We start from the raw sequence: 110,729 nt of genomic DNA on the forward strand, positions 1-110,729 counted from the left end.
TCATCTTTGCCGGCTACCCAGGTATATCCATCATCAATTGATTTTGTTACCCCCTTTCTTTTATTTTTTCAACCTGGTTGATCCACTTCCGTTTACAAATCAACAACAGGAACGCTTCCAGGGGGCAGGTTAACGCAAAGCTTTTATTTTGAGCCAGTTTGTATACGTCAATAATCGCTTCCTGGAAAATATCACCGGCTTCTTCTGCATCAGCGCCTTTCGACAATAAAAATTTCTTAATACCAGGCGCAAACAGCCTGTATATCTCTTCAATCTGTTGAGAGTTATGCTGCCTGAGGGCTTCAATATATTGTTGATCGGCGTGCACAAGGCTGGTTTGTAGCAAGCTAATGTAGGAAAATTCCGTTCTGTAATAATAATTAAATAAATTTAGGCAGCCATTAAAACCGGGGTAACAAAATATACTCCTCATTGATATACTGGAAAAACTGCCGGCGTGAAATATTTTTATACGTTATTCTTACTGATACTTTCTTTTACGGTTACCGCTCAACAGGCGGATAGTACCATTATTGCAACAGCAGACAGCAGTAATAAAATGTCATTTTCTATAAAATTACCTGCGCTAACCCAAATACCAGGTGCACCTGCTCCTTTTTATACCTATCTCTGGGATTTTGGCGATGGCCATTTCAGCACAGCCGAAAATCCACAACACTTATATGCAAAAGCAGATACTTATGAAGTAATGTTGTACGCTGTAAATAACTATGACGACGGTAAAAAGCCCCAGCGAAAAACACAGAAGATACAGGTCAACAAGTCGTCGCCCATAAAAGATAATGTGGCTTCGGTTGCGGAAAAAGATTTTTTAAGGCCAACGGCATGTTCGAGCTCAAGTATAACTGCATGGCCAAACCCAATGATACCCTGGTGTTGATTGTGGGATGGAAGAACAGGGAGGCGGAGCAACAAAAGGGCCGTCTTTACCTGATGCTCAATGAAAAACAGTTTGATCAAACCTGTTTTGACACATCAGACTTCAGAACCTATAACAGCGCGGCTGCTTTAACAGCGTTTACAAAGACGACCGAAATGCCACTGTTACAATCTGATCTGCTGATTACCGAAAGTGGAAGTCCGGCCTCTAATTTCCCCATAAATGTGAAGGCCGCAGAAGCAGCGGCTTTGTTCTCCAATACTACTGCTTTATACAAAAATGTATTCAGTGCAGATATAGAAAACACTCCTGCCGGGGATGCCCGTTTTTCTTTTTACAACTGCATGTTACACCCGAAATGATCAAAGACACGAATGCCACACTTACCATAACCGGTGTATATGTTCCGGAAAGGGGAAAGCCTGTTATGCACAAGCTAAGTGTGCCGGTGGTCAACTCGCACGACCCCAATAAGATGAATATCAAAGGCGGTCGTATCAGCTATCGGTTTCTTAAAAAGTACAAGCCGCTAAATTACAAAGTGCGCTTTCAGAATAACGGGGAAGGTCCCGCCCGTAAAATTGCACTGGATATGACCATGGCGCGGCTTTAAATCCCGAAACAATACGGGTTACAGATATGTCGCCGTTTTGTCCACCTTGTGATAGCCTGGCAAAGGAAAAGCGGGGTTGCTGGGAGCTGGTGAAAAATGAAAAAGGAGCCGTATTTATTTTTCATGGAATTTACCTGGCAGGGACCAATCAGAAAGGTGTAGAAGATAAAGACAGCACCAAGGGCTTTATGGAATTCAATATCGTTACCCGCAAAAAACTAGAGAACAAGCCCTTCAGATCACAAACAGCCATCTATTTTGATAAGAATGAACCGGTGATAACTAATTATGCTACCGGCCGGTTTAAAAAAGTCCTTCTCCTATATTGATGGCGGGCTATGAAAACGCCTTTGGCTCCGGTGCAACAACCAGCAATGGTATTGTTACCGGTGTAGGAGTAGCCCCGTTGGCACCTTATCTTCCTTACCTGCAGATGGAGTTGTATTATAAACAGGGTTTGAAAACTTCTGGCGCCAACATCGTTGGCATAGATCGACCGGGAATAATCAGGATAGGCGACAGACAGGAATATGCTTATAAAACCTTCGACTCCTCACAAACCCATTCCATAAGCCAGGTAAGACTGGTGCCGCTTCAATTGCGGTATAATATCGGCAATTATTTTTCTGTTGGTGGCGGGGCAGCTGTAACAGCCGATATGGGTGGGAACATAGAAACCGAAAACGCGTACCACATAATGGGCGCCAACGGGGTAATGGTTGAGCCGTATAAGATAATGCAGACAGAAAAAATCAAAGCATTCAGCAACTGGCGTTTCCAGCCTTTTGTAGATCTGCAGGTAGGGAAGGTAAAATTAGGCCCCCACCTGGGTTTTCGGTATTACTATAACGGTAAAAACAGTAGTTTCGGATACATGTATGCAGGATGGCGTTTTTAATTCACTCCACACATTATTTCAGGAAGGCGCTCAAAGGCCTTTTGGCTGGGCTTGCGATGCTTTTATTAGCCAATACTGCTCTGCAGCATAACCGGTCGACAGATGTTTATACAAATCTGAAAGAAAAAGACTCATTACTGGCGTATATCAATTATGCTTTTGATGCAGTCGATGAAAATCCGGCGTTGGTTAATAAAGCCGATTCTATATTCAGTAAGATCTGGCGCAAACCTGCATCCTATGATGAAAAGCTAAATTATTATCACCTGTTGATTAACATTGGTTATCATTTGCTGCAAAGCAGGCAGGTAAGAGCATCAACCAGCTGGTACGAAAAGGCGCTGTTATTTTACGAAGAAAATAAAACTGATAGTCGGCTCGCTGGCGAAATGGAACTCCAGGAATATATCGGCAAGCCCCTCGGTAATAACTATACGAGAATAGGGGATTTTAGCAAAGCCATCGCTATACAACGGCAGGTGATCGAGTCTGCTATACAAGAACATAAAATGGAAATGCTTCCCGGATTATACGCAAATCTGGCTACCACTTATTTTTACATGCGGGATTACTACAAGGTCCATAACATCATTAACCTTGCCATTGGTAGCCTGAAAACGCCTTCGCAGGATATTGCTGCCTTATTGTTTAATTTGAAAACAGAAGCCTACCTGGAAACAAACCAGTTAGATAGTGCTGATTATTGGAATCGGAAAGCCTTGTTAATCCGGCCAGGTAATAACACAACCTGGCGCCAGGCCGCCTTAACGAATAGTGCACGTATTTTAAGCAGTCAAAATAAGCTTTCAGAAGCGCTATCCTATTTGCAATTGGCCTGGGATATTGCCGGAGGATCGTCTATAGAAGACAAGGCCCGGCTATCTAACGAAATAGCAGTTAATCTTTTTAAGAAAAATCAGTTGCTTCCCAGTAAGGCGTGGTTTGAGCGAACGCTGACATTTTTTAAAACTGATTCTTTGAATTTGTATCCCGACTATAACGTAACAACGGCCATGTTTGGCCTGGCCCTGTGTTATGAAGTGCAGCAACAAATAGATAGCAGCTCTTACTGGGGAACACAGGCAGTTCTGAACGATTACTATACCCAGCAACTAATCGATCCGTGGCTATATAGCAAGAGTAATATCTATTCTAACGAAGCTCAAACCAATTATTATTGCCATTCATCACTGCTGGTTTGAAGCCACTCGCAATGAAGATTTTTATGGAAAGCGCTATGGATGACCGAGCTTTCCAAGGGACGCAAGCTGATGTATGAACAAAAAAGATCGGGGAACTGGAAGAATGATGCAACCCTGAATAATGCGGACTTAAGTGAATTACGTAACGACTACCTGTTGTTGGCACAGGCTACCGCTACCGGCGAAAAAGAATTAATAAGAGAAAGAATTGCCCGTCAGGAGTATCAACTTAGCCTGAAGGGAAGCCGATTTTCACAGTCGTTGTCCGCACCCTCATTTACTGATTTCAAAAACCGGGTCAACGAAAGTCGTGGTATCAATAACTTGATCAGCTATCATCACACCGACAAGGCCTTGTACACAATAAGAGCAAACAGAGAGGGCCTTTTCAGCTTTGTTGACTCCGCTGTTGGAGAGTTGCAGGATATACAAGACTTCACCAACAAATATTTTTATGCAGGTCCCCAGGCGTTTAGTAATAGCCCCGGAGACTATTTTAAAAAAGCTCACGAAATCCTTAAAAAGTATTTACCGGGTAAAATGGACAAAGAGGGAGATTATATCATTTCTCCTTCTGGCGGCTTACACGAGCTACCCTTTGAGGCGCTGTCCCTTGATGATAAGGGTAGCGGGTATTTGGGCGTACAACATGCGATTACTTACCAATTCTCCCTGCTGCAGCTTACTGCGCCAGGTAAAGCTCCCGCAGCGGCCGTTCATGTTTTTAGTTTTGAAAAAGAGCACCTGGGATTTCCTGCCCTGCCGTCTGCAAAAGAAGAGGCCAATTTTCTGCGAAAACAATTTGCGGGTACTTACAGCAGCGCAACGGCTACAGCCGATAGCGCTTTTTATAATTCATTAACGGAGCATAACATTATCCATCTGGCTTCCCACGCTGTGGCGGGAGACAGTAGCCAGCAGCCGTTCATTGTACTTCAAAAAAATTGTATTTAGGGCAACTTCAATACAATATTGCTAACTGCCCGTTGATCGTATTATCTGCCTGCGAAACAGGCAAGGGTACCAGCCAGCAGAATGAAGGCATCATGAGCCTTGGGCGGGCTTTTATCGGTAGTGGGGTAGGAGGTGCTTTATCTACCCGTTGGGAGGTTGATGATGCGGCAACGGCCAACCTAACCCGGTTTTTTTATAAGGAGCTTGATGCGGTGGGTTTACCCGCAAAAGCATTGCAAAGGGCCCGGGCAGCCTATCTAAAAGAAAACACAGCCATTTCTGCGCAAAATCCATGGTTATGGGCCGCTTTATTATACCAGGGTAAGAATCATACTATACTGATTCAAAGCCCGAGGCCAGGAGGCATTAAATACATCATAGCCGGAGTAGTTGTGGCAGCTTGCGCATGTATTTATTTTCTTTTGAAAAGGAAGAAATAAAATATTTCCATTTATGGGGTAACAATTGTTTGGGGCACCTGATATGCCTGTAAACAAGTTCGAAAACATAAAAACCCCATAGTTATGAAAAAGATATTTTTACCCCTGGCCCTGGTTACTGCAACCTTTATCGGTTTTGGATCCTGTAAGAAAAATGATGCTCCGGTTATTCCAGGTATCGACGACCAGGCATCGGCCCGTATGATGCGGGCTTTTTTGAGAAGCATGCACCCAAAACGGAAACGTTCAGTTTCGATGCATCTGCAGGTGGTACGATCACTTTAAAAAGCGGCACAAAAATTACGTTCCCTTCTAATGCTTTTGTAAAGCCTGATGGTTCTCCTGTTACAGGACCGGTAACAGTTAGTGCAAAAGACATTTTAAAGGCCAGCGATATGATATTGGCAAACAAGCCTACAATAACCGCTTCCGGAGAGATGCTGGAGTCTTTTGGAGAAATAATAGTAAATGCCAGTAAGAATGATACTGCACTGCGAATAAATCCTGTAGCAGTACAACGCCCCCCAACAGTAATGGTTCCCGTAGGTACTGCTACCGGAGCTAAACGTGAGGCGCCCATGTGGGAAGGAGATACAACGGTTTCGTATACCAATAACGGTTATAATCATGAAAATCAGCCAACATCGGTTACTGTTCAATATTCCGTATCTAAAGGAATAGATTGGAGCCAGCTCCTGGCTGGGGCGCTGTGAGTGGCGGTACTACTACGTTCCCACTTGACGCTTTGGGACAATGGAGAAACTGCGATGCGCTTTATAATGATCCTAATCCTAAAACCACTGTTCTGGGATACTTTGGAGATAAATTTAACGGGCAAACGGGTTCGGCAGGGCAAACCCCAAGCATGTTGTTCTTTAAAAAAGCCGGAACCAATACCTTGATCAACTACTCAGTAATGATATTAAACCCTGCACCAGGTAAAGAAGGATTCTTAAGCTATCAAAACTCTATGCCGATAGGAACTTCGGGTACTTTTTAGCAATGAGCGCAAAAGACGGGAAGTTTTACGCTGAGATGAAAGACGTAACATTTGGAACACCGGCAGCAGGAAAAGACTTTATCTCATACAGTTTTTCCCTCTCCGAAGTTTCTGAAACACAACTTCTTAATTTAATTAACCAGGTCAATACCAAATAGAATCTAATCTTAAATTCAATGTGAAGGGTTGCTTAATGGCAGCCCTTTGCGTGTAATAAAGGGGCTGAAATTAAAAAGGTCCTTCCGTAGAAACGGACTGACCTCTAACGATTGCTTGCCATATGAAAAATCTTCGAATAATCTATTTTATATCACACTACACTTTTCTTTCTTCTCTGTAATAACCCCTTTGTGTTATTGTTACACAAAATTAATTGCTAAAGCGACAAATATAAAAGCAAGTTATTGTTGGTTGATGCACGCCCAATAGGTTATAGTGTTGTTAAAACCCTTTACAGTACTGCGTTTAAAGCCCAAAGAAAAAAGATACCCAACCATGAAAAATAATTTAGCAAATCAAAAAAAGTAGCTGTAAGGTTTTATCAAGCAGGAAGGAAAATGAAATGGTAGAAATGGCTGAAAATAAAAAGGGTCCTTCCGTAGAAACGGACTGACCTCTAACGATTGCTTGCCATATGAAAATCTTCGAATAATCTATTTTATATCACACTACACTTTTCCTTCTTCTCCGTAATAACCCCTTTGTGTTATTGTTAAGCAAAATTAATTGCTGAAACGACAAATATAAAAGCAACTAAAAGGTGTTTTACGCTTACTCAACGATCTGTTTTTTTGCTAAACCCGCTATACCAAAGGATTTCGGAGGTTTTTGTGCCATATGCCCAAGTTCTAAAAAACATTATCGATGCTAAGAAGAGCGTATACAAAAAGTCTTTAAAGATCAGATTGGAGATTGGCCAGGTGTTTCAAGTCAAAAATGTCCGAGACTAAAGCAGTGCCAGCCCGGGCTGAAATTAAAAAGGTCCTTCCGTAGAAACGGACTGACCTCTAACGATTGCTTGCCATATGAAAAAACTTAAAATCTAACTTCTTTGAAGCTTTTCGCTTCTGAATACAAAGATATATTACAAATGAGATGCCGAATAATAAGTTAATGTTAATATTTTCACCTCAAACACCGCTAAAAAACTACGAAATGCTGTCTGGCATTGCATTACAGGCTATTTGCTTTATTACATCCAAACACCTGCAAATCATCACTGTAATTGATCTGAAACAAGTATTTTTCTACTTTTTATTAACATCTTTTAAAAAAAGTTTAAAAAAAGTTAATCGGTATATAAAATAATTATACCTTAGCGAACCTTTATATCGAGAAAACGAACTGGATGTAAAGACAAACTCCTACTAAGCGTAGCAGGTGTTTTTAAAAAGACCTCTAATTGATTGCCTCTAACGATTGCCGGCCATGTGCTGATTTAAAATGTTGATCCGGGTTTTTTTCCCGGATTTTTTATTGCCTTTATCAACAAGAACCTTTAATTAAAAAGGTCCTTCCGTAGAAACGGACTGACCTCTAACGATTGCTTGCCATATGAAAAATCTTCGAATAATCTTTTTGAAGTCCTTCTGCACACAGTCTCTCCGCACTTTTCAATAACCCGTTTGTGTTATTGTTACACAAAGCTAAGCAATACAAGTACCGTTATAAAACCAAGTTGCAACATCTTTTTTCTTTTTCAAGCATCTATATTTTTCTGTAACCCGCTACCATAGTAAGTTTCACGCCTTGCAGCCTATCATACCCAAGCAGTAAAAACCTGTGAAAAAGGTAGTATTTTCCGCGTTTTTTCGATAATAATTAAAAGGTCATTTAAAATATTGGGTATAAACTGACGTTTTATTAAATGGCGACTTCCTGACGTAAAAGAGATAGGGTTACTTAACATTTTCTTGTAAATTGAAATTATTCTAATATCAGTAGATTTGTAACTATGGCGAAGACTACTCCACAATCTCAGGGTTCTTTTTCTTTTTTGATGAATCGGACAAGGCTGATCCGGCACCTCAGCCTAGAAAGCATGTGCTCCGGCCTCCGGCGCAGATAGAAGCCATTGAGGAAGAAGTAATGCAGCCTGAAAATGTTGACGCAGCACCGGTTTCGGTTGAACCTCAGGTAGATTTAGTAGAAGATGCGAGTGTGTTGGAAGAGGATAATGCTATCGAAATAGAGTCCGAGATCCATTTTGAGGAGGAAGAGGCTGCTGCGATTGATTTTTCGCGGGAGGCTTTGGAGGAGGAGATAATAGAAGAGCGCACTTCTAACGACCCAATCCATGAAGCAGCACAGGAGAGAAGAAGCTCCAGGGGACGGAAATCAGTAAAGGAGCATAGCATTGCGGCCGAAATGATAGAAATGCCGGGAGATGATGTGCTTTACGCCAAGCAGTATTATAGTATGGGAGAAGTTACTTCGATGTTTAAAGAAAACCACTCATTAATCCGTTACTGGGAAAGTGAGTTTGATATACTTAGACCCAAAAAAATGGTAAGGGTGACCGTTTTTTCAGACCCGTGGATGTAAAAAACCTTTACCTGATATATGATCTGCTGCGCAGGCGTAAATTTACTATAGAGGGCGCCCGTGACTACCTGAAAAATAATAAAAAAGCGGATGAAAAATTTGCAGCCGTACAGTCACTTGAAAAAATAAAAGCGTTTTTCCTGGAGCTGAAGGCTTCCCTCTAACAATTGATGGGCTTAGGCAATAGTGAGTTACTATTAATAGCGAACCAACTAAACCATTCTTTTTTAATACTGTTACATAATGTTGCGGAAGGTATTAGGCTGTTCCGGGATTTTTCTTAAAGTAATCTGATGAAGAAATTAATAATATTATTCTCTTTTCTTATGGTATTGAACCAGTCTGAAGCCCAAACCAATGAGACCTTAAAGGACCGCACCGGTAAAAAGTTGCTTAAAGGGTTTGTGACCGACAGTATTTTGAAAGCAGATCCGGCGGAGTTTAAGTGGTTTGAAGAAAATGAAAATGTATATAATCCGGCGGAGCCGGTGCTCAATAGTTTTAAAGCCCAAAAAGACAGCGTGAGTTTTATGGTTTTCTTCGGAACATGGTGTCCGGATTCTCATTACGTGGTTCCCCGGTTTTATAAAATTCTGGAAAAGGCGGGTATCGATAAAAGCCGGATAACGCTTTTTGCACTGGATAGGACCAAAAAGGATGCGGCGCACTTTGCTGCTAATTTTAATATTCAGCACGTGCCAACTATCATTGTTTTGAAAGGAGGCAAGGAAATCGGCCGGGTAGTAGAATACGGCATTAGCGGCAAGTTCGATGAGGAACTTGCAAAGGTGTTAAACTAAGCTATACAGCGGGTTTTGTAATAGTAATGCTGGTTGATTTACCGGCTGTGTCCACTCCAATATTTTCCATCAACTGTAGTACCGCCAGGTTTACCTCCTGCTTTACCTGGTTATATTTTGCAATATTTTTAGGTTCCATATAATAGTCTCCCGTAATGATGAGGGCGCTTGATGTTATTTCAGTTAAAAACAGGTTGAAGTTCTGAATTTCCGGGCGGGAGAGAAGTTTTTTAACGCCACTCAGCAATTCCTCTACTTTAGAGGGAGCAGTATCTACACCTATCTCTAGTCTTAAATCGGCGCGACGTTGCGTTCGGTTGCTCAGGTTATCCAGCACACTATCTACCATTTGCTTATTGGGAACGGTAATATAGGTTTTAGCGTCGGTGCGAATGCGCGTGCTCCGCAATCCTATTTTTTCAACAACACCACTAAAGCTGTTTACCTTAACGGCATCTCCCATTTGAAATGGCTTGTCGAAGAAAATAATAAATGAGGCGATCAAATTTTCCAGGCTTTCCTTGAGTGCCAAAGCAATAGCGGCGCCCACAATACTTAACCCTGTTACCAACCCTTTCACATCATAGTTGAAAGTATATTTTAAAACCAGCAACCCACCAATAAGACCAATTACTACTTTGATGAAATCTTTGAAGAAAAAAACCAGCTGGTGATTGCCTTGGTCGCCGTTTTGCATGTAACGGTTTTTGATCAGCAAAACCACAAAGTCCATCCAGACTTGATCAAAAAACGGAAGAACGTAATGATCATCAGCGTGGTGCCGATCATGCGGAGTAGCTCCTTAATCCCGATCTTATAAACCTTAAAATCCAGCACTGATGGAAAAGTTAGCCGATCGAGGGCGACCAATGTGATCAGCACCGCAATAAATAAGCCTAATGGCTTCGCGATAAGGTTTTTAAATATAGAGGGATCAATATTTTTATAACGGCTTTTAATAAGGTAGGCGAAGAAAGATGCGATATAATGCGCAATAAACCGCTTAAATAAAAACCCCAGAAATATGATAACGGCCACTACCAGGTAGCTTTGTAGCGTATTGTCTAAGTATACCTGTTGTAAAAAATCCTTCATTCAATCAATATAAAAAATTAATTCAAAAGTAAAAAGGTATTTGTCCGGCCAATTTTGAATATCTGTTTACTGGCATACCTTTGCGCTCAAATTAAAGCGAATAATGGCAGAATGGGAAGGAAAATCCAAAGGAAATAAAACCGGCTATGGGATTTTTATCGCGATTTTGAAAAAAATGGGCGTGCTTCCTGCATATATTTTGTTGCTGTTTGTAGCAGCGTATTATTATTTATTCAGCTGGAAGTCTTCTCGTTCTATTTGGTACTACCTGAGAAAGCGACTCGGTTTTTCCATTCCTCAATCCCTGGTGAGCCTTTATAAAAATTATTATTGGTTTGGCCAGGCGCTGATTGACCGGATTGTAATGATGGCAGGCATCTCCAACAGGTTTACTTTTAATTTTGACGGAGAGCAGCATCTCCATGAAATGGTTGCCGCAGGTAAAGGCGGCTTGCTTTTAAGTGCGCATATCGGCAATTGGGAAATTGCGGGTCATTTGCTGAAAAGGCTGAACACCCGGATCAATATTGTGATGTATGACGGGGAGCACGAGCAGCTAAAACAATACCTGGAAAATACAACCGGCCAGCGTAACGCCAATATTATCGTTATCAGGGATAATCTTTCCCATATCTATGAAATAATGGAGGCGCTTAATAATAATGAGCTGGTATGTATGCACTCTGACCGGTTTCTACCGGGGAACAAAACGCTTAAAACTGATTTTTTAGGTAAACAGGCTCACTTTCCACAAGGTCCTTTTGCGTTGGCAACCAAATTAAATGTGCCCGTTACTTTTGTTTTTGCATTGAAAGAGTCTTTTTTCACTATCACTTTTTCGCTACCCCGGGTGTTGTTTATCGAAATGAACCCGACACCTCTTCAGAAAAAGTGCTGGAAGCGTTTGTAAGAGCTATGACGGAGAAGGTTAAATCGTATCCTACACAATGGTACAACTATTACGATTTCTGGAAATAGGTATACCCGTGCATAGTCGGTAAGTTTCCTTACTTTTAACGCCGTTAAAAAACGCTGTGAGTATTTCAAAAAGTATATTACCCTATATCCCGCAGAGAACGCCCTTTGTAATGATCGACACCCTTGAGTCCTGCGATGAAAGCGGAGCATCTACAACATTTGAGGTAAAAGCAGATAACCTTTTTATTGAAAACGAGCAACTAAGGGAAGCGGCTTTGATTGAAAACATCGCACAGACTGCTGCTGCACGCATGGGCTATATATGCCATCAGGAACAAAAGCCTGTGCCTGTAGGGTTTATTGGCGCGGTACAAAATCTTAAAATAAGCAATCTACCTAAAATTGGGGATACACTTACTACTGCAATTACCATAAAGAACCAGATATTTAACGCCACGATTATCGAAGGCGCTATTTCCGTTAAAGGGGAGTACCTGGTTTCCTGCGAAATGAAAATATTTATATCTTAAATACCTAAAAAAACAAAAAAATGAAATCGCAGTTATTATTGTTATTGATGGTTTTAACGTTTGGCATTACATCGAAAGCTCAAACCTTATCGGAAGTACTGAATAACACCGAAACACCTATTTTTTATTATGGAATCGACTTCACCAAAGCGCGGTTAATGGGCGACCCCAACGCCAACCCGAGGGATATTGTAGAGCGCCAGTTTGCGGGTATTAATGCTCTGATTATTAATGAGTATAAAAAATATGATGTTGCGAAGGCATTCAGGAGAACTGAACTGGCAAATGATCTGAGCTTTACAGATAAAAGAAACGAGAAAGCTGACCCGGACCAATTGTTATCAACCAAATCTGAAGATTTTGACAGGCTCAGCGAGAAAGACATACAGACCCTGATCAGCGGCTTTAACGGTGGATCTAAAACAGGAACCGGCCTTGTATTTGTTGTAGAGGGAATGAGTAAAACAAAAAAGCATTGTCGCTTTGGGTAACCTTATTCGATATAAAGTCGAAAAAAGTATTAATGACCAAACGCATGGAAGGTGCTTTAGGATCCGGCTTTAGCTTTAGAAATTACTGGGCTACCGGCTTCAAGAAAGTTATTGATCAGATTGAAAAATCTGAATACAAGAAATGGAAGTCTAATTAATGAGAACACTGAGTCATACTATCGAAGTCTTAATCCGTTTTAACGAAGCCGACCCTTTGGGCATTGTGTGGCATGGGCATTATGTGCGCTATTTTGAAGACGGCAGGGAAGCTTTTGGCGAGCAATACGGGATTGGGTACATGCATTTTTTAAGGAAAACATTGTAGTACCCATTGTTCATGCGGAATGCAATTATAAAAAGTCGCTCAAATTTGGCGACAGCGTAATTGTGGAGTCAACCTATCATCCCTGCGAGGCCGCAAAAATAATTTTTAGCTACAGGTTGTATAAAAAGGCGGATAAAAGCCTGGTCGCTACCGGCACAACAACGCAGGTTTTTTTAGATAAAGACACACAAACCTTATTATTAAACAATCCTCCATTTTTCCTGGAGTGGAAAAAGCAACAACAATTGTTGTAGCGCAGAAATAAGGAGTTATGAAAAGGGTTTTCCTGATTGCAGATAATATTGTGTCTCCGTTTGGACTTTCTTCAGCAGCTAATTTTTCGGAGATAGCAAAAGGAAATTCGAATGTGCAGCTGCATAAGGCCGGTGCAAGAAGTCCAAAAAATTTTTACAGCGCACTTTTTACGGAAGAGTTCTGGCAACAAAATACACTCCCATCATTCACAAGATTTGAATCCCTGCTTTCTTTATCCATAAAGGGCGCTTTAAGCCAGCTGGATATTGACCCGGCAGATGGAAAGACCGGCCTGATCATTTCGTCTACAAAAGGAAATATTAGCTTACTAGAAGAAAACGAGATCACTGATTCGCTAAAAAAAGAGGTCAGCCTGAGTGCATCGGCACAAAAAATAGCCCGCTATTTTGGTTTTAGTGCAAAGCCGGTAATTGTTTCTCACGCCTGTATTTCGGGATTAGTGGCATTGATCACAGCGAAGCGGATGCTTGACGCAGGGCTTTATGAAAACATTGTGGTGGCTGGTGCCGATTTGATCACCCGGTTTGTATTATCAGGCTTCCAGTCTTTCCAGGCGGTAAGTGATGAGCCTTGCCGTCCGTTTGATGCCGCAAGAAAGGGAATCAACCTGGGAGAGGCGGCTGCAACGATGATTCTTTCTGTACATCAGGGCTCTTCTGAATCCATTGAATTAAAAGGTGGTGGCGTCAGTAATGATGCCAATCACATATCTGGACCGTCAAGAACCGGACAGGAGCTTTTTATGGCCATCCAACAGGCAATGAAGGAGGCTCAAACCGAACCAGCACAGGTAGACTTTGTATCATTGCATGGTACAGCAACACTGTACAATGATGATATGGAGAGTAAGGCGATTAACCTGGCCGGGCTTCAATCAGTTCCTGTAAATAGTTTAAAAGGTTATTACGGTCATACTTTAGGTGCCGCCGGCCTGGTCGAAAGCGTGATCAGCGTTCATGCATTAAGAGAAAATATAATTGTTCCTACTAACGGCTTTGAAACGCCCGGTACTGCCGAAAATATAAACGTTTGCAGTACTTTGCAGCACAGCGAGTTGAAGACCTGCCTTAAAACCGCATCTGGCTTTGGCGGGTGTAACGCAGCAGTGGTGTGGGAGAAGAACTATTAGTAATTCAGTCCCTTATCACGAAGAGGGTACTACAAAATAAAAGAAATAACAAACCAATAAATGACGAATTTTTACGCCAAAGACAAAAAATCTGCAATAGATGCCAAGCATCACGCACAGGTAATTGCACATGGTCCGATCGTATTTCAGGTGGCCCGCTTGTTGAGAGATAAAGGGATTCTCAAAGTCGTAGAAGATAACAAAGCGGGTATTACACTTGCCGGTATAGTAGAACGAACAAAAGTACCGGAATACGGCGCAAGGGTATTATTGGAAGCAGGCCTTGGAATGGAAATGGTAACAGTAGATGAAGAAGGAAATTACTTCCTTTCGAAGACCGGCTATTTTATTTTACACGATCCGCTTACTAACGTAAATATGAATTTTGTGCAGGACATTTGCTACAAAGGTCTGTTTCACCTGGAAGAGGCGATTGATACAGGCAAACCTGCAGGGTTAAAAGAACTTGGTGGCTGGAACACGGTTTACGAAGGGCTGTCTCAATTACAGCCGCAACAGCAAAAAAGCTGGTTCGAATACGATCACTTCTTTTCTGATATTGCATTTCCTTTGGTGCTTAAACATATTTACAAGCCAGAGAATCACATCAAAAAATTACTCGAAATTGGCGGAAATACGGGTAAATGGGCGTTAGCGTCCACGAAATTTGACCGGGATGTACGCATCACTATTGTTGATCTGCCCGGTCAGGCTGCAATGGCCAAAAAAATATTGAGGACCTGGGTTTGGCCGGTCGCGTTGACTTTTATCCGGCAAACGTTTTAGATGAATCGGTAACGTTTCCCCCGGCTATGATGCGGTTTGGATGAGCCAGTTCCTGGATTGTTTTTCTGAGGATGAGATTGTTTCTATCATGAAGCGCTGCGGACAGGCATTAAACGAGGAGGGCGCTATTTATATCCTCGAAGCCTTCTGGGATAACCAGCGTTTTGAAACAGCAGCTTTTTGTATCCAGCAGTTGTCTATCTACTTCACAGCGATAGCTAATGGTAACAGCCAAATGTATGATAGTCGTGTGTTTAAAAAAGCCATCGACCGGGCTGGTTTTGACATTGTGGAGGAAACAAGTGGTATTGGCTTAAGCCATACTTTATTAAAATGTAAAAAGCGTAAGTGATTAATTATTAGCTGAAATACCGGCGTTCAAAATTAATTTTAAACGCCGCTTAAAATTCAACTGCTCCGAACGTTAAAAATATCGAACTTTAAATCTTAATATCAAACGCATTTTATGCAACCCGAAAAAGTAGACGTCCTTGTCATTGGTGCCGGTCCGGCAGGTACCGTAGCCGCTTCCATTGTAAATCAGGCTGGTTATAAAGTTAAGATCGTGGAAAAACAGGAGTTTCCACGATTCGTGATAGGGGAAAGCCTGTTGCCGCGATGTATGGAAGCACTGGAAGAGGCAAAGTTCCTGGATGCTGTGAAAGCAAGAGGCTACCAGCAGAAAAACGGAGCCAAGTTTGAAAAGCAGGGCAAGATCTGTAACTACTTTTTCAATGACCAGTTTACCGATGGCTGGGGCTGGACCTGGCAGGTGCCTCGTGCAGACTTTGACCATACGCTGGCTAAAACAGTAGAGAGCCAGGGAGTGCCCGTGGAATACCAGACGGGTGTTACAGCCATCAATTTTCATCCCGATGGCACTTCTACCACAACTGTAGAAGACAAGGATGGCAACAAAAGAGAAATATTCGCAAGGTTTATTATCGACGGAAGCGGCTATGGTCGCGTAATACCCAAATTATTTGGAATGGAGCGCCCGTCTAACCTGCCTCCGCGTAAGGCCGTGTTTACACACCTGGTTGATACCAAACGTTCGATGGACGATGAGCCAGACCGTATTACTATTATCGTGCATGATAAAGCGGTATGGATATGGGTAATCCCTTTTTCTACAGGTATTACTTCTGTGGGATATGTGGCAGATCCGGGATTTTTTGAACAATTCACCGTACACAGGAAGAGATCATGCGGTCGCTGATTGCTTCGCAACCCTATATCGCCGAGCGGATGAAAGATGCTGAATTGGTGTTTGAGCCAAGGGTATTGCAATCATGGTCATCTACTACCGATAAGTTTTATGGAGATGGGTTTGTATTAACGGGTAATGTAACCGAGTTCCTTGACCCCGTATTTTCATCAGGTGTTACATTGGCTACCGTATCCAGCCAGATGGCCGGGAAGCTGGTGGTTAAAAAATTGAAAGGCGAAGCCGTGGACTGGAACAAAGAATACATGGATATTATGATGCAGGGCGTTAATACCTTCCGCAGCTACGTAATGGCCTGGTATGAGGGTACCCTGGATACGATTTTCTTTGCCGATGATCAGGATCCCGAAATAAAACGCAAGATATGTTCTGTATTAGCCGGTTATGTTTGGGACCTGGAAAATGATTATGTAAAGAACCATGATACCGCCTTAAAAAAGCTGGCAAAAACCATTCATTTAAGAGACAGCATTACTTACATTAATAACGGATTTAAAGATCCCGCGTAGCATTGAGTTTGAAGCAAAAGGATATATATATATCAGGCAGCGTTTGTATTCGCAACAGAACAGTTCGATCGGGAGATAAGATAGTCTTTAAATCTGACGAATCCGCAGATTTGTTCTCATCCCTTTACGAAAAACTGGATATCGATTACCCAAAGTTTTTCAAAATGGATGCGTTATGCAAGCTGGGTACTGCAGCAGCACATGTTTTATTAAAGGACTTTGATAAGAGTGCTTACCAACCACAAGAGCTGGGTATTGTTTTATCCAACAAAAGTGGCAGCATTGAGGCGGATATTAATTATTTCGAGTCATCCAAAACCTTTCCCAGCCCTTCGCTGTTTGTGTACACCTTGCCCAATATTGTTATCGGTGAAATAAGCATCCGGTACGGATTTAAAGGGGAGAATGCCTTTTTCATCAGCGAGCAGTTTGATCCCGAATGGATCGTCTTTTATGTAGGGAACCTGGTGCAACACCAGGGAATTAAAGCCTGTATCTGTGGCTGGGTAGATGTGGAGAACGATGAATACGATGCCCGCTTCTTTTTAATAGAGCAGGGAAAAGATAATGGGCTTAACTTTACGGCCGATAATATGAGAGCAGTTTTCTCTCAGGAATAAAACATATTAAAGAGGAATTTTTGATGGATAAGAAAGAGCTGATATACCAGTTAAAGCAACAGATTATAAAGCAACTCAACCTGAGCGGCAAAACACCTGAAGATATAGGAGATGATGATCCGCTTTTTGTAGAAGGATTGGGCCTGGATTCGATCGATGCTTTGGAGTTGATCGTATTGTTGCAGCAGGAGTATAATATCAAGCTAAAAAATGCTGAAGAAGGGCAAACGATCTTCCGTTCTATAACCACTATGGCCGATTACATACTGGAGCAACAAGCCGGCGCAGCGAATTAATGACCGCTCCTGTTTACATATCAGGCGTAGGTGTTATATCCGCTATCGGAAGCAATGTTGCGGAGAACCTGGAGGCGCTTACTTCCGGCAAAGCCGGGATGCGGGCAATGCAACGTTTACAGTCTATTCATAAAGACAGTTTACCGGTAGCAGAAGTAAAGCTGAGCAATGATGAACTGGCTGCTCTTACCGGGTTGCCAGCCCACACCAGCCGCACAGCTCTTTTAAGCACGGCCGCAGCCAGGGAGGCATTGGCTGGTTCGGGTATTGATATTGCTAACTGGCGTACCGGTTTTATTTCAGCCAATTCGGTGGGCGGTATGGATAAAACCGAAGATTTCTTTGACGATTTTCTAAGGGATAACAACAGTGGTCATTTACGCGAAGTGGTCAACCACGAATGTGGTGCTGTAACAGAAATTACCGCCGATGCCCTGGGTATCAAAGATTTTGTAACCACCATTAGCACGGCCTGTTCATCATCGGCCAACAGCATTTTCCTGGGCGCCAGGCTGATACGGCAAAACAAGCTGGATGTAGTGATCGCAGGAGGCACAGATGCCCTGACCCGGTTTACCTTAAACGGATTTAATACGCTGATGATACTCGACAGTGAATATTGTCAGCCATTTGATGATAACCGCAGGGGGCTCAACCTGGGAGAGGGCGCAGGATATGTAGTATTGGTTTCCGACACAGTAGCAAAAACTCTCGACCAACAACCCAGGGTAGCTATTACAGGATGGGCTAATGCAAATGACGCGCATCATCAAACCGCATCTTCACCTGACGGAAAGGGCAATTTGCTGGCCATGAGTGGCGCGCTTAAAAAAGCGGGTTTAAGTCCAGGCGATATTGATTACATCAACCTGCACGGCACCGGTACCAATAATAATGATATAGCCGAAGGAACAGCAATCAGGACCTTATTTGAGGGCGCATATCCCGATATGAGCTCTACGAAATCTTTACCGGTCATACGCTGGGCGCCAGCGGCGGGATAGAGGCAGTGTATGCAACCATCGCCATTGAAAAGGGTATCGTGTTTCCCAACCTGCGCTTTGAAACCCCTATGAAAGAACTTCCATTTACTCCTGCTGTTGAATTGCAAAGCAAAGAGATAAGGCATGTTATGTCTAACTCCTTTGGCTTTGGAGGCAACTGCTCTTCGCTGGTGTTCAGTAAGGTTTAAAATACAGAAACCCGGCTACCCCCTCTATATTAAATAATCTGCCCGGAGCTTTCGGGATTTGCGTAATATTTGGATTTTTTGGCAGAGAACATGAAATGTCGTTCATTTGCTTAAACGAATAAGCATTAAGTGTTGTTGAACGACTTTTGAAGCACCTGCGCCGTGTACTAAAGGCTCACAAGAGTACGGCCTGTTCTTTAATGGGGGTTTTTTCCGCTAATCGTTACAACATTCGTAAATTGTGAAGTTCTAATTAATGATTGATACTGGTTCCCGATGATAAAAAAAGAGTTTCAATAAAGGATATTGCAGAAAAGGTGGGCGTCTCAACCGCACTGGTTTCTTACGTGTTAATGGCAAGGAGCGGGAAGCCCGGGTAGGAGAAGAGATTGCTGGTAAAGTGAGAAAAGTGGCCGCTGAAATGAATTATCAACCCAACCTGATAGCAAGAGGATTAAAGTTTGGACGAACCAATACCATAGGATTGATCGTTGCTGATATTTCAATCCTTTTTTGCAACACTGGCACGAAGCATAGAACTGGAAGCGCAGAAGAATGGCTATACCGTTCTTTTTGGAAGCAGTGATGAACAATTAGACAAATCTCAAAACCTGATCAATACCTTTTTAAACCGCCAGGTAGACGGCCTGATCATTACACCGGTTGCGGCTCCCAGTTGCAGATCGAAGAGCTAAAAGCAAAGGGTGTAAAATTTGTTTTAATGGATCGTGGGTTTAAAGATGTAGAAACGAATGTGGTGGTTACCGATAATCATGAGGCGATGTATAGTGCTGTAAAATTGCTTACAGAAAAAGGGTACCGGAAAATTGGTATGATTGCTTACGACACACCGCTAACCCATATGCAGGATCGTATACAGGGTTATAAGGATGCGCTAAAAAAGCAGGAATAAAGTTTAGATCGGAATGGTTGAAAAAAGTGCCCTACCTCGATTATAAAGAACATGTTGCAGATGCTATTGCCCAAATGCTGAAAGACGGCGATGAGGTAGATGCGCTTGTGTTTGCTACCAATAGCATTTCGGTACAGGCATTAAAAGTCATTCATTCCAGGGGTATTAAAGTTCCCGATGACCTGAGAATTATCAGCTTCGATGAGAGTGATACCTTCGAGTTCTTTTACTCAACCATTACCTACATTAAGCAAAACCTCAATGAGATCAGCGAAAAGGCGGTTCAGTTGCTCATTAAAAACATCAATACTTCAGCACCTAAAACCGCCAAAGTAATAGTCCCTTCATCCATCGTTTTAGGACAAAGCAGCAAATAAAATGTAACAAAAATTGGTGAATCCATATTAATCATGTACGTTTGCTTAAACGTATAAGCAAGCCAAAAAATCCATTTCAAAAACAAGCCACATGAAGAAGATTTTATTTTTATTAGCGATTGTAATGACTGCAGGCACTATTAGTGCGCAACAAGGAAAATTTAATGGTCTGGATATGAGCCTGGGAAATTTGTCCCGCCTGTCCGACGCTCAAACCCGTTCTATTAGTCCTGAAAATTTTACAGGAGAAAAGGGTAAGGGTGCAATGGCCGACCCGGTTAAAGATAAAGGCAAACGTAATATAGCCAATGCCGCCAGCGAAGCAAGAGACCTGGGTAAGGGGTGGAAAGTAAATCCTTTTATTATTATTGAGCCGGGTGAAACTTTTACCATGGCTGATATTGCAGGTCCCGGTGCTGTTCAGCATATCTGGATGACGCCTACCGGTAATTTTAACCTCTCTATTTTCAGGGTGTATTATGATGGAGAATCCGAAGCCTCTATAGAAAGTCCGGTTGGTCCATTTTTTGGAATCGGCTGGAATGAGTTTTCGCCGCTTAATTCTCTGGCAATAACGGTAAACCCGGGCAGCGCTTTTAATAGCTATTGGAAAATGCCATTCCGTAAAAATATTAAGATTACTATGCAAAATACCGACAGCCAGCCCATGCGTCTTTACTACCAGGTAGATTATGCGCTTACAGAAGTGGGGAGTGATGAGGCTTATCTGCATGCACAATACAGAAGAAGTAAACCTAACTTAGGCTCCTTACATACCATTGTGGATGGAATAAAAGGTAAAGGTCATTATGTGGGCACTTACATGGGCTTAGGTGTAACCAATAACGGCTGGTGGGGTGAAGGCGAGATCAAATTCTTTATGGACGGAGATAAAGAAAATGCCACCATAGTGGGCACAGGCACGGAAGACTATTTCTGCGGATCGTATAATTTTGAGAACAAACGCACACATCAATACCAGGAGTTCTCTACCGCTTATGCCGGTTTACACCAGGTATTAAAGCCTGACGGATTATATGGTTCACAAATGCGCTTTGGCATGTATCGCTGGCATATTATGGACCCCATCCGCTTTGATAAAGATTTAAAAGTAACGATACAGGATCTGGGTTGGAAGTCTGGCGGCCGGTACCTGCCACAGCATTCTGACATTATTACGGTAGCTTACTGGTACCAGAGCGAACCTCACCAGAAGTTCCCTAAATTGCCGGATGCAGGTGTGCTGGAAGTTAACTAAGAAGCAATTGCCTGCTCAGGGTTTGCTATCTTATAGTCTATGAATTTAAAAAATAAAGAATGATACAACGTGTCTTCATCTTGCTGTTGGCCGGAACCAGTATACTGTCCTGCAACAGCGAATCAAAATCAAAAGATTCTTCAACAGACAGCATTACAGCGAATACTACTATGAAGGAACCAGCCAGGGGGAGCTTTGGGTATGATGTTAATTTTCTGCAGCAGAAAGATAGCAACCTGATTGTTCTTAAAAGCGAAGATGGGCAAAGCCAGGTGATTATTTCACCCAAATACCAGGCTAAGGTGTTTACTTCTTCTGCCGATGGTGCGAACGGGAAAAGCTTCGGATGGGTAAATTATAAAGCATTTGACGGGCCGGTTGATGCGCACATGAATGCGTACGGGGAGAAGACCGTTTATGGTTGGGCCCGGAAGGTGGCGTATTTTCTCTATACTTTAAACCGGGTGCCAAAATGGAATTCACGAATTGGAAAACTCCGGATGCTATTGATACAGAGAGCTGGGCGTTGGAGTCTGAAAATGGAACCACAGTTGCCATGAGTAAGCATATGACGCTTACCAATTATGCAGGCACAAAACTTGAAATACAGGCCAATCGTGCCATTTCACTGGTTGCACCAAGGGATATCAATGCCGACCTGGGAATTGAACTGCCACAAGGAACAAAATCGGTAGCTTTCCGCACCAGCAATAGCCTGACCAACAAAGGGCAAACTGCATGGGACGAGAAAACAGGAGCTCCATGCATGTGGAACCTGGATATGTTTACTCCTTCCGAAGCCTGTACTATCGTTATTCCTTATAATAATGCAGCCAGCGGTAAAGTGGCTACCACCGACTATTTCGGGGAGATTGCCAAAGACAGGATCAGCTATAGCAACGGTATTTTATATTTTAAAGCAGATGGTAAATCCAGGGGAAAACTGGGAATTCCACCTGTAAGAGTAAAAGATTTTGCAGGAAGTTATGACGCAATTGACAATATACTCACTATTGTAAAATACGATATCAATCCTACAGGGAAATACCTGAACCAGGAGTGGCGCACCGACAGGGCACCTTTCAGCGGTGATGCAATGAATGCCTACAACGACGGGCCATTGGAAGACGGAACACAAATGGGCCCTTTCTATGAAATCGAAAGTGTGTCTCCCGCAGCATTTTTAAAGCCGGGAGAAAAGCTTACGCATAATCACAACGTATATCATTTCACCGGGGACAAGTCTTCGCTAAGTGAAATAGCAAAAAAGGTATTAGGTGTATCGGTGGAAGAAATTGAAAAGCATTTAAAAAATAGTTATGGCAGTAAAAACGAAAAAGAGGAGTAACAACTATCCCAAAATAGGCATTCGCCCGATTATTGATGGTAGATTAGGCGGTATCAGGGAGTCGTTGGAAGAGACAACCATGAATATGGCGAAGGCCGTTGCCGCTTTATATTCCAGGGAATTGAAGTATCCCGACGGCTCGCCTGTACAATGTGTGATTGCTGATACAACGATCGGCGGTGTTAAAGAAGCGGCGGCTTGTGCTGAAAAATTTGCTGCCAGCAATGTCGGGGTTTCTTTATCAGTAACACCCTGCTGGTGTTATGGGTCGGAAACAATGGATATGAATCCGCTGGTTCCTAAAGCCATCTGGGGTTTCAACGGTACGGAACGTCCGGGTGCTGTATACCTGGCTGCTACATTAGCAGCGCATAATCAAAAAGGCCTGCCTTGCTTTGGTATTTATGGCAGGGATGTGCAGGATATGGGTGACGCTACAATTCCTGGTGACGTAAGAGATAAGCTGCTGAATTTTGCCCGTGCGGGTATGGCGGTGGCCATCATGAAAGGACAATCTTACCTGGCCATTGGCTCTGTATCGATGGGCATTGCCGGTTCAATTGTAGATCCTCAGTTCTTCCAGGAGTACCTGGGTATGCGTAACGAGTACGTCGATTCTTCTGAAATACTCAGAAGGATACAACTGAATATTTTCGACCCCGAAGAATATAAAAAAGCAATAGCCTGGGTAAAACAAAATTGCAAAGAAGGAAAGGATTATAACCGGAAAGAAAAGATCAAATCGAGGAAAGAGAAGGATAAAGATTGGGAGTTTGTTACCAAGATGACGATGATCATTCGCGACCTGATGGAAGGCAATCCGAAGCTGGCTGAAATGGGCTATGCAGAAGAGGGACAGGGGCATAATGCGATCGTAGCGGGTTTCCAGGGGCAACGCCAATGGACAGACTTTTTACCTGATGGCGATTTTTCAGAAGCGATACTTAACTCTTCGTTTGATTGGAATGGTATTCGCAATCCGTATATGGTGGCAACAGAAAACGATTGTTACAACGGGGTATCAATGCTCTTTAACTATCTGCTTACCAACACCGCACAGATCTTCGCTGATGTACGTACTTACTGGAGCCCCGAGGCAACCGAGCGTGTGTCTGGCTGGAAGCCAGATGGAAAAGCTGCAGATGGCTTTATCCACCTGATCAATTCCGGATCTGCCACATTAGATGGAACGGGTCAACAGTCTAAAGACGGGAAACCAGCTATGAAACCTTTCTGGGAGATTAAGCAGAAAGAAGCAGACGCCTGCCTGGCGGCAACTACCTGGAGCCCATCCAACAGGGATTATATGCGTGGAGGCGGCTATTCTTCAACCTTCTTAACCAAGGGAGAAATGCCGGTTACCATGTGCCGCCTTAACCTGGTTAAAGGTCAGGGTGCTGTGCTGCAGATTGCGGAGGGATATACGGTTGATCTGCCTGGCGAAGTACATGATACATTAAATGAGCGTACTGATCGTATATGGCCAACGACCTGGTTTGTGCCCAATCTTACGGGGCAAGGACCATTTAAAGATGTGTATTCGGTAATGGCGAATTGGGGAGCCAACCATGGTGCCATCAGCTACGGGCATATAGGAGATCAGTTAATTACACTGGCGTCTATGTTGCGTATACCGGTGGCCATGCACAATGTAAACCCAGATGCTATATTCCGTCCCTCGGCCTGGGGAGCTTTTGGTATGGATGCTGAAGGATCCGATTACAGGGCTTGTCAGGTTTACGGTCCCTTGTATAAGTAATACCAGGAAGAGGATTAGTGTTCCTGTTTCATTGTAAACCGGGGCAGGGGGTTAAAGTAAAAACGAGCAACTTGTTAAATGCAACATTTCAATAAGCAATATCAGGTTAAAGGCTGTGAGGTGGCAAAAGCCGCCTTTCAGCCTTTTTATACAAAGGTTTGCGCTGTTTATAGGTAAAAGATCAGACAATGGTCTTACAAACTGTTCTGTAAATGGCGTAACATATTGCCAATGCGCCTATCTTTGAAAGGCCTAAAAATTTAAAATAGATTCTTGTCATGAAAAAACGAAGCCATCTTTACGCAGCATATAGTTTTTGTTCTATTCAGCGCCTACAACAATAGCGTATATTTTTATCTTGTCAGCCAATAAAATGTTCATACAATTTTACTAATTCAATATGAGTAATAAAAAATCACTTTTTGTTAAAGATGGTGTTAACTATGCTGCTCCCTTTGCAGCCATCAGCGCATTATTTTTTCTTTGGGGTGTAGCCCATGGAATGCTGGACACATTAGACAAAAATTTTCAGGATATGCTGCATTTAAAAAAATGGCAGTCATCCTTTATACAGGTTTCTTTATACGGCGCCTACTTTTTAATGGCAATACCTGCCGGCCTGTTCATGAAAAAATACGGCTACAAAAAAGGTGTTATATTCGGACTGATTCTATTTGCTACCGGGGCCTTATTGGCGGCCGCAACAGCGCCTTTGCAATCCTTTGTACTTTTTCTGTTATGCTTGTTGGTAATAGGTGCCGGCCTTACAACGCTTGAAACAGCTGCCAATCCTTACACAACAAAACTGGGCCCCCTGAAACAGCTGAAAGACGCATCAACTTTTCGCAATCCTTCAACGGCTTAGCCTGGGTAGTGGGGCCACTGATTGCATTGTATGTGTACGGCAATCAGAGCCATGTAGAGGGTGAGAAGATGATCTCTATTGTATTACCATTTGCTATTATTGGTTTGACCGTATTAGCCGTGGCCTTTGTTTTTATGCGCTTATCGCTACCAGAGATTACAGAGGCAGATGAAAATGCAGCGCATGGCGGCCATGGTGTTTCTTCTAATCAGGTTGGTGATGTGGAAGTTACTGATCCTGCTGATCCAAGATACGTGTCCATAAAACCATTGGCAGAAAACCGGCATTTTGTACTGGGAGTTATTGCCCAGGCTTGTTATGTAGCAGCCCAGACCGGTATTTTCAGTTACCTGATCAACTTTGTTAGTGATCATGACATGCATCCGAGGTTTGATGTGAAATATGGTCCGTATTTTCTGTCTATTGGGTTTTTATTATTTATGTTGGGTCGAATTACCGGTAGCGCCATGATGAAATATTATAAACCAGCCAGGCTGTTGGCGGTGTATACGATAGCGGTTTGTGTTTTATTGCCGGTGGTAGCAGCTAAAGTAGGCTGGACTTCGTTGATCGCGTTATATGGGATTTTCTTTTTATGTCGATCATGTTTCCCACCATTTTTGCAATGGCCATCAAAGGCCTTGGCAGTAAAACGAAACAAGGTTCTTCGTTTTTGGTAATGGCTGTGGTAGGAGGTGCTATTTTTCCTCCGTTAATGGGGTGGGTTGCAGATACCTATGGAATGGCTAAAGGCTTCCTGGTACCTATTCCCCTGTTTATTTTTATTTTACACTATGCCGTAAAGGGGCATAAAATAATAGCTTAACTCCCGGAAGATCCGGGAGGCTTCTTGATGATATAATAAAAGCGGCGCTACAGGTTTATTATAAACAATTAGGCCGCTTTTTCTGGAAGTCTATGTATAGCATTAAAAGAAAACGAGAAAATCTTGCTTAATCGTTTAAGCTTTGTTATTTTTCTATATTTCAAGAAACTGGTAATCTAAAAATCGTACTGATGAAGAACCGGCTTTTTTCATGTCGATCGTATTGCTCTTTGTACAAAAAATGGAGGCTGGCGCTGTAAATCCTGTGCCGAAGGAGCTGCAGGCCTTTGTGAAGAATATCGAGGCCAATACCATTAATGGAACAAAGGCAAGTCTGTCATTCAAAACCGTATCCAAGAACCTGGTATATGTTTCAGCTGTATGGCACCTGGTTAAACCGGTAGCACAAGACAGTGTATCCATAAGGATCAGCCCTGCATTTATTCCCGGGTTCCATTGGGCGCCACATCTTACACCCAATAATAACAGCATTATAGCACAGCATGTTTTCAGAGCACCCGCTATGCTGGCATCTAATACTAACAGGCTGCTGGTGATTGTTCCGGATCTGGACCTGTTAAAAAAGCAAATCCGGTTCCCTGGTATATGGATATGAATGCCCCGCAAAATTACCTGGAACTAGGCCTGTCGAAAAGCAGGGTAGAAGAACATGTGCTGTATGTACGTGATAAAGGTGCTGTATTTCCTAAAGGCGAATTGCGCATGGGTTTTTATTTGATGGTTTCGGATAAAACAGAAGACATCGAAAATCCCTGGAGACGGCCGCTGCAGCTGATGTGGAGCAAATGGGGCTCGCCACTATACCAGGCTGGCGAACCATTACATCAAACGGACCTGGAGCCTTATGTAAAACAAACCTATAACTGGGCTTTCAATAGCTGGAAGCCTTCCGTTTGGCAGGAGTTTGAGCTAAACGGAAAACATGTTGGAGCACCTGTATTTATTGTAAACGTTACCCAAAGCCCCAATTATCAGGCCCCGGTTGACGAGCGGGAGTTTCGCTCTGTATGGAACCAGGCATGGTTCAACTCCTTAAGATCAGCACAGGGTTTATACCGTTATGCGAAGCGTAAGAATAATGACACATTAAAAAGTCTAGCATTAAAAACAAAAGAGCTGGCACTTTCATTTCCGCAGCATAAAGGACTTTTTAAAAGCGTGATTGCAACCGAAATGGAAGAAGTAACCATAAACGGGAAAAAGTATCGCCGGTCTAAAGGATGGGATACGAAGTATTTTGGAAACTCCAACCGTAACCCGTTTACCTGGGATGCCAGGCAATCGCCCTACCATATTGCAGACATGAGTTATACCGCTTACTGGATGATGGTTTGGTACGATGAGCTGGAAAAAGATGAGCGGCTGATACAATATGCCCGGGAGTACGCAGATGCGCTGTTAGGTTTACAGGATAAAGACGGTTTCTTCCCTGCATGGCTGAGTCTCGACGCCTGCCAGCCAATGGGCTACCTGGATCAATCGCCGAAACCAGCCTTTCTATAACCTTTCTGCTAAAGATGTTTAAACATACTAGCAAAAAGGAGTACCTGGTAAGTGCTACCAAAGCCCTGGATGCGGTGGTTAAAAAGATTATTCCTGTGGGGCAGTGGGAAGATTTTGAAACCTATTGGTCGTGCAGCAGAGTAGGTAGCCAGGATTGGGTGGGTGAGAAAATACCACGTAACAATATGTTTAAGCAAAATAATTTTTGCATTTACTGGACAGCTGAAGCTCTTTTGGAGATGTATAAAACAACCGGCAATAAACGGTATCTGCAAAAAGGGCAGCGTACGCTGGATGAACTGCTAATGTTCCAGGCTACCTGGCAACCTCCCTATATGGCCATCCGTACATTAGGTGGCTTTGGAGTAATGAATGCCGATGGCGAATGGAATGATTCGCGCCAGTGCTTATTTGCAGGATTGATTATTGATTATGGAAAGGTGTTGAAAAGCACGGAGTATATTCAAAGAGGACTGTCGGCTTTGCGGGCCTCCTTTACTATGATGTATACGCCACTCAATCCTCAAACCATGAAGCAGTGGCAAGCCAAATGGCCTTTCTTCGGTTCAATAGACTTTGGATTTATGATGGAAAATTATGGGCATGGGGGTGAAACCAACGATTCGGGGCTGGGCATTGGAGAGTTCACGATCTATGACTGGGGAAATGGTGCGGCGGCCGAGGCATATAACAGGCTGTTCGACAGATATGGGGCTTACATATTCAGTAATTGATCTGCCTCAAAAGACGCATTACATATTGATCTGAATAATCATCAACGCTAAAAATCAATAACGTGGCAAACAGGAGATCCTTTTTAAAGAAAATGGGTGCCGGTAGTATTGCGGCATTTGTAACCCCGGGATTGCAATCACAGCAAGATCATCAACCCACATCCACTGAAAAGCATCGGGATATTCCCATCGGGAAAACCGGAAGGATACACCGGGGAGATCAACTGAATAAAGTAGCATTCCCATTAGGAGGAACAGGTGCGGGCATGTTCTGTATAGAAGGAACAGGCGCTATATCGCATATGTCTGTGAGAAATAACCCCGAAATGTTTTTTGAGCCTGCCATGTTTGCTGCATTGAGTATAAAAATATAGCTAACGGTACCAGAGTTTTAGAAGGCCCCGTTCCGTTATGGAAAAAATTTGGACAAAGAGACGCTGGCTTAGGAGGTACGGGCGGCGCCACCTGGGGCTTACCAAGGTTTAAGAATGTGTCGTTTGAAGTGCAGTTTCCCTTTGCCTCCATTTCATTGAACGATGATAACCTACCGGTAAAGGCTGTTATAAAAGCCTGGAGCCCTTTTATTCCCGGTGACGAGGATCAATCGGGTATGCCAATAGCCGGACTTGAATACAGTTTTGAAAATATAAGTAAGAAAGCCGTCGAAGGTACGTTCTCCTATAATAGCAGAAACTTTATGAGCCAGGGAGAAGTGGTAAATTCTATAAAGCCTGTTAAGAACGGGTTTATTCTCTCATCAGCAGGTTCTGAAAAGTTCCCTGAAAGACAGGGTGAATTTGCCATATTTACTGATACCGAGGATACTACTGTAGATCATTGCTGGTTCAGGGGCGGCTGGTTTGACGGGCTTACCATGATATGGAATAAACTGGAAACCGGAGCCGTTGAGGGAAACCGGCGGTAGAGAAAGATGCACCCGGCGCGTCCCTGTTCGTACCGTTTAGTTTAAATCCCGGCCAAAAGAAAGTCATTAAGTTATACATGTGCTGGTATGTACCCCAAACCAAACTTCAATTTGGAGAGGTGGATGCAGAATTTAAAAAGAAGGTCGAACAGGACCCACTTTTACAGTATCATAAACCCTGGTATAGCAGCAGGTTTTCCAATATTAATGAGGTGGCCGATTTCTGGAGATCGAGTTATGCCGAACTATATAAAAAGACGCAATTATTTACAAAAGCTTTTTACAATAGCACCCTGCCGGCAGAAGTAACAGATGCCGTGGCTGCCAACCTGACGATTCTGAAATCGCCAACGGTACTCCGGCAATATGATGGCCGGTTCTGGACCTGGGAGGGATGCGGCGATAACTGGGGTAGCTGCCACGGGTCATGCACCCATGTATGGAACTATGCACAGGCGGTTCCGCACTTGTTCCCGGCCTTGGAACGGTCGTTGCGTGAAACCGAGTTTAATGAAAATCAGAACGCCGAAGGGCACCAGGTATTCCGCGCCAATTTACCCATCTCACCAACAACCCATAATTTCCATTCGGCAGTAGACGGACAGTTGGGTGGTATTATGAAAGTATACCGGGACTGGAGAATTTCGGGAGACGATCAATGGATACGCAATCTTTATCCTAAAGTAAAAAAGAGCTTAGACTATTGTATCAACACATGGGACCCCCAACGGAGAGGCGTTATTGAAGAACCACATCACAATACCTATGATATTGAGTTTTGGGGACCAACGGGGTTTGCCACCACTTTTTACCTGGGGGCATTAAATGCGATAATAACCATTGGCAAATACCTGAAAGAAGAGGTAGATTCTTATGAAAACTTATTAAAGGCAGGGAAAAGTTACCTCGAAACAAAACTGTTTAATGGGGAATACTTTATACAGGATATCCAATACGAGCACTTAAAAGCTGCTAATCCAGCCACAGCTCAATCTTTTGGGGAGAATATTCCCAGGAAGCCATAGCGCTACTAAAAAAGAAGGTCCTAAATACCAGTATGGAAAAGGGTGTTTATCGGACGGCGTACTGGGCTCCTGGTTGGCTGTGATGTGCGGACTGGAAGACGTGGTAGATGCATCAAAAATAACCAGTCATCTGCGCTCTGTTCATAAATATAACCTCAAAGAAAAGCTTACTGACCATAGTAATCCGCAGCGCCCTACGTTTGCCCTCGGCAGCGATGGGGGCTTATTGCTGTGTACATGGCCCAAAGGAGGAAGGCTTGCATTACCTTTTGTTTATAGTAACGAAGTGTGGACAGGAATTGAATACCAGGCTGCATCACATTTAATGAGGATGGGAGAAGTACAGAAAGGCGTAGACATTGTAAAAGCCTGCAGAGCACGCTACGACGGGTCTGTTCGTAATCCCTTTAACGAATATGAATGCGGCCATTGGTATGCCAGGGCGCTATCTAGCTATGGACTGTTGCAAGGATTGACCGGTGTGCAATATGATGCGGTTACGAAAACGCTTTTTATCGATTCCCGAATTGGAGATTTTGTTTCTTTTATTGCTACCGCAACTGGTTTTGGCAATGTTGTATATAAAAACAAACAAGCCGTTGTAAATGTGGCATACGGCCGAATTAAAGTTGATAAGATTACAGTGAAAGGGGGATGAACGCTGATGCTTTGGGAACCCTGTCAAACAATGTCGATGAACCATTAACCGAAAGGCCTTCTGATGCATTTCAGAAGGCCTTTTAATAAGTACTATTTACATAATCAGGCAATAACAGGCGTATCCAACTCTTTTAAAGAGTTTTGTATATCTGCATCTGTGAGTTCATGTCTTACAATTTTGCCCTCGAAATAATCCTGGTAGGCTTTCATATCGAAATTGCCATGACCACATAAGTTAAACAGGATCGTTTCGCTTTTGCCTTCACGTTTGCAACGCTCAGCTTCTTTTATAGCAGTGGCAATACCATGGGTAGCCTCCGGTGCCGGAATAATACCTTCGGCTTTAGCGAATTTAATACCGGCTTCAAAAACTTCCAGGTTGTCGTGGGCACTGGCTTCTATAAGTCCATCTTTCAATAATTGACTAACAATAGCACCTGCTCCGTGATAGCGAAGTCCTCCCGCATGTATAGGTGCCGGCACAAAATTGTGGCCCAGTGTATACATGGGCAGCAATGGTGTCATGCCTACGGTATCGCCAAAGTCGTAGCGAAATACGCCCCTGGTTAATTTTGGACAGGAGGTAGGTTCGCTGGCAATGCAGCGGATCTTTTTGCCCTCTTCAAGATTTAATCTCAGGAAAGGAAATGATATACCTGCAAAGTTAGAACCACCGCCAAAAGGCGCAATTACCACATCCGGAAGGTCACCTGCTTTTTCGAGTTGTTTATGCGCTTCCAGTCCGATAATAGTTTGATGTAATAATACGTGGTTTAATACACTGCCCAATGCATACTTGGTGTCTTCACGTTGAGCAGCCATTTCTACTGCTTCAGAAATGGCAATACCTAAGGAACCCGGACTATTGGGGTCCTGTGCCAATATCTTACGCCCCGCTTCAGTAAGATTACTGGGAGAAGGGATCACATTCGCACCCCAGGTATTCATCATAATTTTACGGTAAGGCTTATGCTCAAAAGAGAGCTTTACCATGTATACCTCGCATTCTATGTTAAAAAGGTTACAGGCAAAGCTTAAGGCACTTCCCCACTGACCTGCACCCGTTTCAGTAGTAATACGCTTCACACCCTCTTTCATATTATAATACGCCTGTGGAATTGCTGTATTAGGTTTGTGAGAACCGGCCGGACTTACCCCTTCATACTTATAGTATATCTTTGCAGGTGTGTCCAGCGCTTTCTCTAACTCGTATGCCCGGTACATTGGCGTAGGCCGCCACAGGCTGTAAATATTTCGAACCTCGTCAGGAATGGTGATCCATTTTTCAGTAGACACTTCCTGTTTAATAAGCTCTTGTGGAAAAAGGGGCGCTAAAGCCTCCGGCCCGATGGGTTCTTTGGTGCCGGGATGTAATGGAGGCAATGGCTTGTTGGGCATATCGGCAACAATATTGTACCATTGTTCAGGTATTTCCTGCTCCGACAGTGTGATTTTTCTTGTTTTCATTTGAGAAGTCGTTTTATTTGGTATGTCCCTCAAAGTACATGAAATTTTTCATTCATAACATAATACGAAGCATACAAAACTTATATAGGATCGTTAAATACAGGCAGTAGATTCTTCTTGTTTTTAAAAGCAGTAAAACCGGGTAAGATTATTGGCCTTGAGCAGCCCCGGGGATATACTGCTAATGACCAGATGGGTGAGTTGATACCATTTTTTGATATACATTCGCAGATATCAATATTTCATGGCCAATAGTACCACCATACAGCAAATAACGGACAGCCCTGTTTATATACATTCGGCTGACGCTGTGTCGCCCCAGGTCTCTTTTGATCAGATGCTTGACGCTCCTTTAAATTATTCGGGAGATCAGCTGCGTTGCGTTGAGCCGGATTATACAAAATATGTGGATGCGAAATTAATTCGCCGCATGAGCCGCATTATTAAGATGGGCGTTGCCGCAGCTTCTGAAGCCCTGTCTCACGCAAATCTGCAGTCGCCTGATGCCATAGTAACCGGCACCGCCTATGGTTGCCTGGCCGATACCGACCAGTTTTTAACAAGGCTGGTAGAATTTAAAGAAACCCTGCTTTCTCCAACCGCTTTTATACAGTCTACTCATAACACTGTTGCAGCGCAAATAGCGCTGATGCTGAAATGTCATAATTATAATAATACCTATGTGCACAGGGGCTCTTCTTTCGAGGCCGCCTTAACTGATGCTATTTCTTTATTGGAAGAAGGTGATGCGCAAAAGGTGTTGGTAGGTGCTGCAGATGAGATTACAGAAAAAAGCCACGCTATTTTAAAACGGTTTGGTTTGTATAAGACAAACGGAGATAGCTTACAGCTGGTTCAAAATGAAAGCAAAGGAACCATGGCAGGGGATGGGGCCGCTTTTTTTGTGGTAAGTAAAGAGTCACAGAATGCGCTTGCTCAACTGACAGGATTTACCAATCATTATAAATCTGAAGAGCCGTCCGTTACGATTATCGATACTTTTTTGAAAGAAAAGGGTATTGCCCTGACAGACATTGACCTGGTGATCACCGGGAATAACGGGGACCTTACAGAAGGTAAACATTACAAGCAGTTAGAGCAACTTTTTGACAAGGACAGGTTAACCACTTTTAAACAATATTGTGGCGAATATCCTACAGCTTCAGCCTTCGCGTTATGGATGGCAACCCATATGGTAAAGAAAGGCTCTTTTAACAATAAGCCGGTAAAGCAACTTTTAGTATATAACAATTACCTGCTCAGCTACCCTACGCTTTATTTGTTGAAGGCATGCTAACTTTCAGAAATACGAATGTCGTTTTTGGAGTATTACTTTCGGCACTTGTTGTGTCGGATCTGCTGCAATATAATGTTCCAGTTATAATGTACTCCCTACTCGCTATTTCCTACTCGCTACTGCTTTTTTATGGAAGCTACTTTGTGCAGTCGCAGTTTTATATGAAGACGATTTGTAAAGGGAATACAGATCAAAAAAAATTGCATTAACCTTCGATGATGGACCCTTAGGCAACCATACGCCACAGATCTTATCCATATTAGAAACCAGTAAGGTAAAGGCTACCTTCTTTTGCATCGGTAAAAATGCAGAAAACAATACAAACCTGTTAAGAGATATTCATCAGCAGGGTCATATTATCGGGTCGCACAGTTATAGCCATAGCTTTTGGTTTGATCTGCTTTCTCCCAAAAAAATGGAGGCCGACCTGAGTCAGGCACATAACCTTTTAAGGCAGCGTTGGAGCTTGACGTAAAATGGTTCCGGCCGCCTTATGGTGTTACCAATCCCAATCTTAAAAAAGCTGTGGAGCGCATGGGCTACACGGCAATAGGATGGAATGTGCGATCAATGGACACAGTGGCAAAGGACGAGGGGGTGTTACTAAATAAGCTAAAGAATGCTTTGAAGCCCGGGGCTATTTTTTTATTTCATGATACGATAGACATAACCGTTAAAGTATTACCTGACTTTATCAGTTGTGCCCGGGAGCAGGGCTATGAGATCGCACCACTGGATAAACTACTAAATTTGCAACCTTATGTTGATTGAAAATCTTTACAAGCTCGATACTTTTGATAGCGAAGCACAAAAAGCCGTGGCATCCATAACCCTCAATGCAAACCACAAAATTTTCGAGGGACATTTTCCTGGCCAGCCGATATTACCCGGTGTATGCCAGCTACAAATGGTAAAAGAATTGCTGGAAAAAGCAACAGAGCGAAAACTTTTTCTTTCGGAGGCGGCCAACTGTAAATTTCTTCAGATGATCGATCCCACCCAAACCAATGTGTTAGTTATTACTATTGATTATAAAACGGAAGATGAAGCAGTAACCTGCAATGCGGTTATCAAAAGCGGGGATGCTGTTTATTTAAAGATGAACGGCAAATTTATAAATGCCGGATAGAAGAATAAACTATTTCTTAATCCCACCAATCAAGTGGATCACCATATTATCTTCCATTTCCTGTGCCGTATGTGTTTTAGCGCTTCTTTGCCAGAATTCTAATCCACGAACGGAAGAAAGGATGTTTAACACCACTACAGGGCATTAAAGACTTTAGCTCTCCTTTTTGAATGCCCGCTTCCACAATGGCTTCCATTCTTTTTACATAATCGCGGCGGTGGGTGGCAAAATGTACCAGTTTATCACCATCGAGGTGCATCCACTGGCTTACCATAACAGAATACTCTTCAAAACGATTCATCATCATTTTAGTATGAAAGCGGATCAACGACTCGATCTTTTCAAGCGAAGTGCTGTTTGACTTTTCCAGATTGTCAAGATGTACTTTGCATTCTTCAGATACGCCATCAACAATCTCCTCCAGTATCTGTGCTTTGGATTGAATGTGATTGTACAAGCTGGCTGCCTCTATGCCGATCTTCTCCGCTAAATCACGCATGGAGCTGGCAGCAAACCCTCTTTCCCGGAACATTGCTGCCGCGGTAGTAAGAATCAACTCCTTCTTTGCAGATTTTTTCTCGCCATCATACCCATATTCCAAAGCTATGTTATTTTATTGTAATCTTCCCCAACTACTCCTGTGGTTAAGCCCCAGGTTGCAGGATAATCATGTCCAACTTTTACAAATGTACCATGGCTTTAATAACCCCTGTTTTAGGATCCAGCCATGATTCAAAGTTATCTTTAACAGCATCGAAAGTAACCGTATGTGTTATATAGGTTTTAGGATTCACCAGGCCCGCCTTCATACTTTTGATCACATGTTCAAAATCCTCACGCGTAGCATTACGGCTGCTCATCAATGTTGTTTCTCTTTTATGGAATTCAGGATGACTAAAGGAGAACGGTTCTTTTTGTAACCCGATCAGCACATAATTTCCGCCATGCGCCAGGTAATTAATAGCATTATTAATAGCCCTCAGGTTACCGGTGGCGTCTATTACAGCAGTAGGCATATCGCCTTCCGTAATTTCTTTCAGCTGGTCTGCCACGTTGCTATCCATCGCATTTACAGTAGCATGTACATTCAGGTGTTGGCGGCAGAACTCCAGCCGCGCTTCGTTTACATCCAGGGCAATTACTTTAGCGCCCGCTATGCGCGCAAATTCCATCGTTCCCAAACCAATAGGTCCTGCGCCGATTACCAGCACATAATCACCAGCTTGTACGTCCGCACGTCTTACACCATGTGCACCAATAGCCAGGGGCTCCACCAGGGCCAGTTCATCAAAGCTAAGGCCTTCGCCATGTAGCAAATACTGAGACGGAACCAAAATATACTCCTTCATCCCCCGTCAATATGTACGCCAAATACTTTTATATCAGTACAGCAGTTGGGTTTGCCTTTACGGCAGGCAATGCAGCCACCACAACTAAAATAAGGTATAATAGAAACCGCCTCTCCCTTTTCAAAGCCAGGCGCATTATCAAAATCAACCAGCTCGCCCGAAAGCTCATGCCCCAGAACGCGCGGGTAGTTAAAAACGGCTGCGTGCCTTCATAAGCATGCAGGTCGGTACCACAGATGCCAATTCTTTTTATTCTGATCAATGCATGGTCGGCCTTCAGTTCCGGCTGCGTGATATCTCCATACTCAAACTGACCAGGTAAAGTACATATTAATGTTTTCATCTTCTATAAATGCGGGTAATTATTGTCTATAAGTTGTTCTTCCTTCATTCTTTGCCAGAAGTCGGCCGGGATTTCGGCGTTCGCCATTTCGATATTTTGCTGTACTCTTTTAGGATTACTGCTGTTTAAGGCAATACTTTTCACCCCGGAACATGCAGGCCAAAATAAATAGCTGCAGCGGGCGGAGTAATATTATATTCGGCACATAGGCTATTGAACTTATCGCGCCAGTTGTAATAATGCTGATGTTCAGGGTTATTGCGGTCGAGCTGTATATAATTGAAGTAATCGCTACCCATCAAAAACCCCCATGAAAAACGGCAGAATTGATCACCGAGATATTTTTTGGTGCAGGCCGGCAACAAAATCAACCAGTTCTTTCGGATGATGATAGATCGTATAGCTATTGGCAATCATCACCCAGTCCAGCTGTACATCTTTGGCTATTTTTTCAATTGATCGCCAGTCTTTGGCCCCAATTCCAACGCCTGCCACAACCCCTTTATTCTTCAGGTCTGTTAAAGCCCTGTAGGCCTCCAGTATATCATCATATCTTTTTTGATAATCGTACTCACTTGTTGCTGCGGCGAGGTACTCATCCGGATCGTGAATAGATACCAGTTGAGCGGCATAATTTCCCAGCAATTCGTTGCCCTCTTCAAAACATCTTAAAATACCATCGTAGCTTATTTGCTGCTCTGCATCATGCTTCAGGTTATGCCAGATGCCTTTTTCAAAAGTAGGTTCTGGTGTAACAAGTGGCTTCCTAACCCAGGCCAGTTTATTGCTGATCAGCACCTGGTTTTTTTGTATTCCCAGGTCTTTTAAGCAGGCTCCCAAAGATTCTAGCGCCAATCCTGCACCATATTTGCCCGCACTATCGAAAAGAGGCGTTTCTGCAGAGGCCTGGATATAAGCATTTACAATTTCCCGCTTATCCTCATGTGCCATTTCTTTATAAAGATTTCCCAATAAACTGGTTCCGGAAATCACTTTGGGTAATTGTAGCTGCATATTATTAACGAAGTAAGAATTTATTAAGCAAACCGCTTATTAATAAAGGGGCATAAAGATAAACGCATTCTTGTATTGACGATAACATTCACTAAATAAAAGCGTTTTTATAACAAATCAGGCATTAATTTGCCGGAAGGTTATTACATAAAAGTCGTCTCTTAAATAGGGCGACGATTTAAATATAAAGCGTATGAAGACAAAGTTCGTATGGATATTAGTAATGAGTTTATCCCTCCTGCAGGCACGGGAGCTTTTTGCTCAGTCTTTCGGGTCTTATGAAAAGCATCAGTACATCAAAAATAACGATACTTTGCCCTACCGGCTTTTGTTGCCTGAAGGATATCAAAAAGGGAAAAAGTATCCGATGGTAATTTTTTTGCATGGTGCGGGAGAAAGAGGCAACGACAATGAAAAGCAGCTGACTCATGGAGGCGCTTTATTTGTAAATGAGGCAAACAGGCAGAAGTACCCGGCGATAGTAGTATTTCCTCAATGTAGCCAGCAATCCTACTGGAGCAATGTAAAAATAGCAGGTAGCGGGGCCAACAGGGTCTTTGAATTTAACAACGGTGGCACGCCTACAATCCCAATGCAGTTGCTGTTAGAGCTGATGAAAGATCTTGATGGCAGGTACGGTATAAAAAAGCAGCAGGTATATATTATGGGACTAAGTATGGGAGGCATGGGTACTTTTGAGCTCGTAAACCGCCTGCCTAACTTTTGCAGCTGCCATTCCTATATGTGGTGGTGCTAATACCGCTACAGCATCTAATCTTAAAGGAACAAAATGGTGGGTATTTCATGGTGGTAAAGACGATGTGGTTTTACCCAGGTATTCGGAAGAAATGGTGGCGGCTATGAAGGCAAATAAGGTGGATGTTCAATTTACATTATTTCCGGATGCCAACCACAACAGTTGGGATGCCACTTTTGCTCAGCCCGGATTGCTGAACTGGCTTTTTAGCCAAAGCGGAAGCCGCCGGTGAGCCTTATTATGGTCTTGTTAATTTTAATAAATACAAAGGACAAAACATTAAAAACATGTTATTTTAGCGAGGGCGGAAAAACTTTTTAAGTAAATTTGTTATAATGCTAAGCCGGTATGTAATTTGCTATGAATCAATACCCGCTGCCTATAACACGATTGCGTTACGGCCCATTTTTGAAATATTTATATAGGAAAAATTTTATTGGAATGAAGAAGTCTACATATAGCTTGATAGGATTAGTGTTATTAGGTGTTGCTGCAACTACTGTAACCGGGGTGGTGTGTAAAGTGCGTAATAAAAGATTACAGCGTCGCCTTATTGATGCAGCGAATGAGGGTTATGAGACCGCCCATGATATTATTTATCCTGACAATTACTCCCGCAACGAGAAAAAGCTGCGCTATGGCCCCGTGTTTTAATTTTTTACCTGTTTTCTTTTATAGAATATCTATGGGTTGATGACACCTGCTCCGCTGTAAAAAACATAAAGGCCTATTGTTACATTTGCTTCCATGCGCAGATTCTTTCAATACTTATTAAGAAGACCCATACTATGGCTTTCCGATAAGTTTTCTTCGCGCCCGGATAAAGAAAGAATTTATAAAGCCCTGAGTAAATTGTATGAGGATATCATCAATGAGCCAGGAAACAAGGGAACTGTTATTTCTCTGGATGATTTTGACGGACGTTTTATTATTTTTTCAGATCAACATAAGGGAAACCGTAACGGTGCCGATGACTTTACTGTAGCAGAGGCCAGTTACATGGCTGCGCTCGCGCATTATGAACAAAATAACTTTTGCCTGATTAATCTCGGTGACTGCGAGGAGCTTTGGGAAAATCTTTTCTGGCAGGTAAAAAAGGCGTATAAAAAAGCGTTTGAGCTGGAAGGAAAGTTTCTTTCGAGAAATGCATTTATCAAAATCTTTGGTAATCACGATCTGTATTGGGCTAACGATCCGCTGGCTTCTTTTGAGTTGAAGAATATGTATAATCAGGAGGTAAAGATTTATGAGGGCGTAATATTGAAGGGCGCAATCAACAACCAGCCCTTTGCAGATACTATGCACCCATGGCCACCAGGGCGATGCCAATAGCGATGGCAATGCGTTTACCAAGTTTTTTATTGCGCGTATATGGGCGCCTTTACAGGCTTACCTGAGAATTAACCCTAATGAACCATCGAATAATATATATAAAAAGACGCTACATAATGAAATAATGTATGAGTGGAGCGCCACGCAGAAAAACATGATGCTCATTACCGGCCACACGCATCAGCCGGTTTTTGAATCACTTACACATATAGAACGGCTGCACCGGCAAATGAGGTTTGCCGAAGTGCATAAAGATGAAGCGCTGGTGGCAAAGATCAATGAAGAGGTTAAAACCTATCAAAAAAGGTTTGATACTTTGGAGGCAGACTATGCTGCTATAAAACCTACCTATTTTAATACAGGGTGCTGTTGCTTTTCAGATGGTGATATAACAGGTATAGAAATAGAAAGCGGTTTTATTCGCCTGGTAAAGTGGCAACATAAAACCGCTGGTCCTTCAAGAATTATATTGGAAGAAAAGGCGCTGGCAGATCTGGTGAGCCCGCCAAACAGCCAAAAATAGTATCACGCATAGCCATTTCTATTATTGTAAGGGTACCGTTTATATAAACGCCCTTTCTACCTCGATACCAATATAAAGCTGTGTTGCAGTCCCTGGTATTGATTGTAAAGGATTACCCGATCAATTTGCGTAAGATTATGTTCGTTCTTATAAAAGTGAGCGGGCAAACTCTGTTCCGCCAGCGCCTGGCAGGCCAGCCACAAGGCAAAAGACGAAGACGTGGGATATTCGCCTGTTAAATGTTTAAACCGAACAACAGGGATAGAAGATCCGATAGCAAGCTCACAGCTTGTATAGCCTGGTAGAAACCGGCTGTCTCCATTCTCACCACTAATGAACAATGTGTGGTTGATATCAGTATTATAAGTGCTAAGAAAATTCTTAAACCGGGCTTCAACCTGCTCCTGGTCCATACTTTGGAATGCTTCAATGGCATCTATACGCCCCAAAGCAGCTGCAGCATTATTATTTATAACGAACATCGCTGCACCTTCTCCGGCAATGGTCCCTGGAGCAGTAGAAGTATAAAGGTCTTCATTCGATTTTGTGCTGTCGTACCAACCAGCCAGCTGATCTATATTATAATTGTAGGAAGATATTTCATCTATACCGCCAACGAGGTATTGTGTGTCCGGTTTTTCAGCCAGGCTCATCTTCGCATCGATCAATGCATTTTCAAATGCTAATCCGTTATGAACATGGGTAGCATTATAAGCCCTGTTCTTGGTAATAAGGCTAAGTTGCCCGGCAATAGCATTGGGTGTGCTTTGTACAAAGTTAGCCGGCGTCAGCAGTCCTTCCTCATAATCAATGATCTGGTTTAGAAACTGTATACAGTCCTCCATGCCGCCATTAGCCGTTCCTATAATAATGCCATCAACGTTTACTTCTTTTATTAAGGGCAACCCTGCACCAATGCCCATCCGCACTGCCTTGCTCATTCTACGTAACATGCCAGGTGGTACGCCCCCGAGCTTTGGTTCAAGGGCCAGTAATTTGCCGGCTGAAGAAGGATGTATTGCCTCTAAATCAACAACACCGTTGGTTTGCTGTGGCGAAATACAAATGTGTTGATGGATATACATGATCTGGTAATTTGAGTTAACAGGTTTCGGGTTGACAAGACCAATCGGGAACCTTTTATAATTCAGGCAGAAAACCCGCGGTTAGTCTTCTTTAAACTGCCCGGGCTGGGTCTGGGTCCTGAGACTCACGCTTACATTTTCGAGAAAATAAGCGAAGTACAGTTGCCTCCAAAGCCAAACGAATTAGACATAATATGTTGAAGGTTTTTCTGCTTATATGTCGTAATGGGACTAAGTCCTGTAGCAGTAATAGCCTGCGTAAAATGCAGGGAAGGATATACCTCCTGGTGTTGCAGGCTTATAATACTGTATACTGCCTCAATTGCACCTGCTGCACCCAACGTATGCCCGGTATAGGATTTGGTGCTCGCGAAATCGGGCGGAGTACCAAATAAACGAAGCATGGCAGCACTCTCTGTTTCGTCGTTATTTTCTGTTGCTGTGCCATGTGCATTAACAAAGTTGATCTCTTCCGGAGATAAACCTGCTACTTCCAGTGCTCTTTTCATGCTCAGATAAGGCCCTTCTCCTTCTACAGAAGTGGAAGATGGGTGAAATGCATCATTACTGTTGCCGTAACCTCTTACTTCTGCATAAACCCTTTTGCCGGATGCATCTTCTTCCCTTTCCAAAACCAGGAAAGCGGCACCTTCTCCCAGGTTCAGGCCTTTTCTTTCGGAATCGAAGGGCCTGCAAGGTTCGTCGGCTAAGATCATTAAAGCATTGAAGCCATTCACGGTATATTTGGAAAGACTGTCTACGCCTCCTGCAATTACCTTTTTAGCTAACCCGTTTTTCAACAACCGTGCCCCGTACATAATGGCGTTGGCCGATGACGAGCAGGCCGTGTTAAAGGTATTGACAAGACCTCCCACATTAAAATAACGCTGTAAAAAACTGGTATTGGCGCTATTGGAATAGGAGGTAAGATAAGGAGAGTTGCTGATGCCCGCGGCATTGGCATCTGCATACATTTCATCAGTAAGGCACATGCCGCCAACGGTACTGCCGCCAATAAGGGCGGTGTCGTTACCAGAGAGGTCTTCCTTTGACAAATTTGCGTCAATAATAGCCTGCTTCGCAGCATGCAGGGCCAACAGATCGGTTCGGGTAGCTATATTATTTTCAATACCCAACTTTTCTGCCAGCAATTCAGTTGACTGGTTGATTTCTCCAAATGGTAATTGCCCGGTGTACCTGCTATTAAAAAACCGGGCTTTTCCTATACCGGTTTTTGCATGAATGAGAGAATCACGATTTTCATCAGCTGTTTCGCCAATGGCAGTAATTATACCAATGCCGGTAACTACTATACGGCTCACGAGGGGATTTTTTTATTTAGTACGATGCTGCTCAATGTAATCTACCATCGTATTTACATTGGTCAATATTTTTCTACCTTCTTTCGGGTCCTGTATGTTAATACCGTACTCGCGGGAAAGCATAACAATCAATTCAATTGAGTCAATCGAGTCTAATCCCAATCCCTCACCAAACAATGGCTCATCGTCTTTAATATCAGTTGGGTTCACGGTGTTGAGATTCAAAAATTTCACAATTTGCTCTTTCACCTGTTGTTTCAACGCTTCTTTTTCCATGTTACTTTTTTAAAAGTATTAAGCTCCAAAAATAATGACTTCGCCACAAATTTGTCAATTTATTAATAGACGCTGAGAATCTTAATAATGCGTATTACAGTGCGGTTTCCCCACTCCGGCAACTTACTTTCATTTGTTACAGCGCTGCTGTCTACATTTTGTTTGCTGCGCTTCAACAACTATGAAGTAATTTTGTTTCTCTAAAAAGAGTTCCCGTGCGTAAAAAGACCATCTATTATCTCGTTTTCTTTGTTGCCTTATCCATAGTTTTTTATGGTATTGTTTCCTGGTTTATACCGGGTTATAACGACAGGAAGCTGGAGCCCATCAGCAAAGTGGCCCAATTCCGGTTCACCAACCAGGATGGCCAGGCGGTAACGAATACGGATGTGGATGGTAAGGTATATGTGGCTGAATTCTTTTTCACCACCTGCCCCGGCATTTGCCCGATGATGAATGACAATATGAAGCAGGTGTATGAAAAGTTTAAAAATGAGCCTGATTTTCGTATTTTATCCTATACCTGCGACCCCAAAACAGATTCAGCAGCGCGGTTAAAAATGTATGCCGACTCGATGAAGGTAAATACAGAGAAGTGGATATTTCTTACCGGCAGAAAAGATAGCTTATATAATATGGCCAGACTTAGTTACTCTATCGATGACCCGGCTAATAACCTCACCAACGTTGAAGACGATTTTTTACATAGCCAGTTTTGGGCATTGGTGAATAGGAAAGGAGATGTTTTAGCTATTTATGACGGTTTGAAAAAAGAGAAATAAACGGTTTGATCAGGGATATTGAAAAAGAACTCAAAAATTGATAATGGGAATGAGGTCCATAGAAAATATACTGAAGGTTAACAAGCTAAGTGTAACAGCCGGCCGGCAAAAGATATTGCAGCTTTTTCTGAATAGCGGTGGCGCATTGGCGCATGCTGATATAGAAAAAATGCCGGGGAGCATTTTGACCGGGTAACTATTTACAGAACTTTACAGGCTTTTGTAGAAAAAGGATTGATCCATACCATTCCCACTTCTGATAATTCTATAAAATATGCACTATGTAAAGATGATTGCGGCGAAGGACACCACCACGACCATCATGTGCATTTTGTATGCAATGTTTGTAATAATACTTTTTGCCTGGATAGTGTAGTAACACCGACAGTTGATTTGCCGGAAGGATACCAATCAGCTGAATTAGAGGTAGTTGCAAAAGGCGTTTGTAAAAACTGTGCCCCAGGGATCAAAAAAGCCCTGATGTAGAAACATCAGGACTTTTGATTAATGTTTTGATTAGGGATCTAAATTAGAAGCTTTTTGCAAAAAATCCAAAAAAATCCCTTTTATTGATACAACGCAATTGCTATTCTTTTTTGCCGCCTACCAATGAATACAGTATCGAAGAGCCGAGTGATAATAAAATGCTGAATGCCAAAGCCCACCAAAACCCATCTACATAAACACCTTTAAAAAAGTTTGCCGCCAGCAATACCATAAAGGCGTTGATCACCAGTAAAAAAGGCCTAATGTAAATACCGTAACCGGTATGGTTAAGATCACCAGTATAGGCTTCACTACCGCATTTAATAATGCCAGCACCAATGCAAACAGCGCTGCAGTTTTCATATCAACAATTCTAACGCCGCTTAAAATATTTTGTAGCAGGTAAGCAATAAGACCAGTGATCAACACTTTTAGTATAAAATTCATTTTCAGCTCCCGATTTTTGTCAGAGTATAAAGATAGACACTAATGCCCTATTATTAAAGGCATTATTATATCCTTAAGTTTTTGTTGAAAAATATGCAGGCGTTTTAGTGTATGTTTATTACAAATACATTTGCATATGCGGCGCAAAATTATCTACCTTGTTAATCCTGTTTCGGGCACCAGCTCAAAAGATAGCGTTCAGAATACTATTGCAGCAGAAACTCTGAAGTCTGGTATCCCTTTCCGGTTTTTTCCTTCGGTAGCTAATGGTGATTATTCTTTCCTGGAAGAAACAATCCTTACAGAGAAAATAACCGATATTGTTATTGTAGGCGGAGATGGTACGGTAAGCCAGGTGGTGGACAGCCTGATGGCAATGCCCGTTCAGTTTGGAATTGTGCCCTGCGGTTCGGGAAATGGCCTCGCCTTCGGTGCAGGTATTCCCAAAACAATAAAGAAAGCGCTTGCGATAATTTTTAACAATCATTCTCAGCAGGTTGATGGCTTCCGGATTAATAAACGGTTTGCCTGTATGCTTTGCGGTATCGGGTTTGACGGCCAGGTGGCGCACGATTTCGCAAAAGCCAACCAGCGCGGGTTGGCTACCTATGTAAAAAAAGTTTTCAGTAATTTTTTTACGGCATTACCTTATTCATTTAAAATAAAACTGAATAACAAAATATTTACTACCGAGGCTTATTTTATCAGCATTGCCAATAGCAACCAGTTTGGCAATAATTTTACGATAGCCCCTAAAGCCAGCCTCAACGATGGGAAAGTGGATGTAGTGATTGTTACCGATCAATCTAAACTCACTTTATTATATAATACCTTTATGCAGGTGGGAGGCTTAAATGGCCTTCAGAAAAAGGAAAACATTAACGAAAACAAAAGCGTTATCTATTTTCAAACAAGTGAAATACGCATTAGCAATTATGGAGAAGCTCCCATGCATATTGACGGTGAGCCTGTTGAGACCGAGAAAAAGATTCATATTGAAGTACAACCTTCCTGTTTTAAATTGCTGACCAGTAAAGACGGTTTATAATGGAAGAATTAGTAAGATTGGAAAACTGTTTCAAGCCAGAGCTTGCGGATGCGGTTGTGATGAAGCCGGGCGTGGCTGCTATGCAGGTCCTGTTTTTGCAGCAGCAGTTATATTGCCATCCACCTTTTACCATCCACTGCTCAATGATAGCAAGCAGGTAAAGGCCGGAGACCGGGAGATATTAAAAGTTTATATTGAACAGCAGGCCCTGGCTTTTAGCGTGGCGATGGTAGATGTGGAGGAGATAGATACCATTAATATTTTAAAAGCATCTCAAAAGGCTATGCACCTGGCACTGGATAATCTTTCCGTTACGCCCCAGTTTGTATCGGTAGATGGCAACTATTTTATACCGTATAAAACGCTGCCACACCAATGTATTATTAAAGGAGATGGTAAGTATGCCCATATTGCTGCGGCCAGCATCCTGGCTAAAACCTACCGGGACCAGTATATGCGCAATTTGCATGAAAGCTTTCCCCATTACAATTGGTTCTCTAACAAAGGGTATGGCACTCTGGCACACCGGTTGGCAATAGACAGCCACGGACTAACCATTCATCATCGTAAAAGTTTTAAGATCACTTCGCCACAACTGGAGATTTTTGAGGAGGGAGAGAATCCCTAATTCTTGGGATAGTGCAGGTAAAAAGCAATATAATTTTTAATTTTAAGGTTGATTTCACCCCATCAAAACCATAAAAAATATACGGATGAAAAAAATATTGTTATTAATAGGAGCTGCTCTCACGTTAGGGCTGCAATCGTATGCACAAGGCAGTACCGCCAAATCCGCTAAGAAAACTGAAAGCGACGATAAATCGGAAAAGTCCACCAAAGCTTCTTCTGAGAAAAAGAAACTTCCGAGGAACGTGATGAAAGAAGAAAAGAGGATATGCGTCGGTTTGGTCGTTCACAGGCCGATTTCTGGAAGAAAGAACATGAAAAGCAGGTAGCAAAAAAAGAAGCCAAAGAGGGAGGTAGCAGTTCAAAAACCAAGGTAAAGGAAGATGACGGCGATAAACCGGAGGCAAAAAGCGAAGGACCGCGAAAGCCTCCTCCTCCCCCAACCCTTTTAAAAAGAAAAAAGCAGGAGATGCTGATGACGAAAAGGGATCCAATGTGAAGGAGGACAAAGCCGGCGAAGAAGGACCGAGAAAACCTCCTAATCCTTTTAAAAAGAAGAAAAAAGAAGCTGAAGAATAATAAGGATAGTTTGAAAACCCTTGCATTTGCAGGGTTTTTTTATGAGCGTTTAGGTTTCGCAAGCCTAATAAAAAGTGAAATCAGGAGTCTGATGCAACCTGGATCAGTCATAAAAGGTCAAATAATTAACAAATGAACCATGCGCATGGCACAACATTTGGAAATTAGAAGATTGTTGAATCAAAAATCCATTTTATGAAGAAATTCGTTGTAATCTTATCCCTGGTTTTATTTACGTTGATCAATAGCGAAGCCTTTTCTCAGCGGCTACCGCCAAGGCCTCCTCATCCCCATAAAGCACATCATTACCGGGGACATGTGGTTAAAAAGAAATACGTAAAACATAAGCATCCGAAAAAGTCAAAACATTATTATGCCAGGAGCAGCCGTTATCGTAAAGCGCCCGCCAGGAGGCATCATGCTATAGCGAAGTATCATCCACCGAGACCACCGCGTCCGGCCTTACCTCCTCGTCCACCGTTACCACCCCGTCCATTTTAACGGAAAAGATATATTGCTACACCGGCCTCAATGCGGTGTTTTTATTTCTAATAACATGAAACCTGCATTGTATATAGCATTTTGCGTTTGCAACGCATTAAAAGGCTTAATTATTCCGCCTGTCCAACCCCCAGATCAACTTGGTTTGAATGGTATGCAGGAAATTATTTTCACTTAGTCTGAGCAGATTAATAGAAAATTTTTCTTTTCGAATTGCAAGTGACACATTTTTGGAAATGATTTCTTTACGAGAGTCAAGGGCGCAAATGATCTCATCTCCGGCTTTCAATTTCAAATGAAATGATGCTGTTATCGTTTACGACCAGCGACCTTACATTGAGGTGATGAGGTGCCACCGGGGTAATGGTAAAGTTTTCCGAATCGGGGAAAACGATAGGGCCGCCGCAGCTTAATGAGTAACCGGTAGACCCGGTAGGTGTTGACACAATCAGGCCATCGGCCCAGTACGTATTTAAAAGTTCGCCATTGATAAAAGTATGGATCTTCAGCATAGAAGCCGTGTCTCTTTTATGGATCGCAAATTCGTTAAGACCAAAAGGCATATCGCCAAATAGCGGCATGTCTGCATCTACATGTACCAGCGAACGCTTCTCACTAATATAAGTTCTTAACGCCAGCGCTTTAATAGCCAGGGTAAGATTTTCTCTTCCGATACTGGACAAAAAACCGAGCCTTCCAAAATTGATCCCCATTATGGAAATGGGTTTGTCTTTAATCAACGTAATGGTATCCAGCAGCGTACCGTCACCTCCCAGGCCAATAATAAACTCTACGTCTTTGTCCAGTTCTTCTGCCGTGGTGAAGGTGGGGGTGTGATCAGAAAGGTTTAAATGAGGCCTCAGACTATCGAAAAGAGGGCCATAGACCACATATTTGAGTCGGTAGTTTTTTAACTCCTCAAAAAAGTCTTTACATCTGCATAAGATGCTGCATCAATGCCACGGCTGTATACGGCTACCTTCATGTTGCTTAGTATAATGTCTTCTTGTGTAAATATAGACCGTTTTCTCCTAACTGGTTAAAGGAGAACTCCAGCTTCAAAGTAAAATCGTAGTCTGTAAAGATGTCTAACCCGAAACCTCCACCATAAAGCATACGATTGGTCAGGCTATTGGCCCAGGGTTGGGTATTGCGTACATAACCCGTATTACCATAAACTTTACCGTAAATTTTAAGGGGTATTAGTGTTGATGTATACTTCTTAAGTATGGGTAAATTAAGGCTGAAGTTAGCGAGCTGTTTGGAGAGCGTTGCATTTAAAATGCCTCCTGCAACGCCATCTATTACATAGTTCTCATAGCCACGCAAGGTAAGGTCTCCATAACCCAGGAGTTGCGAATTAAGATAAGGTTGCTTAAATGGTAGCTTTAAACTCCCCAGGGCAGAAATACTATAAAACATTTTATCGTTGATATGCCAGCTCCCCTGAGCTTTGGCGCTTAGTTGCCATACATTCATTCTACTATTAAATCCCTGCTTGGCCAACATTACTTCATAGGCATATCCCTGAGTTGGATAGGGAATATAATCAAGGTTTTGATAAACCAATTTGTAATAAACCCTGGGATATTTAACACTTGTAGCCCCATTATTTAAAAATTGGGGATTTTTCAAAACTACTGAATCTGATACCCGCAAGGTATTGTATCCGATACCAAAATAGTGACGCGTGAAAAAGGCCGGACGGTAAGAAAACTCTGCGAGCCCTTCGAAGAAATTTTTAGGATAATCATCGCGTTCGTTATGAAACTCCTGCCGGTTGTCGAGCGTGATATGATTGATTTCATGAGTTTTGCCCAATGCCAGGCTCATATTAAGTCCCCATTTCAGGTTTTTATCAATATAAGGGCGGTTATAGCTTAAAAGAAGTTGTTTGGTATACCCTGTAACGAAGTAAAATCTTAATTTATCGTTATTACCAGTGGCATTATCATACATGAGTTTCACGCCATAGTCAACCCGGGAAACACTCGCGCCTCTTTTAAACAGCCACTCATTCAGGTTGCGATCTACCGGCTTCAGGTGAGGCAGCGGTAATAAATACCATCGTTCTTTTACCTGTATTTTAACATCGAGGTAAGGCCCATCTATGTTAACCACTCCAATACTAAAGTCTTTAATTGAAAAAGAGAGAGGTTGAGCAACTGGGTTTTTCCACGGGAAAAAGGTCAGGAATGTCTTTAATTTGTACAACATCTTCTTCTTTAAAAGGTAACTCCCTCAGCATAATAGCCCTGCGGGTTATTTTATTGCCTTCAATATAAATATGCCTTATAATAAAGGAGCTCTCCTGCGGGGAATGGATATGGAGTCGGGCCAGAAGTCATTGGGAGCAACAGGCGAGGGCGATTTTTTTAAAGTGTCTACCATTAAGGTAGCACTGTCCATTTGTGCGATTGCAGCCGGGCTATTGCCCAGTAAAATAAGTAGCCACAATGCATATTTTTTTAACCAAGGCATTCTTACATCACAAAAGGTTCGGATTGTATTTGAGTGGCGTACTAAACATTGAGGTAGCTCATCAGATTTTCATAGTTGCTTTTAAGCTCATTGGTATATAATTCTTCACCAAAATAGTGCTTAACGTCATACTCATACCGTTGAAAAGTGGCAACAATATCTGAAATTTCCAGTTTGTTTACTTTCAGGGTAATGAGCATTTTTCCTGTTTCAACATCTCTTGAGGTATTCAACTGCGTAATCTGTGCGTCATTACTTTCAACCAGCCGGCAAATTTCAGAAAAAGAATATTGCTGCGGGTCTACTTCAAGCACCACCAGGGCTCCCGGTTCATTGATCTGTAAAAACTCTGCGATATCCTGTAATAAATGACTGGTTTCTATAGTTCCGGTCAATTTGCCTGTGTTGTCTACTACAGGTAGAATACTTAAATGAGAAGCAACCGCCAAGGAAACTGCTTTTAAGAGGTGATCTCCGGCATTAACTGACACTTTCAGCAGAAAATGCTGGATGTCTTTTATTAACTGGCTCTCATCTGCGTTAAGCAGGGTTTCTTCTTTTATAATACCAATAAACTCTTCACCCTCGGTAACAGCCAGTTCCTGCACCTGGTATTGGTACATGAGCCGTAGCGCATAATAAACCTTGTCAGATAATTTAATCTGAGGAAGGTTTTCAAAGGGTAAATTGGTAACTAACATTTTGCCTCTTTTATACTAAGACTCCCATTTTCAGGCTTCTGTTGCAATGGAGGAATGTTTTTTAAGAAATTGAATAAAATACTGTTGAATTCTTCAGGAACTTCCATCATAGGTGCGTGACCGCACTTGTCGATAAAGTACAGTTCGCTATCGGGTAACAGCTTATGAAATTCTTCTGCTACGAACGGTGGCGTAATATTATCATTCTTCCCCCATATCAGCAATGCGGGAATTTTAATTTGCTGCAATTCTTTTTCCAGGTTATTCCGGATGGCGCTTTTTGCCAGGGCGATGATTTTAATAACCTTTAAGCGGTTATTGGTAATCGAAAACACCTCTTCTACCAACTCTTCGGTTGCCATGGCCGGATCATAAAAAGTATAGGCTGTTTTTTTCCTGATATACTCCCTGTCGCCACGTTTGGGATAACTATCACCCATGGCGCTTTCAAAAAGACCCGAACTTCCGGTTAAGGTAACTGTTTTTACACGGTCACTTTCATTTTTCAACAGGTATACTAATCCTACATGGCCACCCAGGGAATTACCCAACAGGTGAATATTCTTATAATCCCTGGTTTCGATAAAACGATGTACATATTTGGCCAGGCCGCTTACACTGGTATGTAAAATATCCATATCCAGCAAAGGCAGCATCGGCACTATCACTTTATTGTATTGCTTAAAGTGATCTATCAGCGGTTTGAAGTTGCTCAACGCCCCAAACAGTCCATGCAACAACACGAGCGGTTCTCCTTCTCCCTCTTCTATGTAGCTAAATTTATCGTGTTGCTTTATCTCGTACTGCATTATTAATTCTTATGTTATCGCCGCTAATATATTGATTTTACCAAATCGATACCATTATTAGCAGTTATATTTTAATATTATTAGCAAAACCAACGCTAAATCCCGTTTTCTATACCAAATAGCATACGAAATCAACACTTTTCATTGGATATTTCCCGGTTAATAAAAATAGAATATTCGGAAGAAATTTACAAATCACTTTCCAAACATCCGTTCGATCTGGTCTTGTTTAAATTCCAGGTAGGTGGGATTGCCATCCGGAGCTATGTTAAACGGGGTGCATTCAAACAAGTCTGTTAATAGCTGCCTCATTTCTCTTTCTGTCAACCGGGTTCCGGTTTTTATAGCCCGCTGCCTTGCCAGGGAACGCACCAGCCTTTCCCGATTGGATATCTTAATCTCGGTATTAAAGTGTTTGTACTGTTCAATCGTAAAGTCAACGATCTGCTTTTCATTGCCCGTATCCAGGTCGGCAGGCGTACCTTGTATCACAAATGTATGATTACCGAGAGGCTCAATTAAAAAACCCAGCACTTTAAAATAAGGGAGTAGCTCATTTAATATAACTGCATCTGAAGGGGACATTTCCAGGGTGGGAGGGAACATGCTGCTTTGTGTAGCAATAGGTGTGCCTTCTATTGCACCAGACATTTGCTGGTACAGTACTCTTTCATGGGCCGCCTGCTGGTTGATCAGCAAAAAGCTGTTTTCTGTCGGGTATAGGATATAAGTATTTAAAACCTGAGCCAGGTCGGTATGTTCATCTACGATGTAGCTGTTGCTTTTGGGAGATGAAAATATTTGAGGTGGCGTTTTTTCGTAGTCAAACAATGCCTCTTCTTTTTCACCGGTTCGTAAAACTCCTTCCAGTGTTTTAATTCGGACGAAGAGGGGCGATCGATAAAATGTGCCTGGTGCTGCTGCGTAAATCCTTTATAAAGGAGAGGCGGCTGCTGTTTCCTGCTGGTCGGACGTAAAAGGCCTGGAGACAGAGGACAGGTTTTGGATAGACGCGTCCAGGTTGAAGTCCAGCGTAGGCGTAATGCTGAATTGCGCCAGCGCATGTTTAACTGCTGCCTGAACAAAGGCATAAACGATCTTTTCATCCTCGAATTTGATCTCCTGTTTGGTAGGGTGCACATTCACATCCACCTGCTCTGGATCTATTTCGATAAAAGCACATACATGGGGAAACTGTCCGAAGGGATCATTTCCTGGTAAGCATTCATTACCGCATGGTTGAGGTAGGGACTCTTAATAAACCGGTTATTGACAAAAAGTACTGGTCTCCCCGTGTTTTTTGGCCGTTTCGGTTTCCCGGTAAAGCCATAAATATTCATGTAGTCTGTATCATCTTTTACCGTAACCATTTTGGCATTGTAATGGTTTCCTAAGAGTTGTACCACTCTTTGCTTCAATGTACCTTTTTCAAGATGAAAGAGCTGCTGGCCATTGGAGGTAAGGGTAAATAAAATATGCGGGAAAGACATGGCAACCCGCGTAAATTCATCTACTATATGACGCATTTCTGCGGCATTGCTCTTTAAAAAATTGCGCCTCGCCGGAATGTTGAAAAAGAGATTTTTCATGGCAATGCTGGTGCCATTAGGTACGGCAACGGGTTCCTGGCGCATCACCGTGCTGTTTTCAATTTCCAGCAAAGTGCCTGCATCATCCTCTGCCCGCTTAGACTTTAGCTCCACCTGGGCCACCGCTGCAATGGATGCTAGTGCTTCGCCCCTAAATCCCATGGTTTTAATATGGAACAGGTCTTCAATACTTTTTATTTTGGAAGTTGCGTGACGCTCAAAGCACATGCGTGCATCGGTTTCGCTCATACCGCTGCCATTATCTACCACCTGTAAAAGGGTTTTGCCAGCGTCTGTAATAATGAGTTTGATTTCAGTAGCGCCTGCATCTACGGCATTTTCCAATAGTTCCTTTACCGCACTTGCCGGGCGCTGAATAACCTCACCGGCAGCAATCTGGTTAGCAATATTGTCGGGTAATAAAACTATTTTATCAGGCACGTTTCACAAAAATTTTAAGCCTGTAAAGGTACAACAATCGATGGTTAGTGGAAACTTAAATCTGTACCTATTAAGTACCAGCGATTAACGGGCTCAGATCCCCTCAGCAAAATAGGAGGTTTAACTTTTTAGATCCCGGATAATGAGTTCAGCATCATAGCTATCTCCGGCGTCATTGAATGAAAGCTGGTAGTTATTTCCATATTCGTTCTGCAAACGGGAGATCGTGTTTTCAAGGCCTATTCCATATCCTCTTTCTTTGGGGCCAGCCGTTTTTTTGTTTTTTACGGAGAATCTCAGGTAGCCTTCTGACGTATTCAGCTCCAGCGTTATTTTTAGCGGGTTTTCCTGCTCGTGCAGTTCGCCATGTTTAAATGCATTTTCTACTAAAGTGATCAAAACCAGGGGAACAATTTTGATATTACCCGCTTCATGGTCTGGGGAGCTGTGTACAGGATCGATAATTTATTTTCGAAACGCATCTGGTTGAGTTCTATATAAGCCTCTATAAATCTCATCTCATCTTTCAGCAAAACCATTTTGTCGCTGCTTTCCGTTAAGGCGAATCGCATGATGTCTGAAAGCTTTAGTATTCCGGCAGCAAGCTCCTGGCTTCTACCTAAACTGGCACTGGCATAAAAAAGTTAAGCGTATTGAGCAGGAAGTGTGGATTGATCTGCGCTCTTAAGAATGCAGTCTCGGCCGCATGTCTTTTATTTTCTGCAAGTTTGGCTTCTTCCCGTTTCTGAACCAGGTCTTCAAAAAGTAGAACATCAGGCCAAACAGGAAAAAATATAAGTAGTTGGCAATAAAGGAAGCAACAAGCATTTTGCCCGTAACAGCAGATTGGGGCATTTCAGGGGTGTTGTAGGCTATTTGCACAAAGTAACACCAATGCGCGCCATAGCTTATTGCCATTCCCAGCAGCAACCATAAAATGCGGAGCCAGTAGTTTACTTTTTCTCCTTTTTTAGACAGTTTCAGTGCTGCATAAGCGCTGTAAAACGGACAGATATTTACAAAAAGGGTTCTAATCAAAAATAAACCAGGAGTAAAGTAATCCTTAACACTGAAATTCAATATAGCTGAAAGTGTCAGCCAAAATACCCAGAACGCGATATGTACTTTTCTAAAATCTTTTGCAGTTTCTACTTTTAATATAGATCTCATTACAGGCGTTGATTAGGCTGCAAAGTAGTAATAATTAAAAAATAAAGGGAGTTTAAATATAATAACCAGGAGAGGTGATAATCTGGCATGTATTTTCGGAATAGGCCGTTTAATGCTATTTCGTTAAATTTTTACTGAATGTTTATTATTGTTTTGGCCAGGAGGAACTCTCACAAAAAATTTTCATTCATTCCATGTAGAATTTATGAATAAAAAATTTCGTGTACGTTTGTAAGAACCGTATTATTTCTGAAAATAACTTATAAAATGAAAAATCGAAGGTTAGTCGTTGCCACTATATCAGTATTGTCGTCTTTGTTCGCGGGTGCTCAATCTACTCCTGCTCAACAATGGGTGGATCGAACCTATAAGACGCTGACGGACGATGAAAAGATCGCGCAGCTGGTTATTATACGGGCTTATTCTAATAAGGGCGTAGAAGCCAATGTGGTAAATGATATTAAAAGGTTTAATGTAGGGTCTATTTGTTTTTTCCAGGGTGGGCCGGTAAGGCAGGCACAGCTGACTAATTATTACCAGGGCATAGCTAAAACGCCCATTTTAATTACGATTGATGGGGAATACGGCTTGGGGATGCGCCTGGATAGTGTTACCAAATATCCCTACGCCATGACACTGGGGGCTGTTACCGATGCTTCGCTCGTGTACCAAACCGGTAAAGCTATTGGCGCGCAGCACAAGCGCCTGGGCGTGCACGTAGATTATGCTCCCGTGGTAGATATTAATAATAATCCCAACAACCCGGTGATTGGTTTCCGGTCTTTTGGAGAAGACAAATACCGGGTAGCGAGAAACGGCATTGCTTTTATGAAGGGTATGCAGGATGCGGGCATTATGGCTACGGCCAAGCATTTTCCCGGTCATGGTGATGTGGACGTTGACTCTCACCTGGATCTTCCGGTAATTAATAAAACCCGGGCGCAGCTCGAAAACCTGGAATTATACCCGTTTCGTGAATTGATAAAAGCAGGAGTACAAAGTGTTATGGTGGGCCACCTGTCCGTTCCTTCAATTGATAATGGCAAAAACAGGGCTACTTCTATTTCTAAAAATGCAGTGAACGGATTATTGAGAAAGGAATTGGGCTTTGACGGACTTACTTTTACCGATGCCCTTGAAATGAAGGGGGTAGCGAAGTATTTCCCCGGAGGCACCATTGCCGTAGAGGCGCTTATAGCCGGTAACGATATGCTTTGTTTGCCTGAAAGTGTGGAGGGAACGATTAAAGCGGTAAAAGATGCTATTAAACAAAAAAGACTGACCTGGCAGGATATAGAGCAAAAAGTAAGAAAAGTGTTGCTGGCAAAATACAATCTTGGAGTAACCAACCAGCCGATTGCCATCAATAACCTGCTGAACGACCTGAACTCCGAAACCGATGCGGTTAGAAAAAAGTGGCGGAAAAGGCTTTAACCTTATTAAGCCTCACAACTCCCAATACTTTCAGGAATGATTTCTTTACCTGGCCTTTAAAAAAGAATAGAAAGGTAGCCTATGTTGCTTTTGGTAATGGAAGCAGAGAGGCTTTGGGAGATCGGCTAAAAGAAGATTTTAATGCAGACGTATTCTATATCAATTATGCGGATGCTGTGGGTAAAGGCGGAACTGTAGTAAAAAAGATTATAGATGGTAAGTATGACGATGTTGTGATTGGATTTCATGATATAGCAACCCGTAAAGGCAGTACGAATTACGGCATTACACAAAGCGCTATTCAAAACTGGTATGCATTAAATAAAACCAATGCCATTACCCTGGTGTTTGGCAGCCCCTTTGCTGCGGCCAGTTTTTGTACGGCTAAATCGCTGGCCGTTTGCTACGAAGATGATATTGTTTTTCAGAATACCGCAGCTGATTGGCTGCGTGGGGATTTTGTAGCGGCCGGTACTTTGCCTGTAGGTGTTTGTACTTTTAAGCAGGGCGATGGCAAACTGGTATCTCCCGGCGACCTCACTTACCTGGAACCGATTGGGGATGAACGCTTCGCTGCGGTAGATTCTATCGCTATTGAGGGAATTAAAAAAAAGCCTATCCTGGTTGTGTTATACTGGCCGCTAAAGATGGCCAAATTGTTTACCATAAAGCTTTCGGAAGCTTCGACTACGACAGCCTGGATGCAACGCGTTTAAACAGTATTTTCGACCTGGCCTCTGTTACCAAAACTTCAGCCGTTACGGTTTCTATTATGAAGATGGCAGAGCAGGGAAAAATCGATTTAAAAAAAAAGCTGAGTGATTACCTGCCATTTACTAAAAAGACCAACAAAGCGAACCTTACATTAGAAAACATTTTATTGCACCAGGCCGGTATGGTATCATTTATCGGTTTTTATAAAGAAACCATTGACTCCAATGGTAACCCCAGGCCAGAGTTATATAGATCATCACCCCAGGAGGGCTTCACTACGCAGGTAGCCAGGGACCTTTACCTGAGAAATGACTGGAAAGACACTATCTGGAAAAGAATATTAGAAAGCCCGGTGGTGCCACAGGGTAAAAAATACGAGTATAGCGATAATGATTTCTGGTTTCTGGGCAAGATCGTAGAAACGGTATCAGGAAAACCCCTGGAGCAATACGTGCAGGACAGCTTTTACATACCTCTTTATATGAAAACTGCGGGTTACAGGCCCCTGGAGCGTTTTCCGTTATACGAGATCGTTCCTTCTGAGAAAGAGACCGGTTTTAGAAACCAGCTGATACAGGGCACGGTGCACGATGAGGGTGCTGCTTTAGGCGGTGGGGTTGCCGGGCATGCCGGGCTGTTTTCCACTGCATACGACCTTGGGAAATTATATCAGATGCTGTTGAACGGGGAGAGTTAAATGGCCACCGGTTTTTTAACTGGGAAACCGTGCAGGATTTTACTGCGTACAGAAGTTCGATTAGTCGCAGGGCTTATGGTTTTGATAAACCCGAAAAAATACGGGTGGAGGGGTGCAAACATACCCCAGTGGTTTGGCATCTGCTCAAACCTTTGGTCATACCGGGTTTACGGGTACCTGTGTATGGGTTGATCCCAAGTATAATATTGTTTATGTATTCCTGTCTAACCGGGTAACGCCTACACGTAACAACCCGAGGCTGGGCACTTATAGCATCCGCGGTAATATTCAGGACGCGATTTACAAGGGCCTGGGAGTAACTAATTAATTCAAGTTGCTAGTTAATTGGTGAGTTTATTTAGGGTGAAAGCCAAAATAAACATCGCGAGTTTGATCAGAAACCCTTTAAAGGTGACTGCATGTATTTTTCGAAGGAACAGGGCTTTTATTTCACTAAAAGAAGTTTCTATTCCTTTTCTCTTTTGCTCTTTGATGAACCGGATCCACGGCTCATCGGGTCTTCGGGAGTTGCTTTTTCGCTGGATCATTAACTCAATCAGTTCTGCTTCTCTCATATCATCTTCCACCTGATAATCGGTATAAGCAGAATCTCCATAAATCTTACTTTCAGCAGCCACTGCCAATGGCAGCTTTTTCAAGGCCTGTACATCACTCTCACAACCGGGTACAAAACCAAACTCTACCGGGATGCCTCAGCGTTGACTAGCACCTGCACTTTTACTCCATAGAAATATCGACGCATGCTACACTGTTTACCTCTCCATTGCTTTCCTTTGAGTAGTTTACAACGACTGATCCGAATATTATCACACACCGCTACCGGGAAAGAATCAATCACATATTCTGACGCTCCTGCCACGCTTTTTAAATAATGACCTAACTGCCAAAACAGGGATAAAACCAACTCACTGACGCAGTGAAGTCTCCGGTTAAATCGACTTTTGTCCAACATACCTGGAACTAATCCTGTCATCTTCATAAAGTTCCTGCCATTATCCAAATGCCCTCCAAAATAAAGAGCGGATACTAATGCCGTCGTTATTACCTCACTGTCGCTGACTCTGCGACGACTATCTTCAAAATGGCCAATCCCTTTTAAAATATCATCTACAATACAAAAAATCCTTATAATTTTATCTTCCGTGAGCATCTCGATTCATTTTTAAGTGTGGTAACTCTAAAATAAATCTTTTTGATGCTCATTTTTTTATTGCTTTACTAGCAACTTGGGTTAATTAGGCGTATTGTATATTCGCTGTATGAAGTGGTTTCTGTTTTTGATGATACTATTACCCTTACTTTCCTGTAAACAAAACAGCCGTAACATAGAGCCCGCCGCCTATTATTGGAAAAGCCAATTTAATCCGGGTGAATTTGAAAAGAAGAGATTAGATAGCCTACAGGTGCAAACACTTTATATAAAGCTTTTCGATATAGCCTGGAATAGTGCTACGATTCAGGCTTTACCGGTAGCTAAGCTATTTACCAGGGACACGGCTTATCTGCGTAGCAAAAAGATCATTCCGACCGTTTTTATAACCAATGAGGTGTTCTATAAACTGGATAGTACAGGGGTGAAATCACTGGCAGGAAATACGGGCTCCTTAATACAAAAATATGTATCGCTTTACTCACTACATCATGTACCGGAAGTGCAGATCGATTGCGACTGGACAAAATCTACCCGCGATAAATATTTTTACTTTTTAAACGAAATAAAGGCGCTGTCAATTGCACCGCTGCTATCTGCTACCATCCGGCTGCACCAGGTAAAATATACCAGTTCATCGGGCGTACCTCCGGTGGACAAAGGCTTGCTCATGTGCTATAATATGGGCAATCTGCAAAAAGAGAAAACAGCCAATTCTATCATCGATCCTGAAGAGTTTGGTAAATACCAGTCTTCTATAGAGACTTATCCATTACCATTGGATATAGGCCTCCCTCTTTTTGACTGGTATGTATTGTTCAGGGATCATCAATATGCAGGACTGTTTTCGTCTATACCCATAGAGATATTGAATACTTTTGAGAAAGAAAATAAGCAGGTGTTTAAAGTAATGCGGGATACCATCGTTAATGAGCGGTCGTTAAAAGCCGGGGACCTGTTGCGATATGAGAATAGCCCGGTCGGGGCGATTAATAATATGGTGGATCAGTTAAACAAAACGCTCACCACAAAAAATCTGCACGTAGCTTTGTATCATTGCGATTCAACAATTTTAAGTAAATACCTTTTACATGACCTGGAAAACTTTTACAGCGGTTTGCGCCGTTATTAGCGCGGGGCTGGTTTCCCTTCCTCAAAACATCATCGGATGTGGCGGTGGCATTGATCCTTATGATTATTACCTTAGCTTCTTTAACCAATATGCAGCCTCGCAAGTACAGTATAAGCCCTTTTTTATACCAACGAGCAGTTCTTGTTTGATTATGAAGAGCCGGTAAGCGCTGCAGATGTACTGGTGAAAGAATGGGTAGACTTTACCGGTAAAACGGTTTCAGAGAAAGACGCCAATGCTTTTGTGATGAAGTTCCCAGCAAAGGATATCAATACGCTCTATTACCATATTGAAAAAAACGCCTGCTACACTGCCCGATTCTATCAGCCGGAATGGTATGTCGCAATATTTCCTGAAAAACAAAAACATGGAGGCATTAGGATATATCTTATATGCCAAAAAAGTGGAACCTCATGCAACAGGCATTAGTGAGTGGGAACCGGAGAAACGGGATAGCATTGTAATGGACCGGCTGATGAAGAACGGCCTGCAGCTCTATACCGCAGCAAAGACCGACCTGTTTAAACTAAAGTATGCTTACCAGGTGATACGGTTAGCGCATTATAATAACCGGAGCAACGATGCTATAAAGTACTACGATGAAATGGTGAGCGCCAATACTACCCAAAGTGTTTTGCAACCCATGAGCCTGGCATTGAAAGCCGGCGCTCTATTCCGCACGGGAAAGAACCATGAAGCAGCGTATTTGTTCTCTAAGGCATTTCATCAGGGCCAGGCTAAAAAGATCTCCAACTACTATGGCTTTGATTGGGCAGTGGTTAGAACCGATAATCTAAAACAGTATCTTTCGTTTTGTAAGAATGATGGTGAGAAAGCGGATATGCTTTCCTTGTTTGCATTAAGGAATCCGGATAATGGCCTGGCTTTTTTGAAGCAGGTGTACCAGTTAAAGCCATCATCTGATCTATTACCTACATTGGTCGTAAGAGAGATCAACAAGTATGAGGAGCGTTATTTAACACCACTTATCGGGAAGGAGTATAACAGCGGCTTATTGGGCATTAGCTATTATTACCAGTATACGGGTAAAGAAACGGATAGTCTTTTGCGAAAAGAAAAACCTGAGCTGGGAGCGTTTGTTGAGTTTGTTAATAACATAAGCAAGGACGCTAAAGTAAAAGACCCCGCCTTAATGCAGTTGTCCGCAGCCTACGGGGCGTATGTATTGCGAGACTATAAAAAGGCCAATAGCTTGCTTGCTCCGCTAAAAACAGCAAACCTGAATGCCCGTTTGCAGGATCAATGGATGCTGACCAACCTGTTGGTGCAGATCAGTAGCCAGGATAAGATTGATGCAGCTTTTGAAGAAAAGATACTGCCTTCTCTGAGATGGTTATATAGCAAGTGTTTTAAAAACGAAAAAGAAAAAGGCGAGGAAAATGTTTATTATTATGGCAATGAAGAGAAAGGTCAGTCGTATAAATTTTACAGGAATGTTCTGGTAGATATTCTATCCAAGCGTTATAAAGCACAGGGCAATTTAGATAAAGCATTGCTGGCTATAGGTTCACCCGAATCATTAATGCCGGAGTATTACGATCAGTCAACCGAATTTTTAAGAAGTCAGTTGAATGGACAGCAAGCCGAGGCCTTATATCATTTTTTAGCGGCTAAGAAGTTCACGCCTTTCGAACAGTTTTTAGTAACCAACAACCGGCTAAAAATTAAGACAGTAGCCGATTTTGCGGGTACGGCTTATCTACGCGATCACAATTATGATAAGGCCATTGAGTGGCTGCAAAAAGTGCCGGGACAAAATAAAGTGATTGAGAAAGATCCTTTTAAAGAATTGCTTTATGATCAGGAAGAGCGTTTGCCCGGAGATAAGGTAACCACCAATAAATTGGCCTATGCCAGGGAAATGAAACGCCTGCAGGGACTGGTAAAAACCGATGCAGCTAATGCGGCCCAACATTTATACAAGCTGGCTTTAGGTTACTATAACATTACTTATTACGGTTATGCCTGGAACCTGGTGGAATACTGGCGCAGTGGTGCAGATGGATATTATGTACCTAAAAATGCTACTGATTTCCAAAAGGATTATTACTGCGCTACCACGGCGGAAGCTTATTTTAAAAAAGCCATGGAAGCCAGTACCAATCAGGAATTTAAAGCAAAGTGCCTGTTTATGATGGCTAAATGCAGCCAAAAACAGCTGCCGAAGCCACAGTATAGCGACTTTGGCAATTATGACGAGTATCGTCAGAAAGCCGATAAGTACGAGGTTGAATTTACCCATAACCGGTATTACCCGCAATTGAAAGCGCAATTTGGCAACACAAAGTTTTATAAAGACGCTCTTACAAGATGTTCTTACCTGAGTGATTTTGCAGCAAAATAAGCCGGTGGCAGAAATTCATGAAATTCTAACATTATTTTGTTTTTTTCTATACTTTTGCTCTCCCTTAATCGGAAAGATCTTTTTCACATATTTTGTCGTTTTACGACACCGGTCCTATAGCTCAGCCGGTTAGAGCATCTGACTCATAATCAGAGGGTCCCTGGTTCGAGCCCAGGTGGGACCACAAAATTTAAACTCCTGTAATTTGCAGGAGTTTTTTATGCAAAATTCTTCGCCAATTTGAAAATCCGAAACGCTTTTCGGAGGGTGATAGAGAATTTGCTAAGTCATTACTCATAATCAGAGTGCCGATAGCTATCGGCACTGGTTCGAGCCCAGGTGGGACCACAAAATTTAAACTCCTGTAATTTGCAGGAGTTTTTTTATGCAAAATTCTTCGCCAATTTGAAAATCCGAAACACTTTTCGGAGGGTGATAGAGAAGTTGCTAAATTATTACTCATAATCAGAGTGCCGATAGCTATCGGCACTGGTTCGAGCCCAGGTGGGACCACAAAATTTAAACTCCTGTAATTTGCAGGAGTTTTTTTATGCAAAATTCTTCGCCAATTTGAAAATCCGAAACACTTTTCGGAGGGTGATAGAGAAGTTGCTAAATTATTACTCATAATCAGAGTGCCGATAGCTATCGGCACTGGTTCGAGCCCAGGTGGGACCACAAAATTTAAACTCCTGTAATTTGCAGGAGTTTTTATGCAAAATTCTTCGCCAATTTGAAAATCCGAAACGCTTTTCGGAGGGTGATAGAGAATTTGCTAAGTCATTACTCATAATCAGAGTGCCGATAGCTATCGGCACTGGTTCGAGCCCAGGTGGGACCACAAAATTTAAACTCCTGTAATTTGCAGGAGTTTTTTTATGCAAAATTCTTCGCCAATTTGAAAATCCGAAACACTTTTCGGAGGGTGATAGAGAAGTTGCTAAATTATTACTCATAATCAGAGTGCCGATAGCTATCGGCACTGGTTCGAGCCCAGGTGGGACCACAAAATTTAAACTCCTGTAATTTGCAGGAGTTTTTTATGCAAAATTCTTCGCCAATTTGAAAATCCGAAACACTTTTCGGAGGGTGATAGAGAAGTTGCTAAATTATTACTCATAATCAGAGTGCCGATAGCTATCGGCACTGGTTCGAGCCCAGGTGGGACCACGAAATTTAAACTCCTGTAATTTGCAGGAGTTTTTATGCAAAATTCTTCGCCAATTTGAAAATCCGAAACGCTTTTCGGAGGGTGATAGAGAAGTTGCTAAATCATTACTCATAATCAGAGTGCCGATAGCTATCGGCACTGGTTCGAGCCCAGGTGGGACCACGAAATTTAAACTCCTGTAATTTGCAGGAGTTTTTTATGCAAAATTCTTCGCCAATTTGAAAATCCGAAACGCTTTTCGGAGGGTGATAGAGAAGTTGCTAAATCATTACTCATAATCAGAGTGCCGATAGCTATCGGCACAGGTTCGACATCAGGGAAGCTCCTAGCATTAATTCTTATAAATTTGTGGCAGTCTTTTATGCTAAAAACACCCCGCCATGCCAGTCTGTTATATTTTGTACAGTAAAGCTGTGGACAAATTCTATATAGGTGCTACGAGTGAAACTGCATCAGATCGTTTTAATAAACACATTCAGGGATTTTATGAGAACAAGTATACGGCGATGGCGAAAGATTGGGAGATCTATCTTGCAATTGAATGCATAACAACGAAGCAGGCTTTCGCTATTGAGCGACACATAAAACGCATGAAAAGTCGCAGGTATATCGGGAGTTTAAAATGCTACCCGGAAATGATAGAGAAGTTGCTAAATCGTTACTCATAATCAGAGTGCCGATAGCTATCGGCACTGGTTCGAGCCCAGGTGGGACCACAAAATTTAAACTCCTGTAATTTGCAGGAGTTTTTTTATGCAAAATTCTTCGCCGCTTTGAAATTTTGAAATGCTATTCGGAAATGACAAAGTAGTTATTAAATAAATGCTTACAGGCAGAGTGCCGCTCGCAATAGTCATTGAGAACTATCGCCATCAGAAGTGACGCAGCCTATACTCTTTGGGAGACATTTCGTACTTTTTTTTAAAAATTCTGGAGAAATAAAAAAGTGTTTCAAATCCGGTTTGGTAGGCGATTTCAGTTATTGAAAGATTAGAGGCCTCTAAGAGTTCTGCGGCTTTTGTTAGCCGGATCTCTAAGTGATATTGATTAGGAGAAACTCCCGTTATATATTTAAAGTCTTTTCTAAACTTGGAATAGCTTACGGCAAGCTTTTTTGAAATTTGGGTCATGCTGGTTTTTTCTCCAATTTTTTCCTGCAGCAAAAACTTAGCTTTTGATATATATTGAAAATCATCTTCCTTGTTTTCTTCTTTATAAACAGAGGCATTATATGCAATGGCCAATATCTGTAATGTTAATCCGGAAATTAACTGATGGTAACCAGGGCTGGCGCTTTTTATCGTTTTAATAAGCGCATGAAAAATAAGTAAAAGCTCCTGACTTAGTCCTACATGTATGATGGGGCTTTTTTATTAAAAAAATCAGACTTCATTAATTTACGTGGATAAAACCCGTTAAACCCAACCCAATATTCCTCCCAGCCTGTATTTTCAAAAGGCTTATACCTATGCCAAACGCCTGTATGCAGCACAAAACAATCTCCTTCGTTAATTTCTTTCGCTTCCAAATGAGCTGTTTCTAAAACCCCGCTTCCTTTTATAATAAAAACCAGATAATAATCCTTTAATACTCTTCCCCTGTTCCATGTGAAGGTGTGTGAAAGAGGGTGCTCTGATTGATTGGATATGATTGATGCTCTTTTATTGTTGAGCAGCCAACTGTAGTAATATATAACCCCACATATCTTCGGTAGAAGTTTTAGCCAGGTACTTATGAAAGTTTTGCATATTTTATACAGGTATCAAAAAATATAAAAGAACATTTTTTATTCATTGTAATATACAACAACTTATTTACTGCCTGTAATGCCTGTGTAATTGAATAGGTTCATCTCTATTTTAAAGTGCCGATGTTGTTTATCGGGGCCGGTTTTAAAAGAAGTTGTATATATATCAGTTTAATAAGAGTTTACACGCCATTCGATATGAGTTACTGCAGTATAAAGCATCTTTCAAAATATATAATAGACATGTCACTAATCCGTGAAATAGAGGCATGGTAAGAGACCTTACGTTTTAGTTTTTACTACTGCATTTAAAAAAATATCAAAAAGTGCAAATTATTTACGAAAATGTATAACCACATCCGTATTATAGTGAGGTATATTTGGTGAAGAGGTGTTACTTAGAATAAGTAAAAACGACTTGCTTTTTAATTTGTAATTTTTATTAAACGATTGTGAATTCTATGCTTAAGGTAGATGCCAGTACCGCTTTGTGCCCCCTTCTTTCCGTTTTATTACACATACTGAGCCCCGATTAGGCAGGCTATCATATGTATACGCCTAAGTAAAGGATAAAACGATTTTGAACTAAATGCTTACTAAAACTATTAACAATGAATAAATCATTACATAGACTACGCTATAAAGAACTCCTTTGTTTATTATTCCTGTTCTCACTCTGTATATTAAGTAATGCGCAAAACGAAACCAAAATAAGCGGCACCATTACATTAAGCCGCTCCGGCGATGATCTGACAGGAACCTCTATTAATATAAAAGGTAAGATTGAAGCTACTACTACCAACTCCAAAGGGGAGTTTAGTTTGAATGCTAAGTTACCCGCTACGTTAGTTATTTCGAGGGTTGGGTATAATCCACTAGAGGTACCCGTAGCAAGCACCGAGCCGATTACCATAATGCTTTCGGAAGGTAATAACAATATGAATGAAGTGGTAGTGGTTAGCTATGGAACCAAATTGGCGAAAGATATTTCAAGTGCAGTAAGCACTTTCAACTCAAGCAAAGCAAAAGATATACCGGCCACTGAGTTTGGGCAAAAGCTACAAGGGCGCGTATCCGGTGTGCAAATTAATATGGCGAATGGGCGCCCGGGGCAGGGGATTGATATGCGTATTCGCGGTGCCGCATCATTGGGTGCGGGCTATCAGCCCTTAATTGTTGTAGATGGCCAACCGCTTTCTGGTAGCAACAGCCGGTCTGGTGATATGAATGTGGTTAACCCGGACGATATTGAAACTTTTACCGTATTAAAAGATGCTGCTGCTGCTGCATTATATGGAGCAAGGGCTGCAAATGGAGTAATATTAATTACTACAAAACAGGCAAAAGTTGGCCGTACCAATGTTACACTGGATGCTTATTACGGTTGGCAACAGGTGCCTGAAAAGGGAAGAATAGGCATGATGAATGCAAATGAATTTGCAACTTATATGAAAGGCTATTATGAAGATAAGGCCACATATGAAGGATACACAGGTGGTATACCAGCTGATTATGCCGACCCCGGCAAATATGGTGAAGGCACTAACTGGTACGATGCATTATTGCAAAAAGCTTCTATGCAAAATTATTCTGTGAATCTTTCATCCGGGACAGAGAAATTATCCTCATCCTCAACAATGTCTTATTTTGACCAGGATGGTGTGTTAGCAAATACAAATTTGAAAAGATTTTCGTTTCGCTCTAATAACGAATACCGTCCAGGAGATCGGTTTAAAATTGGGTTGAACCTGGCGCCCACCTACCAATTAGAGTTAAACACGAGAGCTTTTACAGATGGCAACAGGCAGATTTTAGGGAATGCTCTTGCGGCCTCTCCCCTGCAACCCATTTATAATGGCGTGGGCTCGTACAATTCCAAAGCAAGCTCATTCGGGATGCTTAATTTAAACAACCCGGTTCAACAATTAGATCTTGCGGATGCGAATGCAAAAACATTTCGAATGTTGGGTAATGCCTATGCTGAATTTGCTATTCTAAAAAATTTAAGGTTTAAAACTACTATGAACGGAGACGTCGCTTCGTTTCAGGACGATCGGTATTTAGGCACCATGTATGGAATAGGGCTGGGCGCTACCGCCTTACCCAGGCCGGCTTCCAACTCAAGCGCTTCACACAGTTCGTATGACTATACTTTTTGGTTAAATGAAAATACATTGAATTACAATTTAAAAGCCGGGCGGCATTCTTTAGACTTATTGGCTGGTTATAGTAGCCAGAAGTGGAGCCGGGAGTTCCGGACCATTAATGGTTCCAATTTTGCAAACGATGCCATTACCTGGATATCTGGCGCGGCCGTTACCACAGGCAGCACTAATAAGGAAGCCTGGAGCATGGCCTCCTATTTTGGAAGATTAAGCTACGATTTTGCTGGGCGCTATTTACTAACTGGTACATTTAGACGCGATGGATCTTCCCGTTTTGGGCCTACGGTAAAGTATGCTGATTTCCCCTCAATTTCGGGCGGTTGGATAATTAGCGAAGAGCCTTTCTTTAAACAAAACAAAGTGATTAGCTTTCTAAAACTAAGGGCAAGCTATGGCGAAACAGGTAATTTCAACATCAATAATTATACATTTGTTACTAACGTTGCTGCAACCAACTATGTTATCGGTGGCGCACTAACTCCGGGATTTTCCTTATCTCCAACATTAGGAAATCCACAGGTTACCTGGGAAAGTTCTGCACAGGTTGATATAGGCGCTGATATCAATTTTTTTAAAGACAGAATCATTTTCTCTTACGATTATTACAACAAAAAAACCAGCGATATGCTCTACCTGGTTACACTGCCGTACCAATCGGGGTTTACCAATATGCAGATGAATGTTGCCAAATTTAAAATGTGGGGTCATGAGTTTCAGGTCAGCTCCAGAAATATGGTTGGTGCGTTTGAATGGACTACCGATTTGAATCTTTCATTATTAGATAACGAGCTTACAGAACTACCTCCCAATACACCTTTTATAGGAAACAATACAACCTATGCCGGTTTTAACAGAACTGTTTTGAATGGCAGAATCGGACAATTCTATGGTTATGTATTTGATGGGGTATACATGACTCAACAGGAATTTAATAGCCAACCCAAGCATAGCACATCAACTGTGGGTTCTGTAAGAATGAAAGATGTAGACGGCAATGGCGTTATTGATGCAAACGACCGCACCCTGATTGGTAACCCTAACCCACGCTACATTTATGGAATTGCCAACAGTTTCAGGTATAAAAATTTTGATCTGAATATTGTTTGTTACGGGCAGGGCGGCAATCAGATATTGAATGTAAACAGACAGGATATTACCAACCTGGATGGTGTAATGAATGTTTCAAAAGACGCAATAAACAGATGGAGGTCTGAGGCTAATCCTGGTAATGGATTGGTACCCAGAACGAGAACTGGTACCACAGAATTATACCGCCTCGCTAATTCATCATGGGTTGAAGATGGGGATTTCTTTACCGTAAAAAATATAGCGTTGGGTTACACTTTTAAAAGAGATTTATTAAAATATGTAAAATCTGCCAGGCTTTATGCAAGCGTGCAACAGCCCTTCGTGTTTACTAAATATAGTGGCATGAACCCAGAAGCAAATGCTACTAAGGATGATGCTGTAACCGCTTACGGTCAGGACTTAAGCACATTCCCCATTCCCCGCACATTTATGATTGGTGCCAATTTCAACTTCTAATGTCAAACTATTACACAATGAAAACATATCAATACTTATTTGGGTTAGCGTTGTCAACCATATTTATATGCTCATCCTGCAGCAAGGATTTTCTCACCTTATACCCGGAAGGAAATCTGAATGAAGGCACATTTTATAAAACCGAAGCCGATTTTCAACAGGCTGTAATTGGTGCATACGTGCCAATGAGAGATATTGCTAACAACGCTTTTTGGATGGATGAAATGCGATCGGACAATGCCACATACGACTACTATGAAAAAGACAGAGGAAGCGCAGCCCGGGAAAACATTTCAACCTTTATGGATGACGCTACTAATGGTGTAACAGTTATCCGCTACCAGGCAAACTTTACAGGAATTGCCAGAACAAACGCCATTCTCGATCATATTGAGTCAGCCTCGATATCCGACTCAATGGAAAACCAGGTTATAGGAGAAGCCAAAGCTTTGCGCGGGCATTATTATTTCGATCTTGTAAAAACTTTTGGCGGCGTTCCATTGCAATTGCACGAAATACTAAAATTGGATGATGCTTACCTGCCTCGTGCTACTGCAGATGAAGTGTATACCCAGATTATTAGCGATCTTAAGGATGCATTAAACCGCTTGCCAGCGCCCAAATTTACTGCAGCAGAAACGGGGCGGATTAATAAAGGTGTGGTTGCCACGGAACTTGCTGCCGTTTATATGCAAAAGAAGGATTATGCAAGTGCCATACCATTATTGCAAAGCGTGACTGCAATGGGCTATAACCTAATGCCGAATTTTAAAGACATTTTTAACCCAGCCAACAAAAATGCCAATGCTAATAAAGAATTAATTTTTGATGTGCAGTACCAATCCGGTACAACAGGACAGTCCAGCAGCTTTATTTATCGTTTTATTCCTAACACGCCCAACACAACATTATTTTTGGGAGTTAACTTTAACGTAAATGGTTTTGGCGGATGGGATGTTCCAACGGACAATTTAATTGCATTATTTGAAACCGGGGACACAAGGCTTGATGCTTCTGTCGGCGTGGCTGAAGGTAGCCTTAACGCTTCGCAGGATTTTATTGCATCGAAATTAGTAAGCGCTGTTGGATATGTTGCCCCCGCAGGTGTAAAAGCAAAATACTTCTGCAAGAAATTTTATTACCCACCCTATCCCAACCTAAATCAAAACACAGACCAGAACTGGACATTATATCGTTACGCCGATGTGTTGTTAATGCTGGCTGAATGTTTAAACGAAACAAACAAACCGGGTGAAGCGCTGCCTTATGTAAATCAGGTACGGACTCGCGCATTTGGAAACAATACACGTAATATTACAACATCGGATCAGGTTGGATTGCGTAATGCCATTGCACAGGAAAGAAGGGTGGAGCTTGCATTTGAAAACAAGAGATGGCATGATTTAATAAGAACCGGTCAGGCTATAACAATTATGAATGCCTATGGTATTACAGCCAAAGCAAAATTCCCTATTTATTACCCCAATCATTTAACGTTACTGAAAACAAATTAATCTATCCCATTCCGCAAAGAGAAATGGATTTAAACAAAAAGCTAATTCAAAATCCGGGGTATTAAGTATCACGAAGAAATAAAGACTTCATCGGCATCGGGTTATAGGAGTACTTATCCAATCATCTTTGGTTGCAGCTTGATCGGATATCAGTTTGCTGACACAAAATGTCTATGCACCGGAAAATGCTGGACACGAAACCAAGGGTTGGAAAATCTGAACGATACAATGGAAGACTGTTACGTATGGTTCTAACCGCATCTCAGGCTGCGATGCCTGGGTTTACTTACTAATTATTGACAAAAATTTATATACATGAAAAGCGAATTGACACAAGAGCAGATAAATTATTATAACGAAAACGGGTTTTTAATAGTAGAGGATTTTCTTTCTCCAACCGAGCTGGAAGAATGGAGAACCGCAGTAACTGAAGCCATCGCCGATCGGAATGGGATAAAGATCCCGGGTCAGAATATAAAAGTAGGAATGGATGATGGCATTAATGAAGACGCAGAATATTTTTCGAAAGTGTTTGACCAATTATTAAACCTTTGGCAAACAAGCGACAAAGTAAAAGAAATAATGCTGGATGCCCGTATCGGAAAAATGGTTGCAGAACTCGCAGGTGTAGACGGGGTACGTATCTGGCACGATCAGGCATTGTTTAAAAAGCCCTGGGCCAACCCAACGTCGTGGCATTTAGACACCCCTTTTTGGTCTTTTTCGGATAGAAGGGCTTTATCTATTTGGGTGGCATTAGACGATGCGACACTTGAAAATGGCTGTCTCTATTTTATACCAGGAGCTTTTAAAAAAACCACGTTTGAAAATAAAGGAATCGGTAAAAACATGGATTCCATTTTTGATGTCTATCCTGAATTTCGGGTGGTGAATTCAGTAGCAGCAAACATGAAAGCAGGCAGTTGCTCTTTTCATAACGGGCTTACCATACACGGTGCGGGAGCTAATATGACAAGTGGATACCGGCGAGCAATGACCTGTGCTTATATGCCGGATGGCAATGTGTTTAACGGGCAGGCGAATATTTTACCCGAAGATTATTTGAAGACTTTACAAGTTGGCGACGTGCTGGATAATGATTTACAAAATCCTTTGATTTACCGTAAATAATTATTGAATTGAAAATTAAATTTTTTGCCCGAGGTGGGGAAGCGAGCATATTGAATGGAAAACATTTTTAACAGATGTAAAAAAGCTGGCTACTCAGGTATTGAATGGTTCCCGTTTGCAGAAGCTTTTGATAAAAATGAAGTGTTTGGCCTGCTGGCAGATTTACAATTGGAACATGCATTTGTAATGACGGTTACAAAACCTTTTTCTGATGCGAAAGAATACTGTGCATTGTTGAAGGAGGATTTGGAGCAATTGATTGGGCTTTGCCCGGTGAACCGGTTGCCATTATTTATTTCTGCGCAAACCGGGCGGGAATATTTTTCCGAGCCGGAAATTTTTACAGCACTTTCTGTTTGTGATGGTATAGAACAACAATATGGAATTCCTATTTATCAGGAAACACACAGAAACAAATGGTCGTATGTAGCACATAATGTTTATCGGGCGCTGCAACAAAAAGAGGATCTGAAAATAGCCTTGGATGTATCGCACTGGTTTTGTGTTTCTGAAAGTTATTTGAACAACCAGCAACTGGAGCTGGCAAAAGCAATTCAGCATACACACCACATTCATGCAAGAGTTGGGCATACTCAGGGCCCCCAGGTTTTTGATCCCGCATTTCCGGAATACGCAGAGGCATTAAACGCCCATGTTAATATTTGGGATGAATGGATGAATGTACGAAAACTAAAGGGCTATGCAGCATGCACGATAACCCCCGAGTTTGGACCACCGCCTTATTTGACCATCGGCAACAGGGCTATTGATGCGCAAAAAGAACAGTGGCGCTTAAACTTATGGATAAAACAATTTTTACAAAACCGTTTTAACCAGGTATAAAAATGAGAAGAAAGAGTTTTTTAAAAAATGTTCAATACTAACAGCAGGAGGATTACTATATAACCAAATTTCCTGGGCACTTGAAAATAAACAGGTAGAAGCCCTGTCAATAGACCAGTTATACCAGTTGTTCAAATCGCCGGATATGGTTTACCGTCCCTTTGTCAGATGGTGGTGGAATGGTGATAAAGTTGAAAAAGATGAATTGTTACGGGAGCTCAAATTGCTCAAGGACGCGGGCATTGGTGGTGTAGAAATTAATCCTATAAAATTTCCGCAGCGCACCGATGATATGGGTATAAAATCGTTGATGTGGCTAAGTAAAGAGTGGACTGATGCATTGGATTACACGCTCACCGAAGCAAAAAAATGGGCATGACCTGTGATTTGATTGTTGGCTCCGGGTGGCCTTTTGGTGCGGAGTATTTGCAAGGAGAGGAGCGGGCCGATATCATGACGATTGCTGTAAAAAAGTATCAGGGTTGATGGAATTTGAAGCGCCGATATTCGACTTTCTTAAGGAAGCCGATCCCGCAGTAACAAGCCCCTATCCGCATAGAGAATCGGAGGTGATAAAAGTGTTTATGGTTCCTGATCCAATGAGTGATTTGAATGAGACAATAGATTTATCAGATCAAATTGCTTCGGGGTTTATTAAAGTAAACATACCAAAGGGCAATTATGCAATATATGCATTGGTAAAAACGAAGGCTTTTTTACAGGTAATTAATGGTGCACCCGGCGCTAACGGTCAGGTATTAAACCATTTTAATAAAGCTGCGGTTGAAAAGTATTTGAACCACATGTCTGATACTATTGGAAAACAAATAGGTTCTTTAAAAGGCAGGGTGAGATCTTTTTTGTTGACAGTTTGGAGTTGGAAGGGGCTAACTGGACAGCAGACATGGCTGACGAATTTAAAAAAGAAGGGGGTATGATTTGATGCCTTACCTCCCGTTGATTATGTGGCGGATTGGTGGAATGGGTAATGTGTATGATTATAATTATGGAACAAAATTTACAGATAAATTCCAGGAAACAATTGAAAGGGTAAGATGTGATTTTGACAGGACAAAAGTAGAATTACTTAGAGAGCGGTTCCTGTTGCCTTTTCAGAATTGGTGTACCAAGAATGGTGTATTATCGAGGGCGCAGGCTTATGGCAGAGGCTATCATCCTTTAGAGTCTAGTTTGGTGGTTGATATTCCCGAAGGCGAAACATGGATCAAGTACGGTGTTGGTGAAGAAATTTCTGAGACCGATTATCGTATTGGACGAGCTTATACCCAGGCCAATAAATTCGTTTCTTCCGGGGCACATCTTTCGGGTAAAAGGCTGATTAGTTGCGAAGAATGTACCAATACGGACATGGTGTTTAATGCAACATTGCAAATGATAAAACTGGCGTCAGATCAAAGCTTTATTACAGGCATTACACATTCGGTATATCACGGGTTTAATTATTCCCTAAAAATGCGCCATTTCCGGGGTGGATACGGTATGGGAACTATATGAGTGAGCATAATACCTATTGGCCTTTTTTTAAATTATTAAACGATTATAAAGCCCGGGTATCAGCACTGTTGCAACATGCTGATATGCATGCCGATATTGCCATACTACCTCCCTTGTATGACAGTTGGGGTAAATACGGGGCGCCTAACGAGCCTTTTCCATCTTTAACATACCCCGATAACCTTTCGCTTATATGGGAGGCAGTGCAATGGAATGGAAATGGAAGCGATTACGTATCTGATAATATTATTAACAAGTCTGAAATAAGCAATGGATTTCTAAAATATGGTGACAGAAAATATCATACACTTATCCTTGTAAAAGTAGAAAGCCTGGAGCCTGAAACGGCTAAAAAAATTGCGGACTTTGTTAATAGTGGCGGCAAAATAGTTTGCGTAGATTATCTCCCCAATAAATCAATAGGTCTGACAAATGCAGCTGAAAAATCGAAGCAGGTGAAGCAGGTATTTGATGAGCTACTGACCCAAAAGAAGCGGTGTATTGTAAGAGAATCGCCCAAAACTAATTACGCATTATGGTACAGGGAAATTCAACAGGAGTTGGGTATTGAGCCTTATGTCACTATTGAAAATGGAAATCCTTTTATACAACAGGTAAGATACTCAACCGCTGATTGTGAAATACTATTAATCCTTAATTCAAATTATAATAAAGCCTTTGATGTTACAATAAAAGCGGCCGACAATATCTTAAAAAATAAGGACTGCTATTATTGGGATGCGGTGTCGGGCAATATGTACACGCTGGATGCTAATCAAGGTATTGCACTTGCGCTGTACCCGGCAGATATGAGGGTAATCATTTTTTCAAAGAAAAAATATAAGAACGTCCAACCTTATACAGAAGTAAGAGAAATAAACGATGGAGATACTCAGGTCAATAGCTCTTGGGCGGTGTCGTTTAATCATATAGACGGAACAAAAAACACAACTGTTTTTAATAAATTGATAGACCTTAAAGAAACAGCTGAATACAGAGATTTTGCCGGCACGGTTGTTTATAAAAATAAGCTTACAGTTACTGATAAGAAAGTTTCACACATCGACCTGGGAAATGTGCAGGGCATTTCACAACTTTTTCTGAATGGCAAAGATCTCGGCACGCGTTGGTATGGCAGGCATTTATACAATGTATTGTCCTATTTGAAGCAAGGAGAAAATGATATTGAAATAAAGGTGACAACAACAATGGGCAACTATATGAAATCTTTATCCGATAACCCGGTTGCCCAGTATTGGACCAATGGCAAACGTAAGCCACAACCGGTATGGTCGTTGGGTTTAATCGGACCTGTAACACTATTCTAAAAAAATCAACGAAACTAAAATGAAGAAATTATACGTTTTTTTATTGATATTGTTTTATAGCAAAAGCATGCTGGCAAAAGACTTTGATGTTTTAAGCTTTGGCGCAAAAAGCGATGGTATAACACTCAACACATCCGTCATCCAGGGCGCGATAGATTATATTACTGAAAATGGCGGAGGACGCCTGGTGTTTGAGCCGGGAAGCTACGTTACAGGAACCTTTTATTTGAAATCAAATGTAGTGCTGCATCTAAAAAAGGGTGCTGAAATAACAGGGTCTACCAATCCCTTTGACTACGAAAAAATAAATATATAGGATGGACATCGATGATTTTTGCTGTTAAGCAGGACAATATCGGGATTACCGGAGAAGGCACTATTAATGGCAGAGGCTTTCTTACTGCCAATAATATGGTAACCTACATCCATAAAAAATTGGTAGTAGATCCGTTGAAGCTGGATCGTCCAAATGAAACAAACAGACCGCAAAATATTTATTTCCGGGAGTGTAATAATGTTACGATTACCGGTATTTTTCTTAAAGATCCCGCGAGTTGGAATCAAACCTATGATCAGTGCAAGAATCTTTATGTGGATGGTATTACGGTTGATAGTAAAGCCTATTGGAATAATGATGGAATTGATGTAGTTGATTGCGATGGTGTGGTTATAAAAAATTCATACTTCGATGCAGCGGACGATGTGATCTGTTTCAAATCTCATGATGCAACTAAAATTTGCCAGAATGTAGTGGTAGATAATTGCACGGGAAGATCAAGCGCCAATGGTTTAAAATTTGGGACAGTATCCCGGGGTGGTTTCCGCAACTTTAAGGTTACCAACCTTAAAATAATTGATACCTATCGATCAGCTATAACATTTGCAGCTGTTGATGGGGGAATTATTGAAAATATATTAGTGGATGGGGTTAAATCAATAAATACCGGCAATGTTATCTTTTTGCGTATCGGGGACAGGTGGAGCAAGGGCAATAAGCCATCGATGAATAACGTTGTTATAAAAAATGTATATGCCGAAGTACCGTTATCAAAACCCGATTCGGGATATAGTTATGAAGGGCCTATTGAAGATCTTCCCGGAATATTTCACCGTCGAGTATTGTTGGGTTACCGCAGTATAAGATAACTAATGTAACATTAAGCAATATAGAGATTGTGTATCCCGGTGGTGGAAACCCCAATTATGCTAAAGTAGGTACATCCAAACAAGAGCTGGAAAGTATTCCCGAGATGCCCGCGGCTTATCCTGAGTTTTCACAGTTTAAAGAGCTGCCGGCATGGGGTTTTTATGTAAGACATGCAGAAGGAATTGTGTTTGATAATATTGTTTTTAGAGCCAAAGAAAAAGATTACAGGCCAGCCATTGTGTTTGATGATACAAAAGATATTCAATTGAAAAATGTTGAAGTAAAAGAGCCTGATAGTAAGGGCAAAAAAGAAATTATTTTACATAATTCTACAAAACGTAACTAATTAAAATTTTAATTTCTTAAGCCAAACAATATGAAAAGAAAATTGACCATATTAATTATCTGGATATTAGCCTATGCCAATGTGAATGCTAAAGAATATAATGCCTCTCTATTCGGTGTGCTGTCTGATGGAGTTACAAACAACACGGCGTCGATACAAAAAGCAATTGATTATATAAATGAGCAGGGTGGCGGTACACTTGTGTTTTACGTGGGCAGATATATTACAGGAACCGTCCATCTTAAATCTAATGTGTATATAAAGTTACAGGAAGGCGCCATACTCGTTGGCGCTGCATCTCCTTATGAGTATAAAAGTCAGGCAACCATACAAGGGTTGGTAATAGCCGAGGGGCAGCAGAATATCGGCATTTCCGGCAAAGGAGTAATAGAGGGGAACAGTACTAATTTTTTAAAAGCCTTAAAAAAATTAATGGATGCTGGCTACATTAAAAAGAATTGCGCCAAAGCCTTTTAGCGTTTAATAATTGCTCAAACGTACAGATAGATTCGATCAACGTATGGGATGGTGCATATGAAGCTTTGAGTTTTACAGCATGCAAAAAGGTAGGTATAACATTAATTAGCGTTGAGGGAAAAAATATTCCTTCCTCATCAGGCATAGTCGTAAAAAACTGCGAGGATATAGCCATAAACAATACATTTATAAAAGTAGTCAACCAGCCTCTTGTAAGTATTGATAACCAAAAGCTCGATATTCAAAATTCAAAAACCAATACCGGAGCCTCATTAAAGGACGATCTAAAATAATTTTCGGATAGTCCTTCTTATCAAATTATTTTTTATGTGCTGGTGAGGCAAAGATGCTAACAAAGTGGTAGTCGTTGCCTGTATTCGCGAATCGGCAAATTTTGCAGCCACAAATAGTTGCTTTGTTGTTTTAAAGGTTCACTCGTGGTAGCGGCGGCAGAAGAGGATTGTCGTTGATTGTTACTGCTATGTTTGCGGGTAAGGCCGCAAGCTGGTGAATGAATCTAAGCCGCCGTGGCAATTCAGCAAATGTCATTTTTAATTAATCAGATCACCAATAAAACCGTCATACATGAAACTTAAATACCTGATTACAGGTCTTCTAATTTGCTTTGCCATTATTATTAATACGGATGTTGGCGCAAGTGTTGCGCCGCGGCAAAAAGTACAGTATCTTATTCCTGATGTATTTCCTTTACAATTTTCTCAGCAAAATACTTTATCCGGTTACTTGGGCAGCAGGTATTTTCAAAACGTAAATAACCGGCTGCTTAAAATTGATGAGCAGGGGTTGCTTGATGGATTTTTAAACAGGCCTGGTAAGCAACGATGGGTTGGCGAACATGTTGGGAAATATTTGGAAAGCGCGGCAAACACCTGGACTAATACCCAAAACATCCCACTTAAAGTTCAAATGGACAGGGTGTTTAATACACTAATAAGCACACAAAAACCGGATGGCTATTTGGGTACCTATCTCCCCGAAAATTATTGGACTTCCTGGGATGTGTGGGTTCATAAATACGATATATATGGATTACTGGCCTATTACAAGGTTACGGGAGATCAAAGAGCCATAGATGCTGCTATAAAGATCGGGGATTTGCTTTGCAATACTTTTGGCGATGAGCAAGGGAAAAAATATTTTGAAAGCAGGATCTCATACAGGCATGGCAGCTACCTCAGTTCTTGATCCGATGCTCGATTTGTATATGTGGACCGGAGATAAAAAGTATTTCGAGTTTTGTAAATACATTATTCGCTCTTACGATTTTGCAGGAGGCCCGGCAATTGTTCAGACTCTTTTGAAAGACAAACAGGTTAATAAAGTTGGTAACGCAAAAGCTTATGAAATGCTTTCAAATATTTTAGGATTAGTTAAGATGTATCGCTTAACCGGAGACGAAAGCTTATTGTCCGTTTCCAATAATGCTTTTGATGATATTACATCAAAGCGATTATACATTACCGGCGCCAGTAGCGATCATGAACACTTTGTAGCCGATAATATTTTAAAAGCCGATACGTCAGCGCACATGGGCGAAGGATGTGTTACTACTACCTGGCTGCAATTTAACATGCAAATGTTTTCAATAACCGGTAACCTTAAGTTCTATAATGAAATTGAAAAAAGTGTTTACAACCACCTTTTAGGTGCCGAAAACCCTCAAACAGGTTGCGTTAGTTATTACACGCCATTAATGGGCGCAAAGCCTTACCGGTGCAATATCACCTGTTGTTTAAGCAGCATCCCGCGTGGTATTTCTTTAATCCCTCTAATTAACTACGGCCGGGTCAATAACATACCAACAATTCTTATGTACGAGGCGGCAAATATTAAGGACAGTATTGATGCAGGAAAGGAAAAGCTAAGTATTGGGTTGGATATTAAAAGTGAATTTCCGGGAAATGGTAAAGCCACTATTTTAGTAACGCTTCCCAAAAAAGCAAAAGCAACGTTTCAGTTACGCGTGCCGGTTTGGGCTACCCGATTTACAGCAATCATAAATGGCAAAACTTATACGGGTCAATCCAATCAAATTATTAAGATTGAAAGGTATTGGAACAATAAAGATGAAATTTCAGTTTCATTCAATATGCCTGTTTCTACTATTGATGGCGGTAAAAGCTATCCGGGATATTTTGCGATACGAAGAGGGCCGCAAATTTTGTCTGTAGATCGATCAATAAACAGGAATTCAAATTTATTTGATGATATTGTTTACCCAACGGCAGGCAAATACAAGCTGCTTGAAACCAACAGCAAACTACCAGCGGGCTGGGCAGGTGGACAGTGTTATACCATGCAATTACTTTCAAACAGAGATAAACCGAAAGAATTGGTATTGGTTCCTTATGCTGATGCCAGCCAAACCGGCGCAGAAGCATTTGTATGGATAAAAACCAATAAAAGCAGCACTGATAGGTAAAAAGTATATTAGAATTATAATGGGACCGCCCGTTTATTGAAGGTTGAACTCCTGTATATTTACAGGATTTTTTTTTATGTAAAACGCAATGTTACACCGGCCTTTATGTTTCGTACGCAACGTTGTCAATAGCTTTTATGGCCGGGAAGGTAAATTTCGATAATTATTGAAATTATTTTTAACTTTATCGGAACCCTCAAATCAACGACCATGACTACATCTATGACGGATGAGCAATTCTATGCTGACTTGCGCCAGTTACCCAAGCCCAGTTATCCTTTTGCCGACTACATCCATCCCGATTTTAAACAATTACGGCAAAAATATTATGACTGGATCGATACCGAGTATATAATACATAGTAAAGATGCACGTGAAAAACATAAAAAACATCATTTATCTGATATTGCAGCACGGGGCTGTCCTTTTTGAAATCAATAGACGAGTTACTTCCCCTCGCCAATTATACAGCCAATGGTGCAATGATGGATGATTACTTTGACCGATGCTCGCGTGACAAAATGCAGCACGTAACGAATAGCATTCATGCCTTGTTAACGGGAGATGACCCCAGGGAACCTGCAGAAAATGGCATTTTACATTTATTCTGGGAGCTCAGGCAGGATGCCCTTAGGTTTGACTTTCCTGAACATATCTACAAGAGGTTTGTTAATTCAATCCGGGCCACATTTAAAGGATTTGCTGAAGAGAGAATCTATTACCGGACCAATTCGATTGCGCCACTTCCGGTTTACCTGCTTAACAGAGAGGCTACCAGCGGAGTGCTACCCTACTGTGACTATCTGCTGCTGCAAAAAGAATACCGTCAGCTGCCGGATGAAATTATTGATCATCCTCATATTAAGCGTGTCCAAACTATTTGTTGCCTCATGATAGGGATCCATAATGATATCGTCTCCTTACCAAAAGAGCTTCATCGGGAAGGGGATACAATGAATCTTGTAAAAGTATTACAGCAGGAATATCAAATACCGGTTCAGGAAGCTTATATGAAAGCGCTTGAACTGCACGATAATTATTTAAAAGAATTTTTGTTGTTACAAGACTATTTGCCGCCATTTGATCACTGGCAAAATATGGTTTATGATTATATCCGGGATCTTGGAGTAATGGTATCCGGAGTATATGCATGGCATATCAATGACACTTCCCGCTATGTTAATGGTGGCTATGTAGAAGGAGAATACGTAAGTGGAAATAAATTATAAAAATCAAAATGCAAGGCAACGCTGGACTTTTTAAAGCCATTCATCAAAAGCACATGAACGAGCATAACTGGTGTCGGTTGGTTTATAGGACTATCTTTAACTAACTACCCTTAGCTGTTGTAAGCGGATGCAAAATATCTGAAAAGGATACTACCGTATGTACTTGGAACCAATAATGTATATTGCAGTAAGCAATGCAGCCGCAATGTATGTACAGGCTACAATGACGGAGTTAATATGAACACAATTTTTGTTAAAAACATGGTTTGCAACCGCTGTATTATGGTGGTGCAAAGCGAGTTGGAAAAGCTGGGTTTGAAAGTTGTTGACATCAAACTTGGAGAGGTGAGCGTTGAAAAAGAGCTCACCGCTGAAGAAAAGATCAAACTGGAAAAAGCATTGTTGTCATTTGGCTTTGAGGTGATTGATGACAAAAAAGCCCGGATTATTGAAAAGATCAAGAATGTAATTATTAACCTGGTTCATTACCAAGACAATGATATTAAAACCAATCTTTCTGAAGTATTGAGTAAAGAACTGCACCAGGACTACAACTACCTGTCTCACCTGTTTTCGGAAATAGAAGGCACTACTATTGAGAAATATTTCATTGCACAAAAAATAGAAAAAGTAAAGGAACTGCTGGTTTACGATGAGCTGTCTTTAAGTGAAATAGCCTTCCGTCTCAATTATTCAAGCGTAGCTTACTTAAGCAACCAGTTCAAAAAAACAACGGGATTAACTCCCAGCTATTTTAAGCAAATCAGGGAAAAAAGAGAAAACCCTTAGATGAGGTATAAATCTTACAAATCAAATACATAATTACACAATAGCTGCCACGGCTTCTCTTGCGACCTTTATTAAATAAAATAAAGCAAGAGATATGACTGCAAATACTATTCAGGAACCCGTTTACATCCCGTTGGAAGATGTTGAAAGCGAACACTGTGCGCTTATTGTAGAAAAAGGATTAGCCCAGGTAAAAGGCGTAGAAAGCCATAAGGTAGAGCTTAATAACCGAAGAGCTGTTATTACAGTGAAGGATAACGAAGTGGTTGCTGATGCTGTGAAAGCCATCAAAGACCTCGGTTACGGGGTCTCTACCGCTAAGAGAACATTCCCTGTGTTGGGCATGACCTGCGCTTCCTGTGCGGGCAGCACCGAAAGTATCGTAAAATACCAGGAGGGGGTGGCTAGTGCATCCGTAAACTTCGCTACCGGCAATCTTACGGTTGAATATTTGCCCAATATAACCGATGCTTCCAAATTGCAAAAAGCTGTTCAATCTATTGGCTACGACTTGTTGGTAGAAGACGAAGCCCGGCAGCAGGAAACACTGGAAGCCATCCACGAAGAAAAATTTCGCAAGCTAAAAAACAAAACGATTTGGGCAATATTGTTGTCGCTGCCGGTAGTAGTAATCGGTATGTTTTTATGAATGTGCCTTATGCTAATGAAATAATGTGGCTGTTTGCTACACCTGTAGTATTGTGGCTGGGCAAAGATTTTTTGTTAACGCATGGAAACAAGCCAAACACCGGTCGGCAAATATGGATACATTGGTAGCATTAAGCACGGGGATTGCTTATTTGTTTAGCGTATTCAATGTATTGTTCCCGGCTTCTGGCACGAGAGGGGCCTGCACGCGCATGTATATTTTGAAGCAGCTGCTGTTGTAATTGCGTTTATTCTTTTAGGAAAATTGCTCGAAGAAAAAGCCAAGGGCAACACTTCTTCAGCTATTAAAAAATTAATGGGTCTGCAACCCAAAACAGTACTGGTAGTACGGGCTGATGGAACAGAACAACAGGTAGCTATTGAGGAAGTGCAGGCTGGTGACATGATACTGGTTAAACCAGGAGAGAAAATTGCGGTAGATGGCATCGTAATATCCGGCAGCTCCTATGTAGATGAAAGCATGCTGAGCGGTGAACCTGTTGCCGTACTAAAAAAGGAGAACGAAAAGGTATTTGCGGGAACTATTAACCAAAAAGGAAGCTTTAAGTTTAAGGCGGTAAATGTGGGGAAAGAAACCATGTTAGCCCATATTATTAAAATGGTACAGGAAGCCCAGGGTAGTAAAGCGCCGGTACAAAAACTGGTAGATAAGATAGCCGGTATTTTCGTTCCGGTTGTAATAGGCATTGCTATCCTCACATTTGTACTGTGGCTGATTTTAGGTGGCGAAAATGGAATAGTACAGGGACTGCTGGCTGCTGTTACGGTATTGGTTATCGCCTGCCCTTGCGCATTAGGGCTGGCTACTCCCACAGCCATTATGGTCGGCGTAGGTAAAGGCGCCGAAAAGGGAATCCTAATAAAAGATGCGGAAAGCCTGGAGTTAGCCAAAAAAGTAAAAGCCATTGTGCTTGATAAAACCGGCACTATCACCGAAGGACGGCCCAGGGTTACCGATATCCAATGGCTGAACCATGATGATACTGCCCGGAATATTTTACTGGGAATTGAGAAACAATCGGAACACCCCTGGCAGAGGCGGTGGTGAAACAGTTGGATGAGGTTGTAGCTGCTTCTCTACACTCATTCGAAAGTATTACTGGTAAAGGAGTAAGAGCTGTTTATAACAAGGAAAACTATGTAGTAGGCAATAAAAAGCTATTGACTGAAAATAATATCGTTATTGGTGATGAGCTTTTAAGCTATGCGGATGAGTGGGGCCAACAATCCAAAACTATTATCTGGTTTGCCAATAGTAAACAGGCACTGGCTGTTATTGCTATTGCCGATAAAATCAAAGAAACATCGGTGGCAGCGATTGGCCAACTGCAGGATATGGGCATAGAGCTATACATGCTTACCGGTGATAACGAGGCCACAGCAAAAGCTATTGCACAGCAAACGGGCATCAAACATTACAGGGCAGAAGTATTGCCACAACACAAAGCCGATTTTATAAAAGAACTGCAGCAACAAGGCAAAGTGGTAGCAATGGTGGGAGATGGGATCAATGATAGCACGGCACTTGCTACAGCAGACGTAAGCATCGCCATGGGCAAAGGCAGCGATATTGCGATGGACGTAGCGAAAATGACAATCATTTCTTCCGATCTTACTAAAATTCCGCAAGCCATTCGTTTGTCAAAACAAACAGTTAGTACGATTAAACAAAACCTGTTCTGGGCATTTATTTATAACCTGATCGGCATACCTCTGGCCGCAGGTATTCTTTATCCCATCAACGGCTTCTTATTAAACCCCATGATCGCAGGTGCGGCAATGGCCCTAAGCAGTGTGAGCGTAGTAGGCAATAGCCTTCGTTTGAAATGGAATAAATAACCAGGGGGAATTCTGTCATCTCCAAATCTTATAAATTAAACAGGAAATAACATAACAGCGATCATTGAAAACTGATCCAATTTTGTAATATTAAAATAAGAAGAAATGAAAGAGGTAACCATTCTTATACCAGATATGCAGAGCGCACATTGCCAGGCAAGAGTGAACAATGCTGTAAAAGCAATAGAAGGCACTCAAATTAGCAAACTGGAAGCGGGGCAAATAACCGTTTCGCTGTCTTCAGATAGCGATAAAGAGAAAATAGTTGTGGCTATTGAAAAAGCAGGTTACAGCGTTCCCTTAAAACATGAACTATAATAAAATTAAAAAATCAGTAAAATGGAAAATAAAGAGTTTCAGTTCAAAACAAATATTAATTGCGGAGGTTGTGTAGCATCAGTAACCCCCCACCTCAACAACGCGGCAGGCATCTGCGAATGGAATGTAGATACTACTAATAAAGATAAAGTACTGACAGTTAAAACGGAAGGAGTTACCCGTGATCAGGTATTGGATTTGATTAAAAAGGCAGGATTTAAAGCTGAGCCATTGGTCCGGGAGTAAAATATTCAATAATAAAAATATAAAATTATGAAGAAGTTATTTTTTGCAACAGTAGTAATGTTATTGAGTTTTTCAGCATTTGCCCAAAACACAAGCGCATTGTTGAATGATTATATCAAGGTAAAAGACGCCCTGGTAAATGGCGATGGTAAAACCGCAGCACAGGCTGTCAATGCATTACACCAGTCCTTAAAAAACGAAGGAAGCTTTGCACAAAAAGATGCATTACTGAAGGCAACCGATAAATTAAGTAAGGCTGGTACCATTGAAAAGCAGAGAGCAGCATTTAATGATGTTTCCACAAATATGTGGCAATTGGTAAAAAAATCAGACAAAGTAGGTCATGCGATACACTACCAATACTGCCCGATGAAAAAGCATATTGGTTAAGCAAAGAAAAAGAGATTAAAAACCCTTATTATGGTACTGCTATGCTTAACTGCGGCAAAGTAGCTGAAACAAAAGAATAGCCGTAAACGAGGCATCCTCATTCTCAGAATATATCACGTAGATCGTAAATTATGTTTTTAAAAAAGTTATTATCGTTAGCATTGCTGGCAATCGGTATTTCTCAAATCGCTGAAGCTCAAAAAGTAGTTCGCTACGATTTGTATGTAAAAGACAGCACGGTTAACTATGCCGGAAAGGAGAAAAGAGCCATAGCTGTAAACGGGCAAATACCGATGCCCACCTTGGAGTTTACCGAGGGGGATACCGCAGAAATTGTGGTGCATAACCAGCTAAAAGAAGGCACTTCCCTGCATTGGCATGGCGTATTTCTGCCTAATAAAGAAGATGGGGTGCCATTTCTTACACAAATGCCTGTTGCCCCGGGGAGCACGTACACGTACAGGTTCCCCATTATCCAGAACGGTACACATTGGTACCACTCTCATTCGGGTTTGCAGGAGCAAATAGGCATGTATGGCAGTTTTATTATGCATAAAAGAGCCGGAGATAAAACAGTTAGAAAAGGGATTGATGATCTGCCTGCTGTTCCGGTTATAATCAGCGAATGGACCAACCTGAAACCTGAAAATGTGCATCGTATGCTACATAATGCAAGCGATTGGTTTGCTATAAAAAAGGCGCCACGCAAAGCTATGCTGAAGCTATTAGAAGCGGTCATTTTAAAACCAAGCTTACTAATGAGTGGAAGCGTATGCTGGCTATGGATGTGAGCGATGTATATTATAACAAAGTGTTGTTAAACGGGAAGAACGTAACCGAGCTAAAAAGTATTGATGGCAGGCCGCTCAAGGCAGGCGATAAAGTTCGCTTGCGTATATCGAACGGGGTGCCTCCTCCTACTTTTGGTTGCGCTACGCAGGCGGAAAAATGACCGTAGTGGCAAATGATGGAAACGATGTAGATCCCGTAGAGGTAGACCGGTTGATTATTGCGGTGTCGAAACGTATGACGTAGTGATTACTATTCCCGAAAATGGAAAAGCTTACGAATTTATGGCTACTACAGAAGACCGAACCCAGTCCACCAGTTATTTTATTGGCGATGGTGCAAAACAATTAGCAGGGGCTATGCCGCGCCTCAAGTATTTTGAGGGAATGAAGATGATGAACGATATGATGAAGATGAATGGCGACCTGGACGATATGGGCATGAATATGAGCCTCAACCAGATGGATATGAACGTTGTAATGTATCCAGAGATAACGGGCCCGGAAAAGAAGAAAAATAAAGAGCCCGGATCCCATGATCAAATGGCCTCGATGAAGCAGGATACTGCTTTAGCGGGGCATCAAATGCAGGGCGATGAAAATACCAGCCGTTATAATGCCAATGCGCTAAGCAAAATAGTAACACTCAACTATTCCATGCTTCAGTCGCCCAATACCACTTCGCTTCCGGCTGATGCACCGGTTAAAGAGCTAAAATTTACACTCAGCGGAAACATGAACCGCTATGTATGGAGCATGGATAACCGGGTGCTTTCAGAAAGCGATAAGATACCGGTAAAAAAGGAGAGGTATTGAGGATCACCATTTACAATAATTCCATGATGCGGCACCCGATGCACCTGCATGGCTTCGACTTCAGGGTGATCAACGGGAAGGGCGAGAAGTCGCCATTAAAAAATGTACTGGATATTATGCCGATGGAAACGGACACCATTGAGTTTTTGGCTAATGAAGAGGGAGACTGGTTTTTCCATTGTCATATACTATATCATATGATGGCAGGCATGAACCGCGTTTTTGCAGTGGATGACTATAAAAACCCGCTCCTTCCCGATAAAGCAAAAGCCTATAAAATGCTGCAGCGCGAAAGCAATATGCCACACTTTATGATTCAGAACGATTTTGCTACCAATGGCAACGACGGTGAGCTGATGCTGATGAACGCTCGCTGGAGCCTGGGAACAGAATGGCGTTTAGGATATAATAATATGCATGGTTACGAAGTGGAAACGCACCTGGGGCGCTATATAGGAAAAATGCAATGGCTGATGCCATTTATAGGATTTGACTGGCGTTACCGGAAAATGGGAAAAGACGAGCATGAGAAAAACATCTTTGGGCAGGTAAATAAAAAGGACAATAGAGCTGCGGTAAGCCTGGGGGTGATGTACACCCTGCCTATGTTGGTAAATGTGCAGGCAGAAGTGTACCACGATGGTATATTCCGGTTATCGCTGATGCGCGAAGATATACCGGTTTCGAAAAGATTACGGGCCGGGTTTATGGTAAACTCCGACCTGGAGTATATGGCCGACCTGCGTTATATTATTACACGAAATATGGGTGTTCGTACCCACTACGATAGCGATATGGGATTTGGAGCCGGAGTTTTGATCAATTATTAACCATCGCAAAAAGAAATCTTAGAGCCAGGTCCCCATTAGGCCTGGCTTTTTTAATATTGTTTTTCATTTTCCATACCTTTTCGATCCCGCTACACAAGCTATTACGCCAATTGTCACCAGCAATATACCCCAGCTTACCTGTTCCTGCAATATAAAAGCCGCCAGTGCCAGTCCGAAGAAGGGTTGCAATAATTGTAATTGACCTACCGATGCCGCGCCGCCCTGCGCGAGGCCTTTATACCAAAATACAAAGCCTATGAACATGCTGAATAAAGACACATAGCCCAAGCTGATCCACGCACCGGCATCTATATTTTCAAAAGTCCGTGGCATGTAAATAAAGGATAATGGTGCCATAACCGGCAGCGCAAGCAACAGCGCCCAGGAGATGACCTGCCAGCCGCCCAGGGTTTTGGAGAGTTTGGCGCCTTCGGCATAACCCAGTCCGCATACGATAATAGCCGCCAGCATCAGCAAATCGCCTACCGGAGAAGCCGTAAGTCCCTGTGCAACAGCATAGCCAATAACCACCAAGCTGCCCATAATAGAAAACACCCAGAACAAAGGCTTAGGACGCTCACCCCCTCTCCATACACCAAAGAGTGCCGTGGCAAGAGGGAGTAGTCCTACAAAAACAATAGAATGAGCCGAGGTAATATGTTGTAAAGCTAATGCGCTTAGTAACGGGTAGCCTAATACAACACCCAGCGCAACAATAAGCAACGGAATAACCTGCTTGCGGTTCGGCCGCTTTTCTTTAAAAATACTTAGCGCTGCCATAGCCAGCAGCCCTGCAATGGTAGCGCGCGAAAAAGTAAGGAACAAAGGACTAAAACCCAGTATCGCCAGTTTTGTGGCCGGCAAAGATCCGCTAAATAATAAAACACCAATAAAGCCATTGAGCCATCCATGGGTAGCCGCTTCTTTTGCCGGTGTAATGCTTATATCATTCATGAAGTTGATTTAAAAAACAAAGCTCGGTAAAGGACACAGATAAACACAGTCACAGTTTTTGTTATTTTGACGGACACAGTTAGCTTTGCAGGGTGAAGAAAGAATTTTTATATAACGAAATAGCAGGTAACATTGCCCACCAGATCCGGAACGGTGTTTAAAAACCGGCGACCGCCTGCCGTCGGTGAGGATGTTAAGCACGCAACATGGAATAGGCGTTAATACTGCCAAAAGAATATTCCTCGAACTGGAGGCGCAATCCCTGATAGAGTCTAAACCAAAGTCGGGATATTTCGTAAGCATGCCGGGTTATATGAAGCTGCCGTTACCCGAAGCCAGCAGGCCTTTGGCTATCGCAAAAACGCAGAACCCGATCAGCTCATTAATAGTGTTTATTCTAATATAGCTCATAAAGAACTTACGCTTTTTTCTATTGGTGTACCCTCGGGTGATTTGCTGCCACTGGCCAAGCTAAAAAAGGAAATTGTTGCAGCTACCCGTGAGCTCAAAGATGGGGGCACCGAGTACGAGCCTTTACAAGGCAACGAGAAGTTAAGAAGAATGATCGCCGCCCGCTCGCTCAACTGGGGCGGACGTTTAAAACAAAACGACATTATCACCACCAATGGCTGTATGAATGCGCTGGCCCTGTGCCTCATGGCGGTAGCTAAACCCGGCGATACCCTGGCATTGGAAAGTCCTTGTTATCCCGGCATTTTGCAACTGGCTGTTAGTTTTGGTTTAAAGGTTTTGGAGCTACCTACACATCCGGTTACGGGAATAGATATGGATGCTTTTAAAAAGCTGCTGGCTAAAATAGATCTATGCCTTCTGGTTCCCAACTTCAATACGCCTCTGGGTTATTGTATGCCCGATGCGCATAAGAAAGAAGTGGTATCCATTTTAGCGCAACACAATATTCCATTGATTGAGGACGATACCTATGGCGATCTGCATTTTGGCGCGGAGCGACCTAAATGTTGTAAGTCTTTTGATAAAGAAGGTAATGTATTATGGTGTGGTGCTGTTTCCAAAACATTGGCTCCAGGTTACCGGGTGGGGTGGGTTGCTCCGGGAAAATATAAAGAGCAGATATTGAGAATGAAGTTTATTCAATCTTTATCTGCTACTACTATTATTCATGAGGCGGTTGGTAATTTTTTGCTTACCGGCAGGTACGACAACCATCTTCGCCAGCTTCGTAGAACTTTGCAGGATAATTATAACCAGTTTGCACAGATTATCGCTAATTGTTTTCCTCAGGGCACTAAAATCAGCCAGCCTCAGGGTGGCCTTGCTTTATGGGTGGAGTTTCCAAAGCAAATAGACACAGCTGAATATACAACGATGCCTTGAAAAAGCGCATCAGCATTGCGCCGGGAAGAATATTTACATTACAAAACCAGTTTCAAAACTGTATCCGGCTTTGTATCGGCCTCCCCTGGACGGATAGCCTGGGAACCAAATTGCAGCAGTTGGGCAAGCTGGCCTGTAACTTATAGAAGCTTGTAGCAGCCCCGTAGCCGGGATTCATGTCCTCACGAATCAGGAAGCAGGTATCCTTCTCTTTTCAAAACATGCTACAATGCGTATATTTAACATTATTCTGAATATACTTAAGTCTATATCAAATGGATCATTCACAAAGAATATACAAATTGATCTTTGCAGGTGTGTACCCCATGTACATTCAAAAAGCAGAAAAGAAAGGCCGTACCAAAGAAGAGGTAGATGAGATCATCTTCTGGCTTACCGGCTACAATGCCAAAACCCTGCAGCAACAAATTGATAAAAAATCAACCTTCGAAGCCTTTTTCAACGAAGCGCCACAGGTCAATCCTAATGCATCCAAAATAACCGGTGTTATTTGTGGTTACCGGGTAGAAGAGCTCGAAGATCCTATTGTTCAAAAAGCCCGCTACCTGGATAAATTAATTGATGAGCTCGCCAAAGGCAGGAAGATGGAGAAGATACTGAGACAATAAACGCTGATATGGCCTGTCGATAACACTAAACCGTACCGGATACGCTTCAACCGGAAATTTATAAAAACTCCTGTTAACAGCATTCAACCAACAACAATCACATTCTTAATGTAATACAGCGATACTGGGTAATTTTTTCCCAAACTGCATAATTAAAGAAGAGGAGATGGCTAACCAAATTACCCCTAATCCTATGGGTTTATAAAAAGTAACTGCGCAATCGATAGCACAGAAATTAGGCTGGTTTAACGGACAGTTGTATTAGGAATTAATATAACTTCAAAATAAATCAGCGCTTGAATATGGATAAAGCTCAGCTTTTATACTTGCAGAATCGTGTAGCATATGCCCGTGACCAGGCTGCCTATAAGAAGCTGTACCTGTATTTCCATCCTTCTATTTATAAGCTGGCGGCTATTATCGTTCACCAAAAATCTTTGATCGAAGAAATTGTTTCTGATGTAATGATTCGCATTTGGACCATGGAAAACAGGCTGGCGTATATTGAGCATCTAAAATCCTACTTGCTGGTAGCCACAAGAAATACGGCGCTTACCTATCTTAAAAAGTATAAAGAAGAGAATCATCTTGAAATAGAAGAAACATGTGAGACACCTGTAGGGGCGAAATGCCCGATCAGCAGGTAATAGCCACAGAGCTTTCACAGATTATAGAAGCTGCAGTAGCTGCGCTTCCTCCTAAAAGCCAGATGGTTTACCGGCTTATTAAAGAGGAGGGACTTTCTTACAAAGAAGCATGCACCATCCTGGAGATATCGCAGAAAACCCTGGAAGCCCATATGTCTGCTGCTTTAAAAAAGCTCCGGCATACACTGGATGGCTATCTGCTGAAAAAAATTACTGACCGCACTAAGGGTAAATGTTATTTCTGTAGTCTTATAGAAATATACAGGAAAGGAAAATGCAGGAGGAGCGCTTTTTTATATTGTTTACCAGGAAATTGTCGGGCAGTGCCTCCGCGGCTGAGCTGGAAGAGCTGGAGGGCATTTTGGGCCAGCGTCCTGAGTTACGCTTCTTTTTGACGAACTCATAAAGCCTGCATCTCAAAATGATAAGGACCAGGAGCGTGCAGAGATGTCTTACACATCTGACGTAATGAACATGCAGTTGCGCGGCTTGTGGGATAAAAATGCCTACCAACCGGGCAGGCCTGAAGCTAATAAAAAGCCAGTAAAAAAATATCTCATCCCCTGGCTGCGGTCCTGGTTATAGCTGCCGGAATTGGCTTTACCCTGCTAAAACAAAAGCATGCTGATATACCTACCAGCAACGAAACGGCAACAACCAGGCGCTCAAAATCAACAGTAAAGCTGCCGGATGGCACTATTGTAATGCTCAATGCCAATAGCAGCTTAAAATACGACGAGCATTTTAAAACCGACAAGCGGGAGGTAACGCTCCAGGGAGAAGCGTATTTTGATGTAGCCCATGATTCAGGACGGCCCTTCATTATTCATACCCCCACTGCCGATATAAAAGTATTGGGAACTGTTTTTAATGTACGATCATTAAAAAATGGATATTTCGAAACAGCGCTCATCAAAGGAAAAATATCCGTTTTTCTAAAAAACCAGGCCGAAGGAAACTTTGTGCTTAGCCCCGGACAAAAATTAATGGTGCAAAACAGGGCAGATAAACCGGGGACGCGGGGCAAGGCCAGTGTGGTAAAAATTGATTCGATTACCGTGGTAGATAGCCTGATTGCAGAAACCTCCTGGACGCGTGATCAGTTAGTTTTTGCAGATAAACCGCTGGTTGAAATAGCCGCCGAACTGGAAAATATTTTTGATGTAAAAATTATATTCCGATCTGATAAATACAAGCAGATACGCTATAACGGTTCTTATAATGATGCGGATCTGGACGAAATATTGGAGATCATTAACATGTCTAAACCCATAAGGTATCACCGGGAAAAAGATACAGTTTTCATAGAGTAGTTCATTAAACCAAAAACTTTTAAACGAAATAGTATGAGTAAAAAATAAACGAAGAAAAAAGTCATTTTAAAAAAGGAGAATGCTAGCACATTCTCCTAAGTAATTGTCCACTAAAGCGTCAACTTCAGTGGTCTTGATTCATTAACTCAAAACAAATATATGCAAAATTGCACTTGCTATAAAGCGAGGGCTGTACGCCTGTGCTTTAGGAAAATCTTCTTTTTCATGAAATTATCTCTTCTGTTTCTCGGCCTGGCACTGCAGGTTTCTGCTACCAACTATGGGCAAACTATCAGCCTTAGTGAAGAGCAGGTATCATTAAACGAGATATTTAAAAAAATTGAAAAAAATCTCCTTACCGCTTTTATTTTTCCAGCGATGTATTGCCTCAAAAACATTTTACCTCTGTTTACGCAAACAAGGCCAGCCTGGAAGATGTAATGAACAAAATATTAACCGGGGTAAATCTTTCCTGGAAGTTGCTTTCGGGTAATAGGGTGGTTATTGCTGAAAAGCTGCCTTTGCTGGCACAGGATGCTACGGTAAGAACCATTACCGGGTTGGTAACAGACAATACCGGGGCGCCTTTAGAAAACGTATCAGTTGTAATCAAAGGAACAAGTGCAGGCGTGGTAACATCCGCAACGGGCAGATTTTCTATTAATGCGAACGAAGGTGATGTGCTGGTGTTTTCACGCATTGGATACCAGGAGCAGGAGATAACAGTTGGTGCACAGGATACCATAGAGCTTGTGTTGCAGGCAGCCCAGGGCAGTTTAACAGAAGTTATAGTGGTAGGCTATGGTGTGCAGAAGAAGGGAAGCTTAACCGGCGCATTGCAAACGGTAACCGGAAACCAGTTGAGAGATATTACCACTCCTTCGGTGGAGAATATGTTGAATGGTAAGGTGTCGGGCGCATTTGTGGCACCAGGCTCCGGCCGCCCGGGATCAAGAGGCGCAGTGGTTATCAGAGGCCAGGCCACTTTAAGCGGCACTACTAGTCCTTTGTGGGTTATTGATGGGGTAATTGTAGGATCAGGCGCAGGCGATTTGAATCCGGATGATATTGAAACCATGACCATTCTTAAAGATGCCGCGTCTACTGCCATTTATGGATCGCAGGGTGCCAACGGCGTAGTTGTAGTAACAACAAAAAAGCAAGGGCCGGCAAAACAAGTGTAAGCTATTCAACCCGCATGGGTGTAAGCACGCTCACCAACGGTAACCTGAAAATGATGAACGGATCGGAACTGTACGACTATTATGCGTCATTTGCCAATGCAGGCACCATATCTTTCCCACGCTGGAATGCTAATTTACGCAACAGTAATTTTGATTGGTGGGATTTGGCCGTACAAAACGGGTTCACTCAAAACCACAACGTTTCCATTGCCAGCGGAACGGAGAAACTACAGTCTTACCTCTCTGTTGGCTACTACGATGAAAAAGGAGCGGTAAAAGGCTACGATTATACACGCTATAATGCGCGGCTTACACAGGTGTATAAACCATTTAAATGGCTACAGGTGAAACCTGCCGTTGTAGGCTCTTACCGGCATGTAAAAAACCGCGAGTATTCCACCACAGCAATGTACTCCAACTTTCCCTGGGATAGCCCATACGATTCTGCGGGCAACCTGGTGGGACATCGTTCCAGTCGCTGGGTAAATAGTGCCGGAACCAATTACCTATATGATTTGCAGTGGGATCATTCCGAAAATAAAAACTACGAATTAATGGGTAACCTCGACTTTGAGGCAAAGCTTACCAACTGGCTTACTTTTTCTTCCGTAAACAGTTACCGGTACAATACTTATTCAGCAAGTGGCTATAGCGATCCCCGCTCCAACTCCGCTTTAAATGTAAAAGGACGCTTAACAGATTATAGAGACGAATATGCAAGACGTTATACCAACCAGATGTTCACGGTGAACAAAACCTGGGACAGGCATGTTTTGTATGCTGTTGCCGGTTACGAATTTAACGACTACTATGCCAAAACGCTCGACGTTTACGGTACCGGCTTTATCCCCGGGTTTGAGGTACTGGATGTAGTGGCGAAGCCTGAGCGTACAAAAGGAAATATTAACGAATGGGCCGTTCAATCTTACTTGTCTAAAGCAAACTACACCTACGATAACAGGTACCTGTTGGAAGCTTCTTTGCGCAGGGACGGCGCTTCTAACTTTGGAGACAATGCCAAGTATGGCAACTTCTTTTCGCTTAGTGCGGGCTGGAACATTAATAAAGAACGCTGGTTTAATGCCGACTGGGTAAATATTTTAAAACTGCGTGCTTCTTACGGTTCTGCAGGTAACCGACCCAATACCCTGTATCCGCAATACAGTCTTTATTCTGTATCAACAGCCGCCAGCTATAACGAAGATCCGGGTGCGCTGATTAGCCAGATCGGCAATAAAGACCTTACCTGGGAGCGAACCTATACTACTGGTGTAGGTGTAGATGCGGCTTTTTCAGCAACCGGTTAAGATTAACGCTGGACTATTATAATAAAAACACCGATAACATTTTGTACATGGTTCCCATAAGCGGGTTAACCGGTGTAACCAGCATTTGGAGAAATATAGGCGAAATGAATAACAAAGGGATCGAGGTATCCCTGGGAGGAGATATCGTTCGTAACGAAGACTGGTTATGGAGCCTCGATGTTAACCTGGGTTATAATACCAATAAGCTCACCAAACTATATCCTACAAAGAATGCAGATGGCACTTATTCGGTAAAACCTGTAATCATCGGAGACGGTTTGGGCATAGCAGGCTCTGCACAACGTGTATTAGAACCGGGCCGCCCGGTTGATACCTATTACCTGAAAGAGTGGGCGGGAGTAAACCCGGAGAATGGTTCGCCATTATGGTATAAAGTGCAGCGCGATGCCAATGGCAACGAAACAGCACGGGATACTACTTCAAGGTATGCACAGGCTACATTTGAAAAACTCTACAGGGCATCTCCTACTTTCTTCGGTGGATTTTCTACTGCACTGCAATACAAACAATTTGATATGAGCGCAGTATTTGGTTATGCCGTAGGCGGTAAAATTTATAACTATTCAAGGCAGGAGTATGACTCTGATGGTACTTATACCGATCGTAACCAGATGAAGCTGATGCCCGAATGGAGCCGTTGGCAGAAACCGGGCGACATAGCGACACACCCGGTAGCCAGGTACAATAATACCCAGCAAGGCAACCAAATGTCTTCGCGTTATCTCGAAGACAGGGATTTCCTGCGGCTGCGCTCACTTACGGTTGGTTACAATGTAAAGCTTAGCCGGTTTAAAGTAAATAACCTGCGTGTGTTCTTTGCCGGTGAAAACCTGTTTGTTATTACCAATTATTCAGGAGTAGACCCTGAGATACCGGCCAACGACGGCGCTGTTTTAAGCTCTACCGGTCCATCGGTATACCCTGCCACCCGCAGGTATATGTTTGGATTAAATGTGTCATTCTAAACATATACAGCAGCAATCTTTATCAATGCTATTGCTAAAAATGATAGCGGTCGAAAACAATAAACATTTATACGAATGAAAAAGATATTTATCATACTACTTATATCGGCGCTGTTCACCTCCTGTGATATAGACCGGTATCCTTACGGATCCATGGACTCAGATAGAATCGTTACAGATCCGGAAGCTTCCCTGCAGTCTTTATTAAATGGTACTTACGCACAATTAAAAGCCTGGTCCGATCCTATGCATCGTTGCGGCGAGTATGCAGGAGATAATATAATGATCAGGGGCTCCTCTACCGACGCATTTTATGAGTTTATCTCATTCTCCCGTTCCCCCAATAACGGCCGCTTAAACCAGTTCTGGAACTCTGGTTATAAAGCCATCGCGCAGGCCTCCAATGTTATCAATATGATTGAGGAAGGAAGGAAAAAGTGAAGACATTGATAATAACCTGGGAGAATGTTATTTTATACGGGGCATGTTATATTTTTATTTTGTAAGAGCTTACGGGCGTCCGTATTATCAAAGCCCCGAAACCAATCTGGGTGTGCCTATTGTTAATGGAACACCTCCCGATGTGATCAACCTGGAGCTGCCCGACCGTGCCACTGTAAAAGCTACTTACGAGCAGGTGATCAGCGACCTGAAGAAAGCCGAAACATTGCTTACCAAAAAGAAAGGTCCCGTATATGCTTCAAAAGGCGCAGCCCAGGCCATGCTGTCGCGGGTTTACCTGTATATGAGCGGTACCTACCAGGCGCCCAACAGGGAGTATGCCCAACTGGCGGTTGATTATGCCGATAAGGTAATCAGCACCGGTGGCTATTCATTACTGCCGCGCGAACAGTTTATGAAATACAATACCCTGAAGCCGGAGAATAATGCCGAAACCATTTTTGCGGTAAAACGGGTGGCTTCTGAATTTTCAGGTTTTGATCATTATTACGGTGTAGGCGGTATGTATGCCAATATTGGAGGAATGGGTTGGGGTGAAATGTATGCCAGTGCCAAGCACATCGCTTTATTGAATGAAACCGGGCGTAACGACTGGCGCCCTGCCAAATACAAAATTGTAGATGCCCGTGCAGCTTTTATTGAGCCCACCTATGCGGCCGGTGGCGCTGAAGTTTTTCGTTTTATTAAAGAAGATGGTCCTAATGTGCTCAATTATGTACAGGCAACTATTACACGCAGCGGAGGTACTATAACTTGTAAAGAGGGAGATATTACCTACACGCTCACCCCGGTTGATGCCGCACAGGAAATTTATTCTGTACTGTATAAGGATGGAAAAACATATACCGGTGTTATTGACAATTTCATTTCTCTTAACCGTGTGTATCCGCAGTTTTATATTGTAAAATGCTCGCGCGAAGGCGAAGATTCACATCTTCACTCCCCGCTTATAAGCAGGTTGGGAGAAGTATATTTAAACAGGGCCGAGGCTTATGCAAAGCTGGGTAATTACAGCCAGGCATTAACCGATTTGAATACCATTCGTACGCGTTCTATAGCAGGTGGCGGCTATTCGTCGATCGATGCATCCAATGCAAGCGAACGAATAGATAAGGAGCGCCAGCTGGAGCTTGCTTTCCAGGCAGAGCGCAGCTATGATGTGTTTCGCAATGGCGGCTCTTTAACGCGTCGCTATCCTGGTCCTCACCAACAGTTTGAAGCAATAGCACCCACCGATTACCGGGTGGTTTATTATATTCCTCAGGACGCCATTAATTCTTATCCGGGAACATTAACACAGAACCCAACTCAATAATTGGTAAACACGTTTATTGGAAAAAAGCTTTGCAAATACTGCAAAGCTTTTTTAATGCATTGATTCGTTTTTAGGTATGGAGCATCTGCAGCCTGTGCTGCTAAGGGTTATTGTATTTTTTGTTTAGAAGGCAAAATAATATCCTGAAAGCTATCCCATTACAATATGCATATCATAGCTGGCCGACTGCCGCGCCAGGTTGCCCAATAGCTGGGGTGCCACCGATTTTTCAAATGCATTCTCTTCTTTTGCATCAATGCCAAATGTTTCAAAAAGAGACATAAAGCCTTTGGGGCTATGCACATTCATAAAGCGACAGTTTTCGGTGCCCGCATTTTTAAAAGTATGGAGTGTATTAGCTGGTATATCGATGCTTGAACCTGCCTTAACAGTGACAGCCTTGTCGCCAATTAGAATTCCATTTCACCTTCGATTACCATAAAAAGTTCATGATAACCCTGGTGATAATGAGGGGGAGGGCCCGGTACGCCCGGTGCGCTGATGCCTTCCATTAAATCGTAATCACCTGAGGTTTCGTGCAGAATAATTTGGTGCCCCATGCAAACCAGCTCTTTGTTCGATTTCATTTTTTTAGTTTATTAGACGATTGTCTCACGAATATAGAACTTAGTTTTCGCAATCACAAATTTTTATAAGATATTTGTCTCATGAGTAACGATAACATATCGAGTGGCCGCATCAACCAGAAATTGAAAACGCAGCAACGCATACTGGAAACAGCCAGGAAAATGCTGCTTTCTAAGAAAGATTTTTCTTTAGAAGATGTTGCTGCCAAAATGCAGATCTCCAGGGCTACTATTTACAGGTATTATCCCAATATCGATATTCTTTGTTTGGATGTAGCCATTGCCATGACCAATAAAGACCCGGAAGACTTTTCTTTTTACGTAAAAGATATGGACCTGGCACAGTCTCTCTTTTTATGTGCAGGACTACTTCAACAACCTGATACAAAAGCATGAAACACCGTTTAGAAAGTACCTGAGCCTGGTGCTCGATAAATCGGTAAAGGGCGAAAAGGCCAGCGCGCACCGGGGTGGCAGGCGACCTAAAACACTGGAAGTGGTGATGCGGCCTTTTCGTGACGAGGTTGGAGACAAGAACTATGAGAACTTAAAGAACATTGTAACCGTACTTTGCGGTGTTGAACCGTTGATCGTTAATAAAGATGTGAACCGCCTCAACAACAGGCAATCTAATGAGCTGTTGAAATGGGCATTGGAGATGATTTTAAAAGGTATTGCTGCCGATAAAAAGGCAGGTAACAATAAGCCCTACTTATTTTTCCCGTTGCAGCAGTATTGCTGTATCAGGTGAAAACATCACCCGGTACTAAAAGCAGGTATTGACTAAGCAACGTATCTTTAAAAGATGATGAAAGTAGCGGTATTGCTGTTTAATAATTTTGAAACCCTCGATGTTTTCGGGCCGGTGGAAGTATTCGGCAGACTTGATGGTTTATATACCATAGCGTTTTATTCACTGCGTGGCGGCCTCATCAGCAAGCAACATGGCGTTGTTCTTTCGACCGGTAAGCTGGAAACCATTACTAACCCGGTTGAAATTTTTTAGTTCCCGGCGGTTTGGGTACCCGAACTGAGGTTAATAATTTGGCGCTCATCGAAAAAATAAAAGCAATATCCGATCAAAGCAAATATGTATTAACGGTATGTACCGGCAGCGCCTTGTTGGCCCGAACCGGTTTGCTCGATCATAAAAAAGCCACTTCCAATAAAAGGGCCTTCGCCTGGGTAAGCGGTAACGGACCACATGTGCAATGGAACAAAGCGGCCCGCTGGGTAGTGGATGGTAAATTCTATACCTCGTCCGGGGTAAGCGCAGGCATTGATATGTGTTTAGGTTTTTTGAGAGACCGGTACGGGATTGAATTTGTAAGAAAACTGGCAACTGAAATAGAATACAACTGGGTGGAAGATAGCAGCGATGATACCTTTAAGGCGATGTGATTCAATGCATAAAACTCGCTGGTGAAAAACACCAGCAAGGGCTAAAAAAATGAACTGCCTGACTATTAGAAACTTATATTTATGAAAACAGCCGAAGAGCGAAAACTGGAAACAGAAGAATTATTAAGGGAACTGAATATGCCGTATATAGACCATTTGCCTTTCATCGAAGAGGAAACCGAAACCCGGCTAAGAACCGCACGGGAGATCGCAGAACGGATTCTGATTTTAACCTATCTGAATTATGTATCAGAAGTTCCTGCAGATGCTTCGAAAGTGATCGTATTTTTGAAAGCAAATGCACTTTGGGACAAAGTGTCGCCTGCAGAAAAAGACCTGTTCCAAAAAAAATCCTAACGAGGCAGGAAGAGGTTAATATTTCCTGGCGTACAGAAGCCATTTGGTTATTGCTTTGGGCTATCCATAAAGTTGAAAATCTGGCACTCCCCACTCACGAAATTGAGCCTAACGATATCTTCGAAAGGCTTCCTGAGTTTTTAAGTGACCCGTCGGGTTTTATTAGAGAAGCCATGGTCAGACCCACTTCAGCAATTCTGGATATGTCTGATCTTGTGTACCGGCTCCATTGGGCAGCAAAAAACGCAGACCTGAATAATGAACCTATGCCTGGCGGACTCAAGTTAAGCATTGTAATGGAGCGGCACTACGCCATCAACTGGCTTACTTTTTATGCTGATGACTGGGACGATATAACATTAGATACCTAGAAGTATCTTTGATTAGTATAGAAATTTGCAAATGAAAAACGAATTAAAATATCTGGAGCTTAAAACAGGTTTTTCCGACGATGGCCCGGCATGGATCGGGTATGTATCTTTTTCAAAAACGGGGAGAATGCTGTATTTTAATGGGAAGGCTTTTCATGGAAATGGGCACGGCAACTGTTACGATGTTGAAAGCGGGGAGCTGTATTGGATAACAGGTATAAAACACAATGGCGATAACCGGCATCCATTGGGTAAAGGTGTGATTCATATGGACAAGGATGCTGTCGAAGAATATGAATCAATTACCGGGGTAAAAATTGAGAATAATAAAAGCTATAAAATCATAACAGTTCAATCTACCGATAAAAGCCGGATTCGTCAAATGATGAATGAAAAGCTATAAAGTGAATGTAGAAAACAGGAATCATTTTCAAGGATAAAAAATGAATAATGCGGATATTCGTCTTACTTATAATATTGCAAGGATTAAACCAAACTGCCAGAGCCGATACCATTGATTACTGGCATGTTTACTACAATAAGATCAAGATAAAGGAGTATAACCTTAATACGAGAGAAACAGTTATCTTAAAAGCCAGGGACATAAAAAAAGCGGATAAACTTGTAATTAAATACTTTCGGGATACACCTTGCAATAACTGTGAATCGGCTATGACAATCGAAAATGACAAGCATGTTGTGATCTTGAAAGGAATGGGAAGAGGAACTTTTAACCCTGTCGGTATCTCTCTTTACGATCTTTTGCAACACCATATAAGAACTAAAGAGAACATTTATTCAGTTTTTTACAATGAAGGTCAACATAGGCTGGAAAAAGAAGATCCGATTTTTAAAATTAAATTGGAGTAATATCTAATCGTGATGATGAAGAACAGCAAATTCACCAGGAGCATAATGATTCGTTGTAATGCAGAGACTGCATTTGACTATACGCAGGATTATGACCATCGTTTGAATTGGGATAGTTTTTTAAAAAAGGCGGAACTTGTAGAAGGAGCAAAAGCTGCAGGTCTGGGTGTTAAAGCCTGGTGCGTTGCTAAAAACGGGTTGGGTATGGAAACCCAATATGTGTCTTTTAACCGTCCGAGGGCAACAGCCATTAAAATGACTAAAGGTCCCTTTATGTTCCAATTGTTTTTAGGGTCGTGGACCTTTAAAGAAGTACAGGCAGAATTGACAGAAGTTGTTTTTTTATACTCCTTCAGGCTCCGGTTTCCTTTTAACATGATAAGTGGTACAATCAAAAGAAATTTACAGACGAACGTGGAACAAAGGCTAAGAGATCTGAAAAGCGTTATTGAACAGTCGAAGGCATAAAGCAGGCGAAAGACAAAGTTTCTATGAGAACAAAAAAATCAATAAGACATGATGAGCAAGGGGAGCGGGAGATTGAAAAAGCAGTTGCAAGATTTTCGCAGCGCCTGATGTCGGATTCTAAATGGGTAAAACTAATCGGAAAGTTAATAGAGCACATTGACAAAGTATGCAAAGTAAAGTTTAAGAAAGTGCAAAGTGATCAGATAGGCGAATTATACCTGGAAGCCGACACGGCGTTTGGCTTCGATTATTGGGAGGACGGATTTGAAGAACACAATTCTTTAGGAGGCGTATTGGCATTTAAAGAAATTGAATACCTTTTATTTCCTAAGGTTATCGATAAGGACGAACCTGTTGAGCAGGATATCAAGTATATCGAGGAACTGATAAAGAGTATCGGAGACTTTTGCCTGGATATAGATGAGCAGAGGCTAAAGCTAATTGGTTACAGAGCATAAAATACGATGCGCTTATTAAATCAAAAGTGACAACAACATACAATATCAATTGGCTAACAGATAAGTTTCAGAACGTCGATCATCTAAGTTATCTTTATTTATGGGGACTTACGAATAAAACTGGAGCAATTACCTTCAAAATCGTTCTCCCAAGGAGAAGACCATTTACCAACTAATCTATCTACTACCGCAGGAATGTAACGAGTCTTATGGGTAATCTGCTGGCTTTAAGGGCTTTAAAAGGTCACATGAAGAAGACAAGCATCAAATAATGAGAGATTTATTAGCTTTAATACTGATCGATTGGAGAACCTTAATTCGCGGCTGGCTGCTGTGTTTTGCCCTGTCTTTTCCCTTTATGTTTTTACCCACTATTGTTGCCAATGGCTGGTTGTTGACCCCGCTTTTTCGGCGTATTCCTCAGGCCACATTATATGCAGGCTTGTTTGCTTTAGCAATAATTATTGCGGCGGTTGCGCAGAACTATCAGTCGCTGGCTGCCAGGAAGAGGATCTTTGATCAACCGGCATTTGAGCGCCTTTCATTTTACGGTAGGCTTGATGGTTTAGGCAGCATGAGTAATCACATTGAAACATTTTTAGTAGGAAAAATCAGCAAGTATTTTTTCCGGATTAATATAATCGACCCGGGAGCTGCAGTACTTGAAATAAAAATCGTTCCCTTTATCGATTTATCTGCTGATCCCGATTTGATGAAACAGATAGAGCAGGGCTCTAACTTTCCCGGGGAGTTATTTTTCGGGCAGGTGATAGGCTTAACCCAAAGTGAACTCCAAAGCGAGACGATTCTGTTCGATCGGCTAAAAGAATGGGATAAAATATTAACTGAACATGGAGCATTGCCGATAAATGTGGACGTGGGTGAACTTTGAGACTTGAAGTCTTAAGTAACAAATTAATCCCGGGGCGGCACCCTAGGGAGTAGACCCTTTACTAGCTATCCTTCAGTGCCAATGATAGGTTTACAATCTCCATAGTTATTGTTATTCCGACGCCCGCGAAGCTGGCGAGGAATCTGCTCGATTCAAGAGACCTTTCGGCTGCGCTCCGCTCAAGATGACGATTCTTTTTTGGCATCGTTCTATTATTAATAATTCTTGCCACGATTGATGTTTTTCATCAACCGCCTACAGCCGCCATTATCTCCAAGATTGTCTTGCTATTTCCTGCCAACCTGTTTCTATTGATTAAAAACACCATCAGGCATTTATGCTCCAATCCCTTTTAATCTATCTTTGCCCCCTTTTTAGCCACCGGTTTTGCGGACAAACCTTTTCCAGGCAATGCGCTACAACCTTTGGCAATTGACCCATACCCTTACGAACAACTAAACATACATGAGCAACTGCAAAAACTGCAACGAGCCCCTCACTGGTAAATATTGTGCTGCCTGTGGACAGCCTGCCCAGCTTAAACGGGTAGATTCTCATTATATCGTACACGAAATAGAACATATCCTGCATTTTGAAAAAGGCATTTTATACACCATTCGTGAACTCATGCTCCGGCCCGGACAAAACGTGCGGCATTTTCTTTCCGAAAATCGCAGCCGGCTGGTAAAGCCCATTATCTTTTTAATTGTAGCCTCACTGATCTATTCGCTCATCAACCACTTCTTTCATATTGAAGATGAGTATATGAGTTTCGATGGAAATGAGGCCTCTGCCACCGCAGCAATTTTTGCATGGGTGCAGGCGCATTATGGCTATGCCAATATCATCATGGGGGTATTTATCGCCTGGTGGACGAAGATCTTTTTCGCAAGCACGGGTTCAATATTTTCGAAATATTGATACTGCTTTGTTTTGTAATGGGCATTGGCATGTTGCTATTTGCGTTGTTTGCCATTTTAGAGGGTGTAACACATCTCAGGCTTATGCAGTTTGGAGGTATCGCCGCCCTTATTTATTCCGCCTGGGCCATCGGGCAGTTTTTTAGCCCTAAAAAAGCAGGCAGCTATATTAAGGCCTTAATTGCTTACCTGCTTGGCAGTCTCAGCTTTGTTATTGTTGCGGTAGCTATTGGTATTATTATCGATCTGATATTTAAGAAATAACGAAGTCATCTTATTAGACAGATTAATTGGAACTGGCATTTAGGTTTATACATGTTGCCGGTTGGTGTTTAATGTGGCCTTGCAAAAATGGCGTCAAAAAAACAATTGAAGTAAGCCGTTAAAAAGCCGCCACTGTTCGAGCCTGCAGGGTCTGAATAACTGCCAGCAATTATGGAGCGAGTTTGGCGGGTTTAGGCTTACAAGATTGCTTTTAGCCATTTTTTCAAAGCCTTGAATTTTTGCTCCACTTTTGTTTCAAGACAAAAGTGGAAAAAGAAATAGCAGAACGCACATTTACTATTAATCAATTGGATGAATTATACAATTTACGGACGAAATATTAATGTTAACATAACTAGCCAATACTAAACGAGGTGCCTCTAAGGGAGGCATGCCCACCTCCGAGGTGGGTTGGGATGCCTGAAGCCTGGGTTCACCCACCAAAGATCTAAGTTAGCAGTTCTTCTACCTTTGCCATCGCAGCCCGCGGCTTTGCTGTTGCGGTAGTAAGATAACCCTACCTGTATTTGAGCTGAGTTAACCCGGTAAGTACCTGAGCTGATGCATTGTAAAGCAGAGAGCTGAGGATGTTTACCCAAGTTCGCCCGATGGTTTTATGAATTGGAGAGGTATCTTCCTGAGTTCGCGAAGCTCCTGTACCCGGCCGCGAAGGTTAGGGCTGGGGCGACTAATTTTAGAGCTTTGCGCGCGAAGTCTTTCATCCAGCTGGCAAAGGTCTGCATTATTCGGCCGAAGGTTTTAATCCCGCCGCCGGAGTTCGGCGCCCTCAGCCGAAGCAAAAACTTAATTGGCGAAGGAAAAGGTTCGCGAACTCGCGGTAGGGGTGGGTAAAGGTGTGGAACATATAGTTTGTCTTTCTGTATTTGCTAAAAATCAATGGAATACTATTTACATAGTGCTCAACATAGGTGGAACTAGTTGAGAAGACATCAACTCAAAGAAGCGAAGGGTATGCAAAACCTCACTGTGTTGCTAAGGCTGAAGTTGCCGGGGAATCATTGTTGTTTCGTTTATTTCGTTTAATTTTGTATTGTAACAAAATGACAAATCATGGAGACAATAGAAAAAGTAAGTAAGGCCGAACAGAAAGTAGCTATTGAATCCTACGATGCTTTAGCCGCTGTTATCGAACAATTAAAATCGAGCAACCCCGAAATAGAAATAGAAGAAACCGGCGAGAAAATTAAGATTCCTCTTAAAGCCCTGAAGTTTTTAGGACAAATGCTGAAAGCAATGAGTACGGGAAAAATGATTTCCCTCGTGCCTGTCGCTACTGAAGTAACTACACAACGGGCGGCAGAAATGTTAGGATGTTCCCGGCCACATATCGTTAAGCTTTTAGAAAAAGGAGATCTAGATTTTACCAAGGTTGGGAAGCATCGGCGCATTAAATTTGAAGATGTTGTTCAGTATAAACAGAAAATGAAAGAAGAGCAAAAGAAACACATTACAGATATCATGAGCTCTGACGAAGAAAGCGGTTTGTATGATTCATAGCGTTCGGTTTATAGCAGTACTCGATACCAATGTAATTTATCCGGTTGAGATAAGAGACCTGCTATTTTGGTTTGCACACTATGATCTCTATACCCCAAAATGGAGCATTCATGTATTTGATGAGTGGAAAGAAGTGATGATACGTAAAGGCGTTAGCCTGGAAGAAGCAGAGCGGCGTGTAGCTAGAGCTAATCTAGCTTTTCCGGATGCGCTGGTAACTAAATATAACGGTTTGATACAAGGCCTTACATTACCCGATCCCAAAGACTGTCATGTTTTGGCTGCTGCAATAAAATGCAATGCCAATGTGATAGTAACCAATAATCTCAAAGATTTCCCGCTTGAATACCTGGCCTCATTTGGCGTTGATGTAAAATCGGCCGATGACTTTCTTACCGATATTATAGATTTAAACCAGGCGCTGGCTATTAAGGCTTTCAGAGAATTGGTTTTAAACAGGAAAAACCCTGACCTGGATGAATACGAGGTTTTAGACCGACTTAGAAAAGCGGGTTTAACTGATACGGCCAATTATATACATGCACTTATATAATGTTCGCCTCTTTCATAGCAATAAGAATATAAATGATTTAATAGTAAATGCCTGACGAAACACCGCTCACAACCAATTGCTCAATGAAAAGCTAAGGAAGAAAATATGAACTTTCAACTCAACAAAAATTGAGCGAACTAGCTGGCTGGTTTAAATTGAAAAATGGTTAGCGAAATTGATACAGTGACTTTTCAGTACGACATTAATAAAACAATAATTACAGTGTTATGAGATCTTATCTTATTATTATACTTTTAACATTTGCCGCTTGTACTTTCCAAAGCAATTCGAAAACTACTGAAATAGACCTTGCCAATAAAAACTTATCAGCAATTCCAGACAGTATTTTTTCTCTGACTCACCTGGAGTCTTTGCAATTAGGAAACAATTTTACACTGTATCCACCTTTATCAGCGTTAGGTGCTGATAAGCCCGAAGGTGAAAACTTGAATAAAATAATGAAAATTCCAGGGAGTATAAAAGTTTTGTATAAGTTACGCTTTTTGGGTATGTGTTTTAACGACCTGAAATCGTTGCCAAGCGAAATCGGTGAGCTTAGAGCGCTTGATACATTAGATCTTTCTTTTAATGAGCATTTAAACATCGCAGCAGAATTTGAAACATTAAAAGAAATGACATGGCTCAAATATCTCAACGTTATTGCAACAAATACTGACACAACTACAATTAGCAAACTACGCAAAGCACTTCTTTATACCAAGATCGACGCAACACCTGAAGACCTGTAGGCTAGTCGCCTGGATAAAAACCATAAGAACTCGTAAGTAATTATAACAATTAACTCACATTTGTGTGCGGACGCATATTTCTGTTATATCGAGCTGGTAGCAACCTCGTTGACCAAGCCACGGTTGTCATTCGGCTAACGAACTTCCCAGCCTTCTCAAAATCAGCTCCCGCAACCGTGCTTCATTTTCGTCGCCCCAATTTCCCAGCATGGCAATTACAGGGATCAGTGTTTTACCAAACTCTGTTAAACTGTACTCTACTTTTGGCGGCACTACTGCGTAAATTTTCTTTTCAATTAATTCATGATCTTCCAGTTCCTTCAGTTGCATATTGAGCACACGCCTGGTGGCATCAGGAATTTTTCGCTGCAGCTCACTGGGGCGTTGATGTCCCTGGTGGATAAACCACAACAAACGGATTTTCCATTTGCCATACAGCACTTCACCTATTAAATCCAAACCACAATTCAGGTTCGGCAACATTTTTCTTTCATACATACAACAAATGTAAACCTATGTTCCAAATGGCACAATAGGGGATAAATTTATCACTATGTGAATCGTATTTCCGTACTTGTAAGAACTAAGCATAAGTCTCATTTTTGCCCTAAATACATAAACAATGACACAGGATTTTAATTTCAACAACGAACTTTCCGGCAAAATAGCATTAGTAACAGGCGGCACCAAAGGCGCGGGAAAAGCAATAGCAGAGCGGCTGCTGCAAGCCGGAGCCACACTGATCATTACTGCAAGAAATGCACCGGAACAGGAAAGCGGCAACAGGCACTTTATAGCCGCTGATTTAAGCAAAACTGAAGGAAGCAAGAAGGTAGTTAGCGAAGTGCTGTCTACTTACGGCAGGCTGGACATTCTCGTAAATAATCTGGGTGCTTCATCCACGCCAGCGGGTGGCTTTGCTGCGCTGTCAGACGAAGATTGGGAAAGCACCCTGCAGGCCAATTTGCTGGCCCCGGTACGGCTGGACAGGGGCTTTCTGCCGCAAATGATAGAAAATAGAACCGGTGTTATTATTCATATCGCCTCCATCCAGGGCATATTGCCGTTGTATGATTCTACCTTGCCTTATGCCGCTTCAAAAGCCGCATTAATTAATTACAGTAAAAGTTTATCCAACGAAGTAACCCCAAAAGGCGTTCGTGTGCTTACGGTTTCACCCGGGTGGATTAACACAACGGCATCGAAAGCCTGGCTGGGCGAGATTGCCAGAAATGCCAACAGCACGGTAGAAGAAGCGCAACAAAGTGTTATGAATGCTTTGGGCGGCATACCGTTTGGAAGACCAGCCGAGCCAGGGGAAGTGGCAGAATTTGTTGGCTTTTTGGTATCGCCAAGGGCAAAATATTTAACAGGAACCAATTTTGTAATCGACGGTGGCACGGTGCCCACTATTTAATAAACCTTAAAATTTAAAATCATGAATTTACCAAATGTAATAGCCCGGTTAGTAGCCACACAAAACAGCTTTGACAGCCTTGGCTATGCCCAATGTTTTTCTGAAACCGCTGTGGTTTTTGATGAGGGCAAAACACACCAGGGAAGACCAGCAATCGAAGAGTGGATTGCAGACTCTAACCAGCGATACCGGGCTACGATGAAGCCTGTTGGCTTTGAAGAAAAACAAACGGAAAGCATTTTAAAAGCAGAAGTTGCAGGTAATTTTCCCGGCAGCCCTCTTGTACTATCGTATCATTTAGTAATTGTGGATAAGTTGATACAGTCATTGAAAGTTACGGGTTGACAAACAGCGCAGCAGGTAATACTTTTTTTGACAAAGCAGGGCTGAAGTGCATACTTCAGCTTTGTGCTGCTGATAGGTTCTGGAGATTATTACCCTGGAATTCTATATCTAAAATTTTGGTCAATACGTAACAGGATTGTTTCGCTTATATTTGAAGTAACCTTTTGAAAAAAGGAGATCAAGATTATTTCCATTCTACTTTAGCTAATATATAAGAGTAAATGCTCAACGAAACACCGCTTACAACCATTCAGCAGTTAGAAACTTTAATTGTCATAGATCGGTCAATACATCCGCTAAGGCAAATCGCATCTTCGTTTGTTGGCGCTATGAACGACTGGGATACCGAGGGTCAGATAAGCATTGCTGAATTCATCAAGGAAACAAAAGATTTTTTTGGTACGCCACTCACAATAGATGCAATCAATAACAAGCCCATTGGTCTTTCTAACAATAGCGCCTGGAAATATGAGGCAGGAAGCTCCCTCGTTGAAATGATCAGGCTTTCTCAACAAGTGTATCAGCAATCGGATTTTGATCAGATCGCTGAGGATATGATTAGCTATTATCAAAAGCAATTAGAAAAAATAGACTTCCTGGCAGATCTTAAATATTTAGATACATCAGAAGGCGGACGCAAAACTCCCGCATTTTCAAAATACCGGCCACAAATTAAGTTCGGCTTCGACGATATGCAAACCTCCGGCGAGCAGACTTTTATTAATAAAACTGTTGTAAATCCGGGAGAAGAAGTGGAAGCATCTATTCGTATTATTGCAGTAGATCATTTTAAAAACCGGTTACAGGAAGGAATGGCCTTTGAGTTTCGGGAAGGTCCAAGAATAATTGGAACGGGCGTAATTGTACAATTGCTAAATGAAAAGCTAAGAAAGAAAATATGAACTTTCAACTCAATCAAAATTTGGGAAACTGGCTGGCCAGCTTAAACGGAAAAATCGTTAGCAAAATATATCAGGTAGATTACAATGAAAAGCGGCATGAAGACGATTATTTACCCTGGCTATTTTTGATCACGTTTGCAAACCATTATCAATTTTTACAAATAGAAGGAGACTTAGACGCAGAGCATATTAAAATAGACCTATTTGAAATGGACGTATTAGAAAGCGGCTTCGTGAATACAACCTTCGAGAGGAACCTCATTTATGGCAGGTCTATCCAACAACAAAAGATGAAACGCTCGGGCAATTGATCGATAAGCAAATTGAACTGATTGAGTATGGTATTGACAAAGACGAGTACGAGATAAGCGGAACTCTTATGAAAGGCGAAAAAGATGTTTTTAGATTTATCCGCTTTTACTGCGAAAATACCATCATTACTGTTTTTGAAGCTATGGGGTTAGGCATCTCGGATGATCCTTTCTTTAAGTTGAGCTTTAGTAATTCATTTGATACCTATAATACCAGTCCTGTTTTATAAGGCTCATCCCATTGATTGTTCTATTTTCTTACCCCGTTTGGTGTTTTTCACCAAACGCTTTATCCTTAGTAATGCTTTTTCAATCTGGTTGTGTTCCCGCCGACCCCTAATGCCATTGATTTACAATCAATTTACATTGTTTACAAATCAATTTACAATGTTTTGCGGGCAATTCATACCTACCGTGTTTATGTTTGTAGAGGTATTGATTTAAAAATTGGATCGTAAAGAAATAGGAATAAGAACAGCGTATAATCCCGGAAAATGCCCGTCCCCAATTTGGCTTGTAAACAGAATTGATATTATTTAACCAACAAACAAAAATCATGAAAAGAGTTACTTATGCATTGATGGTATCGCTTGTGGTGATAAGCGGGCTGGTATTTGCCAATCGCGAAAATAAAAATGAAACGCCTAAAAATATGGCACCGCAACCACTTACTGATGCCGAAAGGAGGGCGGCAGTGAAGCAATGGGAAGCAACGCCCGAAGGTATAAAATACAAAGAATGGGAAGCTTCTCCCGCCGGTAAAAAAGTGTATGCCAGCGAAGCTAAAATAAGGAAGCATATTAAAGGGTATACCAATATGGAGGCCGTGGTAACGTCTCTTTCACTTCCGCCCGGCTCAAGATTAGGTTTCGGGGTGA

157 protein-coding genes, 1 tRNA gene and 7 pseudogenes (1 of these 165 running past the window's edge) are annotated in these 110,729 nt (G+C 42.0%); 132 read left to right on the top strand and 33 right to left on the bottom strand.

Annotated elements, in window-relative coordinates; genetic code table 11:
- Positions 1-46: 46 nt before the first annotated feature.
- Positions 47-328 carry an RNA polymerase sigma factor gene (locus MKP07_RS08730; protein WP_240846808.1) on the bottom strand — a complete coding sequence of 94 codons (282 nt, stop codon included), beginning with the start codon at positions 326-328 and terminating at the stop codon, positions 47-49.
- A 129-nt stretch (positions 329-457) separates the two neighbouring features.
- Between MKP07_RS08730 and MKP07_RS43675 the strand changes: the two are divergent.
- The 10 genes and pseudogenes from MKP07_RS43675 (at position 458) to MKP07_RS08790 (ending at position 9,352) form a co-directional block, all read left to right on the top strand.
- Positions 458-2,412: pseudogene (locus MKP07_RS43675) on the top strand (PKD domain-containing protein).
- Positions 2,400-3,614: a tetratricopeptide repeat protein gene (locus tag MKP07_RS08760; protein WP_240846822.1), complete on the top strand. Its 1,215-nt coding sequence runs from the start codon at positions 2,400-2,402 to the stop codon at positions 3,612-3,614. The pseudogene MKP07_RS43675 and the gene MKP07_RS08760 overlap by 13 nt, the downstream one beginning before the upstream one ends.
- Before the next feature lie 39 nt (positions 3,615-3,653).
- Positions 3,654-4,568, top strand: a complete 915-nt coding sequence (locus MKP07_RS38045) for a CHAT domain-containing protein (protein ID WP_262919216.1) — start codon at positions 3,654-3,656, stop codon at positions 4,566-4,568.
- Complete coding sequence (locus tag MKP07_RS38050) at positions 4,559-5,008, top strand: CHAT domain-containing protein (RefSeq protein WP_262919217.1); 450 nt, start codon at positions 4,559-4,561, stop codon at positions 5,006-5,008. Before MKP07_RS38045 ends, MKP07_RS38050 begins: the two co-directional genes overlap by 10 nt.
- A gap of 84 nt (positions 5,009-5,092) precedes the next feature.
- On the top strand, positions 5,093-5,293 hold the full coding sequence (locus MKP07_RS08770) for a hypothetical protein (RefSeq protein WP_240846823.1): 201 nt from the start codon (positions 5,093-5,095) through the stop codon (positions 5,291-5,293).
- A 110-nt stretch (positions 5,294-5,403) separates the two neighbouring features.
- Positions 5,404-5,721 (top strand): hypothetical protein, encoded by a 318-nt coding sequence (locus MKP07_RS08775; protein ID WP_240846825.1) that lies wholly within the window; start codon positions 5,404-5,406, stop codon positions 5,719-5,721.
- Positions 5,691-6,008: a hypothetical protein gene (locus tag MKP07_RS08780; protein WP_240846827.1), complete on the top strand. Its 318-nt coding sequence runs from the start codon at positions 5,691-5,693 to the stop codon at positions 6,006-6,008. The genes MKP07_RS08775 and MKP07_RS08780 overlap by 31 nt, the downstream gene beginning before the upstream one ends.
- A gap of 2,043 nt (positions 6,009-8,051) precedes the next feature.
- Complete coding sequence (locus tag MKP07_RS42295; RefSeq protein WP_394803546.1) at positions 8,052-8,552, top strand: MerR family transcriptional regulator; 501 nt, start codon at positions 8,052-8,054, stop codon at positions 8,550-8,552.
- Positions 8,543-8,716: a MerR family transcriptional regulator gene (locus tag MKP07_RS42300; RefSeq protein WP_394803547.1), complete on the top strand. Its 174-nt coding sequence runs from the start codon at positions 8,543-8,545 to the stop codon at positions 8,714-8,716. The genes MKP07_RS42295 and MKP07_RS42300 overlap by 10 nt, the downstream gene beginning before the upstream one ends.
- 129 nt (positions 8,717-8,845) lie before the next feature.
- Complete coding sequence (locus MKP07_RS08790; RefSeq protein ID WP_240846829.1) at positions 8,846-9,352, top strand: thioredoxin family protein; 507 nt, start codon at positions 8,846-8,848, stop codon at positions 9,350-9,352.
- 1 nt (position 9,353) lies between these two features.
- Here MKP07_RS08790 and MKP07_RS08795 read toward each other — a convergent pair whose 3' ends face one another.
- Both MKP07_RS08795 and MKP07_RS08800 read right to left on the bottom strand, forming a co-directional pair.
- On the bottom strand, positions 9,354-10,049 hold the full coding sequence (locus MKP07_RS08795; RefSeq protein WP_240846831.1) for a mechanosensitive ion channel family protein: 696 nt from the start codon (positions 10,047-10,049) through the stop codon (positions 9,354-9,356).
- Between the two features lie 14 nt (positions 10,050-10,063).
- Positions 10,064-10,447 carry a hypothetical protein gene (locus MKP07_RS08800; protein ID WP_240846833.1) on the bottom strand — a complete coding sequence of 128 codons (384 nt, stop codon included), beginning with the start codon at positions 10,445-10,447 and terminating at the stop codon, positions 10,064-10,066.
- A gap of 103 nt (positions 10,448-10,550) precedes the next feature.
- On the opposite strand from MKP07_RS08800, the gene MKP07_RS08805 reads away from it, so the two are divergent.
- The 31 genes and pseudogenes from MKP07_RS08805 (at position 10,551) to MKP07_RS38070 (ending at position 30,959) form a co-directional block, all read left to right on the top strand.
- Positions 10,551-11,357 (top strand): LpxL/LpxP family acyltransferase, encoded by an 807-nt coding sequence (locus tag MKP07_RS08805; RefSeq protein WP_240846836.1) that lies wholly within the window; start codon positions 10,551-10,553, stop codon positions 11,355-11,357.
- A gap of 124 nt (positions 11,358-11,481) precedes the next feature.
- A complete protein-coding gene (locus MKP07_RS08810; protein ID WP_240846838.1) occupies positions 11,482-11,895 on the top strand; it encodes a 3-hydroxyacyl-ACP dehydratase in 414 nt (137 codons plus the stop codon).
- Positions 11,896-11,915: 20 nt separating this feature from the next.
- The gene (locus MKP07_RS08815) at positions 11,916-12,386 is read left to right on the top strand and encodes a hypothetical protein (protein WP_240846841.1); all 471 of its coding nucleotides are present in this window, start codon (positions 11,916-11,918) and stop codon (positions 12,384-12,386) included.
- Positions 12,371-12,544, top strand: coding sequence for a hypothetical protein (locus MKP07_RS08820; RefSeq protein WP_240846843.1), 174 nt, complete (start codon positions 12,371-12,373; stop codon positions 12,542-12,544). The genes MKP07_RS08815 and MKP07_RS08820 overlap by 16 nt, the downstream gene beginning before the upstream one ends.
- A complete protein-coding gene (locus MKP07_RS08825; protein WP_240846846.1) occupies positions 12,544-12,711 on the top strand; it encodes an acyl-CoA thioesterase in 168 nt (55 codons plus the stop codon). The genes MKP07_RS08820 and MKP07_RS08825 overlap by 1 nt, the downstream gene beginning before the upstream one ends.
- Before the next feature lie 5 nt (positions 12,712-12,716).
- Positions 12,717-12,965: an acyl-CoA thioesterase gene (locus MKP07_RS08830; RefSeq protein ID WP_240850714.1), complete on the top strand. Its 249-nt coding sequence runs from the start codon at positions 12,717-12,719 to the stop codon at positions 12,963-12,965.
- 17 nt (positions 12,966-12,982) lie between these two features.
- Positions 12,983-14,116: a beta-ketoacyl synthase N-terminal-like domain-containing protein gene (locus tag MKP07_RS08835; protein ID WP_240846848.1), complete on the top strand. Its 1,134-nt coding sequence runs from the start codon at positions 12,983-12,985 to the stop codon at positions 14,114-14,116.
- A 60-nt stretch (positions 14,117-14,176) separates the two neighbouring features.
- Positions 14,177-14,902: a hypothetical protein gene (locus MKP07_RS08840; RefSeq protein ID WP_240846851.1), complete on the top strand. Its 726-nt coding sequence runs from the start codon at positions 14,177-14,179 to the stop codon at positions 14,900-14,902.
- A gap of 40 nt (positions 14,903-14,942) precedes the next feature.
- Positions 14,943-15,254 carry a hypothetical protein gene (locus MKP07_RS08845; RefSeq protein WP_240846854.1) on the top strand — a complete coding sequence of 104 codons (312 nt, stop codon included), beginning with the start codon at positions 14,943-14,945 and terminating at the stop codon, positions 15,252-15,254.
- A 114-nt stretch (positions 15,255-15,368) separates the two neighbouring features.
- Positions 15,369-16,121: an NAD(P)/FAD-dependent oxidoreductase gene (locus MKP07_RS08850; protein ID WP_240846856.1), complete on the top strand. Its 753-nt coding sequence runs from the start codon at positions 15,369-15,371 to the stop codon at positions 16,119-16,121.
- Complete coding sequence (locus MKP07_RS08855; protein ID WP_240846859.1) at positions 16,109-16,639, top strand: NAD(P)/FAD-dependent oxidoreductase; 531 nt, start codon at positions 16,109-16,111, stop codon at positions 16,637-16,639. The genes MKP07_RS08850 and MKP07_RS08855 overlap by 13 nt, the downstream gene beginning before the upstream one ends.
- Before the next feature lie 164 nt (positions 16,640-16,803).
- Positions 16,804-17,259: a hypothetical protein gene (locus MKP07_RS08860; RefSeq protein ID WP_240846862.1), complete on the top strand. Its 456-nt coding sequence runs from the start codon at positions 16,804-16,806 to the stop codon at positions 17,257-17,259.
- Between the two features lie 23 nt (positions 17,260-17,282).
- Positions 17,283-17,555: a phosphopantetheine-binding protein gene (locus MKP07_RS08865; protein ID WP_317235972.1), complete on the top strand. Its 273-nt coding sequence runs from the start codon at positions 17,283-17,285 to the stop codon at positions 17,553-17,555.
- Entirely contained in the window at positions 17,555-18,559 is a 1,005-nt protein-coding gene (locus MKP07_RS08870) for a beta-ketoacyl synthase N-terminal-like domain-containing protein (protein WP_240846868.1), read from the top strand. Before MKP07_RS08865 ends, MKP07_RS08870 begins: the two co-directional genes overlap by 1 nt.
- 5 nt (positions 18,560-18,564) lie before the next feature.
- Entirely contained in the window at positions 18,565-18,747 is a 183-nt protein-coding gene (locus MKP07_RS08875; protein WP_240846871.1) for a hypothetical protein, read from the top strand.
- Between the two features lie 491 nt (positions 18,748-19,238).
- Complete coding sequence (locus tag MKP07_RS08885) at positions 19,239-19,442, top strand: type 1 periplasmic-binding domain-containing protein (RefSeq protein WP_240846874.1); 204 nt, start codon at positions 19,239-19,241, stop codon at positions 19,440-19,442.
- Positions 19,424-19,660 carry a type 1 periplasmic-binding domain-containing protein gene (locus tag MKP07_RS08890; RefSeq protein ID WP_240846876.1) on the top strand — a complete coding sequence of 79 codons (237 nt, stop codon included), beginning with the start codon at positions 19,424-19,426 and terminating at the stop codon, positions 19,658-19,660. The genes MKP07_RS08885 and MKP07_RS08890 overlap by 19 nt, the downstream gene beginning before the upstream one ends.
- Positions 19,661-19,686: 26 nt before the next feature.
- On the top strand, positions 19,687-20,037 hold the full coding sequence (locus tag MKP07_RS08895; protein ID WP_240850717.1) for a substrate-binding domain-containing protein: 351 nt from the start codon (positions 19,687-19,689) through the stop codon (positions 20,035-20,037).
- Positions 20,038-20,128: 91 nt separating this feature from the next.
- On the top strand, positions 20,129-21,295 hold the full coding sequence (locus tag MKP07_RS08900; RefSeq protein WP_240846878.1) for a glycoside hydrolase family 172 protein: 1,167 nt from the start codon (positions 20,129-20,131) through the stop codon (positions 21,293-21,295).
- Positions 21,296-21,465: 170 nt separating this feature from the next.
- Positions 21,466-22,643, top strand: a pseudogene (locus tag MKP07_RS08910) (DUF6786 family protein).
- Positions 22,615-24,402: an L-fucose isomerase gene (locus tag MKP07_RS08915; protein WP_240846882.1), complete on the top strand. Its 1,788-nt coding sequence runs from the start codon at positions 22,615-22,617 to the stop codon at positions 24,400-24,402. Before MKP07_RS08910 ends, MKP07_RS08915 begins: the two are co-directional and overlap by 29 nt.
- A 400-nt stretch (positions 24,403-24,802) precedes the next feature.
- Complete coding sequence (locus MKP07_RS08920) at positions 24,803-25,267, top strand: MFS transporter (protein ID WP_240846883.1); 465 nt, start codon at positions 24,803-24,805, stop codon at positions 25,265-25,267.
- Positions 25,237-25,947 (top strand): MFS transporter, encoded by a 711-nt coding sequence (locus tag MKP07_RS08925; protein WP_240850719.1) that lies wholly within the window; start codon positions 25,237-25,239, stop codon positions 25,945-25,947. The genes MKP07_RS08920 and MKP07_RS08925 overlap by 31 nt, the downstream gene beginning before the upstream one ends.
- Positions 25,941-26,093, top strand: coding sequence for a hypothetical protein (locus tag MKP07_RS08930; RefSeq protein WP_240846884.1), 153 nt, complete (start codon positions 25,941-25,943; stop codon positions 26,091-26,093). The genes MKP07_RS08925 and MKP07_RS08930 overlap by 7 nt, the downstream gene beginning before the upstream one ends.
- Before the next feature lie 211 nt (positions 26,094-26,304).
- A complete protein-coding gene (locus tag MKP07_RS08935) occupies positions 26,305-26,709 on the top strand; it encodes a hypothetical protein (RefSeq protein WP_240846885.1) in 405 nt (134 codons plus the stop codon).
- Positions 26,700-27,617: a hypothetical protein gene (locus MKP07_RS08940; RefSeq protein WP_240846886.1), complete on the top strand. Its 918-nt coding sequence runs from the start codon at positions 26,700-26,702 to the stop codon at positions 27,615-27,617. Before MKP07_RS08935 ends, MKP07_RS08940 begins: the two co-directional genes overlap by 10 nt.
- Before the next feature lie 14 nt (positions 27,618-27,631).
- Positions 27,632-28,351: a hypothetical protein gene (locus MKP07_RS08945; RefSeq protein ID WP_240846888.1), complete on the top strand. Its 720-nt coding sequence runs from the start codon at positions 27,632-27,634 to the stop codon at positions 28,349-28,351.
- A gap of 62 nt (positions 28,352-28,413) precedes the next feature.
- On the top strand, positions 28,414-28,725 hold the full coding sequence (locus MKP07_RS08950) for a hypothetical protein (RefSeq protein ID WP_240846890.1): 312 nt from the start codon (positions 28,414-28,416) through the stop codon (positions 28,723-28,725).
- Positions 28,726-28,841: 116 nt separating this feature from the next.
- On the top strand, positions 28,842-29,276 hold the full coding sequence (locus MKP07_RS38060; protein ID WP_394803548.1) for a GH116 family glycosyl-hydrolase: 435 nt from the start codon (positions 28,842-28,844) through the stop codon (positions 29,274-29,276).
- 23 nt (positions 29,277-29,299) lie between these two features.
- Entirely contained in the window at positions 29,300-30,301 is a 1,002-nt protein-coding gene (locus tag MKP07_RS38065) for a glycoside hydrolase family 116 protein (protein WP_262919659.1), read from the top strand.
- Positions 30,273-30,959, top strand: coding sequence for a glycoside hydrolase family 116 protein (locus MKP07_RS38070; RefSeq protein ID WP_262919220.1), 687 nt, complete (start codon positions 30,273-30,275; stop codon positions 30,957-30,959). The genes MKP07_RS38065 and MKP07_RS38070 overlap by 29 nt, the downstream gene beginning before the upstream one ends.
- Positions 30,960-31,063: 104 nt before the next feature.
- Here the strand turns inward: MKP07_RS38070 and MKP07_RS08960 are convergent, their stop codons facing one another.
- Positions 31,064-32,428 (bottom strand): TrpB-like pyridoxal phosphate-dependent enzyme, encoded by a 1,365-nt coding sequence (locus MKP07_RS08960; protein ID WP_240846892.1) that lies wholly within the window; start codon positions 32,426-32,428, stop codon positions 31,064-31,066.
- A gap of 244 nt (positions 32,429-32,672) precedes the next feature.
- On the opposite strand from MKP07_RS08960, the gene MKP07_RS08965 reads away from it, so the two are divergent.
- The 4 genes from MKP07_RS08965 to MKP07_RS08975 all read left to right on the top strand — a co-directional run bounded on the left by MKP07_RS08965 (position 32,673) and on the right by MKP07_RS08975 (position 34,854).
- Positions 32,673-33,725 (top strand): beta-ketoacyl synthase N-terminal-like domain-containing protein, encoded by a 1,053-nt coding sequence (locus MKP07_RS08965; RefSeq protein ID WP_240846894.1) that lies wholly within the window; start codon positions 32,673-32,675, stop codon positions 33,723-33,725.
- A gap of 247 nt (positions 33,726-33,972) precedes the next feature.
- A complete protein-coding gene (locus MKP07_RS42305) occupies positions 33,973-34,200 on the top strand; it encodes a polysaccharide deacetylase family protein (protein WP_394803640.1) in 228 nt (75 codons plus the stop codon).
- Entirely contained in the window at positions 34,185-34,496 is a 312-nt protein-coding gene (locus MKP07_RS08970; RefSeq protein WP_240846896.1) for a polysaccharide deacetylase family protein, read from the top strand. The genes MKP07_RS42305 and MKP07_RS08970 overlap by 16 nt, the downstream gene beginning before the upstream one ends.
- On the top strand, positions 34,486-34,854 hold the full coding sequence (locus MKP07_RS08975; RefSeq protein ID WP_240846898.1) for a 3-hydroxyacyl-ACP dehydratase: 369 nt from the start codon (positions 34,486-34,488) through the stop codon (positions 34,852-34,854). The genes MKP07_RS08970 and MKP07_RS08975 overlap by 11 nt, the downstream gene beginning before the upstream one ends.
- A 76-nt stretch (positions 34,855-34,930) precedes the next feature.
- On the opposite strand, the gene MKP07_RS08980 is transcribed toward MKP07_RS08975, so the two are convergent.
- From MKP07_RS08980 to MKP07_RS09005, 6 genes are all read right to left on the bottom strand, one after another.
- Positions 34,931-35,455 (bottom strand): TetR/AcrR family transcriptional regulator, encoded by a 525-nt coding sequence (locus MKP07_RS08980; RefSeq protein WP_240846900.1) that lies wholly within the window; start codon positions 35,453-35,455, stop codon positions 34,931-34,933.
- Positions 35,456-35,534: 79 nt separating this feature from the next.
- Positions 35,535-36,203, bottom strand: coding sequence for a zinc-binding dehydrogenase (locus tag MKP07_RS08985; RefSeq protein ID WP_240846902.1), 669 nt, complete (start codon positions 36,201-36,203; stop codon positions 35,535-35,537).
- Positions 36,200-36,379, bottom strand: coding sequence for an alcohol dehydrogenase catalytic domain-containing protein (locus MKP07_RS38075; RefSeq protein WP_317235974.1), 180 nt, complete (start codon positions 36,377-36,379; stop codon positions 36,200-36,202). Before MKP07_RS38075 ends, MKP07_RS08985 begins: the two co-directional genes overlap by 4 nt.
- Before the next feature lie 170 nt (positions 36,380-36,549).
- Positions 36,550-36,690 (bottom strand): hypothetical protein, encoded by a 141-nt coding sequence (locus tag MKP07_RS08995; RefSeq protein WP_240846904.1) that lies wholly within the window; start codon positions 36,688-36,690, stop codon positions 36,550-36,552.
- Positions 36,687-36,848: a hypothetical protein gene (locus MKP07_RS09000; RefSeq protein WP_240846906.1), complete on the bottom strand. Its 162-nt coding sequence runs from the start codon at positions 36,846-36,848 to the stop codon at positions 36,687-36,689. The genes MKP07_RS08995 and MKP07_RS09000 overlap by 4 nt, the downstream gene beginning before the upstream one ends.
- A 28-nt stretch (positions 36,849-36,876) precedes the next feature.
- Positions 36,877-37,560, bottom strand: coding sequence for an aldo/keto reductase (locus tag MKP07_RS09005; RefSeq protein WP_240846907.1), 684 nt, complete (start codon positions 37,558-37,560; stop codon positions 36,877-36,879).
- Between the two features lie 193 nt (positions 37,561-37,753).
- Here MKP07_RS09005 and MKP07_RS09010 point away from each other — a divergent pair, with 193 nt between their 5' ends.
- From MKP07_RS09010 to MKP07_RS09030, 5 genes are all read left to right on the top strand, one after another.
- The gene (locus tag MKP07_RS09010) at positions 37,754-38,317 is read left to right on the top strand and encodes a carboxylesterase family protein (RefSeq protein ID WP_240846908.1); all 564 of its coding nucleotides are present in this window, start codon (positions 37,754-37,756) and stop codon (positions 38,315-38,317) included.
- Between the two features lie 64 nt (positions 38,318-38,381).
- Entirely contained in the window at positions 38,382-38,549 is a 168-nt protein-coding gene (locus MKP07_RS09015; protein WP_240846909.1) for a hypothetical protein, read from the top strand.
- Positions 38,550-38,758: 209 nt separating this feature from the next.
- A complete protein-coding gene (locus MKP07_RS09020; protein ID WP_240846910.1) occupies positions 38,759-38,971 on the top strand; it encodes a hypothetical protein in 213 nt (70 codons plus the stop codon).
- Between the two features lie 93 nt (positions 38,972-39,064).
- Positions 39,065-39,649 carry a hypothetical protein gene (locus tag MKP07_RS09025; RefSeq protein WP_240846911.1) on the top strand — a complete coding sequence of 195 codons (585 nt, stop codon included), beginning with the start codon at positions 39,065-39,067 and terminating at the stop codon, positions 39,647-39,649.
- A complete protein-coding gene (locus tag MKP07_RS09030; protein WP_240846912.1) occupies positions 39,606-40,172 on the top strand; it encodes a hypothetical protein in 567 nt (188 codons plus the stop codon). The genes MKP07_RS09025 and MKP07_RS09030 overlap by 44 nt, the downstream gene beginning before the upstream one ends.
- A gap of 56 nt (positions 40,173-40,228) precedes the next feature.
- Here the strand turns inward: MKP07_RS09030 and MKP07_RS09035 are convergent, their stop codons facing one another.
- The 3 genes from MKP07_RS09035 to MKP07_RS09045 form a co-directional block, all read right to left on the bottom strand.
- On the bottom strand, positions 40,229-41,257 hold the full coding sequence (locus MKP07_RS09035) for a beta-ketoacyl synthase chain length factor (protein ID WP_240846913.1): 1,029 nt from the start codon (positions 41,255-41,257) through the stop codon (positions 40,229-40,231).
- Positions 41,258-41,388: 131 nt separating this feature from the next.
- Positions 41,389-42,579 (bottom strand): beta-ketoacyl-[acyl-carrier-protein] synthase family protein, encoded by a 1,191-nt coding sequence (locus tag MKP07_RS41065; RefSeq protein WP_240846914.1) that lies wholly within the window; start codon positions 42,577-42,579, stop codon positions 41,389-41,391.
- Between the two features lie 12 nt (positions 42,580-42,591).
- Positions 42,592-42,855 (bottom strand): phosphopantetheine-binding protein, encoded by a 264-nt coding sequence (locus tag MKP07_RS09045; protein WP_240846915.1) that lies wholly within the window; start codon positions 42,853-42,855, stop codon positions 42,592-42,594.
- Positions 42,856-43,070: 215 nt separating this feature from the next.
- On the opposite strand from MKP07_RS09045, the gene MKP07_RS09050 reads away from it, so the two are divergent.
- The 3 genes from MKP07_RS09050 to MKP07_RS09060 are packed head-to-tail and all read left to right on the top strand — an operon-like array spanning position 43,071 to position 44,123.
- Complete coding sequence (locus MKP07_RS09050; RefSeq protein WP_240846916.1) at positions 43,071-43,637, top strand: SCO family protein; 567 nt, start codon at positions 43,071-43,073, stop codon at positions 43,635-43,637.
- Positions 43,638-43,686: 49 nt separating this feature from the next.
- On the top strand, positions 43,687-43,833 hold the full coding sequence (locus tag MKP07_RS09055; protein ID WP_240846917.1) for a hypothetical protein: 147 nt from the start codon (positions 43,687-43,689) through the stop codon (positions 43,831-43,833).
- A gap of 38 nt (positions 43,834-43,871) precedes the next feature.
- Positions 43,872-44,123 (top strand): hypothetical protein, encoded by a 252-nt coding sequence (locus MKP07_RS09060; protein WP_240846918.1) that lies wholly within the window; start codon positions 43,872-43,874, stop codon positions 44,121-44,123.
- Between the two features lie 100 nt (positions 44,124-44,223).
- Here MKP07_RS09060 and MKP07_RS42310 read toward each other — a convergent pair.
- A pseudogene (locus tag MKP07_RS42310) lies at positions 44,224-44,570 on the bottom strand (phage holin family protein).
- 136 nt (positions 44,571-44,706) lie between these two features.
- Between MKP07_RS42310 and MKP07_RS09075 the strand changes: the two are divergent.
- The 4 genes from MKP07_RS09075 to MKP07_RS09090 all read left to right on the top strand — a co-directional run bounded on the left by MKP07_RS09075 (position 44,707) and on the right by MKP07_RS09090 (position 47,325).
- Entirely contained in the window at positions 44,707-45,618 is a 912-nt protein-coding gene (locus MKP07_RS09075) for a diacylglycerol/lipid kinase family protein (protein WP_240846921.1), read from the top strand.
- Positions 45,619-45,643: 25 nt separating this feature from the next.
- Positions 45,644-46,246, top strand: coding sequence for a ribonuclease HII (locus MKP07_RS09080; RefSeq protein WP_240850721.1), 603 nt, complete (start codon positions 45,644-45,646; stop codon positions 46,244-46,246).
- A gap of 267 nt (positions 46,247-46,513) precedes the next feature.
- Complete coding sequence (locus tag MKP07_RS09085; protein WP_240846922.1) at positions 46,514-46,744, top strand: hypothetical protein; 231 nt, start codon at positions 46,514-46,516, stop codon at positions 46,742-46,744.
- A gap of 275 nt (positions 46,745-47,019) precedes the next feature.
- Positions 47,020-47,325 (top strand): hypothetical protein, encoded by a 306-nt coding sequence (locus MKP07_RS09090; RefSeq protein ID WP_240846923.1) that lies wholly within the window; start codon positions 47,020-47,022, stop codon positions 47,323-47,325.
- 272 nt (positions 47,326-47,597) lie between these two features.
- Here the strand turns inward: MKP07_RS09090 and MKP07_RS09095 are convergent, their stop codons facing one another.
- From MKP07_RS09095 to MKP07_RS09145, 11 genes and pseudogenes are all read right to left on the bottom strand, one after another.
- Entirely contained in the window at positions 47,598-48,215 is a 618-nt protein-coding gene (locus MKP07_RS09095) for an NAD(+)/NADH kinase (protein ID WP_240846924.1), read from the bottom strand.
- A 100-nt stretch (positions 48,216-48,315) separates the two neighbouring features.
- Complete coding sequence (locus MKP07_RS09100) at positions 48,316-49,542, bottom strand: BamA/TamA family outer membrane protein (RefSeq protein WP_240846925.1); 1,227 nt, start codon at positions 49,540-49,542, stop codon at positions 48,316-48,318.
- 75 nt (positions 49,543-49,617) lie between these two features.
- Positions 49,618-49,782 carry a hypothetical protein gene (locus tag MKP07_RS09105; RefSeq protein WP_240846926.1) on the bottom strand — a complete coding sequence of 55 codons (165 nt, stop codon included), beginning with the start codon at positions 49,780-49,782 and terminating at the stop codon, positions 49,618-49,620.
- A gap of 65 nt (positions 49,783-49,847) precedes the next feature.
- Positions 49,848-50,507 (bottom strand): CBS domain-containing protein, encoded by a 660-nt coding sequence (locus MKP07_RS09110; protein ID WP_240846927.1) that lies wholly within the window; start codon positions 50,505-50,507, stop codon positions 49,848-49,850.
- Positions 50,501-51,316 carry an alpha/beta fold hydrolase gene (locus MKP07_RS09115; protein WP_240846928.1) on the bottom strand — a complete coding sequence of 272 codons (816 nt, stop codon included), beginning with the start codon at positions 51,314-51,316 and terminating at the stop codon, positions 50,501-50,503. Before MKP07_RS09115 ends, MKP07_RS09110 begins: the two co-directional genes overlap by 7 nt.
- A gap of 195 nt (positions 51,317-51,511) precedes the next feature.
- Positions 51,512-52,147 carry a DNA mismatch repair MutL family protein gene (locus MKP07_RS09120; RefSeq protein WP_240846929.1) on the bottom strand — a complete coding sequence of 212 codons (636 nt, stop codon included), beginning with the start codon at positions 52,145-52,147 and terminating at the stop codon, positions 51,512-51,514.
- Positions 52,148-52,249: 102 nt separating this feature from the next.
- A pseudogene (gene mutL / locus MKP07_RS09130) lies at positions 52,250-53,346 on the bottom strand (DNA mismatch repair endonuclease MutL).
- A gap of 120 nt (positions 53,347-53,466) precedes the next feature.
- A complete protein-coding gene (locus MKP07_RS09135) occupies positions 53,467-53,745 on the bottom strand; it encodes a LytS family sensor histidine kinase (RefSeq protein ID WP_240846932.1) in 279 nt (92 codons plus the stop codon).
- Positions 53,742-53,954, bottom strand: a pseudogene (locus MKP07_RS09140) (histidine kinase); the annotation flags it as partial. The gene MKP07_RS09135 and the pseudogene MKP07_RS09140, both read right to left, overlap by 4 nt.
- Positions 53,955-53,965: 11 nt before the next feature.
- The gene (locus tag MKP07_RS42315) at positions 53,966-54,022 is read right to left on the bottom strand and encodes a hypothetical protein (protein WP_394803641.1); all 57 of its coding nucleotides are present in this window, start codon (positions 54,020-54,022) and stop codon (positions 53,966-53,968) included.
- 8 nt (positions 54,023-54,030) lie between these two features.
- Positions 54,031-54,516 (bottom strand): hypothetical protein, encoded by a 486-nt coding sequence (locus MKP07_RS09145; protein WP_240846933.1) that lies wholly within the window; start codon positions 54,514-54,516, stop codon positions 54,031-54,033.
- 267 nt (positions 54,517-54,783) lie between these two features.
- On the opposite strand from MKP07_RS09145, the gene MKP07_RS09150 reads away from it, so the two are divergent.
- The 4 genes from MKP07_RS09150 (at position 54,784) to MKP07_RS38095 (ending at position 57,689) form a co-directional block, all read left to right on the top strand.
- Positions 54,784-55,950 (top strand): glycoside hydrolase family 3 protein, encoded by a 1,167-nt coding sequence (locus MKP07_RS09150; RefSeq protein ID WP_240846934.1) that lies wholly within the window; start codon positions 54,784-54,786, stop codon positions 55,948-55,950.
- The gene (locus MKP07_RS09155) at positions 55,932-56,666 is read left to right on the top strand and encodes a hypothetical protein (protein WP_240846935.1); all 735 of its coding nucleotides are present in this window, start codon (positions 55,932-55,934) and stop codon (positions 56,664-56,666) included. Before MKP07_RS09150 ends, MKP07_RS09155 begins: the two co-directional genes overlap by 19 nt.
- A complete protein-coding gene (locus MKP07_RS09160) occupies positions 56,606-57,361 on the top strand; it encodes a serine hydrolase domain-containing protein (RefSeq protein WP_317235975.1) in 756 nt (251 codons plus the stop codon). The genes MKP07_RS09155 and MKP07_RS09160 overlap by 61 nt, the downstream gene beginning before the upstream one ends.
- A gap of 112 nt (positions 57,362-57,473) precedes the next feature.
- Positions 57,474-57,689 (top strand): serine hydrolase, encoded by a 216-nt coding sequence (locus MKP07_RS38095; protein ID WP_317235793.1) that lies wholly within the window; start codon positions 57,474-57,476, stop codon positions 57,687-57,689.
- Positions 57,690-57,702: 13 nt separating this feature from the next.
- On the opposite strand, the pseudogene MKP07_RS09165 reads toward MKP07_RS38095, so the two are convergent.
- Positions 57,703-58,532, bottom strand: a pseudogene (locus tag MKP07_RS09165) (IS982 family transposase).
- 109 nt (positions 58,533-58,641) lie between these two features.
- Here MKP07_RS09165 and MKP07_RS09170 point away from each other — a divergent pair.
- The 5 genes from MKP07_RS09170 (at position 58,642) to MKP07_RS09190 (ending at position 63,868) form a co-directional block, all read left to right on the top strand.
- Positions 58,642-59,664, top strand: coding sequence for a hypothetical protein (locus MKP07_RS09170; protein ID WP_240846936.1), 1,023 nt, complete (start codon positions 58,642-58,644; stop codon positions 59,662-59,664).
- A gap of 141 nt (positions 59,665-59,805) precedes the next feature.
- Positions 59,806-60,093 carry a hypothetical protein gene (locus tag MKP07_RS09175; protein ID WP_240846937.1) on the top strand — a complete coding sequence of 96 codons (288 nt, stop codon included), beginning with the start codon at positions 59,806-59,808 and terminating at the stop codon, positions 60,091-60,093.
- Positions 60,068-62,029: a hypothetical protein gene (locus MKP07_RS09180; protein ID WP_240846938.1), complete on the top strand. Its 1,962-nt coding sequence runs from the start codon at positions 60,068-60,070 to the stop codon at positions 62,027-62,029. Before MKP07_RS09175 ends, MKP07_RS09180 begins: the two co-directional genes overlap by 26 nt.
- 110 nt (positions 62,030-62,139) lie before the next feature.
- A tRNA-Ile gene (locus tag MKP07_RS09185) sits at positions 62,140-62,213 on the top strand.
- Positions 62,214-63,580: 1,367 nt separating this feature from the next.
- A complete protein-coding gene (locus MKP07_RS09190; RefSeq protein WP_262919221.1) occupies positions 63,581-63,868 on the top strand; it encodes a GIY-YIG nuclease family protein in 288 nt (95 codons plus the stop codon).
- 204 nt (positions 63,869-64,072) lie between these two features.
- On the opposite strand, the gene MKP07_RS09195 is transcribed toward MKP07_RS09190, so the two are convergent.
- Positions 64,073-64,444, bottom strand: a complete 372-nt coding sequence (locus MKP07_RS09195) for a helix-turn-helix transcriptional regulator (protein WP_240846940.1) — start codon at positions 64,442-64,444, stop codon at positions 64,073-64,075.
- Between the two features lie 104 nt (positions 64,445-64,548).
- The gene (locus MKP07_RS09200; RefSeq protein ID WP_240846941.1) at positions 64,549-64,728 is read right to left on the bottom strand and encodes an AraC family ligand binding domain-containing protein; all 180 of its coding nucleotides are present in this window, start codon (positions 64,726-64,728) and stop codon (positions 64,549-64,551) included.
- An 830-nt stretch (positions 64,729-65,558) separates the two neighbouring features.
- Between MKP07_RS09200 and MKP07_RS09205 the strand changes: the two genes are divergently transcribed.
- The 31 genes from MKP07_RS09205 (at position 65,559) to MKP07_RS09335 (ending at position 87,315) form a co-directional block, all read left to right on the top strand.
- Complete coding sequence (locus tag MKP07_RS09205; RefSeq protein WP_240846942.1) at positions 65,559-68,657, top strand: SusC/RagA family TonB-linked outer membrane protein; 3,099 nt, start codon at positions 65,559-65,561, stop codon at positions 68,655-68,657.
- A 17-nt stretch (positions 68,658-68,674) separates the two neighbouring features.
- Complete coding sequence (locus MKP07_RS09210) at positions 68,675-70,171, top strand: RagB/SusD family nutrient uptake outer membrane protein (protein ID WP_262919222.1); 1,497 nt, start codon at positions 68,675-68,677, stop codon at positions 70,169-70,171.
- On the top strand, positions 70,171-70,236 hold the full coding sequence (locus tag MKP07_RS42320) for a RagB/SusD family nutrient uptake outer membrane protein (protein WP_394803642.1): 66 nt from the start codon (positions 70,171-70,173) through the stop codon (positions 70,234-70,236). The genes MKP07_RS09210 and MKP07_RS42320 overlap by 1 nt, the downstream gene beginning before the upstream one ends.
- A 250-nt stretch (positions 70,237-70,486) precedes the next feature.
- Positions 70,487-71,302 (top strand): phytanoyl-CoA dioxygenase family protein, encoded by an 816-nt coding sequence (locus MKP07_RS09215; protein ID WP_240846943.1) that lies wholly within the window; start codon positions 70,487-70,489, stop codon positions 71,300-71,302.
- A gap of 54 nt (positions 71,303-71,356) precedes the next feature.
- Positions 71,357-72,145: a sugar phosphate isomerase/epimerase gene (locus tag MKP07_RS09220; protein ID WP_240846944.1), complete on the top strand. Its 789-nt coding sequence runs from the start codon at positions 71,357-71,359 to the stop codon at positions 72,143-72,145.
- A 145-nt stretch (positions 72,146-72,290) separates the two neighbouring features.
- The gene (locus MKP07_RS09225) at positions 72,291-72,524 is read left to right on the top strand and encodes a glycosyl hydrolase (protein WP_240846945.1); all 234 of its coding nucleotides are present in this window, start codon (positions 72,291-72,293) and stop codon (positions 72,522-72,524) included.
- Between the two features lie 103 nt (positions 72,525-72,627).
- The gene (locus tag MKP07_RS09230; RefSeq protein WP_240846946.1) at positions 72,628-73,083 is read left to right on the top strand and encodes a hypothetical protein; all 456 of its coding nucleotides are present in this window, start codon (positions 72,628-72,630) and stop codon (positions 73,081-73,083) included.
- Positions 73,084-73,087: 4 nt separating this feature from the next.
- Complete coding sequence (locus MKP07_RS38105; protein ID WP_262919667.1) at positions 73,088-73,660, top strand: glycosyl hydrolase; 573 nt, start codon at positions 73,088-73,090, stop codon at positions 73,658-73,660.
- Positions 73,657-74,988, top strand: a complete 1,332-nt coding sequence (locus MKP07_RS09235) for a glycosylhydrolase-like jelly roll fold domain-containing protein (protein ID WP_262919223.1) — start codon at positions 73,657-73,659, stop codon at positions 74,986-74,988. The genes MKP07_RS38105 and MKP07_RS09235 overlap by 4 nt, the downstream gene beginning before the upstream one ends.
- 19 nt (positions 74,989-75,007) lie before the next feature.
- Complete coding sequence (locus MKP07_RS09240; RefSeq protein ID WP_240846947.1) at positions 75,008-75,304, top strand: glycoside hydrolase family protein; 297 nt, start codon at positions 75,008-75,010, stop codon at positions 75,302-75,304.
- Positions 75,305-75,315: 11 nt separating this feature from the next.
- Positions 75,316-76,134: a glycoside hydrolase family 28 protein gene (locus tag MKP07_RS09245; protein WP_240846948.1), complete on the top strand. Its 819-nt coding sequence runs from the start codon at positions 75,316-75,318 to the stop codon at positions 76,132-76,134.
- Positions 76,135-76,163: 29 nt separating this feature from the next.
- Positions 76,164-76,481, top strand: a complete 318-nt coding sequence (locus tag MKP07_RS09250) for a hypothetical protein (RefSeq protein WP_240846949.1) — start codon at positions 76,164-76,166, stop codon at positions 76,479-76,481.
- A gap of 30 nt (positions 76,482-76,511) precedes the next feature.
- On the top strand, positions 76,512-76,958 hold the full coding sequence (locus tag MKP07_RS09255; RefSeq protein WP_240846950.1) for a glycoside hydrolase family protein: 447 nt from the start codon (positions 76,512-76,514) through the stop codon (positions 76,956-76,958).
- A gap of 65 nt (positions 76,959-77,023) precedes the next feature.
- Complete coding sequence (locus tag MKP07_RS09260) at positions 77,024-77,251, top strand: hypothetical protein (protein ID WP_240846951.1); 228 nt, start codon at positions 77,024-77,026, stop codon at positions 77,249-77,251.
- A gap of 292 nt (positions 77,252-77,543) precedes the next feature.
- Positions 77,544-78,164: a glycoside hydrolase family 127 protein gene (locus tag MKP07_RS38110; protein ID WP_262919224.1), complete on the top strand. Its 621-nt coding sequence runs from the start codon at positions 77,544-77,546 to the stop codon at positions 78,162-78,164.
- A complete protein-coding gene (locus MKP07_RS09265) occupies positions 78,097-79,401 on the top strand; it encodes a glycoside hydrolase family 127 protein (RefSeq protein WP_262919225.1) in 1,305 nt (434 codons plus the stop codon). The genes MKP07_RS38110 and MKP07_RS09265 overlap by 68 nt, the downstream gene beginning before the upstream one ends.
- Positions 79,402-79,611: 210 nt before the next feature.
- Positions 79,612-79,833 carry a hypothetical protein gene (locus MKP07_RS09270; RefSeq protein WP_240846952.1) on the top strand — a complete coding sequence of 74 codons (222 nt, stop codon included), beginning with the start codon at positions 79,612-79,614 and terminating at the stop codon, positions 79,831-79,833.
- Positions 79,830-80,630: a terpene synthase family protein gene (locus MKP07_RS09275; protein WP_240846953.1), complete on the top strand. Its 801-nt coding sequence runs from the start codon at positions 79,830-79,832 to the stop codon at positions 80,628-80,630. Before MKP07_RS09270 ends, MKP07_RS09275 begins: the two co-directional genes overlap by 4 nt.
- A 237-nt stretch (positions 80,631-80,867) precedes the next feature.
- Positions 80,868-81,419 (top strand): helix-turn-helix domain-containing protein, encoded by a 552-nt coding sequence (locus MKP07_RS09280; protein WP_240846954.1) that lies wholly within the window; start codon positions 80,868-80,870, stop codon positions 81,417-81,419.
- Between the two features lie 94 nt (positions 81,420-81,513).
- Positions 81,514-82,068 (top strand): heavy-metal-associated domain-containing protein, encoded by a 555-nt coding sequence (locus MKP07_RS09285; RefSeq protein ID WP_240846955.1) that lies wholly within the window; start codon positions 81,514-81,516, stop codon positions 82,066-82,068.
- Between the two features lie 25 nt (positions 82,069-82,093).
- Entirely contained in the window at positions 82,094-82,309 is a 216-nt protein-coding gene (locus MKP07_RS09290) for a hypothetical protein (RefSeq protein ID WP_240846956.1), read from the top strand.
- 23 nt (positions 82,310-82,332) lie between these two features.
- Positions 82,333-83,136: an HAD-IC family P-type ATPase gene (locus tag MKP07_RS38115; RefSeq protein ID WP_262919226.1), complete on the top strand. Its 804-nt coding sequence runs from the start codon at positions 82,333-82,335 to the stop codon at positions 83,134-83,136.
- The gene (locus MKP07_RS38120) at positions 83,130-83,927 is read left to right on the top strand and encodes an HAD-IC family P-type ATPase (RefSeq protein ID WP_317235794.1); all 798 of its coding nucleotides are present in this window, start codon (positions 83,130-83,132) and stop codon (positions 83,925-83,927) included. Before MKP07_RS38115 ends, MKP07_RS38120 begins: the two co-directional genes overlap by 7 nt.
- A gap of 105 nt (positions 83,928-84,032) precedes the next feature.
- On the top strand, positions 84,033-84,245 hold the full coding sequence (locus MKP07_RS09300; RefSeq protein WP_240846957.1) for a heavy-metal-associated domain-containing protein: 213 nt from the start codon (positions 84,033-84,035) through the stop codon (positions 84,243-84,245).
- 21 nt (positions 84,246-84,266) lie between these two features.
- Positions 84,267-84,491 carry a heavy-metal-associated domain-containing protein gene (locus tag MKP07_RS09305; protein ID WP_240846958.1) on the top strand — a complete coding sequence of 75 codons (225 nt, stop codon included), beginning with the start codon at positions 84,267-84,269 and terminating at the stop codon, positions 84,489-84,491.
- Between the two features lie 27 nt (positions 84,492-84,518).
- The gene (locus MKP07_RS09310; RefSeq protein WP_240846959.1) at positions 84,519-84,881 is read left to right on the top strand and encodes a DUF3347 domain-containing protein; all 363 of its coding nucleotides are present in this window, start codon (positions 84,519-84,521) and stop codon (positions 84,879-84,881) included.
- Positions 84,882-85,012: 131 nt separating this feature from the next.
- Entirely contained in the window at positions 85,013-85,672 is a 660-nt protein-coding gene (locus MKP07_RS09315; RefSeq protein WP_240846960.1) for a multicopper oxidase domain-containing protein, read from the top strand.
- Entirely contained in the window at positions 85,654-85,833 is a 180-nt protein-coding gene (locus MKP07_RS09320) for a cupredoxin domain-containing protein (RefSeq protein ID WP_240846961.1), read from the top strand. Before MKP07_RS09315 ends, MKP07_RS09320 begins: the two co-directional genes overlap by 19 nt.
- Positions 85,830-85,916, top strand: coding sequence for a cupredoxin domain-containing protein (locus MKP07_RS09325; protein ID WP_240850723.1), 87 nt, complete (start codon positions 85,830-85,832; stop codon positions 85,914-85,916). The genes MKP07_RS09320 and MKP07_RS09325 overlap by 4 nt, the downstream gene beginning before the upstream one ends.
- On the top strand, positions 85,916-86,485 hold the full coding sequence (locus MKP07_RS09330; RefSeq protein ID WP_240846962.1) for a cupredoxin domain-containing protein: 570 nt from the start codon (positions 85,916-85,918) through the stop codon (positions 86,483-86,485). Before MKP07_RS09325 ends, MKP07_RS09330 begins: the two co-directional genes overlap by 1 nt.
- A complete protein-coding gene (locus MKP07_RS09335) occupies positions 86,482-87,315 on the top strand; it encodes a multicopper oxidase domain-containing protein (protein WP_240846963.1) in 834 nt (277 codons plus the stop codon). Before MKP07_RS09330 ends, MKP07_RS09335 begins: the two co-directional genes overlap by 4 nt.
- 63 nt (positions 87,316-87,378) lie before the next feature.
- On the opposite strand, the gene MKP07_RS09340 is transcribed toward MKP07_RS09335, so the two are convergent.
- Positions 87,379-88,269, bottom strand: coding sequence for a DMT family transporter (locus MKP07_RS09340; RefSeq protein ID WP_240846964.1), 891 nt, complete (start codon positions 88,267-88,269; stop codon positions 87,379-87,381).
- Between the two features lie 190 nt (positions 88,270-88,459).
- On the opposite strand from MKP07_RS09340, the gene MKP07_RS09345 reads away from it, so the two are divergent.
- The 13 genes from MKP07_RS09345 to MKP07_RS09400 all read left to right on the top strand — a co-directional run bounded on the left by MKP07_RS09345 (position 88,460) and on the right by MKP07_RS09400 (position 97,468).
- Positions 88,460-88,675 (top strand): hypothetical protein, encoded by a 216-nt coding sequence (locus MKP07_RS09345; RefSeq protein WP_240846965.1) that lies wholly within the window; start codon positions 88,460-88,462, stop codon positions 88,673-88,675.
- A gap of 47 nt (positions 88,676-88,722) precedes the next feature.
- The gene (locus tag MKP07_RS09350) at positions 88,723-89,625 is read left to right on the top strand and encodes an aminotransferase-like domain-containing protein (protein ID WP_240846966.1); all 903 of its coding nucleotides are present in this window, start codon (positions 88,723-88,725) and stop codon (positions 89,623-89,625) included.
- A complete protein-coding gene (locus MKP07_RS09355; protein ID WP_240846967.1) occupies positions 89,622-89,771 on the top strand; it encodes a hypothetical protein in 150 nt (49 codons plus the stop codon). Before MKP07_RS09350 ends, MKP07_RS09355 begins: the two co-directional genes overlap by 4 nt.
- Positions 89,772-89,927: 156 nt before the next feature.
- Positions 89,928-90,254: a DUF2200 domain-containing protein gene (locus MKP07_RS09360; RefSeq protein WP_240846968.1), complete on the top strand. Its 327-nt coding sequence runs from the start codon at positions 89,928-89,930 to the stop codon at positions 90,252-90,254.
- A 326-nt stretch (positions 90,255-90,580) separates the two neighbouring features.
- Positions 90,581-90,901 carry an RNA polymerase sigma factor gene (locus tag MKP07_RS09365; RefSeq protein ID WP_240846969.1) on the top strand — a complete coding sequence of 107 codons (321 nt, stop codon included), beginning with the start codon at positions 90,581-90,583 and terminating at the stop codon, positions 90,899-90,901.
- Positions 90,883-91,296 carry a sigma-70 family RNA polymerase sigma factor gene (locus MKP07_RS09370; RefSeq protein ID WP_240846970.1) on the top strand — a complete coding sequence of 138 codons (414 nt, stop codon included), beginning with the start codon at positions 90,883-90,885 and terminating at the stop codon, positions 91,294-91,296. The genes MKP07_RS09365 and MKP07_RS09370 overlap by 19 nt, the downstream gene beginning before the upstream one ends.
- Before the next feature lie 234 nt (positions 91,297-91,530).
- Positions 91,531-92,214 (top strand): FecR family protein, encoded by a 684-nt coding sequence (locus MKP07_RS09375; RefSeq protein ID WP_317235977.1) that lies wholly within the window; start codon positions 91,531-91,533, stop codon positions 92,212-92,214.
- A gap of 225 nt (positions 92,215-92,439) precedes the next feature.
- The gene (locus tag MKP07_RS09380; RefSeq protein WP_240846972.1) at positions 92,440-92,655 is read left to right on the top strand and encodes a hypothetical protein; all 216 of its coding nucleotides are present in this window, start codon (positions 92,440-92,442) and stop codon (positions 92,653-92,655) included.
- Positions 92,655-93,398 carry a carboxypeptidase-like regulatory domain-containing protein gene (locus MKP07_RS09385; protein WP_240846973.1) on the top strand — a complete coding sequence of 248 codons (744 nt, stop codon included), beginning with the start codon at positions 92,655-92,657 and terminating at the stop codon, positions 93,396-93,398. The genes MKP07_RS09380 and MKP07_RS09385 overlap by 1 nt, the downstream gene beginning before the upstream one ends.
- A gap of 14 nt (positions 93,399-93,412) precedes the next feature.
- On the top strand, positions 93,413-94,705 hold the full coding sequence (locus MKP07_RS42325) for a SusC/RagA family TonB-linked outer membrane protein (RefSeq protein ID WP_394803549.1): 1,293 nt from the start codon (positions 93,413-93,415) through the stop codon (positions 94,703-94,705).
- Positions 94,706-94,746: 41 nt separating this feature from the next.
- Positions 94,747-95,691 carry a SusC/RagA family TonB-linked outer membrane protein gene (locus tag MKP07_RS42330; RefSeq protein ID WP_394803550.1) on the top strand — a complete coding sequence of 315 codons (945 nt, stop codon included), beginning with the start codon at positions 94,747-94,749 and terminating at the stop codon, positions 95,689-95,691.
- A gap of 75 nt (positions 95,692-95,766) precedes the next feature.
- Positions 95,767-96,132 carry a RagB/SusD family nutrient uptake outer membrane protein gene (locus tag MKP07_RS09395; RefSeq protein WP_240846974.1) on the top strand — a complete coding sequence of 122 codons (366 nt, stop codon included), beginning with the start codon at positions 95,767-95,769 and terminating at the stop codon, positions 96,130-96,132.
- Complete coding sequence (locus MKP07_RS09400; protein ID WP_240846975.1) at positions 96,110-97,468, top strand: RagB/SusD family nutrient uptake outer membrane protein; 1,359 nt, start codon at positions 96,110-96,112, stop codon at positions 97,466-97,468. Before MKP07_RS09395 ends, MKP07_RS09400 begins: the two co-directional genes overlap by 23 nt.
- Positions 97,469-97,618: 150 nt before the next feature.
- On the opposite strand, the gene MKP07_RS09405 is transcribed toward MKP07_RS09400, so the two are convergent.
- The 3 genes and pseudogenes from MKP07_RS09405 to MKP07_RS09410 all read right to left on the bottom strand — a co-directional run bounded on the left by MKP07_RS09405 (position 97,619) and on the right by MKP07_RS09410 (position 98,055).
- Positions 97,619-97,777: a hypothetical protein gene (locus tag MKP07_RS09405; RefSeq protein ID WP_240846976.1), complete on the bottom strand. Its 159-nt coding sequence runs from the start codon at positions 97,775-97,777 to the stop codon at positions 97,619-97,621.
- A gap of 3 nt (positions 97,778-97,780) precedes the next feature.
- Positions 97,781-97,885, bottom strand: a pseudogene (locus MKP07_RS42335) (cupin domain-containing protein); the annotation flags it as partial.
- Entirely contained in the window at positions 97,879-98,055 is a 177-nt protein-coding gene (locus MKP07_RS09410) for a cupin domain-containing protein (RefSeq protein WP_240846977.1), read from the bottom strand. The gene MKP07_RS09410 and the pseudogene MKP07_RS42335, both read right to left, overlap by 7 nt.
- An 81-nt stretch (positions 98,056-98,136) precedes the next feature.
- Between MKP07_RS09410 and MKP07_RS09415 the strand changes: the two genes are divergently transcribed.
- From MKP07_RS09415 to MKP07_RS09485, 16 genes are all read left to right on the top strand, one after another.
- Positions 98,137-98,451 carry a TetR/AcrR family transcriptional regulator gene (locus MKP07_RS09415; RefSeq protein ID WP_240846978.1) on the top strand — a complete coding sequence of 105 codons (315 nt, stop codon included), beginning with the start codon at positions 98,137-98,139 and terminating at the stop codon, positions 98,449-98,451.
- Entirely contained in the window at positions 98,414-98,806 is a 393-nt protein-coding gene (locus tag MKP07_RS09420; RefSeq protein WP_240846979.1) for a hypothetical protein, read from the top strand. Before MKP07_RS09415 ends, MKP07_RS09420 begins: the two co-directional genes overlap by 38 nt.
- 54 nt (positions 98,807-98,860) lie before the next feature.
- Positions 98,861-99,061, top strand: a complete 201-nt coding sequence (locus tag MKP07_RS09425; RefSeq protein WP_240846980.1) for a type 1 glutamine amidotransferase family protein — start codon at positions 98,861-98,863, stop codon at positions 99,059-99,061.
- A gap of 38 nt (positions 99,062-99,099) precedes the next feature.
- Positions 99,100-99,456 (top strand): DJ-1/PfpI family protein, encoded by a 357-nt coding sequence (locus tag MKP07_RS09430; RefSeq protein WP_240846981.1) that lies wholly within the window; start codon positions 99,100-99,102, stop codon positions 99,454-99,456.
- Positions 99,457-99,537: 81 nt separating this feature from the next.
- Positions 99,538-99,813, top strand: coding sequence for a DUF4272 domain-containing protein (locus tag MKP07_RS38125; protein WP_262919227.1), 276 nt, complete (start codon positions 99,538-99,540; stop codon positions 99,811-99,813).
- Positions 99,762-100,184: a DUF4272 domain-containing protein gene (locus MKP07_RS09435; RefSeq protein WP_262919228.1), complete on the top strand. Its 423-nt coding sequence runs from the start codon at positions 99,762-99,764 to the stop codon at positions 100,182-100,184. The genes MKP07_RS38125 and MKP07_RS09435 overlap by 52 nt, the downstream gene beginning before the upstream one ends.
- A 31-nt stretch (positions 100,185-100,215) precedes the next feature.
- Positions 100,216-100,587, top strand: a complete 372-nt coding sequence (locus tag MKP07_RS09440) for a hypothetical protein (protein WP_240846982.1) — start codon at positions 100,216-100,218, stop codon at positions 100,585-100,587.
- A gap of 74 nt (positions 100,588-100,661) precedes the next feature.
- Positions 100,662-101,054 (top strand): hypothetical protein, encoded by a 393-nt coding sequence (locus tag MKP07_RS09445; RefSeq protein ID WP_240846983.1) that lies wholly within the window; start codon positions 100,662-100,664, stop codon positions 101,052-101,054.
- A gap of 15 nt (positions 101,055-101,069) precedes the next feature.
- Positions 101,070-101,522 (top strand): SRPBCC family protein, encoded by a 453-nt coding sequence (locus MKP07_RS09450; RefSeq protein ID WP_262919670.1) that lies wholly within the window; start codon positions 101,070-101,072, stop codon positions 101,520-101,522.
- Between the two features lie 23 nt (positions 101,523-101,545).
- The gene (locus MKP07_RS09455; protein ID WP_240846985.1) at positions 101,546-101,980 is read left to right on the top strand and encodes a hypothetical protein; all 435 of its coding nucleotides are present in this window, start codon (positions 101,546-101,548) and stop codon (positions 101,978-101,980) included.
- 271 nt (positions 101,981-102,251) lie between these two features.
- Complete coding sequence (locus MKP07_RS09460; protein WP_240846986.1) at positions 102,252-102,872, top strand: hypothetical protein; 621 nt, start codon at positions 102,252-102,254, stop codon at positions 102,870-102,872.
- Positions 102,873-103,337: 465 nt separating this feature from the next.
- Positions 103,338-103,793: a DUF3667 domain-containing protein gene (locus tag MKP07_RS09465; protein ID WP_240846987.1), complete on the top strand. Its 456-nt coding sequence runs from the start codon at positions 103,338-103,340 to the stop codon at positions 103,791-103,793.
- Positions 103,790-104,056, top strand: a complete 267-nt coding sequence (locus MKP07_RS09470; protein WP_240846988.1) for a hypothetical protein — start codon at positions 103,790-103,792, stop codon at positions 104,054-104,056. Before MKP07_RS09465 ends, MKP07_RS09470 begins: the two co-directional genes overlap by 4 nt.
- A 1,071-nt stretch (positions 104,057-105,127) precedes the next feature.
- Positions 105,128-105,574: a helix-turn-helix domain-containing protein gene (locus tag MKP07_RS09475; protein ID WP_240846989.1), complete on the top strand. Its 447-nt coding sequence runs from the start codon at positions 105,128-105,130 to the stop codon at positions 105,572-105,574.
- Complete coding sequence (locus tag MKP07_RS09480) at positions 105,564-106,127, top strand: PIN domain-containing protein (protein WP_240846990.1); 564 nt, start codon at positions 105,564-105,566, stop codon at positions 106,125-106,127. Before MKP07_RS09475 ends, MKP07_RS09480 begins: the two co-directional genes overlap by 11 nt.
- A gap of 227 nt (positions 106,128-106,354) precedes the next feature.
- Positions 106,355-106,876, top strand: a complete 522-nt coding sequence (locus tag MKP07_RS09485; RefSeq protein WP_240846991.1) for a leucine-rich repeat domain-containing protein — start codon at positions 106,355-106,357, stop codon at positions 106,874-106,876.
- Between the two features lie 126 nt (positions 106,877-107,002).
- On the opposite strand, the gene MKP07_RS09490 is transcribed toward MKP07_RS09485, so the two are convergent.
- On the bottom strand, positions 107,003-107,374 hold the full coding sequence (locus MKP07_RS09490) for a winged helix-turn-helix transcriptional regulator (RefSeq protein ID WP_240846992.1): 372 nt from the start codon (positions 107,372-107,374) through the stop codon (positions 107,003-107,005).
- Positions 107,375-107,498: 124 nt separating this feature from the next.
- Here MKP07_RS09490 and MKP07_RS09495 point away from each other — a divergent pair, with 124 nt between their 5' ends.
- From MKP07_RS09495 to MKP07_RS09520, 6 genes are all read left to right on the top strand, one after another.
- On the top strand, positions 107,499-108,293 hold the full coding sequence (locus MKP07_RS09495) for an SDR family oxidoreductase (protein WP_240846993.1): 795 nt from the start codon (positions 107,499-107,501) through the stop codon (positions 108,291-108,293).
- A 21-nt stretch (positions 108,294-108,314) separates the two neighbouring features.
- Positions 108,315-108,638, top strand: a complete 324-nt coding sequence (locus MKP07_RS09500; protein WP_240846994.1) for a nuclear transport factor 2 family protein — start codon at positions 108,315-108,317, stop codon at positions 108,636-108,638.
- Positions 108,639-108,859: 221 nt separating this feature from the next.
- Positions 108,860-109,540: an EF-Tu C-terminal domain-related protein gene (locus MKP07_RS09505; protein WP_240846995.1), complete on the top strand. Its 681-nt coding sequence runs from the start codon at positions 108,860-108,862 to the stop codon at positions 109,538-109,540.
- Complete coding sequence (locus MKP07_RS09510) at positions 109,537-109,851, top strand: hypothetical protein (RefSeq protein ID WP_240846996.1); 315 nt, start codon at positions 109,537-109,539, stop codon at positions 109,849-109,851. Before MKP07_RS09505 ends, MKP07_RS09510 begins: the two co-directional genes overlap by 4 nt.
- The gene (locus MKP07_RS09515) at positions 109,848-110,081 is read left to right on the top strand and encodes a hypothetical protein (RefSeq protein WP_240846997.1); all 234 of its coding nucleotides are present in this window, start codon (positions 109,848-109,850) and stop codon (positions 110,079-110,081) included. The genes MKP07_RS09510 and MKP07_RS09515 overlap by 4 nt, the downstream gene beginning before the upstream one ends.
- Before the next feature lie 326 nt (positions 110,082-110,407).
- A protein-coding gene (locus MKP07_RS09520; RefSeq protein WP_240846998.1) for a hypothetical protein crosses the window boundary here: on the top strand, positions 110,408-110,729 show its 5' portion. It continues 281 nt past the right edge of the window; only the first 322 of its 603 coding nucleotides appear in the window; the start codon lies at positions 110,408-110,410; its stop codon lies off the right edge, out of view.

The organism is Paraniabella hibiscisoli (genome assembly GCF_022512515.1).
Classification (GTDB): domain Bacteria; phylum Bacteroidota; class Bacteroidia; order Chitinophagales; family Chitinophagaceae; genus Niabella; species Niabella hibiscisoli.

Coding starts and splice junctions, on each gene's coding strand:
- MKP07_RS09285 (WP_240846955.1), top strand. CDS start 81,514: ATGACTGCAAATACTATTCAGGAACCCGTTTACATCCCGTTGGAAGAT.
- MKP07_RS09320 (WP_240846961.1), top strand. CDS start 85,654: ATGCTGGCTATGGATGTGAGCGATGTATATTATAACAAAGTGTTGTTA.
- MKP07_RS09410 (WP_240846977.1), bottom strand. CDS start 98,055: ATGAAATCGAACAAAGAGCTGGTTTGCATGGGGCACCAAATTATTCTG.
- MKP07_RS09215 (WP_240846943.1), top strand. CDS start 70,487: ATGAAAAGCGAATTGACACAAGAGCAGATAAATTATTATAACGAAAAC.
- MKP07_RS09450 (WP_262919670.1), top strand. CDS start 101,070: ATGAAGAACAGCAAATTCACCAGGAGCATAATGATTCGTTGTAATGCA.
- MKP07_RS09220 (WP_240846944.1), top strand. CDS start 71,357: ATGGAAAACATTTTTAACAGATGTAAAAAAGCTGGCTACTCAGGTATT.
- MKP07_RS09045 (WP_240846915.1), bottom strand. CDS start 42,855: ATGGAAAAAGAAGCGTTGAAACAACAGGTGAAAGAGCAAATTGTGAAA.
- MKP07_RS08940 (WP_240846886.1), top strand. CDS start 26,700: ATGGATATGAATGCCCCGCAAAATTACCTGGAACTAGGCCTGTCGAAA.
- MKP07_RS09465 (WP_240846987.1), top strand. CDS start 103,338: ATGAGCAACTGCAAAAACTGCAACGAGCCCCTCACTGGTAAATATTGT.
- MKP07_RS09460 (WP_240846986.1), top strand. CDS start 102,252: ATGAGAGATTTATTAGCTTTAATACTGATCGATTGGAGAACCTTAATT.
- MKP07_RS09225 (WP_240846945.1), top strand. CDS start 72,291: ATGGTTTACCGTCCCTTTGTCAGATGGTGGTGGAATGGTGATAAAGTT.
- MKP07_RS09340 (WP_240846964.1), bottom strand. CDS start 88,269: ATGAATGATATAAGCATTACACCGGCAAAAGAAGCGGCTACCCATGGA.
- MKP07_RS08960 (WP_240846892.1), bottom strand. CDS start 32,428: ATGAAAACAAGAAAAATCACACTGTCGGAGCAGGAAATACCTGAACAA.
- MKP07_RS09440 (WP_240846982.1), top strand. CDS start 100,216: ATGAAAAACGAATTAAAATATCTGGAGCTTAAAACAGGTTTTTCCGAC.
- MKP07_RS09240 (WP_240846947.1), top strand. CDS start 75,008: ATGAAGAAATTATACGTTTTTTTATTGATATTGTTTTATAGCAAAAGC.
- MKP07_RS08790 (WP_240846829.1), top strand. CDS start 8,846: ATGAAGAAATTAATAATATTATTCTCTTTTCTTATGGTATTGAACCAG.
- MKP07_RS08965 (WP_240846894.1), top strand. CDS start 32,673: ATGGCCAATAGTACCACCATACAGCAAATAACGGACAGCCCTGTTTAT.
- MKP07_RS38125 (WP_262919227.1), top strand. CDS start 99,538: ATGAAAACAGCCGAAGAGCGAAAACTGGAAACAGAAGAATTATTAAGG.
- MKP07_RS09110 (WP_240846927.1), bottom strand. CDS start 50,507: ATGTTAGTTACCAATTTACCCTTTGAAAACCTTCCTCAGATTAAATTA.
- MKP07_RS08760 (WP_240846822.1), top strand. CDS start 2,400: ATGGCGTTTTTAATTCACTCCACACATTATTTCAGGAAGGCGCTCAAA.
- MKP07_RS09415 (WP_240846978.1), top strand. CDS start 98,137: ATGAGTAACGATAACATATCGAGTGGCCGCATCAACCAGAAATTGAAA.
- MKP07_RS08975 (WP_240846898.1), top strand. CDS start 34,486: ATGTTGATTGAAAATCTTTACAAGCTCGATACTTTTGATAGCGAAGCA.
- MKP07_RS09190 (WP_262919221.1), top strand. CDS start 63,581: ATGCCAGTCTGTTATATTTTGTACAGTAAAGCTGTGGACAAATTCTAT.
- MKP07_RS09075 (WP_240846921.1), top strand. CDS start 44,707: ATGCGGCGCAAAATTATCTACCTTGTTAATCCTGTTTCGGGCACCAGC.
- MKP07_RS09085 (WP_240846922.1), top strand. CDS start 46,514: ATGCGTCGGTTTGGTCGTTCACAGGCCGATTTCTGGAAGAAAGAACAT.
- MKP07_RS09345 (WP_240846965.1), top strand. CDS start 88,460: ATGTTAAGCACGCAACATGGAATAGGCGTTAATACTGCCAAAAGAATA.
- MKP07_RS09150 (WP_240846934.1), top strand. CDS start 54,784: ATGAAAAATCGAAGGTTAGTCGTTGCCACTATATCAGTATTGTCGTCT.
- MKP07_RS42325 (WP_394803549.1), top strand. CDS start 93,413: ATGGGTGTAAGCACGCTCACCAACGGTAACCTGAAAATGATGAACGGA.
- MKP07_RS08945 (WP_240846888.1), top strand. CDS start 27,632: ATGTTTAAACATACTAGCAAAAAGGAGTACCTGGTAAGTGCTACCAAA.
- MKP07_RS09475 (WP_240846989.1), top strand. CDS start 105,128: ATGGAGACAATAGAAAAAGTAAGTAAGGCCGAACAGAAAGTAGCTATT.
- MKP07_RS08800 (WP_240846833.1), bottom strand. CDS start 10,447: ATGAAGGATTTTTTACAACAGGTATACTTAGACAATACGCTACAAAGC.
- MKP07_RS09370 (WP_240846970.1), top strand. CDS start 90,883: ATGCCCGATCAGCAGGTAATAGCCACAGAGCTTTCACAGATTATAGAA.
- MKP07_RS09205 (WP_240846942.1), top strand. CDS start 65,559: ATGAATAAATCATTACATAGACTACGCTATAAAGAACTCCTTTGTTTA.
- MKP07_RS09055 (WP_240846917.1), top strand. CDS start 43,687: ATGAGGTCCATAGAAAATATACTGAAGGTTAACAAGCTAAGTGTAACA.
- MKP07_RS09455 (WP_240846985.1), top strand. CDS start 101,546: ATGAGAACAAAAAAATCAATAAGACATGATGAGCAAGGGGAGCGGGAG.
- MKP07_RS08795 (WP_240846831.1), bottom strand. CDS start 10,049: ATGCAAAACGGCGACCAAGGCAATCACCAGCTGGTTTTTTTCTTCAAA.
- MKP07_RS09090 (WP_240846923.1), top strand. CDS start 47,020: ATGAAGAAATTCGTTGTAATCTTATCCCTGGTTTTATTTACGTTGATC.
- MKP07_RS09245 (WP_240846948.1), top strand. CDS start 75,316: ATGATTTTTGCTGTTAAGCAGGACAATATCGGGATTACCGGAGAAGGC.
- MKP07_RS09305 (WP_240846958.1), top strand. CDS start 84,267: ATGGAAAATAAAGAGTTTCAGTTCAAAACAAATATTAATTGCGGAGGT.
- MKP07_RS09495 (WP_240846993.1), top strand. CDS start 107,499: ATGACACAGGATTTTAATTTCAACAACGAACTTTCCGGCAAAATAGCA.
- MKP07_RS08855 (WP_240846859.1), top strand. CDS start 16,109: ATGCGGTCGCTGATTGCTTCGCAACCCTATATCGCCGAGCGGATGAAA.
- MKP07_RS09170 (WP_240846936.1), top strand. CDS start 58,642: ATGAAGTGGTTTCTGTTTTTGATGATACTATTACCCTTACTTTCCTGT.
- MKP07_RS09010 (WP_240846908.1), top strand. CDS start 37,754: ATGAAGACAAAGTTCGTATGGATATTAGTAATGAGTTTATCCCTCCTG.
- MKP07_RS09255 (WP_240846950.1), top strand. CDS start 76,512: ATGAAAAGAAAATTGACCATATTAATTATCTGGATATTAGCCTATGCC.
- MKP07_RS09145 (WP_240846933.1), bottom strand. CDS start 54,516: ATGAGATCTATATTAAAAGTAGAAACTGCAAAAGATTTTAGAAAAGTA.
- MKP07_RS09025 (WP_240846911.1), top strand. CDS start 39,065: ATGCGCAGATTCTTTCAATACTTATTAAGAAGACCCATACTATGGCTT.
- MKP07_RS09385 (WP_240846973.1), top strand. CDS start 92,655: ATGAACAAAATATTAACCGGGGTAAATCTTTCCTGGAAGTTGCTTTCG.
- MKP07_RS08815 (WP_240846841.1), top strand. CDS start 11,916: ATGAAATCGCAGTTATTATTGTTATTGATGGTTTTAACGTTTGGCATT.
- MKP07_RS09270 (WP_240846952.1), top strand. CDS start 79,612: ATGACTACATCTATGACGGATGAGCAATTCTATGCTGACTTGCGCCAG.
- MKP07_RS09280 (WP_240846954.1), top strand. CDS start 80,868: ATGAACACAATTTTTGTTAAAAACATGGTTTGCAACCGCTGTATTATG.
- MKP07_RS09480 (WP_240846990.1), top strand. CDS start 105,564: ATGATTCATAGCGTTCGGTTTATAGCAGTACTCGATACCAATGTAATT.
- MKP07_RS08900 (WP_240846878.1), top strand. CDS start 20,129: ATGAAGAAGATTTTATTTTTATTAGCGATTGTAATGACTGCAGGCACT.
- MKP07_RS08870 (WP_240846868.1), top strand. CDS start 17,555: ATGACCGCTCCTGTTTACATATCAGGCGTAGGTGTTATATCCGCTATC.
- MKP07_RS09310 (WP_240846959.1), top strand. CDS start 84,519: ATGAAGAAGTTATTTTTTGCAACAGTAGTAATGTTATTGAGTTTTTCA.
- MKP07_RS38110 (WP_262919224.1), top strand. CDS start 77,544: ATGAAACTTAAATACCTGATTACAGGTCTTCTAATTTGCTTTGCCATT.
- MKP07_RS09235 (WP_262919223.1), top strand. CDS start 73,657: ATGAGTGAGCATAATACCTATTGGCCTTTTTTTAAATTATTAAACGAT.
- MKP07_RS08985 (WP_240846902.1), bottom strand. CDS start 36,203: ATGAAGGAGTATATTTTGGTTCCGTCTCAGTATTTGCTACATGGCGAA.
- MKP07_RS09485 (WP_240846991.1), top strand. CDS start 106,355: ATGAGATCTTATCTTATTATTATACTTTTAACATTTGCCGCTTGTACT.
- MKP07_RS09505 (WP_240846995.1), top strand. CDS start 108,860: ATGCTCAACGAAACACCGCTTACAACCATTCAGCAGTTAGAAACTTTA.
- MKP07_RS08860 (WP_240846862.1), top strand. CDS start 16,804: ATGGATGCGTTATGCAAGCTGGGTACTGCAGCAGCACATGTTTTATTA.
- MKP07_RS09380 (WP_240846972.1), top strand. CDS start 92,440: ATGAAATTATCTCTTCTGTTTCTCGGCCTGGCACTGCAGGTTTCTGCT.
- MKP07_RS08865 (WP_317235972.1), top strand. CDS start 17,283: ATGGATAAGAAAGAGCTGATATACCAGTTAAAGCAACAGATTATAAAG.
- MKP07_RS09035 (WP_240846913.1), bottom strand. CDS start 41,257: ATGTATATCCATCAACACATTTGTATTTCGCCACAGCAAACCAACGGT.
- MKP07_RS08770 (WP_240846823.1), top strand. CDS start 5,093: ATGAAAAAGATATTTTTACCCCTGGCCCTGGTTACTGCAACCTTTATC.
- MKP07_RS08835 (WP_240846848.1), top strand. CDS start 12,983: ATGAAAAGGGTTTTCCTGATTGCAGATAATATTGTGTCTCCGTTTGGA.
- MKP07_RS09325 (WP_240850723.1), top strand. CDS start 85,830: ATGACCGTAGTGGCAAATGATGGAAACGATGTAGATCCCGTAGAGGTA.
- MKP07_RS08805 (WP_240846836.1), top strand. CDS start 10,551: ATGGCAGAATGGGAAGGAAAATCCAAAGGAAATAAAACCGGCTATGGG.
- MKP07_RS08775 (WP_240846825.1), top strand. CDS start 5,404: ATGATATTGGCAAACAAGCCTACAATAACCGCTTCCGGAGAGATGCTG.
- MKP07_RS09315 (WP_240846960.1), top strand. CDS start 85,013: ATGTTTTTAAAAAAGTTATTATCGTTAGCATTGCTGGCAATCGGTATT.
- MKP07_RS08935 (WP_240846885.1), top strand. CDS start 26,305: ATGTCGATCGTATTGCTCTTTGTACAAAAAATGGAGGCTGGCGCTGTA.
- MKP07_RS09500 (WP_240846994.1), top strand. CDS start 108,315: ATGAATTTACCAAATGTAATAGCCCGGTTAGTAGCCACACAAAACAGC.
- MKP07_RS38045 (WP_262919216.1), top strand. CDS start 3,654: ATGACCGAGCTTTCCAAGGGACGCAAGCTGATGTATGAACAAAAAAGA.
- MKP07_RS08845 (WP_240846854.1), top strand. CDS start 14,943: ATGAGCCAGTTCCTGGATTGTTTTTCTGAGGATGAGATTGTTTCTATC.
- MKP07_RS09395 (WP_240846974.1), top strand. CDS start 95,767: ATGAAAAAGATATTTATCATACTACTTATATCGGCGCTGTTCACCTCC.
- MKP07_RS38105 (WP_262919667.1), top strand. CDS start 73,088: ATGCCTTACCTCCCGTTGATTATGTGGCGGATTGGTGGAATGGGTAAT.
- MKP07_RS08840 (WP_240846851.1), top strand. CDS start 14,177: ATGACGAATTTTTACGCCAAAGACAAAAAATCTGCAATAGATGCCAAG.
- MKP07_RS09490 (WP_240846992.1), bottom strand. CDS start 107,374: ATGTATGAAAGAAAAATGTTGCCGAACCTGAATTGTGGTTTGGATTTA.
- MKP07_RS09020 (WP_240846910.1), top strand. CDS start 38,759: ATGAAGAAGTCTACATATAGCTTGATAGGATTAGTGTTATTAGGTGTT.
- MKP07_RS09405 (WP_240846976.1), bottom strand. CDS start 97,777: ATGAATGTGCATAGCCCCAAAGGCTTTATGTCTCTTTTTGAAACATTT.
- MKP07_RS09300 (WP_240846957.1), top strand. CDS start 84,033: ATGAAAGAGGTAACCATTCTTATACCAGATATGCAGAGCGCACATTGC.
- MKP07_RS09100 (WP_240846925.1), bottom strand. CDS start 49,542: ATGTTGTACAAATTAAAGACATTCCTGACCTTTTTCCCGTGGAAAAAC.
- MKP07_RS09115 (WP_240846928.1), bottom strand. CDS start 51,316: ATGCAGTACGAGATAAAGCAACACGATAAATTTAGCTACATAGAAGAG.
- MKP07_RS08825 (WP_240846846.1), top strand. CDS start 12,544: ATGAGAACACTGAGTCATACTATCGAAGTCTTAATCCGTTTTAACGAA.
- MKP07_RS09510 (WP_240846996.1), top strand. CDS start 109,537: ATGAACTTTCAACTCAATCAAAATTTGGGAAACTGGCTGGCCAGCTTA.
- MKP07_RS08850 (WP_240846856.1), top strand. CDS start 15,369: ATGCAACCCGAAAAAGTAGACGTCCTTGTCATTGGTGCCGGTCCGGCA.
- MKP07_RS08915 (WP_240846882.1), top strand. CDS start 22,615: ATGGCAGTAAAAACGAAAAAGAGGAGTAACAACTATCCCAAAATAGGC.
- MKP07_RS09265 (WP_262919225.1), top strand. CDS start 78,097: ATGAGCAAGGGAAAAAATATTTTGAAAGCAGGATCTCATACAGGCATG.
- MKP07_RS08920 (WP_240846883.1), top strand. CDS start 24,803: ATGAGTAATAAAAAATCACTTTTTGTTAAAGATGGTGTTAACTATGCT.
- MKP07_RS09005 (WP_240846907.1), bottom strand. CDS start 37,560: ATGCAGCTACAATTACCCAAAGTGATTTCCGGAACCAGTTTATTGGGA.
- MKP07_RS09425 (WP_240846980.1), top strand. CDS start 98,861: ATGATGAAAGTAGCGGTATTGCTGTTTAATAATTTTGAAACCCTCGAT.
- MKP07_RS09210 (WP_262919222.1), top strand. CDS start 68,675: ATGAAAACATATCAATACTTATTTGGGTTAGCGTTGTCAACCATATTT.